The organism is Amycolatopsis coloradensis (assembly GCF_001953865.1).
Lineage (GTDB): Bacteria > Actinomycetota > Actinomycetes > Mycobacteriales > Pseudonocardiaceae > Amycolatopsis > Amycolatopsis coloradensis.
This window is the reverse complement of sequence record NZ_MQUQ01000002.1, coordinates 170,995-284,674: the sequence shown is the minus strand read 5'-3', so window position 1 is coordinate 284,674 and position 113,680 is coordinate 170,995. Positions and strand designations below refer to the sequence as shown.

Annotated in this window: 106 protein-coding genes and 1 pseudogene (2 of these 107 running past the window's edge); 65 read left to right on the top strand and 42 right to left on the bottom strand. The window is 69.1% G+C overall.

Annotation, left to right across the window (positions count from 1 at the left end; genetic code table 11):
* A protein-coding gene (locus BS329_RS03225; protein WP_076155514.1) for a transglycosylase domain-containing protein crosses the window boundary here: on the top strand, positions 1 to 816 show its end. The gene continues 1,071 nt to the left of window position 1, outside the view; the window shows 816 of its 1,887 coding nt (coding positions 1,072-1,887); its start codon lies beyond the left edge, outside the window; its stop codon occupies positions 814 to 816.
* 1 nt (position 817) lies between these two features.
* Here the strand turns inward: BS329_RS03225 and BS329_RS03220 are convergent, their stop codons facing one another.
* The 3 genes from BS329_RS03220 to BS329_RS03210 are packed head-to-tail and all read right to left on the bottom strand — an operon-like array spanning position 818 to position 3,492.
* Positions 818 to 1,990, bottom strand: coding sequence for a serine hydrolase domain-containing protein (locus tag BS329_RS03220; protein WP_076155513.1), 1,173 nt, complete (start codon positions 1,988 to 1,990; stop codon positions 818 to 820).
* Positions 1,990 to 2,646, bottom strand: a complete 657-nt coding sequence (locus tag BS329_RS03215) for an O-methyltransferase (protein ID WP_076155511.1) — start codon at positions 2,644 to 2,646, stop codon at positions 1,990 to 1,992. The genes BS329_RS03220 and BS329_RS03215 overlap by 1 nt, the downstream gene beginning before the upstream one ends.
* Before the next feature lie 27 nt (positions 2,647 to 2,673).
* Complete coding sequence (locus BS329_RS03210; RefSeq protein ID WP_076155510.1) at positions 2,674 to 3,492, bottom strand: ABC transporter ATP-binding protein; 819 nt, start codon at positions 3,490 to 3,492, stop codon at positions 2,674 to 2,676.
* Positions 3,493 to 3,579: 87 nt separating this feature from the next.
* Between BS329_RS03210 and BS329_RS03205 the strand changes: the two genes are divergently transcribed.
* Entirely contained in the window at positions 3,580 to 4,908 is a 1,329-nt protein-coding gene (locus tag BS329_RS03205) for an aminotransferase-like domain-containing protein (protein WP_076155508.1), read from the top strand.
* A gap of 74 nt (positions 4,909 to 4,982) precedes the next feature.
* Here the strand turns inward: BS329_RS03205 and BS329_RS03200 are convergent, their stop codons facing one another.
* From BS329_RS03200 to BS329_RS03190, 3 genes are all read right to left on the bottom strand, one after another.
* Entirely contained in the window at positions 4,983 to 6,800 is a 1,818-nt protein-coding gene (locus tag BS329_RS03200) for a hypothetical protein (RefSeq protein ID WP_076155506.1), read from the bottom strand.
* Between the two features lie 114 nt (positions 6,801 to 6,914).
* A complete protein-coding gene (locus BS329_RS03195) occupies positions 6,915 to 8,897 on the bottom strand; it encodes an SDR family oxidoreductase (RefSeq protein ID WP_076155505.1) in 1,983 nt (660 codons plus the stop codon).
* 58 nt (positions 8,898 to 8,955) lie between these two features.
* Positions 8,956 to 9,174 carry a hypothetical protein gene (locus BS329_RS03190; RefSeq protein ID WP_084749342.1) on the bottom strand — a complete coding sequence of 73 codons (219 nt, stop codon included), beginning with the start codon at positions 9,172 to 9,174 and terminating at the stop codon, positions 8,956 to 8,958.
* A gap of 270 nt (positions 9,175 to 9,444) precedes the next feature.
* On the opposite strand from BS329_RS03190, the pseudogene BS329_RS03185 reads away from it, so the two are divergent.
* Positions 9,445 to 9,816: pseudogene (locus BS329_RS03185) on the top strand (oxidoreductase C-terminal domain-containing protein); the annotation flags it as partial.
* Between the two features lie 29 nt (positions 9,817 to 9,845).
* Here BS329_RS03185 and BS329_RS03180 read toward each other — a convergent pair.
* A complete protein-coding gene (locus BS329_RS03180) occupies positions 9,846 to 11,090 on the bottom strand; it encodes a Bcr/CflA family multidrug efflux MFS transporter (protein ID WP_076155502.1) in 1,245 nt (414 codons plus the stop codon).
* Between the two features lie 210 nt (positions 11,091 to 11,300).
* Between BS329_RS03180 and BS329_RS03175 the strand changes: the two genes are divergently transcribed.
* From BS329_RS03175 to BS329_RS03150, 6 genes are read left to right on the top strand one after another with little or no spacing between them, the layout of a single operon-like run.
* Positions 11,301 to 12,161 (top strand): fumarylacetoacetate hydrolase family protein, encoded by an 861-nt coding sequence (locus BS329_RS03175; protein ID WP_076155500.1) that lies wholly within the window; start codon positions 11,301 to 11,303, stop codon positions 12,159 to 12,161.
* A complete protein-coding gene (locus BS329_RS03170) occupies positions 12,161 to 13,465 on the top strand; it encodes an enolase C-terminal domain-like protein (RefSeq protein ID WP_076155499.1) in 1,305 nt (434 codons plus the stop codon). The genes BS329_RS03175 and BS329_RS03170 overlap by 1 nt, the downstream gene beginning before the upstream one ends.
* The gene (locus BS329_RS03165; RefSeq protein ID WP_076155497.1) at positions 13,458 to 14,216 is read left to right on the top strand and encodes an SDR family NAD(P)-dependent oxidoreductase; all 759 of its coding nucleotides are present in this window, start codon (positions 13,458 to 13,460) and stop codon (positions 14,214 to 14,216) included. The genes BS329_RS03170 and BS329_RS03165 overlap by 8 nt, the downstream gene beginning before the upstream one ends.
* A 27-nt stretch (positions 14,217 to 14,243) precedes the next feature.
* Positions 14,244 to 15,287 carry a sugar ABC transporter substrate-binding protein gene (locus BS329_RS03160; protein WP_076155495.1) on the top strand — a complete coding sequence of 348 codons (1,044 nt, stop codon included), beginning with the start codon at positions 14,244 to 14,246 and terminating at the stop codon, positions 15,285 to 15,287.
* On the top strand, positions 15,284 to 16,804 hold the full coding sequence (locus BS329_RS03155; RefSeq protein ID WP_076155494.1) for a sugar ABC transporter ATP-binding protein: 1,521 nt from the start codon (positions 15,284 to 15,286) through the stop codon (positions 16,802 to 16,804). The genes BS329_RS03160 and BS329_RS03155 overlap by 4 nt, the downstream gene beginning before the upstream one ends.
* Positions 16,801 to 17,805 (top strand): ABC transporter permease, encoded by a 1,005-nt coding sequence (locus BS329_RS03150; RefSeq protein ID WP_076155492.1) that lies wholly within the window; start codon positions 16,801 to 16,803, stop codon positions 17,803 to 17,805. The genes BS329_RS03155 and BS329_RS03150 overlap by 4 nt, the downstream gene beginning before the upstream one ends.
* Positions 17,806 to 17,911: 106 nt before the next feature.
* On the opposite strand, the gene BS329_RS03145 is transcribed toward BS329_RS03150, so the two are convergent.
* On the bottom strand, positions 17,912 to 18,622 hold the full coding sequence (locus BS329_RS03145) for a FadR/GntR family transcriptional regulator (RefSeq protein WP_076155491.1): 711 nt from the start codon (positions 18,620 to 18,622) through the stop codon (positions 17,912 to 17,914).
* Positions 18,623 to 18,728: 106 nt separating this feature from the next.
* Here BS329_RS03145 and BS329_RS03140 point away from each other — a divergent pair, with 106 nt between their 5' ends.
* The 3 genes from BS329_RS03140 to BS329_RS03130 are packed head-to-tail and all read left to right on the top strand — an operon-like array spanning position 18,729 to position 20,832.
* Positions 18,729 to 19,031, top strand: coding sequence for an L-rhamnose mutarotase (locus BS329_RS03140; protein WP_076155489.1), 303 nt, complete (start codon positions 18,729 to 18,731; stop codon positions 19,029 to 19,031).
* A complete protein-coding gene (locus BS329_RS03135) occupies positions 19,028 to 19,999 on the top strand; it encodes an aldo/keto reductase (RefSeq protein ID WP_076155488.1) in 972 nt (323 codons plus the stop codon). Before BS329_RS03140 ends, BS329_RS03135 begins: the two co-directional genes overlap by 4 nt.
* Positions 19,996 to 20,832, top strand: a complete 837-nt coding sequence (locus BS329_RS03130; protein WP_076155486.1) for an amidohydrolase family protein — start codon at positions 19,996 to 19,998, stop codon at positions 20,830 to 20,832. Before BS329_RS03135 ends, BS329_RS03130 begins: the two co-directional genes overlap by 4 nt.
* 251 nt (positions 20,833 to 21,083) lie before the next feature.
* Here BS329_RS03130 and shbA read toward each other — a convergent pair whose 3' ends face one another.
* From shbA to BS329_RS03110, 4 genes are all read right to left on the bottom strand, one after another.
* Positions 21,084 to 21,740, bottom strand: coding sequence for an RNA polymerase sigma factor ShbA (gene shbA / locus BS329_RS03125; protein ID WP_076155485.1), 657 nt, complete (start codon positions 21,738 to 21,740; stop codon positions 21,084 to 21,086).
* A 250-nt stretch (positions 21,741 to 21,990) separates the two neighbouring features.
* Positions 21,991 to 22,293, bottom strand: a complete 303-nt coding sequence (locus BS329_RS03120; protein WP_076155483.1) for a DUF202 domain-containing protein — start codon at positions 22,291 to 22,293, stop codon at positions 21,991 to 21,993.
* Complete coding sequence (locus BS329_RS03115) at positions 22,290 to 22,640, bottom strand: YidH family protein (protein WP_076155481.1); 351 nt, start codon at positions 22,638 to 22,640, stop codon at positions 22,290 to 22,292. Before BS329_RS03115 ends, BS329_RS03120 begins: the two co-directional genes overlap by 4 nt.
* A gap of 10 nt (positions 22,641 to 22,650) precedes the next feature.
* A complete protein-coding gene (locus BS329_RS03110) occupies positions 22,651 to 23,106 on the bottom strand; it encodes a GtrA family protein (RefSeq protein WP_076155480.1) in 456 nt (151 codons plus the stop codon).
* 172 nt (positions 23,107 to 23,278) lie between these two features.
* Between BS329_RS03110 and BS329_RS03105 the strand changes: the two genes are divergently transcribed.
* Positions 23,279 to 23,494, top strand: coding sequence for a hypothetical protein (locus tag BS329_RS03105; protein WP_076155478.1), 216 nt, complete (start codon positions 23,279 to 23,281; stop codon positions 23,492 to 23,494).
* Between the two features lie 81 nt (positions 23,495 to 23,575).
* Complete coding sequence (locus tag BS329_RS03100) at positions 23,576 to 23,887, top strand: iron-sulfur cluster biosynthesis protein (protein ID WP_076155477.1); 312 nt, start codon at positions 23,576 to 23,578, stop codon at positions 23,885 to 23,887.
* Positions 23,888 to 23,904: 17 nt separating this feature from the next.
* Here BS329_RS03100 and BS329_RS03095 read toward each other — a convergent pair whose 3' ends face one another.
* Both BS329_RS03095 and BS329_RS03090 read right to left on the bottom strand, forming a co-directional pair.
* Positions 23,905 to 25,029 (bottom strand): glycerate kinase, encoded by a 1,125-nt coding sequence (locus BS329_RS03095; protein ID WP_076155475.1) that lies wholly within the window; start codon positions 25,027 to 25,029, stop codon positions 23,905 to 23,907.
* Positions 25,026 to 25,991, bottom strand: a complete 966-nt coding sequence (locus tag BS329_RS03090) for a 2-hydroxyacid dehydrogenase (protein ID WP_076155474.1) — start codon at positions 25,989 to 25,991, stop codon at positions 25,026 to 25,028. The genes BS329_RS03095 and BS329_RS03090 overlap by 4 nt, the downstream gene beginning before the upstream one ends.
* A gap of 157 nt (positions 25,992 to 26,148) precedes the next feature.
* Between BS329_RS03090 and BS329_RS03085 the strand changes: the two genes are divergently transcribed.
* Entirely contained in the window at positions 26,149 to 26,676 is a 528-nt protein-coding gene (locus BS329_RS03085; protein ID WP_076155472.1) for a hypothetical protein, read from the top strand.
* 13 nt (positions 26,677 to 26,689) lie between these two features.
* Here the strand turns inward: BS329_RS03085 and BS329_RS03080 are convergent, their stop codons facing one another.
* The 3 genes from BS329_RS03080 to BS329_RS03070 form a co-directional block, all read right to left on the bottom strand.
* A complete protein-coding gene (locus tag BS329_RS03080; protein ID WP_076155471.1) occupies positions 26,690 to 27,373 on the bottom strand; it encodes a type 1 glutamine amidotransferase domain-containing protein in 684 nt (227 codons plus the stop codon).
* Positions 27,370 to 28,287: an acetoacetate decarboxylase family protein gene (locus BS329_RS03075; protein WP_076155469.1), complete on the bottom strand. Its 918-nt coding sequence runs from the start codon at positions 28,285 to 28,287 to the stop codon at positions 27,370 to 27,372. The genes BS329_RS03080 and BS329_RS03075 overlap by 4 nt, the downstream gene beginning before the upstream one ends.
* Before the next feature lie 72 nt (positions 28,288 to 28,359).
* Complete coding sequence (locus BS329_RS03070; RefSeq protein ID WP_076155467.1) at positions 28,360 to 28,938, bottom strand: TetR/AcrR family transcriptional regulator; 579 nt, start codon at positions 28,936 to 28,938, stop codon at positions 28,360 to 28,362.
* Positions 28,939 to 28,999: 61 nt separating this feature from the next.
* On the opposite strand from BS329_RS03070, the gene BS329_RS03065 reads away from it, so the two are divergent.
* The 11 genes from BS329_RS03065 to BS329_RS03015 are packed head-to-tail and all read left to right on the top strand — an operon-like array spanning position 29,000 to position 37,838.
* Positions 29,000 to 30,259, top strand: a complete 1,260-nt coding sequence (locus tag BS329_RS03065) for an NADH:flavin oxidoreductase/NADH oxidase family protein (protein WP_076155466.1) — start codon at positions 29,000 to 29,002, stop codon at positions 30,257 to 30,259.
* A 54-nt stretch (positions 30,260 to 30,313) separates the two neighbouring features.
* Positions 30,314 to 31,123, top strand: coding sequence for a CoA transferase subunit A (locus BS329_RS03060; RefSeq protein ID WP_076155464.1), 810 nt, complete (start codon positions 30,314 to 30,316; stop codon positions 31,121 to 31,123).
* The gene (locus BS329_RS03055) at positions 31,120 to 31,875 is read left to right on the top strand and encodes a CoA-transferase subunit beta (protein ID WP_076155463.1); all 756 of its coding nucleotides are present in this window, start codon (positions 31,120 to 31,122) and stop codon (positions 31,873 to 31,875) included. The genes BS329_RS03060 and BS329_RS03055 overlap by 4 nt, the downstream gene beginning before the upstream one ends.
* Complete coding sequence (locus tag BS329_RS03050) at positions 31,872 to 33,050, top strand: thiolase family protein (RefSeq protein WP_076155461.1); 1,179 nt, start codon at positions 31,872 to 31,874, stop codon at positions 33,048 to 33,050. The genes BS329_RS03055 and BS329_RS03050 overlap by 4 nt, the downstream gene beginning before the upstream one ends.
* Before the next feature lie 20 nt (positions 33,051 to 33,070).
* Positions 33,071 to 33,805, top strand: coding sequence for a protocatechuate 3,4-dioxygenase subunit beta (gene pcaH / locus BS329_RS03045; RefSeq protein WP_076155460.1), 735 nt, complete (start codon positions 33,071 to 33,073; stop codon positions 33,803 to 33,805).
* Positions 33,805 to 34,353 carry a protocatechuate 3,4-dioxygenase subunit alpha gene (pcaG, locus tag BS329_RS03040; protein WP_076155458.1) on the top strand — a complete coding sequence of 183 codons (549 nt, stop codon included), beginning with the start codon at positions 33,805 to 33,807 and terminating at the stop codon, positions 34,351 to 34,353. Before pcaH ends, pcaG begins: the two co-directional genes overlap by 1 nt.
* Before the next feature lie 7 nt (positions 34,354 to 34,360).
* A complete protein-coding gene (gene pcaD / locus BS329_RS03035) occupies positions 34,361 to 35,140 on the top strand; it encodes a 3-oxoadipate enol-lactonase (protein WP_076155457.1) in 780 nt (259 codons plus the stop codon).
* Positions 35,137 to 35,541, top strand: coding sequence for a 4-carboxymuconolactone decarboxylase (pcaC, locus tag BS329_RS03030; RefSeq protein ID WP_076155455.1), 405 nt, complete (start codon positions 35,137 to 35,139; stop codon positions 35,539 to 35,541). Before pcaD ends, pcaC begins: the two co-directional genes overlap by 4 nt.
* Positions 35,542 to 35,550: 9 nt before the next feature.
* Positions 35,551 to 36,372 carry an IclR family transcriptional regulator domain-containing protein gene (locus tag BS329_RS03025; protein ID WP_076155453.1) on the top strand — a complete coding sequence of 274 codons (822 nt, stop codon included), beginning with the start codon at positions 35,551 to 35,553 and terminating at the stop codon, positions 36,370 to 36,372.
* Entirely contained in the window at positions 36,365 to 36,934 is a 570-nt protein-coding gene (locus BS329_RS03020) for a nucleotidyltransferase family protein (RefSeq protein WP_076155452.1), read from the top strand. Before BS329_RS03025 ends, BS329_RS03020 begins: the two co-directional genes overlap by 8 nt.
* 31 nt (positions 36,935 to 36,965) lie before the next feature.
* Positions 36,966 to 37,838, top strand: a complete 873-nt coding sequence (locus tag BS329_RS03015) for an AAA family ATPase (RefSeq protein ID WP_076155450.1) — start codon at positions 36,966 to 36,968, stop codon at positions 37,836 to 37,838.
* Between the two features lie 5 nt (positions 37,839 to 37,843).
* Here the strand turns inward: BS329_RS03015 and BS329_RS03010 are convergent, their stop codons facing one another.
* Entirely contained in the window at positions 37,844 to 38,863 is a 1,020-nt protein-coding gene (locus BS329_RS03010; RefSeq protein ID WP_076155654.1) for an aldo/keto reductase, read from the bottom strand.
* A gap of 88 nt (positions 38,864 to 38,951) precedes the next feature.
* Between BS329_RS03010 and BS329_RS03005 the strand changes: the two genes are divergently transcribed.
* Positions 38,952 to 39,533: a TetR/AcrR family transcriptional regulator gene (locus BS329_RS03005; protein WP_076155653.1), complete on the top strand. Its 582-nt coding sequence runs from the start codon at positions 38,952 to 38,954 to the stop codon at positions 39,531 to 39,533.
* A 787-nt stretch (positions 39,534 to 40,320) separates the two neighbouring features.
* Here the strand turns inward: BS329_RS03005 and BS329_RS02995 are convergent.
* Positions 40,321 to 41,355 carry a nucleoside hydrolase gene (locus BS329_RS02995; protein ID WP_076155449.1) on the bottom strand — a complete coding sequence of 345 codons (1,035 nt, stop codon included), beginning with the start codon at positions 41,353 to 41,355 and terminating at the stop codon, positions 40,321 to 40,323.
* A gap of 112 nt (positions 41,356 to 41,467) precedes the next feature.
* Between BS329_RS02995 and BS329_RS02990 the strand changes: the two genes are divergently transcribed.
* The 3 genes from BS329_RS02990 (at position 41,468) to BS329_RS02980 (ending at position 44,951) form a co-directional block, all read left to right on the top strand.
* The gene (locus BS329_RS02990; RefSeq protein ID WP_341866312.1) at positions 41,468 to 42,661 is read left to right on the top strand and encodes an FAD-dependent oxidoreductase; all 1,194 of its coding nucleotides are present in this window, start codon (positions 41,468 to 41,470) and stop codon (positions 42,659 to 42,661) included.
* A gap of 81 nt (positions 42,662 to 42,742) precedes the next feature.
* Entirely contained in the window at positions 42,743 to 43,846 is a 1,104-nt protein-coding gene (locus tag BS329_RS02985) for a vWA domain-containing protein (RefSeq protein WP_076155446.1), read from the top strand.
* Positions 43,839 to 44,951, top strand: coding sequence for an XdhC family protein (locus BS329_RS02980; RefSeq protein ID WP_076155444.1), 1,113 nt, complete (start codon positions 43,839 to 43,841; stop codon positions 44,949 to 44,951). Before BS329_RS02985 ends, BS329_RS02980 begins: the two co-directional genes overlap by 8 nt.
* Here BS329_RS02980 and BS329_RS02975 read toward each other — a convergent pair.
* Positions 44,929 to 45,408, bottom strand: a complete 480-nt coding sequence (locus BS329_RS02975; protein ID WP_076155443.1) for an Lrp/AsnC family transcriptional regulator — start codon at positions 45,406 to 45,408, stop codon at positions 44,929 to 44,931. The genes BS329_RS02980 and BS329_RS02975 overlap by 23 nt on opposite strands.
* A 70-nt stretch (positions 45,409 to 45,478) precedes the next feature.
* Between BS329_RS02975 and BS329_RS02970 the strand changes: the two genes are divergently transcribed.
* The 6 genes from BS329_RS02970 (at position 45,479) to BS329_RS02945 (ending at position 52,323) form a co-directional block, all read left to right on the top strand.
* Positions 45,479 to 46,405 (top strand): threonine ammonia-lyase, encoded by a 927-nt coding sequence (locus tag BS329_RS02970; protein WP_244197005.1) that lies wholly within the window; start codon positions 45,479 to 45,481, stop codon positions 46,403 to 46,405.
* Between the two features lie 331 nt (positions 46,406 to 46,736).
* Positions 46,737 to 47,267 carry a (2Fe-2S)-binding protein gene (locus BS329_RS02965; RefSeq protein WP_076155439.1) on the top strand — a complete coding sequence of 177 codons (531 nt, stop codon included), beginning with the start codon at positions 46,737 to 46,739 and terminating at the stop codon, positions 47,265 to 47,267.
* Entirely contained in the window at positions 47,267 to 49,705 is a 2,439-nt protein-coding gene (locus BS329_RS02960) for a xanthine dehydrogenase family protein molybdopterin-binding subunit (RefSeq protein WP_076155438.1), read from the top strand. The genes BS329_RS02965 and BS329_RS02960 overlap by 1 nt, the downstream gene beginning before the upstream one ends.
* Positions 49,702 to 50,556 (top strand): FAD binding domain-containing protein, encoded by an 855-nt coding sequence (locus BS329_RS02955; RefSeq protein WP_076155436.1) that lies wholly within the window; start codon positions 49,702 to 49,704, stop codon positions 50,554 to 50,556. Before BS329_RS02960 ends, BS329_RS02955 begins: the two co-directional genes overlap by 4 nt.
* Positions 50,557 to 50,581: 25 nt before the next feature.
* Complete coding sequence (locus tag BS329_RS02950; protein ID WP_076155434.1) at positions 50,582 to 51,214, top strand: SRPBCC family protein; 633 nt, start codon at positions 50,582 to 50,584, stop codon at positions 51,212 to 51,214.
* Positions 51,215 to 51,264: 50 nt separating this feature from the next.
* Complete coding sequence (locus tag BS329_RS02945; protein WP_076155432.1) at positions 51,265 to 52,323, top strand: NAD(P)-binding domain-containing protein; 1,059 nt, start codon at positions 51,265 to 51,267, stop codon at positions 52,321 to 52,323.
* Here BS329_RS02945 and BS329_RS02940 read toward each other — a convergent pair.
* On the bottom strand, positions 52,292 to 53,158 hold the full coding sequence (locus BS329_RS02940) for an alpha/beta fold hydrolase (RefSeq protein WP_076155430.1): 867 nt from the start codon (positions 53,156 to 53,158) through the stop codon (positions 52,292 to 52,294). The two genes, BS329_RS02945 and BS329_RS02940, sit on opposite strands and share 32 nt — an antisense overlap.
* Positions 53,159 to 53,334: 176 nt before the next feature.
* Here BS329_RS02940 and BS329_RS02935 point away from each other — a divergent pair, with 176 nt between their 5' ends.
* The 4 genes from BS329_RS02935 to BS329_RS02920 all read left to right on the top strand — a co-directional run bounded on the left by BS329_RS02935 (position 53,335) and on the right by BS329_RS02920 (position 59,471).
* Complete coding sequence (locus tag BS329_RS02935; protein WP_076155428.1) at positions 53,335 to 57,126, top strand: amino acid adenylation domain-containing protein; 3,792 nt, start codon at positions 53,335 to 53,337, stop codon at positions 57,124 to 57,126.
* A gap of 20 nt (positions 57,127 to 57,146) precedes the next feature.
* Positions 57,147 to 57,893: a maleate cis-trans isomerase family protein gene (locus BS329_RS02930; RefSeq protein ID WP_076155427.1), complete on the top strand. Its 747-nt coding sequence runs from the start codon at positions 57,147 to 57,149 to the stop codon at positions 57,891 to 57,893.
* A 44-nt stretch (positions 57,894 to 57,937) separates the two neighbouring features.
* On the top strand, positions 57,938 to 58,516 hold the full coding sequence (locus BS329_RS02925) for a TetR/AcrR family transcriptional regulator (RefSeq protein ID WP_076155651.1): 579 nt from the start codon (positions 57,938 to 57,940) through the stop codon (positions 58,514 to 58,516).
* Between the two features lie 79 nt (positions 58,517 to 58,595).
* Positions 58,596 to 59,471 (top strand): NAD(P)-dependent oxidoreductase, encoded by an 876-nt coding sequence (locus tag BS329_RS02920; RefSeq protein ID WP_279628124.1) that lies wholly within the window; start codon positions 58,596 to 58,598, stop codon positions 59,469 to 59,471.
* Between the two features lie 4 nt (positions 59,472 to 59,475).
* On the opposite strand, the gene iolD is transcribed toward BS329_RS02920, so the two are convergent.
* From iolD to BS329_RS02885, 7 genes are read right to left on the bottom strand one after another with little or no spacing between them, the layout of a single operon-like run.
* Positions 59,476 to 61,317 carry a 3D-(3,5/4)-trihydroxycyclohexane-1,2-dione acylhydrolase (decyclizing) gene (iolD, locus tag BS329_RS02915; protein WP_143252818.1) on the bottom strand — a complete coding sequence of 614 codons (1,842 nt, stop codon included), beginning with the start codon at positions 61,315 to 61,317 and terminating at the stop codon, positions 59,476 to 59,478.
* Complete coding sequence (iolB, locus tag BS329_RS02910) at positions 61,314 to 62,204, bottom strand: 5-deoxy-glucuronate isomerase (protein ID WP_076155423.1); 891 nt, start codon at positions 62,202 to 62,204, stop codon at positions 61,314 to 61,316. The genes iolD and iolB overlap by 4 nt, the downstream gene beginning before the upstream one ends.
* Positions 62,201 to 63,133 (bottom strand): 5-dehydro-2-deoxygluconokinase, encoded by a 933-nt coding sequence (gene iolC / locus BS329_RS02905; protein WP_076155422.1) that lies wholly within the window; start codon positions 63,131 to 63,133, stop codon positions 62,201 to 62,203. Before iolC ends, iolB begins: the two co-directional genes overlap by 4 nt.
* Positions 63,130 to 63,915, bottom strand: a complete 786-nt coding sequence (locus BS329_RS02900; RefSeq protein ID WP_076155420.1) for an ATP-binding cassette domain-containing protein — start codon at positions 63,913 to 63,915, stop codon at positions 63,130 to 63,132. The genes iolC and BS329_RS02900 overlap by 4 nt, the downstream gene beginning before the upstream one ends.
* Positions 63,912 to 64,943: an ABC transporter permease gene (locus BS329_RS02895; protein WP_076155418.1), complete on the bottom strand. Its 1,032-nt coding sequence runs from the start codon at positions 64,941 to 64,943 to the stop codon at positions 63,912 to 63,914. The genes BS329_RS02900 and BS329_RS02895 overlap by 4 nt, the downstream gene beginning before the upstream one ends.
* The gene (locus BS329_RS02890; protein ID WP_076155417.1) at positions 64,940 to 65,926 is read right to left on the bottom strand and encodes a substrate-binding domain-containing protein; all 987 of its coding nucleotides are present in this window, start codon (positions 65,924 to 65,926) and stop codon (positions 64,940 to 64,942) included. The genes BS329_RS02895 and BS329_RS02890 overlap by 4 nt, the downstream gene beginning before the upstream one ends.
* A 24-nt stretch (positions 65,927 to 65,950) precedes the next feature.
* Positions 65,951 to 66,850 carry a sugar phosphate isomerase/epimerase family protein gene (locus BS329_RS02885; protein ID WP_076155415.1) on the bottom strand — a complete coding sequence of 300 codons (900 nt, stop codon included), beginning with the start codon at positions 66,848 to 66,850 and terminating at the stop codon, positions 65,951 to 65,953.
* A gap of 106 nt (positions 66,851 to 66,956) precedes the next feature.
* Between BS329_RS02885 and BS329_RS02880 the strand changes: the two genes are divergently transcribed.
* The 3 genes from BS329_RS02880 to BS329_RS02870 all read left to right on the top strand — a co-directional run bounded on the left by BS329_RS02880 (position 66,957) and on the right by BS329_RS02870 (position 70,009).
* Complete coding sequence (locus tag BS329_RS02880; RefSeq protein WP_076155413.1) at positions 66,957 to 67,961, top strand: LacI family DNA-binding transcriptional regulator; 1,005 nt, start codon at positions 66,957 to 66,959, stop codon at positions 67,959 to 67,961.
* A gap of 4 nt (positions 67,962 to 67,965) precedes the next feature.
* Complete coding sequence (locus BS329_RS02875) at positions 67,966 to 68,967, top strand: Gfo/Idh/MocA family protein (RefSeq protein ID WP_076155412.1); 1,002 nt, start codon at positions 67,966 to 67,968, stop codon at positions 68,965 to 68,967.
* A 517-nt stretch (positions 68,968 to 69,484) separates the two neighbouring features.
* The gene (locus tag BS329_RS02870) at positions 69,485 to 70,009 is read left to right on the top strand and encodes a VirB8 family type IV secretion system protein (RefSeq protein WP_076155410.1); all 525 of its coding nucleotides are present in this window, start codon (positions 69,485 to 69,487) and stop codon (positions 70,007 to 70,009) included.
* Here BS329_RS02870 and BS329_RS02865 read toward each other — a convergent pair.
* Positions 70,006 to 72,987 (bottom strand): AfsR/SARP family transcriptional regulator, encoded by a 2,982-nt coding sequence (locus BS329_RS02865; RefSeq protein WP_076155408.1) that lies wholly within the window; start codon positions 72,985 to 72,987, stop codon positions 70,006 to 70,008. The genes BS329_RS02870 and BS329_RS02865 overlap by 4 nt on opposite strands.
* A 455-nt stretch (positions 72,988 to 73,442) precedes the next feature.
* Here BS329_RS02865 and BS329_RS02860 point away from each other — a divergent pair, with 455 nt between their 5' ends.
* From BS329_RS02860 to BS329_RS02845, 4 genes are read left to right on the top strand one after another with little or no spacing between them, the layout of a single operon-like run.
* The gene (locus tag BS329_RS02860; protein ID WP_076155407.1) at positions 73,443 to 73,838 is read left to right on the top strand and encodes a GntR family transcriptional regulator; all 396 of its coding nucleotides are present in this window, start codon (positions 73,443 to 73,445) and stop codon (positions 73,836 to 73,838) included.
* The gene (locus BS329_RS02855) at positions 73,835 to 74,698 is read left to right on the top strand and encodes an ABC transporter ATP-binding protein (protein ID WP_076155405.1); all 864 of its coding nucleotides are present in this window, start codon (positions 73,835 to 73,837) and stop codon (positions 74,696 to 74,698) included. Before BS329_RS02860 ends, BS329_RS02855 begins: the two co-directional genes overlap by 4 nt.
* A 9-nt stretch (positions 74,699 to 74,707) precedes the next feature.
* Positions 74,708 to 75,505, top strand: coding sequence for an ABC transporter permease (locus BS329_RS02850; protein ID WP_076155403.1), 798 nt, complete (start codon positions 74,708 to 74,710; stop codon positions 75,503 to 75,505).
* Between the two features lie 13 nt (positions 75,506 to 75,518).
* Positions 75,519 to 76,439, top strand: coding sequence for an ABC transporter permease (locus tag BS329_RS02845; RefSeq protein WP_076155402.1), 921 nt, complete (start codon positions 75,519 to 75,521; stop codon positions 76,437 to 76,439).
* Positions 76,440 to 76,461: 22 nt separating this feature from the next.
* On the opposite strand, the gene asnB is transcribed toward BS329_RS02845, so the two are convergent.
* Entirely contained in the window at positions 76,462 to 78,294 is a 1,833-nt protein-coding gene (asnB, locus tag BS329_RS02840; protein WP_076155400.1) for an asparagine synthase (glutamine-hydrolyzing), read from the bottom strand.
* 344 nt (positions 78,295 to 78,638) lie between these two features.
* Here asnB and kdpF point away from each other — a divergent pair, with 344 nt between their 5' ends.
* The 6 genes from kdpF to BS329_RS02810 are packed head-to-tail and all read left to right on the top strand — an operon-like array spanning position 78,639 to position 86,396.
* The gene (gene kdpF / locus BS329_RS02835; protein ID WP_076155398.1) at positions 78,639 to 78,740 is read left to right on the top strand and encodes a K(+)-transporting ATPase subunit F; all 102 of its coding nucleotides are present in this window, start codon (positions 78,639 to 78,641) and stop codon (positions 78,738 to 78,740) included.
* On the top strand, positions 78,740 to 80,401 hold the full coding sequence (gene kdpA / locus BS329_RS02830; protein ID WP_076155396.1) for a potassium-transporting ATPase subunit KdpA: 1,662 nt from the start codon (positions 78,740 to 78,742) through the stop codon (positions 80,399 to 80,401). Before kdpF ends, kdpA begins: the two co-directional genes overlap by 1 nt.
* Positions 80,398 to 82,491 carry a potassium-transporting ATPase subunit KdpB gene (gene kdpB / locus BS329_RS02825; protein WP_076155395.1) on the top strand — a complete coding sequence of 698 codons (2,094 nt, stop codon included), beginning with the start codon at positions 80,398 to 80,400 and terminating at the stop codon, positions 82,489 to 82,491. The genes kdpA and kdpB overlap by 4 nt, the downstream gene beginning before the upstream one ends.
* A gap of 4 nt (positions 82,492 to 82,495) precedes the next feature.
* A complete protein-coding gene (locus BS329_RS02820; RefSeq protein WP_076155393.1) occupies positions 82,496 to 83,107 on the top strand; it encodes a potassium-transporting ATPase subunit C in 612 nt (203 codons plus the stop codon).
* 5 nt (positions 83,108 to 83,112) lie between these two features.
* Positions 83,113 to 85,698 (top strand): sensor histidine kinase, encoded by a 2,586-nt coding sequence (locus BS329_RS02815; RefSeq protein ID WP_076155391.1) that lies wholly within the window; start codon positions 83,113 to 83,115, stop codon positions 85,696 to 85,698.
* Positions 85,695 to 86,396, top strand: coding sequence for a response regulator (locus tag BS329_RS02810; protein WP_076155389.1), 702 nt, complete (start codon positions 85,695 to 85,697; stop codon positions 86,394 to 86,396). Before BS329_RS02815 ends, BS329_RS02810 begins: the two co-directional genes overlap by 4 nt.
* A 23-nt stretch (positions 86,397 to 86,419) precedes the next feature.
* Here BS329_RS02810 and BS329_RS43260 read toward each other — a convergent pair whose 3' ends face one another.
* Positions 86,420 to 87,034, bottom strand: coding sequence for a hypothetical protein (locus tag BS329_RS43260; protein WP_158075746.1), 615 nt, complete (start codon positions 87,032 to 87,034; stop codon positions 86,420 to 86,422).
* A 236-nt stretch (positions 87,035 to 87,270) separates the two neighbouring features.
* Here BS329_RS43260 and BS329_RS02800 point away from each other — a divergent pair, with 236 nt between their 5' ends.
* Positions 87,271 to 87,558 (top strand): acylphosphatase, encoded by a 288-nt coding sequence (locus tag BS329_RS02800; protein WP_076155388.1) that lies wholly within the window; start codon positions 87,271 to 87,273, stop codon positions 87,556 to 87,558.
* 101 nt (positions 87,559 to 87,659) lie between these two features.
* Positions 87,660 to 91,259, top strand: coding sequence for a chromosome segregation protein SMC (gene smc, locus BS329_RS02795; RefSeq protein WP_076155386.1), 3,600 nt, complete (start codon positions 87,660 to 87,662; stop codon positions 91,257 to 91,259).
* Positions 91,260 to 91,332: 73 nt separating this feature from the next.
* Here the strand turns inward: smc and BS329_RS02790 are convergent, their stop codons facing one another.
* The gene (locus tag BS329_RS02790; RefSeq protein ID WP_076155384.1) at positions 91,333 to 92,916 is read right to left on the bottom strand and encodes a sodium:solute symporter; all 1,584 of its coding nucleotides are present in this window, start codon (positions 92,914 to 92,916) and stop codon (positions 91,333 to 91,335) included.
* 9 nt (positions 92,917 to 92,925) lie between these two features.
* Positions 92,926 to 94,134 carry an anhydro-N-acetylmuramic acid kinase gene (locus BS329_RS02785; RefSeq protein ID WP_076155382.1) on the bottom strand — a complete coding sequence of 403 codons (1,209 nt, stop codon included), beginning with the start codon at positions 94,132 to 94,134 and terminating at the stop codon, positions 92,926 to 92,928.
* 152 nt (positions 94,135 to 94,286) lie between these two features.
* Here BS329_RS02785 and ftsY point away from each other — a divergent pair, with 152 nt between their 5' ends.
* Positions 94,287 to 95,594, top strand: coding sequence for a signal recognition particle-docking protein FtsY (gene ftsY, locus BS329_RS02780; RefSeq protein WP_244197004.1), 1,308 nt, complete (start codon positions 94,287 to 94,289; stop codon positions 95,592 to 95,594).
* A gap of 64 nt (positions 95,595 to 95,658) precedes the next feature.
* Here the strand turns inward: ftsY and BS329_RS02775 are convergent, their stop codons facing one another.
* Positions 95,659 to 97,158 carry an MFS transporter gene (locus tag BS329_RS02775; protein WP_076155381.1) on the bottom strand — a complete coding sequence of 500 codons (1,500 nt, stop codon included), beginning with the start codon at positions 97,156 to 97,158 and terminating at the stop codon, positions 95,659 to 95,661.
* Between the two features lie 107 nt (positions 97,159 to 97,265).
* Between BS329_RS02775 and BS329_RS02770 the strand changes: the two genes are divergently transcribed.
* Positions 97,266 to 97,997, top strand: coding sequence for a TetR/AcrR family transcriptional regulator C-terminal domain-containing protein (locus BS329_RS02770; RefSeq protein WP_076155379.1), 732 nt, complete (start codon positions 97,266 to 97,268; stop codon positions 97,995 to 97,997).
* Here the strand turns inward: BS329_RS02770 and BS329_RS02765 are convergent.
* Entirely contained in the window at positions 97,987 to 98,763 is a 777-nt protein-coding gene (locus BS329_RS02765; RefSeq protein ID WP_076155377.1) for an IclR family transcriptional regulator, read from the bottom strand. The two genes, BS329_RS02770 and BS329_RS02765, sit on opposite strands and share 11 nt — an antisense overlap.
* 103 nt (positions 98,764 to 98,866) lie before the next feature.
* On the opposite strand from BS329_RS02765, the gene aceB reads away from it, so the two are divergent.
* On the top strand, positions 98,867 to 100,444 hold the full coding sequence (gene aceB, locus BS329_RS02760; RefSeq protein WP_076155644.1) for a malate synthase A: 1,578 nt from the start codon (positions 98,867 to 98,869) through the stop codon (positions 100,442 to 100,444).
* Between the two features lie 4 nt (positions 100,445 to 100,448).
* Positions 100,449 to 101,645, top strand: a complete 1,197-nt coding sequence (locus tag BS329_RS02755; RefSeq protein ID WP_076155376.1) for a DUF6986 family protein — start codon at positions 100,449 to 100,451, stop codon at positions 101,643 to 101,645.
* 65 nt (positions 101,646 to 101,710) lie between these two features.
* On the opposite strand, the gene BS329_RS02750 is transcribed toward BS329_RS02755, so the two are convergent.
* Entirely contained in the window at positions 101,711 to 102,049 is a 339-nt protein-coding gene (locus tag BS329_RS02750; protein ID WP_076155374.1) for a hypothetical protein, read from the bottom strand.
* Between the two features lie 371 nt (positions 102,050 to 102,420).
* On the opposite strand from BS329_RS02750, the gene BS329_RS02745 reads away from it, so the two are divergent.
* Positions 102,421 to 102,666: a hypothetical protein gene (locus BS329_RS02745; protein WP_076155372.1), complete on the top strand. Its 246-nt coding sequence runs from the start codon at positions 102,421 to 102,423 to the stop codon at positions 102,664 to 102,666.
* A gap of 1 nt (position 102,667) precedes the next feature.
* Here BS329_RS02745 and wzt read toward each other — a convergent pair whose 3' ends face one another.
* On the bottom strand, positions 102,668 to 103,402 hold the full coding sequence (wzt, locus tag BS329_RS02740; protein WP_076155370.1) for a galactan export ABC transporter ATP-binding subunit Wzt/RfbE: 735 nt from the start codon (positions 103,400 to 103,402) through the stop codon (positions 102,668 to 102,670).
* A gap of 73 nt (positions 103,403 to 103,475) precedes the next feature.
* Between wzt and BS329_RS02735 the strand changes: the two genes are divergently transcribed.
* The gene (locus BS329_RS02735) at positions 103,476 to 104,105 is read left to right on the top strand and encodes a TetR/AcrR family transcriptional regulator (protein WP_076155368.1); all 630 of its coding nucleotides are present in this window, start codon (positions 103,476 to 103,478) and stop codon (positions 104,103 to 104,105) included.
* A 317-nt stretch (positions 104,106 to 104,422) separates the two neighbouring features.
* On the opposite strand, the gene BS329_RS02730 is transcribed toward BS329_RS02735, so the two are convergent.
* The 5 genes from BS329_RS02730 to BS329_RS02710 form a co-directional block, all read right to left on the bottom strand.
* Positions 104,423 to 105,670: an HNH endonuclease signature motif containing protein gene (locus BS329_RS02730; RefSeq protein ID WP_076155367.1), complete on the bottom strand. Its 1,248-nt coding sequence runs from the start codon at positions 105,668 to 105,670 to the stop codon at positions 104,423 to 104,425.
* Positions 105,671 to 105,955: 285 nt separating this feature from the next.
* Positions 105,956 to 106,441, bottom strand: coding sequence for a GNAT family N-acetyltransferase (locus BS329_RS02725; protein WP_076155365.1), 486 nt, complete (start codon positions 106,439 to 106,441; stop codon positions 105,956 to 105,958).
* Positions 106,442 to 106,465: 24 nt separating this feature from the next.
* Positions 106,466 to 107,068 (bottom strand): DsbA family protein, encoded by a 603-nt coding sequence (locus BS329_RS02720; protein ID WP_076155364.1) that lies wholly within the window; start codon positions 107,066 to 107,068, stop codon positions 106,466 to 106,468.
* Between the two features lie 35 nt (positions 107,069 to 107,103).
* Complete coding sequence (locus BS329_RS02715; protein ID WP_076155362.1) at positions 107,104 to 107,586, bottom strand: MarR family winged helix-turn-helix transcriptional regulator; 483 nt, start codon at positions 107,584 to 107,586, stop codon at positions 107,104 to 107,106.
* Between the two features lies 1 nt (position 107,587).
* Positions 107,588 to 109,009 carry a PucR family transcriptional regulator gene (locus tag BS329_RS02710; protein WP_076155643.1) on the bottom strand — a complete coding sequence of 474 codons (1,422 nt, stop codon included), beginning with the start codon at positions 109,007 to 109,009 and terminating at the stop codon, positions 107,588 to 107,590.
* 135 nt (positions 109,010 to 109,144) lie between these two features.
* On the opposite strand from BS329_RS02710, the gene BS329_RS02705 reads away from it, so the two are divergent.
* The 4 genes in view from BS329_RS02705 to pucD are tightly spaced (each overlapping or abutting the next) and all read left to right on the top strand, a layout consistent with a single transcriptional unit that may run on beyond the window.
* Positions 109,145 to 110,014: an FAD binding domain-containing protein gene (locus tag BS329_RS02705; RefSeq protein ID WP_076155361.1), complete on the top strand. Its 870-nt coding sequence runs from the start codon at positions 109,145 to 109,147 to the stop codon at positions 110,012 to 110,014.
* Positions 110,005 to 110,475, top strand: coding sequence for a (2Fe-2S)-binding protein (locus tag BS329_RS02700; protein WP_076155359.1), 471 nt, complete (start codon positions 110,005 to 110,007; stop codon positions 110,473 to 110,475). The genes BS329_RS02705 and BS329_RS02700 overlap by 10 nt, the downstream gene beginning before the upstream one ends.
* Positions 110,472 to 111,821, top strand: a complete 1,350-nt coding sequence (locus BS329_RS02695) for an 8-oxoguanine deaminase (protein ID WP_076155357.1) — start codon at positions 110,472 to 110,474, stop codon at positions 111,819 to 111,821. Before BS329_RS02700 ends, BS329_RS02695 begins: the two co-directional genes overlap by 4 nt.
* Positions 111,818 to 113,680 carry the 5' portion of a xanthine dehydrogenase subunit D gene (gene pucD / locus BS329_RS02690; protein WP_076155356.1) on the top strand. The gene runs 426 nt beyond the window's last position, so only the first 1,863 of its 2,289 coding nucleotides appear in the window; its start codon is at positions 111,818 to 111,820; its stop codon lies beyond the right edge, outside the window. The genes BS329_RS02695 and pucD overlap by 4 nt, the downstream gene beginning before the upstream one ends.

The window sequence follows — 113,680 nt, the reverse complement described above, 5'->3', positions numbered from 1 at the left end:
GGCGGCGGCTGGAGCGTGCACGACTACGCCGGTACCCCGTACGGCACCGGCGCGGCCTTCCAGCCGTTCACCCTCGCCGCAGGCCTCGAACGGGGCATCGACGTGGACGAGCCGCTGAAGCCACCGGCGCAGGTCGATTTCCTCGGCGAGACCTTCAAGTTCCAGGAGCAGTGCGGCGAGGCCGGGAAGTGCACGCTGCGCGAAGCGATCGGGCGGGGCGCTCAGGGGCCGTTCGTCGACCTGGCGAAGAAACTCGGCGCGGAAGCGGTCCGGAGCGGCGCCCGTGCGGCCGGAATCCCCGAGACCATCGACGGCGAGGTGACCCTGCGCGAGAAGGACGGGTTCCTGATCGGCCCTGGGATCGCGGTCGGCCGGTATCCTCTGCGGCCCAGCGACATGGCGGGCGCCTACGCCACCTTCGCCGCCGACGGCATGCGCGCCACCCCGCATCTGGTGTCGAAGATCCGGGACGAACACGGCGAAATCGTGTGGGAACGCCCTTCGGACAAGGCGCCCGCCTTCGGTGACGACGAGACGCTGAGCCGCCGGATCGCCGGCACGGTCAGCAGCGTGCTGACCACCGGGATGAAGGACCGCCCGGCGGCGATGAAGACCGGCGACTTCCAGTACAACGAGACCGACGACAACGCCGGTGGCTGGGCGGTCGGCTACACGCCGCGGCTTTCGACGGCGGTGTGGGTCGGCTCCGACCAGCCGCGCCGGATGCGGGACGCCGCCGGGGAGAAGCTGACCGGCAAGACGATCCCGGCCGACATGTGGCAGCGCTTCATGAACGGCGTCCACTCGCCTCGGTGACTCAGGTGAGCGAGGTCTGCGCCGTCGTCCAGAAGTCTTCGCGCGCGTGCCACGGGGCGGGCCAGTCGGCGCGCTGGGTGAGGAGGATCCCGGTCAGCCCCGTGGCCGGATCCGCCGCCCAGGAAGTGCCGAGCCCGCCGTCCCAGCCGTAGCGGCCCTTCGTGGCGAGGCCGTCTTCCCGGTTGACGACGGCGAGTCCGAAACCCCAGCCGAGGCCGTGATCCAGGAGCGGCGCGCCGCCTGCCGCCTGCTCGGCGGTGAGATGGTCGGACGTGAGCAGCGCGACCGACCTCGGGGACAGCAGCCGCTCGCCGCCGTTCAGCAGCATCCGGCTGAACGCGAGGTAGTCGTCCGCCGTGGAGACGAGTCCCGCGCCGCCGGACGGGAACGGCACCGGCGCGCTCCACTGGCCGTCGGGGCCGTCGAACACGCGCAGTTCACCGGTGACCTCGTCCGCTTGATACGACGTCGTGAACCGGTGCGCCTGCTCGGAGGGGACCACGAAACCGGTGTCGGCCATGCCCAGCGGCTCGAAGATCCGTTCGGTGAGAAACCGTTCGAACGACATGTCCGCGGCGCGCGCGATCAGGATGGCCAGCACTTCCGAACCGACTTGGTACATCCACCGCTCGCCGGGCTGGTGCAGCAGCGGCAGCGAGCCAAGGCGGCGCAGCCACTCGTCCGGCTGGAGCGGTGTCGCCGGTTTCGGCGGGCCGATGGCCAGTTCGAGTTCGTCGATCGCGCGCTGGATCGGGGTCGAGCCCGGCGGTGCGAGGACGATGCCGAACCCCAGCCGGAAGGTGAGCAAGTCCCGCAGGGTGATCGGCCGGTCCGCCGGGACGGTGTCGTCCAGCGGACCGTCGATCCGGGTCAGCACCCGGCGGTCCGCGAGTTCGGGAAGCAGCCTGTCGACCGGTTCGTCGAGCCGGAGACGGCATTCCTCGACCAGCATCATCGCCGCGACCGCGGTGACGGGTTTGGTCATCGAACTGATCCGGAAGAGACTGCCGCGTTCCATCGGCGGGCCGCCGAACGCCTTGTCGCCCAAGACGTTCACGTGGACTTCGTCGCCGGCCGCGACGAGGGACACGAGCCCGGGAACCTCGCCGCGGGCGACGTAGCCGGACAGGACGCGATGCGCGCGCCGCAGCGCCGCCGGATCGAACCTGGCCATCAGGACTTCACGAGCGCGATGGTCAGGCCGTCGTAGCCCTTCGCGCCGACGGTCTGGACAGCCGTCGCGTCGACGCGTGGTTCGGCGGAGATCATCTCGTGCAGCCGCCGGATCCCCTGGATGTTCGGGTCCTCGCTGGCGGCGTTGGCCACCGCGCCGCCTCGGACGACGTTGTCGACCACGATCACGCCGCCGGGCCGGACGAGCTTCAGCGCCGCTTCGAAATAGCCGGGGTTGTTGACCTTGTCCGCGTCGATGAACGCCAAGTCGATCGGTCCCTCGACCGACGGCAGGAGGTCCAGTGCCTTGCCGACGCGGACCTCGACCAGCCCGCCGAGCCCGGCCGCGTCGAGGTTGCCGCGCGCGACCTCGGCGTGCTTCGGGTCGAATTCGAGCGTGACGAGCCTGCCCTGCGGCGGCAGGGCGCGCGCGAGCCAGATCGTGCTGTACCCGCCGAGCGTGCCGATCTCCAGGATCGAACGCGCGCCGATCATCCTGGCCAGCAGGTTGAGCAGCTTCCCCTGGTTCGGGGCGACGGCGATCGAGGGCAGCCCGGCCTTCTCCGACGCCAGCAGCGCGGCTTCGAGGGCGGGATCGGACGGGACGAGCACCCCGGACAGGTAGTCGTCCACTTCGGACCACAGTTGCTGTGACATGGCACCTCCGCCGCCAACCTACTCCGATCAGGCGGCGCGGCGACCGGCCTTCGGGATCACCAGCGGGGTCCCGGTTTCGGGGCACGGCATGACCCGGCACGGCAGCTCGAAGATCTTCTCGACGTTGTCGGCGGTGACGACCTCTTCGGGTGCGCCGGTCGCCAGTACCTCCCCGTCCCGCATCGCGATCATGTGCGTCGCGTAGCGGGCGGCGTGGTTGAGGTCGTGCAGCACCGCGACCAGCGTCCGGCCCTGCTCCTGGTGCAGCTCCGCGCACAGGTCGAGGATGTCCATCTGATGCGCGATGTCCAGATAGGTCGTCGGCTCGTCGAGGAGCAGGAGGTCGGTCTCCTGCGCGAGCGCCATCGCCATCCACACGCGCTGCCGCTGGCCGCCGGACAGTTCGTCGACCAGCCGCTCGGCGAGGTCGCCGACCCCCGTGGCGCGCATGGACTCCGCGACCACGGTGGCGTCCTCACGGGACCACTGGCGCAGCAGGCGCTGGTGCGGGTACCGGCCGCGCGCGACGAGGTCGGCGACGGTGATGCCGTCGGGCGCGATCGAACTCTGCGGCAGCAGGCCGAGCCGTCGCGCGACCTCCTTGGCCGGGAAGGAACTGATCACCTGGCCGTCGAGGAACACCGAACCCTGGCGGGGTTTCAGCATCCGCGCGAGCGCGCGCAGCAGGGTCGTCTTGCCGCAGGCGTTCGGTCCGACGATGACGGTGAACGACCGGTCGGGGATGACCACCCCGAGGTCTTCGGCCACGGTCCGGCCGTCGTAGGCGAGCGTCAGCGCGTCCGCGTGCAGGCGCGAGGTCGTGCTCTGCTCGGTGAGGATGTCCACGCAGGGGAGGCTAACCTAGGAGACCGCCGTTGCGGTGTTCCGCAGGTCGCAGTCGGCTCACCACGTCCTCCGATGACATCATGAGGCGTGGAGGACTACCGGATAGTCGCGGACGAGATCTCCGCCGATGTCGAGGCGGGCAGGCTTCGTCCTGGTGACCGGCTGCCCCCGCAGCGGCGATTCGCCCGCGAACGCGGGATCGCGAACTCCACCGCCGCCAGGGTCTACGGCGAACTCGTACGGCGAGGCGTCGTGGTCGGCGAGGTCGGCCGCGGCACGTTCGTCCGCGCCGCGAAGCCGCCGCTGGAGACCGCGCTCGCCGAGCCGGCTGGCGCGACGGTCGACCTCGAACTCAATTTCGCCGTCCTCCCGGAGCAATCCGCGCTGGTCGGGAAGGCACTGGAGCCGCTCCTGCGTGACGACGTCCTCACCGCGGCACTGCGGCCGGGGAGCGTCACCGGCTCGAAGCAGGCTCGTGACGCCGCGGCCGGGCTGTTCGTGAAAGACGGCTGGACGCCGGAAGTCCTCTTCGCCGGAAGTGGGCGCCAGGCCATCGCGGCCGCCATCGCCGCTTTCGTGCCGATGGGGGAACGGCTCGCCGTCGAGGCCATCACCTATCCCGTGGTCAAGGCGCTCGCCGGGCGGCTCGGCGTCCAGTTGGTGCCCATCGAGACCGACGACTGGGGTCTCATGCCCGAAGCGCTCGAAGCCGCGCACGCCGCCGCGCCGGTCCGCGCGCTGTACGTCCAGCCGACGTTGCACAACCCGCTCGGGTCCACAATGGACGAAGCGCGCCGGGTCGAGCTGGCGGAAACCGTGCGCCGGATGGACATCCCGGTGATCGAGGACGGGATCTACACCTTCCTCCGGCCCGAGATCCGGCCGTTCGCGACGTACGCGCCGGAACGCACGGTGTTCGCCGACAGCATGTCCAAACGGCTCGCCCCCGGGCTGACCACCGGATTCCTCGCCGTGCCGCCGGAATGGACGGAGCGACTGGCGGCCGCGGTGCGCTCGGGCGGTTGGGTCGCACCCCGGTTCGCCCTCGAAGCCGCCACCCGGTGGATCACCGGCGGCACCCTGGAAACCGTCGAACGGGCGAAACGCCTCGACGCGGCGGAACGCCAGCGGGTGACGGCGGAGCGGCTGACCGGGTTCACGGTGCGCGCCGATCCGCACGCGTATCACTGCTGGTGGGAACTGCCCGAGCACTGGCGCGCCGAAACCTTCGTCGCCGCGGCCGCGCGCCGCGGGATCGCGGTCACCCCGGCGGCCGCGTTCGCCGTCGTCCCCGGCCACGCCCCGAACGCGGTGCGCCTGGCGGTGTCCTCTCCGCCCATCGAGACGCTATCGGCCGCTCTTGACGTTCTCGCGGGACTCGCCGCCGGACGCCCCGAAGACGCGGGCGCCGACTAGTCTCCGCGTTTCGTCCTCTAGTTGCGGTAGTTCGCACTCCCAACTACCGCAACTAGAGGACGAAACGCGGGAGGTCAGGGGCGCGGTGCCCACTTCCCGATGAAGCTGCCGCAGGTGACGGTCTGCCCGGTGAGCCGCGACCGCAGCGCGTTCTCCATCCCGAGGTAGTCGAAGATCGGCGCGTTTCCCGCGACCTCGGCCGGCACGGGCCCGCCCTTGGTCAGGGTCGCCATGCTCACCGTCTGGAACAGCACCAGGTAGTCGCCGTCGCGGTTGAGGTCGTCGGCGGTCGACAGCGTCCGCTGGGGTGCGTCGGCGACGATCTCCAGCGGCAGCGGCCATTCCAGCGGGAACGGGTTGCGCAGGCCGAAGGCGGGGTAGGCGAACGGGTTGTCGGGCAGGACCGCGGTCCGCCCCGCGGGGAACCGCGTGACACAGTCCTGGATCTGGGAGATGTAGGTGAAGGTGCCAGGGTTCGTCCGGATCCCGCGCATCGACGGCGTCACCGCGCCCAGGTCACCGGTCAGCTTCTCGTGCGCCATGTCGAGGTACGCGGCCTCGTCGTGATGCGCGACCACGGCCCAGCCCGACGCCAGCACCGCGACCAGGCCCATCGCCGTGGCGCCGGCCATGGCGACCGCGCGAGGCGGCTCGGTCATCGGCGGCAGCGCGTCCGACAACAGCAGGATCGCCGTCAGCGCCAGCGTTCCGGTGAACAGCGTCGGGGTGTCGTTTCCCCAGGACAGGCTGGTCATGAAACCGGTCGCGAAGACCAGCGCGCCCATTCGCGGGAACCGCCGGGCCGCCACCCAGTTCACCAGCAGCGCGACACCGAGGATCCACCACAGAACGTCCGCCCAGCGCGACGCGCCGGTGAAGTGTCCATCCACGACGGTGCCGACCACCACCGCCACCCCGGCCAGCACCAGCAGCCGCGCGGCGATCGCGCCGGCGAATCCGGCGCGGTCGCGGAAGATCCCGAGCAGGGCCAGAAGCACGCCCGCGATCGCGAAAAAGGTCAAGCCCCGCACTGGTGGCCGCAACAGGGTTTCGGGATTTTCCAGCCACAGCCCGAGAAGTCGTTCGCCGTACGCGGGGAGACCGCCGGTGAGCTGCTCGGCCATCGCGCCGAGCCCGCCGTCGAGGGTGACGATTCCGAGGTAGAAAAGCAGAAAGGCGCCCAGTGCCAGCAGGTCCCATGCCAGGCGTGCCCACCAGCGGCCGGTGCGGAACGCTCCTTCCCGCAGCGACGGGTGCAGCAGCAACCAGCACAACGCGATCACCGGCACCGGCGCGAAACTCTGCTTGACGAACACCGCGGTGCCCAGCAGCACGAGACCGAGCCGCCGCGGCCACGCCAGCTCGCGGCGCAGCCCGGAATCCAGCGCCCAAGCGCCGCAGGCGGTCAGGAAGATCCCGTCGATGGTGTGCCACGCCATCAGCGGGAACCCGTTGAGGTTCAGCAGCGACGCGGCCGCCGTCAGCCCGGTGAGCCCCGGCCCCCAGTCGCGGACGCGGCGACGGGTGACCAGTACGGCGAACGCGATGGTCGCCAGGATGATCTCCAGCATGCTGAGCACGCTGGAGACGAAGAACAGCGGTCCTGGCAGGACGAAGTCGACGACGTGCAGATACGCCGAACCCAGCGGCCGCGCGGAGATGATGCCGGAGTGCGGGACCTCGCCGTGCAGCACGCGCCACGCCTGGGCGAGGATGAAACCCTGGTCCGACGGGTGGAAACCGAAGCGCCCCACCCGGAGTTCGGTGGCGACGGCGAGCGCGAGGACCCAGGTCACGTGCAGGGAAAGTCGCAGCACCGTCCTGGACGGACGTACCGCTGACATCCCGGTGGCGTCCGGTCCGGTCGTCAGCGGGGGACTGGCGACGTCCACACTGCCCCTTCCCTCCTCGTCCTGCCTCGGCCCGAGTCCGCCGACCCCCCGGCGTATCGGAAACCGATGGTAGCGGCCGGTGGCGTCGCCCGATCGAGCCCGGCGGCGAGGACGTCAGGGACGGCGGCGCCAGACCAGCCTGGTGACCGCGCCCGCCACCGAGGCGAGCGGGGCCTTCCGGGGCAGGCCACGGGTTTCCGGCGCGGACTCTGGCATCGCGCGGTAGACGAGGTGTGCGAAGAACCGCGTCGTCTTGGGTGCGACGAGCGTCACCAACTCGGCGGCCGTGCCTTCGGGCAGGTTCAGGATCTCCGGCCGTTTTTCCAAGGCCTTCACCACGAGCGCGGCGGCGCGTTCGGGAGAACTCGACGGCATCCCGCGGTAGGACCCGGTTGGCGTGATCATGTCGGTGCGCACCAGTGGCATCCGGACCGAGGTGAAGGTGACGCCGTCGGAAAGCGTTTCCCGTCCGGCGGTCAGCCCGAACTCCTCCAGCGCGGCCTTCGATGCCAGGTAAGCGGAAAACCGCGGTGTGTCGGTCTGCAGTCCTTGGGTGGTCACGTTGACGACGTGGCCGAATCCGCGCGCGGTCATGGACGGCAGCAGGCCGAGGGTCAGCCGTACCGGGCCGAAGTAGTTGATCGCCATCGTGCGCTCGAAGTCGTGGAACCGTTCGGTGGACAGCGAAAGCGACCGCCGGATCGAGCGGCCCGCGTTGTTGACCAGCATGTCGACCGCGCCGTGCGCGGCGAGCACGTCCTTGACCAGAGCGTCGACCGCGTCGCCGTCGGTGAGGTCGCACGGGTACGCGGACGCCTTCCCGCCCGCCGCGACGATCTGTTCGCGGACCTCTTCGAGTTCATCGGCCCGCCTCGCCACGAGGATCACCTCGGCGCCCTTCGCGGCGACGGCCAGCGCGGACGCGCGCCCGATGCCCGACGAGGCACCGGTGATCAGGACCTTGCGGCCGTCGAGCGGTTCCGGCCCGCGGCGGCGGCGTCCGCGATCGGGGTCCAGGTGTGCGAGCCAGTACCGGTAGAGCGGCCCGGCGTACTCCTTCAACGGGGGCAAGGTGATTCCGCTGCCGTCGAGTGCCGCGGTGGTCACGCTCGTGTCGAAGTCGACCTCCATGCTCAAATGCGGCAGGACTTCGAGCGGGATGCCGAGTTCCGCCAGTACCGAGGCGCGGGCCGAACGCCCGCCCGGGACGCGGTCGAATCCGGCCGCCGCGGACCTCGCCACGCGGGTTCCGGCCCGCTTCAGCGCTCCGGACGCACGTGCGGGAAGGACGGCGGAGATCCTCGGCCCACCCGCTGCCCGAGCGAAGGCGTTGTAGACCTCGTGCAGTGGTTGCGGCCGCGGTGACGCGAGGTGGTACGTGCTGCCGCTCGGCGCGTCGACGTGCATGAGGTGCTCGAGCGCTTCGACGACGTAGTCGACCGGCACGATGTTCGTGGCGCCGAGATCCGGGGCGGCCAGCGGAAGGCGGCGGGGCAGTGTGGCGAGCCGCGAGATCGCGGGGAGGAAGTAGTACGGGCCGTCGATCTTGTCCATCTCGCCGGTACGCGAATCGCCGGCCACGGCGGACGGCCGGTACACGCGAAACGGCGTTTTCCCGTGCCGTCGCACGAGTTTCTCGGCCTCGAACTTCGTCGCGTGATACGGCGACGCGAAGCTCTGGCCGAGGTCGAAGTCCGCCTCGGTGAAGCGCCCGGCGTACTGCCCGGCGACCGCGATCGAAGAGACGTGGTGGAAGAGCCCGGCGTTCGCGGCGGCGGCGAACTCCAGGACGTTGCGGGTGCCATCGACGTTGGCCGCGCGGTTGGCCGCTTCGTCCGCGGTGAGGTCGTAGATCGCGCCGAGGTGCACGACGTGGTCAACGTGGTCGAGTGAGCCCACTTTGGCCGGGTCGATGCCCAGCGTGGGTTCGGTCAGATCGCCGGTGACGGGGACGAGCTTCTCGTGGCTCGGGAGCTTCCCGCGTGAGGTCTCCCTCACGAGAACATGGACGGCTACGGTCTCAGGTCGCCGTAGTAGGCGCGCAACCAGGCGTTTACCCAGAAAACCCGTCGCGCCCGTCACGAAATAGGTGGTCATGGCCGGCTCCTTCCGAACGGGGCCGACTCTACCTACTCAGAAGTAGGAACGGTAGTTGTCATTCACTGTGATCCGGATGCTCGGCCACCGCGACCACGGCGTCGCGGAGCGCGGCGCGCAGGCGCCCCACGTCCAGCGGCCCGAGTACGGCGGCTTCGCCGGGCGGCGCCACGAGCACGATCTTGTCGCTGCTCACGAACACCGTCACGTCACTGCGCCTGCCCGCGAGATCCCGGCAGCCGACCGACCATTCGTCCCGCGGTGCCAACGTCCTCATCCTCCCGTATCCCATGGTCTCCCTTTCTCGTCCATGGCTGGGACGAGGCGGTTTCGGGGCCGTGACGCGGGTTGCCCCCATATTCCTACTGATGGGTTAACCGAGCCTTCACTCCGTGATCGAAACACCGGGTGATCGACAGCTGAATTGGCCAGGCCGGACGAGGGTGGACCGGAGTAGCGTCCGAGGGAAGCCTGCTTGGGAGGTCTTCGTGTCCGAACCCAGGGTCGTCATCGTCGGGGCCGGTCTCGCCGGAGCGACGGCCGCCGCGTACGTCTCCAGAGTGGTGACGAGCTTCCGGCGGACGTCGTGCTGGTGGCCGTCGGCGCCACGCCGCGGGTCGCGTATTTCCATCCCCGCTACGGAAAACGCGTCCGCGTCGAGCACTGGGGATGCGCGAAGTGGCAAGGCGAGCACGTCGCGGGGAACCTGCTGGAGGAGAACGAGCCGTACCTCAAGAGCCCGTATTTCTTCGACGAACTCGTCGTGCGGGGCGACCTCGCGGCGCGGGACTTCACGGCGTTCTGGATGCGGGACGGGCAGGTGACCGCCGCGATGAACGTCAACCAGTGGGACGACGGGGACGCGCTGAAGGCTCTCGTCGAGGGCCACGCAGCGGTGACGGCGCGAAATTTGCCATGAAAGCGTCCTTCATCGCGCCCTGGGGAGGCTTAGGCCGCCGGAACGACCAAGGCCCGCGAAGGGCGCGTCATGGTCCCGAAGGCCAACAGCGCGAGTACGCCGAACGCCGCCATGGTGATCCCCATCGGCACCGCGGTCCCCGCGCCGCCCAGCCCGACCAGCGGCGTCGCCAGCCCGCCGACGACGAACTGCAGCACCCCCAGCAACGCCGACGCCGAACCGGCCGACCGGGCCTGCTCGGCCAGCGCCAGCGAACTCGCGTTCGGCGCGACCATGCCGATGCTCGACACCAGGATGAACAGCGGGATCAGCAGTCCGATCAAACCCAGGTCCAGCACCGCCGCGGCCAGCACGCCGAATCCGGCGACCGCCGCGACGGTCAGGCCGACGGTCAGCAGCGTCCGCTCCGGGAAGCGTCCGACGATGCGCCCGTTCAACTGCCCGACGGCCACGATGCCGATGCCGTTGAGCCCGAACACCAGGCTGTACTCCTGCGGGCTGAGCCCGTAGACACCCTGGAGCGCGAAGGACGATCCGGAGATGTAGGCGAACAGGCTGCCGAACATGAACCCGGAAGCCAGCGCGTAGCCGAGGAAACCGCGGTCGCGGAACAGACCGGCGTAGGTCCGCATCACCGAGCCGAAGCGCGCGGGTGTGCGGCGTTCCTCGGGCAGCGGTTCCGGCAGCAGGAAGAAGACGACGGCGAGCAGGATCGCGCCGAACACGGTCAGGCAGACGAACACGCCGCGCCACGAGGTCCAGTTCAGGATCTGGCCGCCGATGATCGGCGCCAGGATCGGGGCGAGCCCGTTGACCAGCATGAGCAGCGAGAAGAACTTCGTCATCGCGGTGCCGGAATAGAGGTCGCGCACGGTCGCCCTGGCGATCACGATGCCCGCCGCGGCACCGAAGGCCTGGACGCCGCGGGCGGCGATGAGCAGTTCGGCGCTCGGCGCGATGGCGCACAGGATCGAGCCGACCATGTACAGGGCGAGTCCGGCCACGAGCGGTTTGCGGCGGCCGATCGCGTCGGACAGCGGGCCGAGGATGAGCTGGCCGATGGCGAGCCCGATGATGAACGCGCTCAGCGTGAGCTGGACGGTCGCGTCCGCCGCGCGCAGTTCCCCCGCCATCTGCGGCAGCGCGGGCAGGTACATGTCGATGGACAGGGGCCCGAAGGCGGACAGGCCGCCGAGGATCAGGACGAACCGGGCGCGTCCGGTCGTGATCGGGCGCGCGACGGGTTCAGCCACTCGCTCGGGCGCGATGGTCATGCTCTTCCTCTCCCCAGTGATGGTTCCGCAGAGAACAACTTGCTTAGAGTAGGTAACTATTCCCGCTGTGAGGTAGGGCACGCCGACTTTCGGCGACTGATCCGATCAATTTTCCAGACGGATCGAGACCACCCCTGGATCTTGCGGAACTCGTCGGGTATACATCGGATGTCTGTTCGTTGCCGATGGTTTGGTTGGAAGGGAAAATCCGTGCAACTGGTGCGTCTCGGGGAGCCGGGAAGTGAGCGTCCGTTCGTGCGTGCCGGAGATGGCACGGTGCGCGACCTCGCGGGGCTGACCGCCGACATCGATGGCAGCTTCTTCGCGAGCGACGGCGTCGCCAGGGTCGCGGCCGCGCTGGCCGCCGGTGAGCTGCCCGAAGCCGGTGCCGAAGCCGCGGGGGCCAGGGTCGGCGCGCCGATCGCCCGGCCGGGCAAGGTCGTTTGCATCGGCCTCAACTACCGGCGGCACGCCGAGGAGTCCGGCGCCGCCGTCCCGGCCGAGCCGGTCGTCTTCATGAAGGCCTCCGACGTCGTCGTCGGCCCGGAGGACGACGTGCTCGTGCCGCGGAACTCGACGAAGACCGACTGGGAGGTCGAGCTCGGCGTCGTCATCGGCAAGACCGCTCGCTATCTCGACAGCGTCGAAGAAGCCCTCGAGTACGTCGCCGGGTACACCGTTTCGAATGACGTATCCGAACGCGAGTTCCAGCTCGAACGCGGCGGCCAGTGGGACAAGGGCAAGTCGTGCGAGAACTTCAACCCGCTCGGCCCGTGGCTGGTCACCGCCGACGAGGTGCCCGACCCGCAGGACCTCGGCCTGCGACTGTGGGTCAACGGCGAGAAGAAACAGGACTCCTCCACCAAGGACATGATTTTCACGGTCGCCGAGATCGTGCATTATCTGAGCCAGTTCATGGTGCTGCGTCCGGGTGACCTCATCAACACCGGAACCCCGCAGGGCGTCGCGCTCGGTCAGCCCGATCCCAAGCCGTACCTGCGGGAAGGTGACGTCATCGAGCTCGAGATCGACGGCCTCGGCCGCCAGCGCCAGACCGTCAGGCAGGCGTGATGGCGAAGATCGTGGGCATGGACGTGCTCGACGTCCGCTTCCCCACCTCGCGGGAGCTGGACGGTTCGGACGCCATGAACCCGGACCCGGACTACTCGGCCGCGTACGTCGTGCTGCACACCGACGGCGGCCCGGACGGCTACGGGCTCGCCTTCACCATCGGCCGCGGCAACGACGTCCAGGCCGCCGCCATCCGCGCGCTCGAAACGCATGTCGTCGGCCGGGACGTCCCCACCGGGGCGGCCGCGCTCGGCGACCTGTCCAGGGCGCTGGTCGGCGACTCGCAACTGCGCTGGCTCGGCCCGGAAAAGGGTGTCGCGCACATGGCGATCGGCGCGGTGGTCAACGCCGCCTGGGATCTCGCCGCGCGCATCGCCGGGCTGCCGGTCTGGCGTTTCGCCGCCGAGATGTCGCCTGAGGACCTGGTGTCGCTCGTCGACTTCCGCTATCTCTCCGACGCGCTGACCGAACAGGAAGCGCTCGACATCCTTCGCGCCGCCGAGCCCGGCCGCGCCGAGCGGATCGCCCGGATCGAACGCGACGGATACCGCGCGTACAGCACGTCTCCCGGTTGGCTCGGTTACTCGGACGCGAAACTCGTCCGGCTCGCCGAACAGGCGGTCGCGGACGGCTTCGAGATGATCAAGCTGAAGGTCGGCGGCAACCTCGAGGACGACGTCCGCCGGATGAAGCTCGCCCGCGAGACCGTCGGCGCGGCCATCCATGTCGCCGTGGACGCGAACCAGCGCTGGGACGTCTCGGCCGCGATCACCTGGATGACCGAGCTGGCGCCGTACGACCCGTACTGGATCGAGGAGCCCACTTCGCCGGACGACGTGCTCGGGCACGCCGCGATCGCCAAGGCGCTCGCCCCGATCCGGGTGGCCACCGGCGAGCACGTCCAGAACCGCGTGATGTTCAAGCAACTGCTCCAGGCCGGCGCGATCTCGGTGCTGCAACTGGACGCCGCCAGGGTCGGCGGGTTCAACGAGAACCTGGCGATCCTGTTGCTGGCGGCCAAGTTCGACGTCCCGGTGTGCCCGCACGCCGGCGGGGTCGGGCTGTGCGAACTCGTGCGGCACCTGTCGATGTTCGACTTCGTGGCGGTGTCCGGTTCCGACGCCGACCGGTCCATCGAATGGGTCGAGGGCCTCCACGAGCACTTCACCGATCCGGCCGTCGTGGCCGGTGGTCGCTACCTCGCGCCGTCCTCGCCGGGCTTCTCCGCGCGGATGCACGACGCGACGCTGCGCCGGTTCACCTTCCCCGACGGTCCAGAATGGACGGAGACTGCCAGTGAGTGAGTTCGAAGGCCTCGTCGCCGCCGTCACCGGTGGCGCGTCCGGGATCGGCAGGGCCACCGCGGATCTGCTCGCCGCCCGCGGGGCGACGGTCGCGGTGCTCGATCTGAAGCCGGATGACCTCCCCGAAGGCCTCACCGGATTCCGGTGCGACGTCGGTTCGGACGACGAGGTGTGTTCGGCGATCGACGCGGTCGCGGAGCGGTTCGGCAGGCTCGATATCCTGGCCAACAACGCCGGGATCGGTGCTCAGGGCGACGTCACCGCCAACGACGACGACGAATGGCACCGGGTGCTCGACATCAACGTCGTCGGCATGGTGCGACTGGCGCGGGCGGCGTTGCCGCATCTGAAGAAGTCGCCGTCGGCCGCGATCGTCAACACCTGCTCGATCGCCGCGTGGGCGGGCCTGCCCCACCGCGCGCTGTACTCGGCCAGCAAGGGCGCGGTGCTCTCACTGACCCTGGCGATGGCGACCGATCACCTCGCCGACCGGATCCGGGTCAACTGCGTCTGCCCCGGCACCGCGGACACCCCGTGGGTCGGCAGGCTGCTCGACTCCGCCGGTGACCCGGAAGCCGAACGGGCGGCGCTGGCCGCCCGCCAGCCGATGGGCAGGCTGGTGACCGCGGACGAGGTCGCGCACTCGATCGCGTACCTCGCCAGTCCGCTGTCCGCGTCGACCACCGGAACGGCTCTCGCCGTCGACGGAGGTATGTACGGGCTGCGTCCGCGCGGCCCGGTCCAGCAGTAGGTTCCCGCTGTCGTCAAGGAGGATGCGGTGCGTACGAGGGTGATCAAGGTGGCCGCCGCGGCCACCGCGCTCGGCCTGGCCCTGTCGGCCTGTGGGTCCACGAAGGACAACGCGCCGGCACCGGGTGCCGGTGGGGCCCACGGTGGCAAGGTCGGTGCCACAATCCCGTTGCTGACCTCGCCGTTCTGGCAGGCCTACAACAACTACGTACCGCTGAAGGCGAAGGAACAGGGTGTCGAAGCGCTGCCGACGGTCAACGCGGACAGCGACTCGGCGAAGCAGATCACCGACATCAACACCCTGCTCAGGGAAGGGATCAAGGGTCTCGTCGTGACGCCGCTCGACTCCGCCGCCGTCGTGGCCGGCCTCAAGGCCGCGGAGAACAAGGGCGTTCCGGTGGTGGCCGTCGACGTCGCACCGGAGAGTGGCAAGGTCGCGATGGTGGTGCGCGCGGACAACAAGGCGTACGGCACCAAGGCCTGCGAGGCGATCGGCGCGAAGGTCACTTCGGGCAAGGTCGTGCAGGTGCTGGGCGACCTCGCCTCGATCAACGGCCGTGACCGCTCCGAAGCGTTCCGGCAATGCATGAAGGCGAAGTTCCCGGACGTCGGAGTGCTGGAGGTCGCCGCCGAGTGGAAGGCGGACAAGGCGTCGTCCGGTTTGGACAGTCTGCTGACCGCAAACCCGGACATCAAGGCCGTGTACATGCAGGCGGGCGGCGTCTACCTGGCACCGACGCAGCAGGCGCTCAAGCGCAAGAACCTCTACTTCCCGGTCGGCGACCCCAAGCACGTCGTGCTGGTCAGCAACGACGGCATCCCGCAGGAACTGGCCGCGATCCGCGCGGGTGAACTCGACGCGACCGTCTCCCAGCCCGCCGACGACTACGCCAAGTACGGCATGTACTGGATCAAGAAGGCGATGGCGGGGGAGACCTTCAAGGCAGGGCCGACCGACCACGGCAGCACGATCGTCGAGGTCCGGCCCGGAATTCTGGAGGACCAGCTTCCCGCCCCCGTGGTCACCAAGGACAACGTGGACGACAAGGCCCTGTGGGGGAACAACCTGTGAGCGCGCTGCCCGCCGGCTCCGCCGCCGTACCGGTGGTCAGCGCACAGGGCGTCGGTAAACGCTACGGCCCGACCGTGGCGCTGTCCGACGTCAGTCTCACCGTCCACCCCGGCGAGTCGCACGCGCTCGTCGGCCGCAACGGCGCGGGGAAGTCCACCCTCGTCTCCATCCTCACCGGACTGTCCAAAACGGACACCGGCCACGTCGAGTTCGGCGGCGTCCCCGCGCCGCCGTTGTCCAGACAGGACGACTGGAAGCGCGCGGTCGCCTGTGTGTACCAGCACGCGATGGTCGTCCCTCAGCTGACGGTCGCGGAGAACCTGTTCCTGAACCGGCAGTCCGGCAAGGGCTTCGCGATCGGCTGGCAGCGTCTGCGCCGCCAGGCCAAGGACCTGCTGGAGTCCTGGGACGTCCACGTGGACGTCGACACCCCGGCAGGTGAGCTTTCGGTCGAGGACCGGCAGTTCGTGGAGATCGCGCGGGCGCTTTCCCATGGCGCCCGGTTCATCGTCCTCGACGAGCCGACCGCGCAACTGGACAGCCAGGCGATCGAGCGGCTCTTCGACCGGATGCGCCAGCTGCGGGCGAACGGGGTGACGTTCCTGTTCATCTCGCACCACCTGCACGAGGTGTACGAGGTTTGCCAAGCGGTCACCGTGTTGCGCGACGCCAAGCACATCCTCACCGCGCCGGTATCGGAGGTCGGCCGGGCCGAGTTGATCGACGCGATGACCGGCGAACAGGGCGGCCTTTCCGTCCGCGACGCTTCGGCGCGTGAGGCGCTGGCTTCGGACGCGGACGAGGTCCTGACCGTCGACGGGCTTTCCGGTGACGGCTTCCACGACGTCAGCTTCCGGGTCCATCGCGGTGAGGTGATCGGTCTCGCGGGCAGCAACGCCAGCGGCAAGCACCAGGTCGCGGAAACCGTGTACGGACTGCGCTCGCCGTCCTCCGGTGCGGTCGAGGTCGAGGGCAAGGCACTGAAGCCGGGCGACATCCCGGCCGCGATCCGCGCCGGAATCGGCTGTGTGCCGAGAGATCGGCATCACGAAGGGCTGGTGCTCGACCACTCCATCATGGACAACACCACACTGTCTATTTTGGACCGGATGGGCAAGGGCGGTCTCGTGCCACCGCGTGTCCGGTACTCGAAGGCTTCGAAGGCGCTGAAGGATTACGACATCGTCGCGGCCGACGCCGATCAGCCGGTGTCCGACCTTTCCGGCGGCAACCAGCAGAAGGTCGTCCTTGCCCGCGCGCTGGCCGGGGATCCCCGGCTGGTCGTGCTGATCAACCCGACCGCGGGCGTTGACGTGAAATCGAAGGAGGCCCTGCTCGCGGTCGTCGACCGGGTGCGGGCCGAGGGCAAGGCGGTACTGATCGTCAGCGACGAACTGGACGATCTGCGCCTGAGCGACCGGGTACTGGTGCTGCGCGCCGGTGCCGTGGTCGCCGAACACCGGGCAGGCTGGTCCGACGGCGATCTGGTGGCCGACATCGAAGGAGTCGAGCCTTGACAACAGACCCGGCAGCGTCGTTCGCGGCTCCGCCGAAACGCCGGAAGTTCCGCTGGCTGCGCGAACTCGCGCTGGTGCCCGCCCTCGTCGTGGTGCTGATCATCGGAGGACTGATCAGCGACACGTTCCTGACCTTCGGCAGCATCGTCGGCATCCTGTCCGCCTCGGCGGCGCTGTCGATGGTGGTGCTGGGCGAATCGCTGGTCCTGCTCACCGGGAAGTTCGACCTGTCACTGGAATCCACCATGGGCATGGCGCCCGCGCTGGGCGCGATGCTGGTGATCCCGGTGGCGTCCTCGGGCTTCGGCACCGAATTCCCCGGTTTCGCGGGCATCCTCGCCGTGCTGGTGGCCGGTGCCGCCATCGGTTTCGTGAACGGGTTCCTGATCGTCAAGCTGAAGCTGAACGCCTTCATCGTCACGCTGGCGATGCTGACGGTGCTGCGTGGCACGCAGATCGGCTCCACCCAGGGGAAGACGCTGTTCGACCAGCTGGACGTGTTCACCGCGCTGGCGACGACCACGTTCATCGGGCTGCCGATGTCGGTATGGCTGGCCACGGCGCTGTTCACCGTCTTCGGGCTGGGCCTGCGGTATCACCGGATCGGCCGATCGCTGTACGCCATCGGCGGCAACCGGGAAGCCGCGCGGGCCGCCGGTATCCGCGTCGACCGGATCTCGTGGGGCGTGTTCGTCGTGGCGGGCGTGCTGGCCGCGCTCGGCGGGCTCGCGTACACCGGTTACGTCGGGGCGCTCGGTGCGGATCAGGGCGACGGATTGATCCTTCAGGTGTTCGCGGCTGCGGTGATCGGCGGTGTCTCCCTCGACGGTGGGAAGGGCACTCTGGTCGGGGCGCTCACCGGCGTCCTGCTCCTGCAGACGGTCACCAACCTGCTGCAAGTGGCGCAGGTGCCGCCTGAGTGGCTGAAGGCGATCTACGGCGTGATCATCCTGGTCGCGTTGATCATTTCCCGCTATGCCGGCGGGAAGGCTCAGACCTAGCCCGCGGGGTGTTATGAACGGTCCGTTCATTACAGGATTTTGTAATGAACGGACCGTTCATAACACGCCCAAGGGCGGTTCGAGGACCCAAATGGAGGTAGCTGTGTCAGGAAGCTTCGGCGGCCGCGGTCGGGTCGTCGGCGGTGCCGAGGGCGTTGCGGAGCCACTGCTCGACCCCGGCCACGTGCACGGTGGCCCACGAACGCGCCAGTTCGGGTTCACGGGCGGCGATGGCCTCGTAGATCGCCGAGTGCTGCTCGCGGGTCTTCGCGACCGCGCCCTCCTGGGTGAGCCCGCGCCAGATGCGGGCACGCGCGGTGGGGCCGGACAGGCTGTCCAGCAGCGAGCACAGCACCGGATTTCCGGAGCCGTCGGCGATTTTGCGGTGGAACTGCAGGTCGTTCGCGACCAGCGCCTCCACGGTCGGCGAGTCGGCCAGTTCGTCGAGCAGGCGGCCTAGGTCCGCGATGTCCTCGTCGCTCATGTGCATCGCGGCCATCGCCGTCGCGGCCGGTTCGAGGATCCGGCGGACGGCGAGGAAGTCCAGCACGGTGTCGTCGCGGTGGAAGTCCACCACGAACGTCATCGCGTCGAGGAGGAGATTCGGTTCGAGGCTGGTGACGTACGTTCCGTCGCCCTGCCGGACGTCGAGTACGCGGATCAGGCACAGGGCCTTCACCGCTTCGCGCAGCGAACTGCGGGACAGGCCGAGCCGCTGGGCCAGTTCGGCCTCCTTCGGCAGCCTGTCGCCAGGAGCAAGCTCGCCGGAGATGATCATGTCCTTGATCTTGTCGATCGCGACATCGGTGACCGGCATGTTCCACCGCCCTCCCCGAAGACCTCGGATGTTTGAGTGTTAGTTGACAGAGTGCCATGTTTCGAGCTGAGGAGGCGCGGTGACCCACGGTGTCGCACTACAAAGAGTGGCACTCCACACCCGGTTGAAGCCGGGTAAGGAGGCCGAATACGAGTCGGTCCACGCCGTCATCCCGGTCGATCTCGACGAAGCGCTGAGGTCCGCGGGGGTGCGCTCGTGGCGGATCTGGCGTGCCGGTCTCGACCTGTTCCACCTGGTGGAGGTCGAGGATTACGCGAAGATGCGCGCGACACTGCGCGATCATCCGGCCAACATTCCCTGGCAGGCCAGGATGTCGGAACTGCTCGACGTCGAAGACGACTACTCGGGTGACGATTCGGGCCTCGGCCTGGTTTGGGAGCTTCCGTGAAGATCCCCCTGTCCCCACTGGGGCTCGGCTGCGCGCAGCTGGGCAATCTGTACCACGCCATCACCGACGAGACGGCCGAAGCGACCGTGCGGCAGGCGTGGGACGAAGGCATCCGGTATTTCGACACCGCCCCGCACTACGGTCTCGGCCTGTCGGAACGACGGCTGGGGGCGGCGCTTTCGGCGTACTCCCGTGCGGACTTCGTGGTGTCGACCAAGGTCGGCCGCGTGCTGGAACCCGATCCCGGCGGCGCTTCGCGGACCGACTCGCAGGGTTTCGTCGTTCCCGCCGCGTACAAACGCCGCTGGGATTTCAGCCGCGACGGGATTCTCCGGTCGCTTGAGGACAGTCTGGAGCGGCTCGGGCTCGACCGGGTGGACGTCGTCTACGTGCACGATCCGGACGAACACTTCGAAGAGACCGTCAACGGCGCTTTCCCCGCGCTGCTCGAATTGCGGGAGCAGGGTGTCGTCGACGCCATCGGGGCCGGGATGAACCAGGCGCCGATGCTCACCGAGTTCGTCCGGCGGTTCGACCTCGACGTGATCCTGCTGGCGGGCCGGTACACCTTGCTCAACCAGCCCGCCCTCGACGATCTCCTGCCGCTGTGCGCGGAACGCGGGGTCGGCGTGGTGGCCGGTGGCGCGTTCAACGCCGGGATCCTCGCCACGGCGTCGCCCGGCACGATGTACGACTACGCCGAGGCCCCGGCCGAACTGGTCGAGCGGGCCCAGCGGATCGCCGAGGTCTGCGGGCGGCACGGTGTCGAACTCCCTCAGGCGGCCTTGGCCTTGCCCGCCGCGCATCCGGCGGTGGTGTCGGTCGTCGTCGGCGCGCACGATCCCGGCCAGGTCCGGCTCAACGCCGAGCGGTTCCGCCGCCCGGTGCCGCGCGAGTTGTGGACGGACCTGATCCGTGCGGGACTGGTGCGAGAGGACACCCCGCTGCGGCCGGAAGGACAGTCGTGATCGACGCGCACCACCATCTCTGGGATCCCTCACGGCGGCACTACCCGTGGATGACGGGGGCGGCACTGGACCCGATCCGCCGTCCGTACACAGTGGACGATCTCCGCGCGGTGACCGAGGCGGCCGGAGTGAAGGGGACCGTGCTGGTGCAGACGGTCTCGTCGGAAGAGGAGACGCACGAGTTCCTCTCCGTCGCCCGTGCCGAACCGCTGATCGCGGGCGTCGTCGGCTGGGTCGATCTCACCGCGTCCGATGTCGCCGAGCGTCTCGCCGCGTTTTCCGGTCCCCTGGTGGGAATCCGGCACCAGGTGGAGGACGAACCGGACCCGTCGTGGCTCAGCCGGCCCGAGGTTCTGCGGGGACTGGCCGCTCTCGGTGAGGCCGGGCTGGCGTACGACCTGTTGGTGAAGCCACCCCAGCTTCCGGCGGCGCTCGCGACGGCTTCCGCGCTGCCGGACCAGGTCTTCGTACTCGACCACGCCGCGAAGCCGCCGATCTCCTCGGGGGAATGGCAGCCGTGGGCGGACGGGGTCGCGGCGCTGGGAAAGCTGGACAACGTGTACTGCAAGCTTTCGGGGCTGGTGACCGAGGCGGACTGGGCACAGTGGAAGGTCGGACATCTGGCGCGCTGGGCCGAACACGTACTGGAGTCCTTCGGGGCTTCGCGGCTGATGTTCGGCTCCGACTGGCCGGTCTGCGAACTCGCGGCCGCGTACGAGGTCGTCGTCGACACGGCGTTCTCGCTGACCGGCTCGTTGAGCGACGCGGAGCGGCTGGAGTTCTTCGACGGGACGGCGCGGCGGGCCTATCGCCTCTTGCCGGTGCCCGGATGATGGTTTCGCGTGTCGTCCGCCGGATCACGTGTGTCGTCCAGTCAGTCTCGCGGCCGAAGCGTGACTCCGGTGTCGAGCGCGGCCACCGTCCAGGGTGTCGCGAAAGCCACTTTCGCGACGTCTGATGTCCCGAAAGTGGCTTTCGCGACACGGCCACCGGATTTTCACCGGGAAAAGGAGGAAAGTGGGCGGCGCGGGGTCCGGGCGCCTGCGAACCGCCGATCAACGACCAGCGGCAGGGGGAGGAAAAATCAGAATTCGTCCTGCTTGACCATCGTCCGCAGGCGGGCCAGTGCGCGGTGCTGCGTCACGCGCACGTTGCCGGCGGAGATCCCGAGCGCTTCGGCGGTTTCGGCGGCGGAGAGGCCGACGGCGATGCGGAGGGCGAGGATCTCCTGCTGCACTCGCGGAAGAGTGGAGAGCAGGCGGCTGAGCCGGGCACCGAGGTCGAGGTGCAGGGCGTGCGTTTCGGGCTCGTTGTCGCCGATGGGCCGTTCCGGCAGTTCGGGTACCGGTTCCGACCGGTCGCGGGAGACCGCGCGGTAGGCGTCGGCGACCTTGTTGGCCGCGATCGCGTGCACGAGATAAAGGAACGAACCGCCGCGATCCTGGTAGCCGGGCAGTGCTTTCAGCACGGCCATGCACACTTCCTGCGCGACGTCGTCCGCCGACAGGTAGGACAGGTCGCGGCCACCCATCCTGGCGCGGCAGTACCGGACCACGACGGGCCCGATCATCCGCAGCAGCGATTGGATGGCGGCGGGATTCCCGTCGCCCGCGTCCTTGACGAGGGGATCGAGATTCTCCTTCGTCAGCCGTCCGCCCGGTCGAGGCAGGTTCTCCGGAGTCGTGTATCCGGGGACCGCATCGGGGGCGACGGTTCCGGACGCGCTGGAAAGTGCTTGCATGGTCGTCCTCCCCGGCCGACCCTGCGACCGTCGCTGTCGAGGGGTCAACACTCCGTAACGATTGAGGGCGGCAGATGCTCCATAAGATCAGATCCATCTGCCGCCGTTGCGACGCAGCGTAATCGTAGGCGCCGATCGGACGGCAGTAAAGATTTCAACTAGAGATAGCCCATTCGCCGGAGTCGGCTTAACACAACCGAGACTCCGCGTCGGGAAAACCACCGTCGCGATCGCTGGATGTGTACGACCTTTAGCGCACCGCGACCAAAGCCGCCGCCGTCGCTACGACGAGTGCCGAGACGGTGACGGCAAAGGCGGGGTTAAGAGGTTTCGGGGTTTCCGCCCTGCGCAGTGCCCGTTCACGAAGCGAGCCGATGACGACCAAAGCGATCACCATGGCGCCCGCGAACGCGACCGGGACGACCGCCGTCCCCCAGCCTCGCCGGGCGGCCAGGTGCAGGAGCAGGAGTGTGCAGGCAGTAGCCGCGAGCGCGGTCCGGCGCCAGGCCAGCCCCGTCCGCTCCGCTTGCGCTCCGTGATCGCCCGAACTCACGAGAAGACCACCAGTGCCGCGGCGGTCAGGGTGATCGCGAGGATCCCGGCCGTCAGTAAGACCGGCATCCCGCTCTTCGGCAGCGGCCGCCCCGCCCGCATGGCGGACTGCACCTGCCGCCAGCGCGGATACGCGCTCGCCGCGAGCACGGCGGCCAGTATGACGCAGAGGCCGGCGAGGACGGTGCTCAGCGCGGTCGGGCCGGGGACAAGCTGGTGTACCGCGACGCCGCCGGCGAGCAGGCCCAGCGCCGTCCGGAGCCAGGCGAGGAAGGTCCGTTCGTTGGCGAGCGTGAATCGGTAGTCGGGTTCCGAACCGCCGTCGTGCGGTCCGTTGATCTCTGCCACCCGACGAACACTAAGCCTTTCGACGCGCGAAGACCCACCAGCGAAGGACCGCGAAGCGTGCGATGCCGCCCACGACGCTGGCCGCGAGCAGGGCGCCCGTCTGCTCCAGCGCGGTCGGCTCGGTGATCACCGCGTCGAGGGACGCGAGCACGATTGAGCCGTACGCGGCGTAGAAGGCGAACGTCGCCAAGTCCTGGAAGTGCCGCTTGCCCGCATGACTCTTCCGGGTGGCGAAGGTGACCCGGCGGTGGAACTCGGTGTTCCCGACGGTCGTGACCGCGAGCGCGACCAGGTTGGCCACCTGAGGGCCGAGGATCGGTTGCAGGACTAGGAAGAGCACTGCCTGCAAGCCGGTGGCGAAGACACCGGCGACGACGTACCAGGCGGCATGGTGGCCGAGCTCGTGGTGCCGTTCCGGCGCGCGCCGGATGATCCGGTGCCCTGGCGCCCACCTGGTGGTGGTCATACCGACGACGCTACTCCTTGTTTCACAAACTTGTGAAGCCAGTAAACCGGCTGGGACTTGTGATCCCGGCGACAGCGTCGTCGTTTGGCCGTCGACGTCGTCGGGTAGGCCACAGGGGACCGGGTCGAGTACAGCACGCCCCGGCTGAGGTCCGATGAGGAGGGAGCGGCCGATGAGTGACCGAGAGACCGCTGAGCCGGAAACTTTGCCCCCCAGCGAGGCGCTCGACGAGGACGAGCTCCGCGTCGATCCGCTTGAGGAAGGCATGGAGCCGCCCGAACACTGGAGTGGGGCCGACAGGTTCGGGACTACGCCCGCCGAGATCCGCGAAGGGGAGTCTCACGCCATGCGGCTGGCCGAAGAGGAGCCCGACGTCGGCGAAAGATGATCTTCGCTCAGACGGCAGGCCGTGCCGCGACCCCCTAGCGTGGTCCGTCAAGTGCACGACCGCGACGAAGGAAGGGCAGAGATGCTGACAGTCACCGAAGCCGCCGCCGAGGCGATCACCGCACTGACCGAGCAGGAAAACGGGCAAGACGGCGGCGGACTGCGGTTCGCGATGCATTCCCAGGAGGGGGACAGTCCCCAGCTGGCGGTCTCCGTCGCTCCTGAGCCGGAAAGCGGTGACAGGGTGCTCCGCGCCGACGGCGGCTCGAAGGTGTTCCTGGAACCCGAAGCAGCCGCATTGCTTGACGACAAGGTGCTCGACGTCCAGCAGGACGAGACCGGCGAAGTCGCCTTCGCCGTACTCCCGCAGGCTCAGCCGCAGCCTGGCAGCTGAGCCCGGCGGCTCAGGCGTTAAGACCGGGCCCAGGCACGAACCAGCTCGCCGGCCCGCTCGCGCAGGAGTTCCGCCGCGTGCGCACGCGCGTGGTCGAATGAAGGCGCGTGGTCGATCAGGGCGGCGCTGCCCACGACACCGAGGCCGGCGAGCTGGTTCTCGTCCAGCTGGATCCGCCCGGCCAGCACCATCAGCGGCACCGCGTGCTCCCGCGCGCGGGCCGCGATGCCCGCCGGGGCCTTGCCGTCGAGACTCTGCTCGTCCAGTGAGCCCTCACCGGTGATGACGAGGTCGGCGCGCTCGATGGCGTCCGCGACCCCGGTGAGCCCGGCGATGAGCTGGAAGCCGGATTCGACCGCCGCCCCGAGTCCCGCGATCGCACCGGCGGCGACCCCGCCGCCCGCTCCCGCCCCGGGGATGCCGGAGACGTCGGGAGTCCCGGCGTTCCGCAACGCCTGCGCCCAGCGGGCCAGGGATTCGTCCAGTCGCTCGACTTCACCCGGGCCGGCGCCCTTCTGCGGGCCAAAGACCGCGGCCGCGCCCCGTGCACCGAGCAAGGGGTTTGTCACGTCCGTGGCGACGGCGACCGTCACGTCTCCGAGCCGTTCGCGCACCGGGCCGAGTTCGGCCGAGGCGACGCGGCCCAGCGTGCCGCCACCGAGTCCGACGGGTGCGCCGAACGCGTCGAACACCCCGGCGCCCAGCGCCGCCAGCATCCCGGCGCCGCCGTCGGTGCTCGCAGTCCCGCCGACGGTCAGCACCAGACGGCGCGCGCCGTTGTCGAGCGCGTGCGCGAGGAGTTCGCCGACGCCCCAGGTGTGCGCGGTCAGCGCCACTTCCGGACTCGGCTCCACGAACTCGATCCCGCACGCGCGGGCCGACTCGATGTAGGCCGTTCCGTCGAGCATCACGTAGCGCGCGTCGACGGTGGCTTCGAGCGGTCCCCGGACCGGAAGTTCGACAAGACGACCACCCGCCGCGACGAGGACGTCGAGCGTTCCCTCGCCGCCGTCGGCGACCGGGCAAGAGGAGACCTCGGCCTCGGGCAGTGCGTCGCGGACGCCGTTGGCGATCGCCTGCGCGGCCTCGACCGCGGTCAGGCTTCCCTTGAACTTGTCGGGCGCGATGACCACACGAGTCATGGACGAACCTCCGTCAGCGGGTTTCCGCCGGTGAGCACCGACGCGACGTTTTCGGCCGCGAGCACGGCCATGGCGGTACGGGTCTCGACCGTCGCCGATCCGAGATGCGGCGTCAAGACGACGTTTTCGCGGTTGAGCAGGCGAGGCTCGACCTCGGGTTCGGCTTCGAACACGTCGAGGCCCGCTCCGGCGATCTCGCCTGCTTCGAGCGCGTCCGCCAGCGCGGCTTCGTGGACGACCGGACCACGCGTGGTGTTGATCAGGTACGCGCCCGGTTTCATCGACTTCAGCGCGTCCGCGTCGATGAGGTGCCGGGTCTCCGGTGTCAGGGGGCAGTGCAGGGAAACGACATCGGAGGTTTCGAGCAGTTCGGTGCGGGACAAGTACTTCGCGCCCAAGGTCCGCTCGACGTCTTCCGCCGCTCGCGACCGTCCCGTGTAGACGATCCGCATGCCGAAACCGAGCGCCCGCCGCGCGACCGCCTGCCCGATCTGGCCGAGTCCGACGATCCCGAGCGTCTTGTCCTGCAGTCCGGCACCGAGCAGGAAACCCAGGTGGAACGACCACGGCGTACGCGAGCGGATCAGCCGTTCGCCTTCACCGAGTCGCCGCGTGACCGCGAGGATCAGCCCGAACGCCAGATCCGCGGTGGCGTCGGTGAGCACGCCGGGGGTGTTGGTGACGGTGATCCCGCGTCCGGCCAGCGCCGGGACGTCGACGTTGTCGTGGCCGACGGCCACGTTCGCCACGACCTTCAGTTCGGGGCCCGCCGCGTCGGCGACCGCGCCGTCGATCCGGTCATGCAGCATGCCGACGATCGCGGAGGCGCCTCGGACGAACTCGAGGAGTTCGTCCGGCGTCAGCGGCCGGTCGGCGCGCGACAGTTTCACCTCCCCGGCTTCGGCGAGCACTTTCAGCGCTTCGTCGGGAATCCACCGGGTCACCGCGATCGTCGAGGTCACCCCGTCAGCCTAGTGTGCGGCATTTGGTATCCCAAACATGCGAATCCCCGTAATGAGGGAGTCGCTTCCCCTGCGCGGGGGAGTCGTCACCCTCCGAGGCCCGGGGATGGTGGTAAGCGCGGAAAAGTTCCGCGAGCAGGGGATTTCAGGGGTGGAAATGAAACGATCACGAGAACTGGCGGCCGTCGGTGCCGCGGTGGTCCTCACCGCGACACTCGTCGCCGCTGGCCCGGCGTCAGGAGCGGAAGAGGGCAAGGGCAAGCCGGCCGAACCGAGTCTGGTCGGTAGCGCCAAGATGCTGCGGAAGGGCGGCGACGACGTCCGGTTCACCTTCGACGCCCACGGCCTCTATCCGGACAGCCGCGGGACGTTCCGGGTGAGCCACGCGGGCGGCGGGATCTCCGCCTACTTCCAGGGGACGGTCGACTGCCTGGTGGTCGGCGGCCCGGTCGCCGTGGTCACCGGCATCGTCAAGGACACGAACGTCCCGGATCTCAAGGACCGCCGGGTCGGGATGTCGGTTTACGACCACGGCAGGCACGACAGGGTCGGTTACAGCTGGGGGCCCGATCCCGACCACGAGTTCGTCGTACCGCCCTGTATGAGCACCGCGACGTTCGAGAGGGTCGAGACCGGGGACTTCAAGGCCGTCGAGTGGTTCCCGCCGGGGAACGGGAACAGCTGAGAAGTCCTTCCTGTCACAGAAGGTCGGCGACCTTCTTCGCGGTCTCCTTCGCGGATCCCGGGTTCTGGCCGGTGACGAGGTTGCCGTCCACCACCGCGTAGGAGACGAAGGGCAGCTTCGCCTTTTCGTAGAGCGCGCCGCGCTTCTTCATCTCCTCTTCGGCGTTGTAGGGCACGAGTTCGGCCACTTTCGCGAGGACTTCCTCGCGCCAGGTGAAGCCGGTGACCTTGCGCCCGGCGACGAGAAGGGAACCGTCGGACAGCTTCGTGTTCAGCAGGCCGCAGTAGCCGTGGCAGACGGAGGCGACGATGCCACCGCGTTCGAAGATCTCGCGGGTGATCCGCTGAAGTCCTTCACTGTCGGGAAAGTCGTACATGACCGCGTGGCCGCCGGTGAAGAAGATCGCGTCGAAGTCCGCGGAGTCGATCTCGCCGGGAGCGGCGGTGTGCTCCAGAAGCGCCATTCGTTCCGGGTCGGCGTGCCAGGCCTTGGCCGACTTGTCGTAGCTGGGGAACTTCAGCGACCGGGGTTCGAGGGGTGACCGCCCGCCCTGGGGGCTGACGATCGTCTGCTCGAAACCGCGCTCCGCGAAGACGTGGAAGGCGTGGGTGAGTTCGGACAGCCACAAGCCGGTGGGGTATGCGGGATCGTCGTAGTGACCGACGTTGGTGACGACGTTCAGGACGCGCTTGGTCATCGGAAGCTCTCCCGGTCTCGGACGGACGTGGGGACCGGCATGTGGAGAGCCAGCTGCCCTTCGGTCATCACGTCGAACCTAAGGGTCTTGAGGGGGTTGAGCGAGCGGACGTCCTCGGAGAGGCGTCCCTCGCCCAGCCGGAGTTCGACGCCACGCGGGAGCCGCGTGCTCCCGGCCGAGAGGACGTTCGTCTGGCTCAGCGTCGCATGCCACGCGTCCCCGATGGTGGTGTACGAGGTGAGGCTCGAGACATTCTCGCCGGACTTGTATGCGGTCTGACCGGGTGTCGCCGCTGAAAGGGCGAGGTCAGTCTCGCCGCGGCCGTTGGTTACGCGCGCTTCGGTGCGCTCGGCGTCGATGTCGACGTCGAGGCTCGTCACCCACTTCGGGAACCCGTAGCCGTCGCGACCGCGGACCTGGGCGATGTCACTGCTGACCGGAAGAGACAACACGTACGAGTGAAGGTGTTCGTTCTTGAGGCCGGTCACGAGATCGAAGAACCCGAGCCGTCCATGCCGGGCGGGCCGGACCGCGATGCCCACGGCCGCCTCGGTGTAGAAGTCGATGTCGCAGACGTCGTACCGGAACACCATCACCGACACCAGGCCGAGACCGGGCGCGACCTCCAGCGGCGACAGCTCTTCGGGGAGACGCTGCCGGATCGCCCGGGAGGAGGCGAGCATCATCAGCCGGGCCGTCGCGATGCGGTAGTAGAAGTTGGGGGTCAGCGTGGGGCCGATCGGCGAGTCGACTCGTGCCTTGGGGAGCCGCCGGAAGAAGTCGACGCCGCTCACGCGCGGGTCGGCGGCGACGGTGTCGAGGTCGGTGTCCATGCGGTAGCGGTCGTAGAGGCCGCCTTTCGGGACGTCGACCGAGCGTCCGCCCAGGTCGACGGCGACCGTGTCCTGCGCCATCCTGCACTCCTGAATGTTTACGATGCTTACATCGATGAGCGTAAGACTCGATGTGAGCACTGTCAACACCGGCTATCGCGGTCGCGCGGCCAGGATCGCGGTGAACGCGGCGCGCACGTGGCCGTCGATCTCGTCCTTCGACTTCGCCGGGAGTTTGCCGTCCAAAAACAGGTAGGCCAGCCCGTGGGCGAGCGCCCAGCCCGCCGAGGCGAGTGCCTCCGAACCGGTCTCGGGGAACACCTGTGCCATCGCCAGCCGCAGGAGGTCGTGGATGTCCGCCGCGGCCTGGACGCGCTCCTCGCTTCCCGTGTCGCAGGCGTTTCCGAACATCAGCCGGAACAGTGCCGGGCGCCGCTGGGCGAAGTCGACGTAGGCGACCGCGAGTTCGGCCAGGTCCGCCGCTGACGCCGGGAGTTCGCGCCCCTGCGCGAGATCCGTCTTCAGATCGCGCAGGCCCTGTGCGGCCAATGCCGACTCCAGGGCGTCCCGGTCGGCGAAGTGCCGGTACGGCGCTGTCGCCGAGACGCCCGCCTCGCGGGCGACGGCACGCAGGGAGAACGGCTCGCCTGCTTCGAGCATGCGCATCGCCGTCGTCAGCAAAGACGCCCTCAGGTCGCCGTGATGGTAGCCACTCTTCGTTGATGTTGACACTGCTTACATTCCCTTCCTATGCTCATGTGAGCAATGTAAACATACGCGTTCGGGAGCTGCGATGTCATCCGTAGTCGGCAAAACCTCGTCACCGGTGTTCGAGCCGTTCACGTTTCCCAATGGCTCACAAGTGCCGAACAGACTGGTGAAGGCCGCGATGGAAGAGAACATGGCGAGCCGCGGGCAGGTGCCCGGCGAGCCCCTGTTCGAGCTGTACCGCCGGTGGAGCGAGGGTGGGGCCGGGCTGCTCGTCACCGGCAACGTCATGGTCCACGCGGAGGCGCTCACCGGTCCGGCCGGTGTGGTCCTCGACGCGAAGTCCCCACTGGAACCGTTCCGCCGGTGGGCGTCGGCCGCGAAGAGTGGTGGCGCGCGGGTGTGGATGCAGATCAACCATCCCGGGCGTCAGGTGCGGGCGGACATGCCCGGTGTCGCCTGGGGCCCGTCGGCCGTCCGCGTCGACGTCGGCAAGAACAGCAAGCGGTTCGCCGATCCGGTCGAGATGTCCGCGCGGCAGATCGGGGAGACCGTGGTGCGGTTCGCCGAGACCGCCCGCCGCGCCGAGGAGGCCGGATTCGACGGCGTCGAGATCCACGCGGCGCACGGCTACCTGCTCTCGCAGTTCCTTTCGCCGCTGGCCAATCGTCGCGACGACCAGTGGGGAGGAAGCCTGGAGAACCGGGCCAGGCTTCTGCTCGACATCGTCCGCGCGGTCCGCGGAGTCGTGGCGCCCGGGTTCGCCGTCGCCGTCAAGCTCAACTCCGCCGACTTCCAGCGTGGCGGTTTCGACGCCGACGACGCCGAGTCGGTCATCGCGATGCTCGCGCCGCTCGGCGTCGACCTGGTCGAATTGTCGGGTGGCAGCTACGAAAGCCCGGCGATGACCGGGCAGGCCGGCGACGACCGCACCCGTGCGCGTGAGGCCTACTTCCTGACCTTCGCCGAACGGCTCGTCCGGACCAGTGCGCTGCCGCTGATGCTGACCGGCGGCGTGGTCCGCAGGCCGGTCGCGGAAGAAGTGCTGGCAAGCGGCGTCGAACTCGTCGGCATGGGCAGTGCGCTGGCCGTGGACCCGAAGCTGCCGGCCAAGTGGCGCGACGACGCGGACGTCAAGGTGGAACTCGAACCGGTCCGGATCGGTGACAAGGCCGTCGCGTCCGCCGCGAGCATGGCCCGTGTCCGGCGGCAGTTGCGCCGTCTCGGCGCGGGACGGCGGACCAAGCCGGACATCGACCCGAAGCTGGCCCTCGTCGTGGAAACGGTGCTCCAGGCGCTCGCGCTTCGCCGTTACCGCGCGTGGTTGCGCGACCGCATCGGCTGAGCTATGTTCATATGAAGAACAGATGTGCGCGATACGAACAAGCCGGGAGTGGGGATGGCGGAGCTGCTGTCGTTGAAGGAGGCCGTGGCACGGCTGGTGCACGACGGGGACGTCGTCGCGCTCGAGGGCTTCACGCACCTCATCCCCGTGGCCGCGGGCCAGGAGATCATCCGTCAGGGCCGCACCGGCCTGACGCTGGTCCGCATGACCCCGGACATCGTCTACGACCAGCTCATCGGCGCGGGCTGCGCGAGCAAGCTGATCTTTTCCTGGGGCGGAAATCCCGGTGTCGGCTCGCTGCACCGCTTCCGTGACGCGGTCCAGCACTCCTGGCCGGTGCCACTGGAGATAGAGGAACACAGCCACGCGGGCATGGCGAATCGGTACGTCGCCGGTGCGTCGGGCCTGCCGTTCGCCGTCCTGCGCGGCTACACCGGCACCGATCTTCCCGCGCAGACCGACACGATCAAGCCCATCACCTGCCCGTTCACCGGCGAACAGCTCGCCGCCGTCCCGGCGCTCAACCCGGACGTGACGATCGTGCACGCCCAGCGCGCCGACCGGTCCGGCAACGTCCAGATCTGGGGCATCACGGGCGTGCAGAAGGAGGCGGTGCTGGCGGCGAAGCGATCGCTGGTCACCGTCGAGGAGGTCGTGGACGAACTGGAGCCCCGGCCGGGCGCGATCGTGCTGCCGTCATGGGCGGTCACCGCCGTCGCCGAGGTCCCCGGCGGCGCGAGCCCGTCGTACGCGGCGGGGTACTACGAACGGGACAACGACGCCTACCAGGCATGGGACGAGATCGGCCGGGACAGGGAGAGCTTCACCCGCTGGCTCGACGAGCTGACGGGAGTGAAGGCATGACCGAGTACACCTCCGACGAGATGATGAGCGTGGCGGCCGCTCGCGCGCTCGGCGACGGGATGTCCTGTTTCGTGGGCATCGGCCTGCCCAGTACGGCGGCCAACCTCGCCCGCCGCGGGCACGCGCCGAACCTCACGCTGATCTACGAATCCGGTTGCCTCGGCGCCAAACCGACCCGGCTCCCGTTGTCCATCGGCGACGGCGAACTCGCCGACACCGCGGACGCCGTGGTCAGCGTTCCCGAGGTCTTCAACTACTGGCTCCAGCCCGGCCGGATCGACGTCGGTTTCCTCGGCGCCGCCCAGCTCGACAAGTTCGGCAACATCAACACCACCGTCATCGGCCCCGACTACGCCAACCCCAAGGTGCGGCTGCCCGGGGCCGGCGGGGCGCCGGAGATCGCCGCGTCCTGCCGCGAGGTGTTCGTGGTGCTGCGGCAGAGTCCCCGCACGTTCGTCGAGAAGGTCGACTTCGTGACGTCGTTCGGTCACGGCACCGGCAAGGGCGACCGCGAGCGGCTCGGCCTCCCCGGCGCCGGGCCGACGCTGGTGGTCACCGACCTCGGCCTGATGCGGCCCGATCCGGAGACCGCCGAGCTCACCCTCACCGAACTGCATCCCGGGATCGAGGCCGATCAGGTCGTCGCGGCGACCGGGTGGAAACTGAAGGTGGCGGCCGACGTCGGAACCACCCCGGCGCCGACCGAGGCGGAACTCCGCATCCTCCGAGACCTCAAAAGGGCGAGCGCATGACCGACGTCTTCCTGTTCGACGCCATCCGTACCCCGTTCGGCAAGTACGGCGGCGCCCTGTCCGGGGTCCGGCCGGACGATCTCGCCGCCACCGTGCTGCGGGCGCTGGGCGAGCGCAACGATCTCGACCCGGCCACCGTGGACGAGGTCGTCCTCGGCGACGCCAACGGCGCCGGCGAGGACAACCGCAACGTCGCCCGGATGGCGGCCCTGCTGGCGGGCTGGCCGACGAGCGTCCCCGGCGCGACCGTGAACCGGCTGTGCGGTTCCGGTCTCGACGCGGTCATGCAGGCGAGCCGGTCGGTCCAGGTCGGTGACGCTTCGCTCGCCGTCGCGGGCGGGGTCGAGTCGATGAGCCGTTCGCCGCTGGTCATGCGGAAACCGGAGAAGGCCTTCCCCGCGGGCAACCAGACGTTGCACTCCACCGCGCTGGGCTGGCGCATGGTCAACCCGAAGATGCCCGAGCAGTGGACGGTCTCCCTCGGCGAGTCCACCGAACAGCTCGCCGAACGCTACGGCATCGGCCGCGACGAGCAGGACGCGTTCGCCGTCCGCAGCCACGTCAACGCCGCCCGCGCCTGGGACGAGGGGTTCTACGACGACCACGTCGTCCCGGTCGAGGGCGTCGAACTCACCCGTGACGAAGGTATCCGCCCCGATTCCACCCCGGAAAAGCTGGCGAAGCTCAAGCCTGTCTTCCGTCCACAAGGGACGGTCACGGCCGCGAACGCGTCGCCGCTCAACGACGGCGCGTCCGCGTTGCTGCTCGGCGACGAGGCCGCCGGGAAACGGCTCGGCAAGGCGCCGCTGGCCAGGATCGCGGGCCGGGGCGCGGCAGGCGTCGACCCCGATGTCTTCGGCATCGGCCCGGTCCGCGCCGCCGAGATCGCGCTGGAGCGCGCCGGGATCGGCTGGGACGACCTGGCGGCGGTGGAACTGAACGAGGCCTTCGCCGCGCAGTCCCTGGCTTGTCTGCGCGACTGGTCGAAGCTCGATCCGGAAATCGTGAACGTGAACGGCGGCGCGATCGCGATCGGCCATCCGCTGGGCGCCTCCGGCGGCCGGATCCTCGGCACCCTCGCCCACCACTTGCGCCGCACCGGCGGCCGCTGGGGGCTGGCGGCCATCTGCATCGGCGTCGGCCAGGGGCTGGCCGTCGTCCTGGAAGCCCACTGAGCCGCGCTGGAGGGAACAGCATGTCCGCACCCGCAGAACTGAGGCTCCCGCGCTACCGGCGCGATCCGGAGGGAACGCATCCGCCGCTCGACTACGCCGGGTACCGGTCGACGGCGCTGCGCCACCCCCAGGAGCCGCTGATCGTGCTCCCGCACCTGCTGACCGAGATCACCGGCCCGGCACTGGGGCAGGGGCGGGTCGGCGAGTTCGACAACGACCTCACCCAGGGCCACGCGGGTGAGCCGCAGGGACAGCGGATCATCGTCACGGGACGGCTGCTCGACGGCGACGGACGGCCGATCCGGGATTCGCTCGTGGAGATCTGGCAGGCGAACGCGGGTGGCCGGTACCGGCACACCCTGGACCGCTGGCCGTCGCCGGTGGACCCGAACTTCGACGGCGCGGGCCGGACACTGACCGACGGCGAAGGGCGCTACACCTTCACCACCATCAAACCGGGCGCGTACCCGTGGAAGAACCACGACAACGCCTGGCGGCCGGCGCACATCCACTTCTCCGTCTTCGGCAGCGCGTTCACCCAGCGGCTGGTCACGCAGATGTACTTCCCGGAAGACCCGCTGTTCTCGCAGGACCCGATCTTCAACTCCATCCCGGACGAGAAGGCGCGGCAGCGGATGATCGCGCGCTTCGACCTCGACCGCACCGAAGCCGAGTGGGCGCTGGCCTTCCAGTTCGACATCGTCGTGCGCGGCCGCGAGGCGTCGGTCTTCGAGGACGAGGAGGACGAGCACTGATGCCCGAGACGACGCCTTCCCAGACCGTCGGCCCGTACCTGTCCATCGGCCTGCCCTGGCCTGACGGGCCGGACGTCGTCCCGGCGGGCGAACCGGCCGCGATCCGCATCCACGGCAGGGTCCTCGACGGCGCGGGGAACCCCGTCCCGGACGCGATGATCGAGACCTGGCAGGCCGACGCCGACGGCCGGTTCGACCATCCCGACGACCCGCGCGGAGCGGTCGCGAACGGGTTCCGGGGTTTCGGGCGCTGCCCGACCGATCCGGATGGGAACTACCGGATCCGGACGATCATGCCCGGCGCGCTGCCCGGTCCGGCCGGCAGCACGCAGGCGCCGCATATCGACGTCTCGGTGCTCGCGCGTGGTCTCCTGCACCGCGTCGTCACCCGGATCTACTTCGAGGACAACGACAACTCCCGAGATCCGGTGCTCGCCTCGGTTCCGGAAGCCCGCCGGGGCACGCTGATCGCCACCAAGGCCGGCGACGGCTACCGGTTCGACGTCCGGTTGCAGGGCGAGGGAGAGACGGTTTTCTTCGATGTCTAGTTTTTCGATGTCCAAGCCGGTGAAGGTGCACAGCGTCGCGGAAGGGCCCGTGGACGGCCCCGTCGTGGTGTTCAGTGGATCGCTCGGCAGTGACCACCGCATGTGGGAGCCGCAGGTGAAACCCTTGGTGGACAAGGGTTTCCGGGTGATCCGTTACGACACTCGCGGGCATGGCGCGTCCCCGGTCCCGGCCGGGCCGTACGCGCTCGCGGATCTCGGCGGTGACGTGCTCGCGCTGCTCGACGAGCACGGCCTCGAACGCGCCCATTTCGTCGGGCTCTCCCTCGGTGGGATGACCGGGATGTGGCTCGGGGTGAACGCGCCGGACCGGATCGAGAGCCTCACGGTGTGCTGCACGTCCGCGAAACTCGGACCGCCGGAGATGTGGGCGGACCGGGCGAGGACCGTCCGGGAGAGCGGCACCGCGGCGGTCGCCGAGGCCGGGGCCGGCCGCTGGGTCACCGCCGGTTACGCCGCCGCCCATCCCGGCCGGGCCCGGTTCCTGCGGGAGATGATCGCGAGTGTCCCCGCCGAGGGATACGCGGCGTCCTGCCAGGCCATCGAACGGATGGACCTCGTCGGCGACCTCCCCAGGATCGTGGCGCGGACGCTGGTCGTCGCCGGGGCCGAGGATCCGGCCACCCCGGTCGAGCACGCCGAAGTGATCGCGGGTGGCATCCCGGACGCGCGGCTCGAGGTCGTCGAAGGCGCCGCGCATCTGGGCAACTTCGAACAGCCGGAGCGGTTCACCGCGCTGATCCTCGAACATCTGGAGGTGGCCCGATGAGCGAAGACCCCTATGAGACCGGGATGCGGGTGCGCCGCGAAGTCCTCGGTGACGCGCACGTCGATCGCGCAGTGGCCCGCACCACCGAGTTCAGCCGCCCGTTCCAGGACTACATCACCCGGGGCGCGTGGGGCTCGGTCTGGTCGCGCGACGGACTCGACCGCAAGACCCGCAGTTGTGTGACCCTGGCCGCGCTCACCGCACTGCACGCCCACGACGAACTCGCCATGCACGTCCGGGCCGCCGTCCACAATGGACTCAGTGCGCGGGAGATCTCCGAGGTCCTGCTGCACACCGCCGTCTACGCGGGTGCCCCGGCCGCCAACGCGGCGTTCGCCGTCGCCCAGCGGGTGCTGGCCGAACTCGGTGAGCCTGCCGCTCAGGAGGAGGGTGCCGGTTAGGGTTCTCATATGGACGAAGGCGAGGTGACCGAGCGCGGAGCGCATCATGTCCAGTCGCTGGAGCGCGGGCTGGCGGTGATCAAGGCGTTCAACGCGGACGCGGCCGAACTCACGCTGAGTGACGTCGCCCGCTCCACCGGTCTGACCAGGGCGGCAGCCCGCCGGTTCCTGCTCACCCTGGTCGACCTGGGATACGTGCGCACGGACGGCAAGTACTTCTCGCTCACCGCGCGGGTCCTCGAACTCGGTTACTCGTACCTGTCGAGCCTGTCGCTGCCCGAGGTCGCCCAGCCGCATCTGGAGCGGCTGTCCGCCGAGGTGCACGAGTCGAGTTCGGTCTCGGTGCTCGAAGGGCCGGACATCGTCTACGTCGCGCGGGTGGCCGTCTCGCGGATCATGACCGTCAGCATCGACGTCGGCACTCGCTTCCCGGCGCACGCGACGTCGATGGGGCACGTCCTGCTGGCCGACCTCGAAGGCGACGACCTGCACGGCTACTTGGACGCGGCCAAACTCGAGAAACTGACCGCGCGCACGCTGACCAGGCAAAAGGACCTCATCGCCGAGTTGGAGCGGGTCTACCGGCAGGGTTACGCGATGGTCGACCAGGAACTCGAAGAGGGACTGCGGTCGATCGCCGCGCCGATCCGGGACCGGCGCGGCAAGGTCGTGGCCGCGGTCAACCTCTCCACCCACGCCAGCCGGACGACGCCCGAGTCGGTCGAGCAGGAGCTGCTGCCGTCGCTGCTCGACACGGCGAGGGCCATCGAGACCGACTTGGCCTCCGCGCCGCCGATCAGGGCGGGGCACACGAAGGCAGGGCATGGCTGAGGTCGCCGGGTTGCTGCTCGCGGCCGGGGCCGGACGCCGCTTCGGCGGGCCGAAGGCACTGGCCGTCCTCGACGGCGAGCCGTTCGTCGTCCGGGCGCTGCGAGTGCTCACCGACGCCGGCTGCGCACCGGTCCGGGTGGTGCTGGGCGCCTCGGTCGAGGAGGTCCGCGCGCTCCTGCCCGGCTCCGAGGCCGTCGTGGTGGCCGAAGACTGGGAATCCGGCATGGGCGCGTCGCTGCGGGCGGGTTTGAGCGCACTGGAAACCAGCTGTGCCGTCGCCGCTGTCGTGCATCTCGTGGATTTGCCCGGTGTCGGTGCCGAAGTGGTGCGCCGGGTCGCGGCCGGGGCCGGCGAGAACACCGTCGCGCGGGCGGCCTACGACGGCGTCCCAGGTCATCCCGTCGTGCTCGGCCGCCGCTGGTGGCCGGAGATCGTGGCGGGCGCGTCCGGGGACAAAGGCGCGCGAGACTGGCTCAAGGGACGTCCGGACCTGAGGCTCGTCGAATGCGGCGACCTCGGCACCGGGCACGACGTGGACCGCCGCGAGGATCTTCCAGGCTGACCTCCCGCTCCCCGAAGCCTACGATCGGGAAGTGACCGTCGAATCGCCCGAGAAACTGGCCGAAGCCCTCGAATCGGTCGGCTACCTCGCCGACGACGGCATCGCCACGGCCGGATACCTCGCCCTGCGGCTCGGCCGCCCGCTGTTCTGCGAAGGCGAACCGGGCACCGGTAAGACCTCACTAGCCTTGGGGCTGGCCGAAGCACTCGACATGCCGCTCATCCGGCTTCAGTGCCACGAAGGGATCGACGCGGCGCAGGCCCTGTACGAATGGGACTTCCCCCGCCAGTTACTGCACCTGCGGGCGCTCGAAGCCGCCGGTGACGGCGGCCTCGACGTCGAGGCCGCCGAGCAGTCCCTTTACACCGAACGGTTCCTGCTCTCCCGGCCGCTGCTGAAGGCGTTGCAGACCGCGCCGTGCGTACTGCTGGTGGACGAGATCGACCGCGCCGACGACGAGTTCGAGGCCTTTCTGCTGCAGCTCCTCGACGAGAACGCCGTCACCATTCCCGAGTTCGGCGAGGTGCGCGCCGAGCATCCACCGCTCGTGGTGCTCACCTCGAACCGGACCCGGGAAGTCCACGACGCGCTCAAGCGCCGCTGTCTCTACCACTGGCTCGAACATCCGGACCTCGGCCGCGAAATCGAGATCCTGCGCCGCAAGATCCCGAACCTCGGCGAAGGCCTCGCGGCACAGGTCGCGGCGGCGGTGCACCGGCTCCGGGCGATGGAACTGCTGAAACCACCCGGGGTGGCGGAATCCCTGGACTGGGCTCAGGCGCTCCTCGCGCTGGAAATGTCCGAACTGGACGCCGCGGCGGCCGCGCGCACGCTCGGCGCGGTGCTCAAGTACAGCGAAGACCTCGACAGGGTCCGCGCCAAGCTCGACAAACTGCTCGCCTGATCGGGTCAGCGACGCCGCAAAGCCGGGTCGAGCAGCGACGGCGGGGTGTCCATCTTCTCGTCCGGTGCGAGGTCGACGCCGGGAGCGACGATCTCATCGATCGCGTCGAGGACGTCGGACGGCAGCACCGTGTCCGCGGCGGCGAGCTGGGATTCCAGATGCTCCGAAGTGCGTGGCCCGATGATCGCGCTGGTCACGGCCGGATGCGCGGTCACGAAGCCGAGCGCGAGCTGGATCAGCGTCAGGCCCGCCTCGTCGGCGACCTTGGCCAGCCGCTCGACGGCTTCGAGCCGGGTCCGGTTGGCCGGGACGGCCAGGTCGAAGCGCTGTGGCCGGACCTTCGAGCGGTTGGTGGTGATCTCCCGCCCCTCGCGGACCGCGCCCGAAAGCCAGCCCGAAGCGAGCGGGCTCCACGCCAGCACACCGAGCCCGTATTCCTCGGTCACCGGCAGCACGTGCGTTTCGATGCCACGCTGGAGGATCGAGTAGCTGGGCTGTTCGGTGACGTACCGGCTCAGGCGGTGTTCGCGGGCGGCCCACTGTGCCTGCACGACGCGATACGCGGGGAACGTCGACGAACCGAAGTAGCGGATCTTTCCCGCGCGCTGGAGATCGGTCAGCGCCGAAAGGGTCTCCTCGTCGCTGGTCTTCGGGTCCCAACGGTGGATCTGGTAGAGGTCGACGTGGTCGACGCCGAGGCGGCGCAGGCTGTTGTCCAGTTCGGTGACCAGCCAGCGTCGTGAAGCGCCCTGATGGTTGCGGTCGTCGCCCATCGGCATGGTCGCCTTCGTGGCCAGCACGATGTCCTCGCGGCGTCCGGCGATGGCCTTGCCGACCATCTTCTCCGACTCACCCGCGCTGTACATGTCAGCGGTGTCGACCAGGTTGATCCCGCCTTCGAGGGCGGCGTCGACGATGGCGGTGGCCTCGTCCTGGGTGGTGCGCCCGATCGCGCCGAAGTTCATCGCGCCGAGCGCGAGGGTGCTGACCTGCACACCGGTCCTGCCCAAGGTGCGGTACTGCATGACGGTGTCCTCCATGGCAAGATGAGCAAGCGGAACGTTGCTCCGCTAACAATACGGAACACTGTTCCGTTTGGCAACCATGGTGAGGATGCGCGTGGTGAGTGAAGAAGGCGCCAGGTCCAAACGCGCGGACGCCCGGCGCAACGAGAAGACCCTGCTCGACGCGGCGGCCGCCGTCTTCGTCACCTCGGGGGTCGAGGCGCCGGTCCGCGACATCGCGGCCAAGGCGGGTGTCGGGATGGGCACGATCTACCGGCACTTCCCGACCAGGGCCGACCTGATCATCGCCGTCTACCGGCACCAGGTCGACGCCTGCGCCGAGGCCGGACCGGAACTACTGGCGTCAAGCGATTCCCCATACGAGGCGTTGCGGCGCTGGATCGACCTCTTCGTCGATTTCCTGGTCACCAAACACGGTCTCGCCGCCGCTTTCCAGGCGGACAACACCGGTTTCGAGACGTTGCACGCCTACTTCCTCGACCGGCTCCTGCCCGTGTGCGCCACGCTGCTCGACGCCGCGGCCGAATCCGGCGAGATCCGCGCGGATCTCCAGGCGATCGAGGTCATGCGCGGCGTCGGGAACCTCTGCATCGGGGCCGACAGCGATCCCCGCTACGACGCCCGCCGGATGGTCGGCGTCCTCATCGCCGGACTCCGCTTCACGCCCTAGTTGTCAAGGGCTAAGGCAACGGTGGCGTCGAGTGAGGGGTGTGTGGATCCAGGTTGAGTGTCCCTTTTTCCACACACCCCCTCCGAAACCGGTCGTGACAGGGACGGCCTTCCACGTCAGTCAAGTCTGGGAAGGCTTCTTACCTGCCTTGACGGTCAATGCCGAGAACTTAGGCGACTCTGGGGTAGCTCCTCAGACTGTCCACAGAGGATGCTCTTCAAGGAGAAATGTTCGCTTGCGTCTATTTTGACCGTATCCTCAAGTACGTGATGGCCCCCTTCCTTGCGCTAGACGCAAGGAAGGGCGCCATCACGTACTTGACTGACCTCAGCCGACGTGTGGGCCGCGTCAGGCGGGCTTAGCTGTCGTCCGCAGTTCGGGGCTGATGCCCCCAATGCCTCATTCGGGGCGCTCACCGCCTCCAATGCCTCATTCGGGGCATCACCGAGGCGGGTAACTGCTGAATTCTGAATGCGTCTGGGTCTTCTCACGACTGGCGGGTGGCTGTGTCGCGAAAGCCACTTTCGAGACGTCTGATGTCCCGAAAGTGGCTTTCGCGACATGCTCGGCCGCGGTGCGGTCGCGCGCGGCCTGGTTGTAGTCGACGAAGATCCGGCCGCCGCGTTCTTCCTTTCACCACGCGATGGCCACCTTAAGTTCCAGGCATTGACCTTGAGGGTGGGGAAGGAGGCCTTCACGCGGTAGCGGGACCGCGACCGGTACTCGCTCGAACACGCCACGTTCGCACTCGGTGACACCGGAGCTCCAGGCGCCACAGCTTCACGCCCTAGCCGTTCAGCATCTTCAGAAAGCCGTTCTCGTACGTCGCGGGATCGGCGTCGTAGCCGACGTTCTGCGAAGTTCCCTTCGGTGTCACGTAAGTGCGGCCTGCCGCGGCGCCGTTCTGCCGGACGTCGACCTTCGTCTGCCGCAGCTTCACCGGGCTCACGGCGTCGAACACCTCGGACGAGGCGAGCGTGTCCCACCAGAACGCCGTCCCGTCATGGACGTACGGCGTGAGATCGGGCTGCGTGACGATGGAGTGCACCAGTTTCGCTTCCGCGGTCCGGCCTTCGCGGCCCAGGCGCTCCACATAGGACGGTGTGATGGGGACGTCGTTCGTGGCGTCCAGCGGGACGATGTCGACCCGGCGGAGTCCGGCGAAGACCTTGTCGGCCGAGGCGGGATCGAGCCACATGTTGACTTCTTGGGTGCCGTCGAACTTCTCCGCGTCCGGGCCGAACACGTTGCCAGGGACGTCGAAGGCGCCACCCATCACCGAAAGCCGCGAAATCCGTTGCGCCACACCGGGAACGTTCATCGCCTTCGCGACGTTCGTGAGCGGGCCGGTCGCGATCACGACGACCGGTTTCGCCGACTTGAGCACCGTCGCGGCGAGCAGTGTCGACGCCCGGATCCGTGACGGGCGGTCCGGAACCCCCGCGTCACCGAGTGCGCCGTTGAGGATGCTCTCGGTCCAGGCGCGGCTGTCGGCGGGCATCGGGTTCGCACCGGTGTCGGAGCCGTCGGCGACCGGAACACCGGAGAGCCCGCATTTCCCGAGCGCCGTCCGCACGTGGGTCAGCGCGCGCCCGGGGATTCCGGCGCCGTTGTTGGTGACGGTGACCGCGCGCAGGTCGATGCGGCGCTGTTTGTGGGCCTGGCACAGGTACGCGAGTGTCGCGATGTCCGCGAAATCGGAGTCGCCGTCGAACACGACCGGGACCGGTGAGGACGGCTGGGCAGCGGAGGCGGCCGGGACGGCGGCCGCGCCGAGGGCGCAGGCGAGGAGGGCGGCGAGCACGGCACGGGACGAGAACATGGCGTCACCGTAGCGAGAATTCCCGGCAGGACCTAAGTCCTCTTCGGCGTCGAATCCCTGGCGGCGGCCCGCCGGGCGCGCTACAACTCGGTCATGGAACGTACACGGTGTTGTGTGGTGGGGGGGCGGTCCGGCGGGGATGGTGCTCGGCCTGCTGCTGGCACGAGCCGGGGTGGAAGTCACCGTTCTCGAGAAGCACAAGGACTTCTTCCGCGACTTCCGCGGTGACACGGTGCATCCCCCGACGCTGATGCTGCTCGATGAACTCGGCCTCGGCGACCGGTTCGCGGAACTCCCGTCGAAACGGCTGGAGAAGATGCGGATGGAGATCGGCGGTACGACGATCGTCGCCGCCGATTTCAGCCGGATTCCCGGGCCGCACAAGTACATCGCGATGGTCCCGCAGTGGGACTTCCTGAACCTGCTCGCCGAAGCGGCGGCCGGGGAACCGGCGTTCACCCTGCGGATGGGCGCCGAGGTCACCGGCCTGCGCCGGGGCGGCGGGGTGCGCTACCGCGATTCCGACGGCGTGGAACGGGAACTGGCCGCGTCGCTCGTGGTCGGCTGCGACGGCCGGGATTCCCTGGTGCGCGCGGAAGCGGGGCTCGTGCCGCACGAGTACGACGTGCCGATGGACGTGTGGTGGGTCCGCGTGCCCAAACTCCAGGACACGGGCAAGGAAGCCGAGGTGTTCGGCTGTTTCGCGAACGGCCTCGCCGGTATGACGATGGACCGCGGCGACTATTACCAGACGTCGTACCTGATCAGGAAAGGCCAGGACGAGGCGCAGCGCGGCGAAGGCATCGAGAAGTTCCGCGAACGGATCGGCGGCCTGTTCGGCTGGGGAGAGGGCGAACTCGCCGCGATCCGCGATTGGGACGACGTCAAACTGCTGAAGGTCCGGATGTCCAAGCTCCCGCATTGGTACTCCGAGCGGGTGCTGTGCATCGGTGACGCCGCGCACGCGATGTCACCGGCCGGTGGGATGGGCGTCAACGTCGCGGTGCAGGACGCCGTGGCGGCCGCGCGGATCCTCGCCGCCCCGCTACGGCGCGGCACGCTGACCGCGCGGGACCTCGGCCGGGTGCAGCGCCGCCGGAACGTCGCCGTCAGCCTCATCCAGATGCAGCAATTGGGGGAGCACAAGATGCTCATCGAGCCCGCCCTCGACGGGACCCTCACCGCGCGGACCATCCCCCTGGCTCTCCGGCTTTCGGACCGGTTTCCGCTGCTCACCGGCCTAGCCGCGGTCATGGGCGGCATCGGCCCCCTCCGCGAGAAGACCCCGGCCTTCGCCCGCCGCTGACGCCGCGTTTCGTCCTCTAGTTGCGGTAGTTGCACGCGCAACTACCGCAACTAGAGGACGAAACGCGGGCACAATGGAGGGGTGAGCGATCCCTTGGCGGGTTTCGTCGGCTTCGCGGAGGCTTTGCGCGAAGCCGGTTTGCCGTGCGACGCGCACCGAGTCCAGGCGTACCTGTCGGCGGTCGGCGAGGTCGACCTGGCCGACCCCGAGCAGCTGTACTGGGCAGGACGGCTGACGCTGTGCGCCGACCCCGACGACCTCCCTCACTACGACACCGCGTTCGACAGCTGGTTCACCGAGGCCGAAACCGGCCCCCGGCGGCGAGGCAGGGAGGCGCCGCCGAAGCGCGCCAGGATCGCCGCGCTCGCACAGGCGGCCGGCCAGGGCGAGTCCGGCGCGGAACCCGACCGGCTCCGCGTGGCGGCGAGTGAGGACGAGGTCCTGCGGCACCGCGACCTCGCCGAACTGACCGTCGCGGAACGGGCCCACCTGCGGGAACTGCTCGCGAAGCTGCGCCCGGCCCTCCCGCTGCGGTCCTCGCCGCGCCGTCGCGCCGCGCGGCGGGGCACTCTCGATCCGTCTCGTACGCTCCGGGCGATGCTGGCCGGAGGCGGCGAGCCCGTCCGCCTGGCGTACCGGCGGAAGGGTGCGAAACCCCGCCGTCTCGTCCTCTTGATCGACGTCTCCGGCTCGATGGGCCCGTACGCCGATGCCCTGCTGCGGTTCGCGCACGTCGTCACCCGGCGCGCTCCCGGCCGCGTCGAGGTGTTCACCCTGGGCACCCGGCTCACCCGGGTGTCCCGCCAGCTGCGCCTGCGCGATCCCGAGCACGCGATGCTCGCCGCGGCCGCCGCCGTCCCCGATTTCGCGGGCGGGACCCGGCTCGGCGAGACCCTGCGGGCGTTCCTCGATCGCTGGGGACAACGCGGCGTGGCCAGGCGTTCGGTGGTCACCGTGTTCTCCGACGGCTGGGAACGAGGTGACCCCGGCCTGCTCGGCGAGCAGCTCGCCAGGCTTCGCCGGCTCGCGCACGCCGTATTCTGGGTGAATCCGCACGCGGGGAGGGCGGGTTACGCTCCCGTGCAGTCCGGCATCGTGGCCGCGCTCCCGTACCTCGATCGGCTGCTCGCCGGGCACAGCTTGGCCACGTTGGAACGACTGCTTCTGGAGATCGCCGATGCGTGACGTACTGGACGAACTGCACCGCCGCTGGGCGGCGGGCGAGACCGTGGCGGTCGGCACGGTGGTGGCGACGTTCTCGTCGGCGCCGCGCAGCCCCGGCGCGGCGATGCTCGTCGCGCCGGACGGCACGGTCACCGGCAGTGTCTCCGGCGGCTGCGTCGAGGGCGCCGTCTACGAACTCGCGCACCAGGTGGTCGCCGACCGTGCCCCCGTGTTGCAGCGCTACGGCGTCACCGACGACGACGCGTTCGCGGTCGGGCTGACCTGCGGCGGGATCATCGACATCTATGTCCAGCACGTCGACCGAGACTCGATGCCGGAACTCGGCGAGGTCGTCGAATCGGTCCACAGTGGACAGCCGGTCGCCGTGGTGACGGTGATCGAGCACGAACGGGAAGGGCTGGTCGGCGAGCATCTGATCGTCTGGCCGGACCGGGTCACCGGTTCGCTCGGTTCCTCGCGGATGGACGACGCCGTCGCCGACGACGCGCGTGGGATGCTCGTGGCCGGTCGCACCGGCACGCTGCGCTACGGGCCGGACGGGCAGCGCCGCGGCGAAGGGATGACGGTCTTCGTCAACTCCTTCGAGCCGCCCGCGCGGCTGCTGGTGTTCGGCGCGATCGATTTCGCCGCCGCGATGGCGAAAATGGGCGCGTACCTCGGCTACCAGGTCACGGTCTGCGACGCGCGGCCCGTGTTCGCGACGAAGAGCCGGTTCCCCGACGCGCACGAGGTCGTCGTCGACTGGCCGCATCGCTATCTGACCGCCGAAGCCGAGGCGGGCCGGATCGACGGCCGGACCGCGATCGCCGTGCTTACCCATGACCCGAAGTTCGACGTGCCGTTGCTGGAGGTCGCGTTGCGGCTCGACGTGGGCTACGTCGGCGCGATGGGCTCGCGAAAGACCCACGACGACCGGTTCGCGCGGTTGCGCGAAGCCGGGGTCACCGAGGCGGAACTCGAACGGCTGTCCTCGCCGATCGGCCTTGACCTCGGCGCGCGGACCCCGGAGGAGACGGCGGTGTCGATCGCGGCGGAGATCATCGCGTTGCGGTGGAGCGGTTCGGGGTCGCGGCTCGCCGAACTCACCGGCCGGATCCACGGCTGACGCCGGGCACCGGGATCGCTTGGCTCGACTTGACCACGTCGAAGGCCGGCAGGGTCTCGAACCGTTTGACGTGCTCGGTGAACAGGTTCCTGGCCAGGTGGCGGCTCGCCTTGAGATCCGGGGTGAGCAGGACGACGACGTAGTCCCACTGCCCGACGATGCTGTAGCAGTGCTGGACTCGCGGTTCGGCCAGCATGCGCTCGCGGAACGCGTTGTGGTGCTTCACGTCGTCGTCGGTCAGCGCGATCAGGATGACCGACGCCATCCCGGCGTCCAGTGTTTCGGGATCGAGCACGGCGACCTGCGCGCGGATCACGCCCGCGGCACGCAGCCTGGTCAGCCGCCGTTGGACCGCGCTCGGGGAAAGGCCGACGGCGTCCCCCAGTTCGTGCAGCGGGCGGGCCGCGTCGACCTGGACGAGGTCGAGCAGCAGATGATCGATCTCGTCGAGGGGCACGCAAGATTTTTGCACGCGGGCGGGAAAATTTACAATCGGCATGATCGACTTCCGGCCTAGCTTGGGCGTCATGACCGATATCGACCTCCAGCTGGACCACGTCGCCGAGGCGGCGAAGGTGATCGACCCCGTTTTCCTGAATTCCCCGCAGTACAGCGACGAACAGCTGAACGAACGGCTCGGCCGTCGGGTGCTGGTGAAAGTCGAGACCCTGAATCCGTTGCGCAGCTTCAAAGGCCGCGGCGCGGACTACTTCGCCGCCGGGCTGGAGCCGGGCACCACGATGGTGTGTGGCACGAGCGGCAACTTCGGGCAGGCCGTCGCCTTCGCGGCCAGGAAACGCGGCCTGCGGGCCGAGGTGTTCGTCCCCGCCGACATCTCCCCGGTCAAACTCCGGCGGATGGAGGCGCTGGGCGCCCGCGTGCGCCGGGTCGACGGCGAAGCGAAAGCCGCCGCTGCCGCCTTCGCCGCCGAAGCGCCGGATCGCGTCTTCGTGGTCGACGGCCGCGAGCCCGCGATCTCCGAAGGCGCGGGCACGATCGGCCTGGAACTGGCGCGGGAGACCGGGATCGACACGGTGGTGCTCCCGGTCGGCGACGGCGCGCTGATCGCCGGGGTCGCGCTCTGGCTCAAGGCGCACTCGCCGGACGTCCGGATCGTCGGCGTCGGGACCGAGTCGGCACCCGCGATGGCGCGGAGTTGGCAGGCGGGTGAACCGATCACCGTCGACCGGGCCAACTGGTTCGCCGGCGGGATCTCGATCCGGACCCCGGAGCCGGAATCCATCCGGCGGATGCGGTCGCTCGTCGACGACTTCGTGCTGGTCAGCGACGACGATCTGCGCGCGGCCATGCGACTGGGTGAGGAGATCCTCGGCGTCGTCCCGGAACCCGCGGGCGCCGCCGGCCTGGCCGCGCTGACCGTGCACGACCTGCCTGGCGAGTTCGCCACCACCGTGGTCACCGGGGCGAACGCCCCCTGGCCCCGTGAGGGATAAGGACGCTTCTCAGCGGCCCTTGCGTCGCGAAAGCCACTTTCGGGACATCAGACGTCCCGAAAGTGGCTTTCGCGACAGGGCCGCTAAGCAGTCGCGTGGAGACACTCACCCATGCTTCCGCATCTGCGACCTTTTTTCATGCCTCCAAACGCATCTGCGGGCGCAGCCGGGAGTGACCCCCTGGTGGGGGTTGTCCCGGCCAGGCAGAAGTAGCACGCTCGGCTGTGAGTCCGATCACGGTCCGCCGGGGTCGGTCCGTGACAACCGAATGACCGGCCGCTCCCGAACGACCCCGGACCAGCGCGGGGTTTCTCTTGCTTTTGGAGGCCTGATGCGCATCACCGTCACCGTCGACGGCACCAGTTACACAGACGACGTCGAACCCCGCACCCTGCTCGTGCACCATCTGCGCGAACGGGTCGGGAAGGTAGGCACCGTGGTCGGTTGCGACACCAGCAACTGCGGAGCCTGCACCGTCCACCTCGACGGGCACAGCGTGAAATCCTGTTCGGTTCTCGCGGTCCAGGCCGACGGCTGCGAAATCACCACGATCGAAGGACTCGCCCGGGACGGCGAACTGCACCCGGTGCAGAAGGCGTTCCACGAGAATCACGCGCTCCAATGCGGATTCTGCACGCCCGGCATGATCATGCAGTCGATCGACCTGCTCGCCGACAATCCCGATCCGGACGAAAAGGCCGTCCGAGAAGGACTCGAAGGCAACCTGTGCCGCTGCACGGGTTACCAGAACATCGTCCGCGCGGTGCGCGACGCCGCCCATCGGATGCGGCCCGGTGCCGGGCCCGAAGCGGAGCGGCTCGCCTCGGACACCGCTTCCCGTGTCGGCTCGGGTGGTGAATGATGACCTCCACGATCGAACCGGAGGTCGGCAAGTCCCGTCGCCGCAAGGAGGACGAGCGGCTCATCACCGGCCGCACGCGCTGGACCGACAATCTGACGCTGCCGGGCATGCTGCATCTCGCGGTGCTGCGCAGCCCGTTCGCGCACGCCAAGATCGTCTCGATCGACGTCACCGAGGCGAAGTCCGCGCCGGGTGTCGTCGCCGTCTACACGGGGAGGGATCTCGATCCCGAAAGCGCCATCGGGATGCCGTGCGCGTGGCCGATCACGCCGGACATGAAATCGCCGAGGCGGCCCATTCTCGCTTCGGACACGGTGAACTTCGCCGGTGAAGGCGTCGCGGTGGTCGTTGCCCGCACGTCGGCCGAAGCGCATGACGCGCTCGAAGCGATCGACGTCGAGTACGACGAACTGCCGGTCGTTCTCGGGCTCGAGAACGCCCTCGCCGAGGGCGCGCCGCTGGTGCACGAAGATCTCGGCACCAACCAGAACGCCGTATGGGTCTTCGATTCCGCAGGCGCGGGAACGGGTTCCGACGTCGAGGACGCGATCGCGAACTCGGAAGTCGTCCTCAAGCGGCGTTTCCGTCAGCAGCGGCTCGTGCCCGCCTTCATGGAGCCGCGGGCGTGCGTCGTCGACCCGACCGGCAGCCAGCTGGTCATGTGGTCGGCCACCCAGGTCCCGCACATCCTCAAGACGATGACGGCGGCCACACTCGGTCTCCCCGAGCACAAGGTGCGGGTGATCGCGCCGGACGTCGGCGGCGGGTTCGGCGGCAAGATCGCCGTGCTGCCCGAAGAGATGATGTCGACGCTGATCGCGCGGCGGCTCGGCAAACCGGTCAAGTGGACCGAGTCCCGGTCGGAGTCGATGGTCGCCGCGCACCACGGCCGCGACCAGATCCAGGATCTCACCATCACCGCGAACCGCGACGGCACGGTGACCGGCCTCAAGGTCGAACTGCTCGCCGACATGGGCGCGTACCTCGGCCTCGTCGGCCCCGGCGTGCCGATCCTCGGCGCGTTCATGTTCAACGCCATCTACAAGTTCCCGGCGTACCACTTCGCCTGCACCAACGTGTTCACCAACACCACGCTCACCGACGCCTACCGCGGCGCCGGGCGGCCGGAGGCCACCTTCGGCATCGAGCGGATCATGGACGAACTCGCCGTCGAACTGGGCATGGACCCGATGGAGCTGCGCGAGAAGAACTGGATCTCCCACGAGGAGTTCCCGTTCACCACGGTGGCCGGGCTGACCTACGACTCGGGCAATTACGAGGCCGCCACCGCCAAGGCCAAGGAACTGTTCGACTACGACGGTCTCCGCCGGGAACAGAAGGAGCGTCGGGAATCCGGCGACTCCGTCCAGCTCGGTATCGGCATCTCGACCTTCACCGAAATGTGCGGCCTCGCGCCGTCGAGGGTGCTCGGCTCGCTGGATTACGCCGCCGGCGGCTGGGAACACGCGGACATCCGGGTGCTGCCGACCGGCAAGATCGAGGTCATCACCGGCGCCTCCGCGCACGGCCAGGGCCACGAGACGGCGTGGAGCCAGATCGTCGCCGACAAACTCGGTGTCCCGTTCGAGGACATCGAGGTCATCCACGGCGACACCCAGTCCTCGCACAAGGGCATGGACACCTACGGTTCCCGGTCGCTGGTGGTCGGCGGGATCGCGGTGGTCAAGGCGGCGGACAAGGTGCTCGCCAAGGCCAAGCCGATCGCGGCGCATATGATGGAATGCGCCGAGGACGACCTCGAGTTCGAGGCGGGCAAGTTCTCCGTCAAGGGCACGGATTCCTCGACGTCCATTCAGGACATCGCGTGGGCCGTGTTCTCGGCGCACGACCTGCCCGACGGCGTCGAACCCTCGCTGGATTCGTCGGACACGTTCGATCCGGAGAACTTCTCCTTCCCGCACGGCACGCATCTGTGCGCGGCGGAGGTCGACACCGAGACAGGGCGTGTGAAGCTGCGCTCCTACGTCTGCGTCGACGACGTCGGCGTGGCGGTCAACCCGCTGATCGTGGAAGGCCAGGTGCACGGCGGACTGGCGCAGGGCATCGCGCAGGCGTTGTTCGAAGAGGCCGTCCACGACGAAGGCGGGACGCTGACCACCGGGACGTTCGCCGACTACCTCCTGCCGTCGGCGGCGGATCTGCCCCACTTCACCACCGACCGCACCGAGACACCGTCCACGACGAACCCGCTGGGCGCCAAGGGAGTCGGCGAGGCGGGCACGATCGCTTCGACCCCGGCGGTGGTCAACGCCGTGATCGACGCGGTCCGGCACTTCGGGGTGGACGACATCGAAATGCCGTTGACCCCGATGCGGGTCTGGCACGCCATCCAGCACGGGTCGGCCGCCGCGGGCGGGCTGGGTTCCGAAGCCGGTGACGGTCTCGGTTCGATCGACGCCACCGGAGGTGCCCAGTGATCCCGGCCCCGTTCGACTACGTAGCTCCGTCCACAGTGGACGAAGCGGTGTGCGCGCTGGCCGAAGCGGGCGAGGACGCCAAGGTGCTGGCAGGCGGGCAAAGCCTGTTGCCGGTGCTGCGGATGCGGCTCGCCACGCCGACCACGCTGATCGACCTCGGGAAGGTCTCCGAGTTGCGCGGTGTCCGCGAGGACGGCGACGCGCTGGTCATCGGCTCGATGACCACGCACTACGACGTCCAGCGGGACGGGCTGGTCGCCGCGCACGCCGCGCTGCTCAAGGCCGCCACCGACACGGTCGCCGATCCGCAGATCCGGCATCGCGGCACGTTCGGCGGCGCCATCGCGCACGCCGACCCGGCCGGCGACCTGCCGGCGCCGGTGCTCGCGCTCGGCTGCGAACTCGTCGTCGCCGGACCGGGCGGGCGGCGGACGGTCGCCGCGGCGGACTTCTTCCAGGACATGTTCACCACCGCGCTCGCCGCGGACGAGATCCTGGTCGAGGTCCGCGTGCCGAAACACACCGGCTGGCGTGCCCACTACGAGAAGTTCAACCGGGTCGCGCAGGCGTGGTCGATGGTCGCGGTCGCGGCCTGCGTCCGCACCGAGGCGGGCACCATCGAGGAGGCGCGGGTCGCGCTCACCAACATGGGTTCGACGCCGGTGCGGGCGGCCGGGGTCGAGGCGGCGCTGGTCGGCTGCGCGGCCACCGCCGAGGCGATCCGCGGCGCGGCCGAACACGCGGCCGAAGGCACGAACCCGACGGCGGACGGCAACTCCGACGTCGAGTACCGGCAGCAGCTCGCCAGGGTGCTGACCGGCCGGGCGGTCCTCGCCGCCGCGGGCTCCTGACAGCTATCGGAAGGGAGGTCGGCCCGTGCGGCTCGACCACGAATTCACCGTTCCCGCCCCGGTCGACGAGGTCTGGAAGGCCGTCGTCGATCCGGAACGGGTGGCGCCGTGCCTGCCCGGCGCCACCGTCACCCAGGTCGACGGGGACGCCTTCGAAGGCACGGTGAAGGTCAAGCTCGGGCCGATCTCCCTGCTCTACAAGGGAGCCGGTCATTTCGTCGAAAAGGACGAGGACGCCGGGAAAGTGGTGATCAAGGCGGCCGGCAAGGACGCGCGCGGCGCGGGCACGGCGTCGGCGACGGTGACGCTCACCCTGACCGAGAAGGACGGCGTCACCCACGGCGCCGTCGCCACGGAACTGGCGGTCACCGGCAAACCGGCGCAGTTCGGGCGCGGGATGATCTCCGAGGTCGGCGGCAAGCTCCTCGACGCGTTCGCGGACTGCCTGTCCGGCAAGCTCGCCACCAAGGCCGAACCCGCGAAGCCCGAACCGCCGGAGCGTCCGCCGTTGAAAGCGGTGAAGCCGGTGGCGGAAGGTGAAGCCATCGACCTGATGGAGTACGCGGGCGAATCGGTGGCCAATCGGGTGGCGCCGGTGCTGGTCGCCTTGGCCGGAGTGCTCGTGGTCGTCGCGATCGTGCGGGCCTTGAGGCGCTGAGTGTGACCCACCACGCGAAATAGCCCGCGTCCTCCGCCGTTGAACCCGGTATGAAGGCGGATCACGAAGTCGACGTGGCGGTGATCGGGGCGGGCCAGGCCGGTCTGTCGGCGGCGTATCACCTGCGCCGCGCGGGTTTCGCCAACGAGGTGGGTTTCGTCGTGCTCGACCACGGCAAACGGCCAGGAGGCGCGTGGCAGTACCGCTGGCCTTCGCTGGTGATGGAGAAGGTCCACGGCGTCTACGACCTCCCCGGGATGTCGTTCGGCACCCCGGATCCGCACCAGCCCGCGGCCGAGGCCGTTTCCGAGTACTTCGGCCGCTACGAGCGCACCTACGACCTCCCGGTCCATCGCCCTGTCGACGTCCTGTCGGTGAGCGGCGAGGAAGACCGGCTGGTCGTCACCAGCGCGACGGAAACCTGGGCCGCCCGCGCGGTGATCAGCGCGACCGGCACCTGGGACCGGCCGTTCTGGCCGTACTACCCGGGGCAGGAGACCTTCCGCGGCCGCCAGGTGCACACCGCCGACTACACCGGTGCCGGCGAGTTCCGCGGCAAGCGCGTCGTCGTGGTCGGCGGTGGCGCGTCGGCCGTCCAGCTGCTGCTGGAGATCGCGCCGTTCGCGCGCTCGACGCGGTGGGTGACCCGGCGCCCGCCGGTCTGGCGTGACGAGCCGTTCAGCGAGGACTGGGGCCGCGAAGCCGTCGCCAAGGTCGACCGGCGGGTCCGGGAGGGCCTGCCGCCGAAGAGCGTCGTCAGCGTGACCGATCTGGCGGTGACACCCGAGGTGCGGGCGGGGCTGGACGCGGGGATCCTCGACCGGCACCCGATGTTCGAGCGGATCACCCCGGACGGCGTCGTGTGGACCGGCGGCACCTTCGAACCCGCCGACATCATCCTGTGGGCCACCGGTTTCCGGGCCGCCATCGACCACCTCGCGCCGCTGCGCCTGCGCGGGCCGGGCGGCGGGATCCGGATGGACGGCACCCGCGTCCTCGCCGAACCGCGTCTGCACCTGGCCGGCTACGGTCCTTCCGCCAGCACCGTCGGCGCGAACCGGGCGGGGCGTACGGCCGTCACCGAGATCCGGCGCCTGCTCGGACGCTGAGGTCGTCGAGGATCCCGGCCAGCCCGACGGGCTTCCGGAAGAAGCCGGCGTGACTGCTCTCGAGTTCCCGGACGTCGAACGGGTTGTCCGGGGTGAGCGCGTCACCCTCGGCGAGGTAGAGGTCCTGGATCGCGAGTGGCATCGAGTGATCCTTGGTCAGTTTGACGAACGTGCGCGGGATCCGGCCCCAGGAATCCTTGTCGGCGCGGACGTCCCACTCGGGGCCGGCCGGCCAGAACACCTCGTCCGGCTGGCTCGTGACGATCACTTGGAGGAACTCGTCCTCGGTGAGTTCGGCCGCGACGGCGTCCCGAAGCGCGGCGCGTCGCCCGCGGTCGGCGCCACGCCAGTTGACCCGGATGAAACCCTGCTCCAACGGATTCCCGAGGAGTAGCGGTTCGATCGCGGGAAAGAACTCGGCCGACGTCCATTCGGGCAGCGCCGCGTATTCCCCGGGCGCGCGGTTCACCGGGCATTGAGCGGCGACGTAGACGATCCGGTCGATCAATTCGGGGATCGCGTTGGCGGCGGCGGTGACCGGGAGGCCGCCGAAGCTGTGCGCGACCAGGACGACCGGGCCGTGGTGGCGCACCCGCTCGACGGCGTCGACGACCGTCCCGATGAAGTCGTCCAAGGTCAGGTCGCTCATCACCGACGGCTCCGCCGCGAAGGCTTCGAGGTCCTGTTCGTAGTAGGCCTGGCTGAGACCAGCGCCCCGGCCGGGAAGATCGAGTGCGAGCGTCCGATGCCCGTGTGACGCCATCTCCCGCTGGACGGCCGACCAGCTGTGCGCCGCACTTCCCGAACCGTGCACGAAGACGAAAGTGGGAATCATGCTTCCGATTGTGGCGGATTCCGGCCGCCGGTGAGCAGCGCCGCCCGAAAGGGAGACGAAGAATGGTCGGCTGGGCGCTTTCCGGATTCTCGTCAATCGGCCGGTATCCCCGGCTGCCCGCGGCACTCCTTTGACCCGGGGAGCAGAAAACACGAAATTCGCACTGGGGGATCACCATGTCATCGATCGACGACATCACCTCGCTTGATCGCGTCCGTTCCGGTACCTGCCTTCCGGATCTGCTCGGACACTGGTCGAGGACACGGCCGGAGGCGGTCGCCGTCGTCGACGGTGACCGGGAACTGACGTTTCGCCTGCTCGAAGAAGCGAGCGGGGAACTCGCCGCGCATCTCGCCGGCCTGGGAATCGGCGCGGACGACCCCGTCGGCCTCTACGTCGAGCCTTCCGCGGACCTGATGGTCGGCGCGTGGGGCATCCTCGCCGCCGGGGCCGCCTATCTGCCGTTGTCCCCGGAGTACCCGGAAGAGCGGCTGCGGTACATGCTCGAAGACAGCCGCACCGGCGTCGTCGTCACCCAGCCGCATCTCGCCGGTCGGCTCGCGGGACTGGTGCCCGCCGGGACGCGGATCGTGTCCGTCGCCGACGCCCACGGCGTGCCCGGCGAGGTTCCGCCCGGGCCGCGACCGGACTCGCTGGCTTACGTCATCTACACCTCTGGCAGCACCGGCAAGCCGAAGGGCGTGATGATCGAGCATCGCGGTGTCGTGTCCCAGATGCGCTGGTTGCGGTCTTGCGGCCATCTGGACCCGGATGTCACGGTGCTGCAGAAGACGCCGATGAGCTTCGACGCCGCGCAGTGGGAGATCTTGGCGCCCGCCGCGGGTGCCCGGGTGGTGATGAGCACGCCGGGGAGTTTCCGGGATCCCGAAGCATTGATCGACGCGGTGGTGAAGCACGGCGTCACCACCGTGCAATGTGTCCCGACGCTGTTGCAGGCGCTGCTCGACACGGAACGCCTCGCGACCTGCACCACGCTGCGGAAGTTGTTCTCCGGCGGCGAGGCGCTTTCGCGTCAGCTGGCCAAGGAACTCGTCCGTGAACTGCCATGGGCGCGGCTGGTCAATCTCTACGGGCCGACCGAATGCACGATCAACGCGACCGCCCACGTCGTCGACCCGGACAGGATCGACGAGAGCGCCGCGATGATCTCGATCGGCGTGCCGGTCGACGACACCCAGTGCTTCGTGCTCGACGCCGACCTCGCCCCGGCCGACATCGGGGAAACGGGGGAGCTGTACATCGGCGGCGTCCAGCTGGCCCGTGGCTATCTGAACCGGCCGGAGCAGACCCGCGAGCGGTTCGTGCCGAATCCGATCGCCGCGACCGAGCGGCTGTACCGCACCGGCGATCTCGCCTACTGGAATCCCGACGGCACCATCCAGTTCGTCGGGCGCGCGGACAACCAGGTCAAACTGCGCGGCTACCGCGTCGAACTGGACGAGATCACGGTGGCGATCGAGGAGCACCCGTGGGTTCGCCGGGCCGCGGCGGTGGTGACCGACGACGCGCGGACCGGGTCGAAAGCGCTCGTCGCCTGCGTGGAGCTGAATCCGCGCGAAGCCGCGGTGATGGACCAGGGCAACCACGGCGGGCACCACCAGTCCAAGGCCGGCAAGGTGCAGGTCAAGGCGCAGCTGTCGAATCCCGGCATCCGTGCCGTCGCGGGTCGTCCGGCCGTCGCGTTGCCTGGCAAGGAGGAGACCGCCTACCAGCGGCGGGAAGTCTTCGCCCGCAAGACCTACCGCTACTACGAAGGCGGCGCGGTCACCCGCGAAGACCTCGCCGCGCTCCTGACACCGGGCCCGGTCAGTGCGTACTCCCGCGAACCCGGCGAGCTTTCGTTCGCCGAACTGGGTGAGCTGCTGCGCTGGTTCGGCTGCTTCTCCAGCGACGAGCGGTTGCTGCCGAAGTACTCCTACGCCTCACCGGGCGCGCTGTACGCGACGCAGTTGTACCTGGAGACCAGCGGTCTCGACGGCCTCGGTGCCGGAATCCATTACTACCACCCGATCGACCACGCGCTGGTCAAGGTCGCCGAGAGCATGGGCGACGGGCATTCGGTGCATTTCATCGGCCGCACCGGGGCCATCGAACCGGTGTACAAGAACAACATCCGCGAGGTCCTCGAATTCGAGGCCGGGCACATGATCGGGGTGTTCGAGGAGATCCTGCCCGAGTACGGCCTCACGATCAGCCCGTCGGCGTTCGATCCCCGGCCGGCCGACCGCTTCCGTGCCGCCGCCGGCGATCACCATCTCGGCACGTTTTCCCTGCACGCCAACGACGGCACGCCGAGGCGGGACGACACCGAACTGTTCGTGCAAACCCATCCTGGCCGGGTCGAGGGCCTGCCCGCCGGTACCTACCGATGGCGGAACGGGGAGTTCGAGCGGCTTTCCGACGCTCTGATCGAGTCCAAGCACGTCATCGCGATCAACCAGAAGGTGTACGAGCGCGCGGCCTTCGGCATCACCGCCGTCAGCCGGACGGCCGACGAGTGGCTCGAATACGTCGGTCTCGGCGTGAAGCTGCATCACCTGCAGCGCAACGGCTTGGGACTAGGGTTCATGTCGTCGGGCTATAGCTCCAGAAGTGGTAATCCGTTGCCTGCCGCCCGGCGGATCGGTGACATCCTCGCCGGGCAGGGGATCGCCCCCGGGCCGTCCTACTTCTTCGTCGGCGGCAAGGTGAGTCCGGAGCAGGTGCGCAGCGAGGGGATGCGCGAAGACGCCGTGCACATGAAGGGTCCCGCGGAGATCATCCGCGACGAACTCGCGAACACCCTGCCCGACTACATGATCCCCAACCGGGTGCTGGTGCTGGACGAACTGCCGTTGACCGCCAACGGAAAGGTCGACGCGCAGGCGCTGGCGGCGACCGACGCCGTCCGGACGGCCAACGGTGACACGCCCTACGTCGCACCGTCGACGAGGCACGAGCGGTGGCTTGCCGAGGTGTGGGGCAAGGCGCTGAAGTACGACGATGTCTCGGTGCGGGACGACTTCTTCGCCGCCGGAGGCAACTCGCTGACCGCGGTCGCCCTGGTGAACCGGATCAACCGCGAGTACGGCACCCGGTTGCCCTTGCAGGTCGTGTTCGAATGCCCGAAGCTGGCCGAGCTGGCCGCCCGTATCGGGGAGGACTCCGGCGGGCCGTCGTCGCGGCTGGTCCCCTTGGCGGCAGGCGATGGCCGCCCGGTGTTCTGCTGGCCGGGCCTCGGCGGCTATCCGATGAACCTGCGGCCGCTGGCCGCGAAAAACGGTCTCGGGCGGTCGTTCTACGGTGTGCAGGCCCATGGCGTCAACGCGGATGAGACGCCTTATGCCACCGTCGAGGAAATGGCGAAGGCCGACGTCGCCGAGATCCGGCGAATCAAGCCGGAGGGCCCGTACACGCTCTGGGGTTACTCGTTCGGCGCGCGGGTCGCCTTCGAATCGGCGTGGCAGCTGGAACAGCAAGGACAGCGGGTGGACGACCTCCTGTTGATCTGCCCGGGCAATCCCGAGGTCGGGGGCGGCGGAGAGCGGGTGGCGAGCTACACGAACCCGGCGTACCTGACGATCCTCCTGTCGGTCTTCCTCGGCTCGATCTCCGGGCCGGAACCGCTGGCCTGCCGGGAAACCGTCCGCGACGAAGACGGTTTCGTGGCCTTCGTGGCGGATCTGCTGCCCACTCTCGGCGAGCAGCTGATCCGGCGGATCGTCCGGATCGTGGAGGAGACCTACGAGTTCGACTACAGTTTCCGGGAACTCGCGCGACGGCGGATCGCGGCTCCGGTGACCCTCTTCAAGGCCGACGGCGACGACTACTCGTTCGTCGAAAACAGCTCCGGTTATTCGGCCACGCCACCGGTGGTGGTCACGCTCGAAGGCGATCATTACAGCGTCCTCAAGGAAAGCGGCGTCGCCGAACTGGTTTCGGCGATCCGCGCCAGGCTCGAGGGCTGACCAGCGAAGGAGAATCCCTGGTGACAGACTCTCTCGGTCCCCGCCTCAAGATCGGTGTCGTCGTCCCGTCCACCAACACCTCGGCCCAGCCGGAACTGGACGCGATGCGCCCCCACGGCGTCACCAACCACACCGGGCGGATGGTCATCGGCGACGACCCGATGGTCGACGAACCCGGTTTCGGCCACGTCATGCGCGGCATCCGGACGTCGACCCTCCCGGCGATCGAGAGTGTTGCCTGCTGTGACCCCGGTTGCGTGATCGTCGGGGTCTCGCCGGAAAGCCATTGGGAGGGAACGGAAGCGCACGGCCGCGTGCTCCATGCGATGCGGGCGGCCGCGGGCGGGCGGCCGGTGACGATGAGCCCGGACGCGATCGGTGCCGCGCTGTCGGCGTACGAAGTCCGCCGGATCGCGGTCATCACACCGTACCTGCCGGTCGGTGACGAATCGGTGAGCCGTTTCTTCGAAGACAGCGGGTACGACCTGCTGAGCATCTGTGGCCTCGGTGTGCCGAGCCCGGCCAAGATCTCCCATGTCTCCGAGACCGAACTCCGGGACGCGGTCAAGGAGATCGACAGCGCCGACGTCGAAGCCATCGTCCAGGTCGGCACCAACGTCGCGATGGCGCGCCTCGCCGCGGCCGCCGAGTTCTGGCTGGGCAAGCCGGTCCTCTCGAACAACGCCGTCCTGTACTGGCACGCCCTGCGCCAGAACCGCATCGCCGACCGTGTGGGCGGCTTCGGCTCCCTCCTGGCCGCGTACTGACCAGTATTTGACTGCTCGTTACAGAACGTGGCATGCTGGCCGTCATGCCCCGTCCCAAGGGATTCGATCCCACCGAGGTGCTCGACGCCGCCGTCAGCACGTTCTGGCGCAAGGGCTACGCGGCCACCTCCGCCCAGGACCTCGTCGACGGCACCGGTCTGGGCCGGGGGAGCCTGTACCACGCGTTTTCGAGCAAGCAGCACCTGTTCCAGGAGGCGCTGCGGCGCTACGAGGAAACCTCCGCCACGCGAGTGGAGGAGATGCTGGCCGCTCCGGGCACCATCCGGGGGCGGATCCGGCGGGTGCTGATGGACGTCGTCGAGGACGAGCTGGCGGAGGCGTCCGAGCATCGCGGCTGCCTCGCCGTCAACGCCGCCCTCGAACTCGGCGGGCTCGACGACGAGGTCACCGCCCGGGTCCGCCACAACTTCGAACGCGTGGAGAACGCGTTCCACGTCGAGTTCGCCGCCGCGCGGCAGGAAGGCGAGATCGGCGCCGACCGGGATCCGCGGGCGCTGGCGCAGTTCACCCTCGCCGCGATGTACGGCCTGCGCGTGCTGGGCAAGACCGCGGACCGGCAGGCGCTCGCCCAGGTTGTCGAAACCACCATCCAGGCGTTCTGATGTTCCAGGTTTCGTAACCGCTCCCCCGCCCCGCCACGGGTTTCTTTTGCCCGTGTTCTTTAACGAGCATTCCACAGGAGTGAAGCAAGTCATGACGGAAACCGTCGCGGTGCTCGGCACCGGAATCATCGGCGCCCCGGTGGCCCGCAACCTGAGCAAGGCCGGATTCGCCGTCCGTGCCTGGAATCGCACCGCCGCCAAGGCAGAAGCTCTGGCCGGGGACGGTGTCCAGGCGGTGGCGAGCGCCGCGGAAGCGGTCGAGGGCGTGCCGGTCGTGGTCACGGTCCTCACGGACGGTCCGGCGGTGCTGGAGGCGATCCGCGCGGCCGCCCCGGCCGCGGGCACGATCTGGGTGCAGCTCAGCACTGTCGGCGACGCTGTCGAGGACCTGGTCGCGTACGCCGACGAGCAAGGCCTGGTCTTCGTGGATGCCCCGGTGCAGGGCACCCGCCAGCCCGCCGAACAGGGCCGGCTGATCGTGCTGGCGGCGGGCGCGGCCGAGGCTCGCGAGACCGTCCAGCCGTTGTTCGACGCGATCGGCAAGCGCACGCTGTGGGTCGGCGAAGACGGCCGTTCCGGCGCGGCGAGCAGGCTCAAACTGGTGCTGAACACCTGGGTGATCGCGCTGACCCATGGCGTCGGCGAGGCACTGGCGCTGGCGGAAGGGCTCGGTGTCGATCCGCGGCACTTCGTCGACGTCGTCACCGGCGGCCCGATGGACAGCGGCTACTTCCAGGGCAAGTCCGCCGCGATCCTCAAGAACGACTACACCACCGCCTTCTCGGTCGACAACGCTGAGAAGGACGCCCGGCTGGTGCTCGAAGCCGCGGCTCGCGCGGGTGTCCGGATGGACGCCGTCGAGGCCGGGCGGGCCCGGTTCGCCCGCGCGTCCGAGGCCGGGCACGGCGACGAGGACATGGCGGCCGGCTACTTCGCCAGCTTCGACCGCAAATAGTCCTCTAGTTACGGTTGACATAGCGCACCTGCTTCGCTTTCCCGTCCTCGAAACCCTCACGCCCAGACAGATGCTCGGGGACGCCGACCTCCCACCACGCGCCGGCCTCGGTCCACGAGTTCGGCAGGGTCCGGACGACGACCACCGCCGGTCGTCGTCCGGCCACCGAGGCTTCCCGCGCCTTCGCGTAAGCCGCGCGTACGTCGTCCACAGTGGACGCCGTGAACACGGCGCATCCCAGCGATTCCGCGTGCCGGGCGAAGTCGACCCGAGGCGGTGACGCGTGCGCGCTCCGGCAGTCGGCGAGGAAGTTGTTGAACGGTTTGCCGCCCTGCCCCTCCTGTAGGCGGGCGATGACCGCGTAGCCGTCGTTGTCGCAGACCACCGCCACGAAGGAATGCCCGGCGAAGGCGGCCGAGAACAGCTCCGAGTTCAGCATCAGGTACGAGCCGTCACCGAGCATCGTGGTGACGAGGCCGTCGGTGTGGGCCATCGCCGCACCCCACGCGCCCGCGAGTTCGTACCCCATGCACGAGAATCCGTACTCGACGTCCATGCCGACCGGCCCCGATCCGCGCCAGCCGCCGATCAGCTCGCCGGGCATCCCGCCGGACGCGGTCATCACGTAGTCCCGCGGCTCGGAAAGGTCGTTGACCACGCCGACGACCTGGGCATACGTCGGCACCTCGCCGGAAACGGCGCGCAGTGAGTCGATATGCGCGTCCCACCGGCGACGTTCCGCCGTCGCGCGCTCCGTCCACAAAGGATCGACGCGCCAGCTTTCCAGCTGCGCCGCCAGATCGGTGAGACCGGCGTCGGCGTCGCCCACGACGGCCAGCGCGCCGTGCTTGACCGCGTCGAACCGGGCGGCGTTGAGGGTGATCAGCCGGACACCGGGGGAGAACACCGTCCAGGACGCCGTGGTGAAGTCCTGCAATCGGGTGCCCACGGCCAGCACGACGTCGGCCTCGGCGGCCAGGACGTTCGCGGAGGTCGAGCCGGTGACGCCCAGCGGGCCCGCGTGCAGTGGATGACCGTGCGGGACCAAGGTGCGCCCGGCCGTGGTTTCGGTAACCGGGACGCCGTGACGTTCGGCGAACGCCAGCGCGCGCTCACCGGCACCGGAGTACCGGACACCGCCGCCGAGGATCAGCAACGGTTTCTTCGCCGCTCGCAGTGCTCCCGCCGCCTCGGTGAGGGCCCGGCGATCGGGGCGCGGGCGCAGCAGCCGATGGGTCACCGGCGCGAACAGCGCGTCCGGGAAGTCGTAGGTCTCCACCTGGACGTCCTGCGGCAGCGCGAGCGTCACCGGGCCCGCGTCCGCCGGATCGGTCAGCACCCTGGCGACCTGCGGCAGGGTCGAAAGCAGCTGCTCGGGCCGGGTGATCCGGTCGAAATACCGGCTCACCGCGCGGAAGGCGTCGTTGACCGTGGCCGTCGGGTCGCCGAAGTGCTCCACCTGTTGCAGCACCGGATCCGGCGCGCGACTGGTGAAGGTGTCGCCGGGGAGCAGCAGCACCGGCAGCCGGTTGGCGTGCGCGACCCCGGCGGCGGTGACCATGTTCAGCGCGCCAGGCCCGATCGACGACGTCACCACCCCGGCCTGGCGCCGATGCGCCGCCTTCGCGTAGCCGACCGCCGCCAGCGCCATGCCCTGCTCGGTCTGCCCGCGCCACAAGGGAAGCTCGTCGCGATACTCCTCCAGCGCGGTGCCCAGACCCAGGACGTTGCCGTGCCCGAAGATCGCGAACACCCCCGGGAACAACGGGACTTCCCGCCCGTCCAGGGTTTCCGACCGCTGCGCCAGCAGCCAGCGCACCAGGGCCTGTGCCGTGGTCAGCTTCATGACACTCGCCCTTCGTGGCTGGTGACCGGGCAGCGCGGATCGAGTCCCTGGCCGTCCCACGTCTCGCGGACCCAGCCGTGCGCCGGGTCGTCGCAGAAGGCCATCGACCGCTCGTCGGCCGGCCCGGCCAGTACGTTCAGGTAGTACATCGGGTAGCCCGGCGCGGCGACACAAGGACCGTGATAGCCGCGCGGGATCAGGAAGACGTCGCCGTCCCGGACCGCGACGTCCTCGTCCAGCTCGCCGTCCGAAGTGTATGTCCTATGTAGACCGAATCCCTCGCGTGACGGTGTGACGCCGTCACGTCCGGCGACGCGGAAGTAGTAGATCTCCTCGTTGACGACCTCGCATTCGGACGCCTCGTCGTGCTTGTGCGGCGGGTACGACGACCAGTTGCCGCCGGGGGTGATCAGCTCGCAGGCGTTCAGCTTGTCCGCGTGGTCCCAGACGCCTGGCACCCCGAAGTTGGTGACCTGCCTCGTCGCCTGCCCCGCTCCGCGCACCTCCACCGGTACGTCCTCCGCCGGTCCGTAGCGCGGTTCGAGACGGCGGGCGCAGCGCGCCATCGGCAGCGCGACCTCGATTCCGTCCTTTGTCGACAAGTCGACTTCGGCGTCGCGCGGCACGTAGGCGAAGTCCGTGACGCGGGTGAACACGGAGTCCCGTCCCGCCAGCTCGAAGACCTGACCGTCGACCCGGACCGTGCACGCGCCGGACAAGGGGAGGACGAACGCCTCGTACTCCCCGGTGCGCACGATCCTGGTCTCACCGGCGGACAGGGAAAGCACCCGCAGGCCGCTGTAGGTCCAGCCCGCCGAGTCCGGGGTGAGCCGGATCGGATCGCGCTCGTCCGAAAGCGTCCCGAGTGGACGATGCAGCTTGCTCACAGCAACTCCTCGATCTCGTCGGCGGTGGGCATGGCGTCGGCGCAGGCCAGCCGGGACGCGACGAGCGCGCCCGCCGCGTTGGCGTAGGTGGCGATGCGCACCGGATCCCAGCCGGAGAGCAGGCCGTGGATCAGGGCGCCGCCGAAACCGTCCCCGGCGCCGAGCCCGCAGACGACCTCGACCCGCAGCGGCGGCACGGTCCAGCGTCCCTCGGCGGTGGCCACCAGGACGCCATCGGCGCCCTTCTTGATCACCGCGAGTTCGACGCCTCTGGCCAGCATCCTGGACGCGGCCTCGTCGGGATCCGCGGTGCCGACGGCGACCTCCGCCTCGGTGCGGTTGCCGACGGCGACCGTGACGTGGTCGAGCATCCAGCCGATCTCTTCGCGCGCGGTGTCGGTGCCGGGCCAGAACATCGGCCGGAAGTCGAGGTCCAGCACGGTATGCGACCGCCGTCCGCGCCGCTCCAGCATCTTGCGCTGGGTGCCGCGCGCCGGTTCGACGGACACGCCGGTTCCGGTGACCCACAGCAGCGGGACCGTTTCCACGACGTCCCAGGGCACGTCGGCTTCGCCGAGGGTCAGATCCGGGGCGATGGGGGACCGGTAGAACAGCAACGGCGGATCCGCGGGCGGGTCCAGCGCGCAGAACACCACAGGCGTCTGGAATTCCGCCGAGGTCCCGACGTGGTCGGGGGCGACGCCGAACTCCCGCAACGCCTGCCGCACGTAGTCACCGAAGCCGTCCGGGCCGACCTTTGTCAGCACGGAGGTCGAGCGGCCGAGCCGCGCGGCGGCGACCGCGACGTTGGTCGCGGTGCCGCCGAGCGACTTGGCGAAGGTGCTGACCCCGGCCAGCGGCACGCCGCTCTGTTCGGGGTAGAGGTCCACCCCGACCCGGCCGACGGTCAGTGCTTCGAGAGCGGTCATGAAGGGGACTCCACCTGTCGCAACTCGTGTTCGAGGGCTTCCAGTTCCGCACCGCCCGCCATTTGCCGGGCTAGTTCGGCCAGCTCGATCCCGGCCTTCTCGTAGGTGCCGAGCGGCGCGCCCCGCTTGAGCAGGAGGAACCTGTCGGCCACCGGATACGCGTGGTGCGGGTTGTGCGTGATCAGCACGACGCCGAGCCCGCGATCACGGGCCTGCGCGACGTACTTGAGTACGACACCGGCCTGTTTCACGCCCAACGCGGCTGTCGGCTCGTCGAGGATCAGCACCTTCGCACCGAAGTGCACCGCCCGTGCGATGGCGACGCACTGCCGTTCGCCACCGGACAGCGTGCCGACAGGCTGCTCGACGTCACGCAGGTCGATGCCCATGTCGGACAACGCCTTCTTGGTCGTCTCACGCCCTTTCTTGCGGTCCAGCGCCCGAAAGGGACCGAAGCCGACCGTCGGTTCGGAGCCAAGGAAGAAGTTCCGCCACACACTCATCAGCGGCACGACCGCCAGGTCCTGGTACACCGTCGCGATGCCGCGATCGAGCGCTTCCCGCGGCGAGGCGAACCTGACCGGCTCACCCTCGATCAGGAACTCGCCTCGGTCGTGCTGGTGGACTCCGGCCAGGATCTTGATCAAGGTGGACTTTCCGGCCCCGTTGTCGCCGAGCACGCAGGTCACCTCACCCGCGTTCACCACGGTGGACACGTCGCGCAACGCGATCACGCTGCCGTAGGTCTTGCCGACGTCCTTGACTTCCAGGAGATGGCTCATCGCCGCACCCTTTCCGCGCGCCGCCGGAAGGCGTTGTTGACCAGGACCGCGGACAGCAGCATCACGCCGAGGAACAGCATGAACCAGTCGCTGTCCCAGCGGGCGAACACGATGCCCTGCCGCGCCATGCCGAAGATCAGCGCCCCGATCGCGGCACCGATCGCCGAACCGAAGCCGCCGGTGAGCAGGCAGCCGCCGATCACCGCCGCGATGATGTACTGGAACTCCAGCCCGATGCCTTGGTTCGCCTGGACGCTCGCGAACCGCAGGATGTTGATCGAGCCGACCAGCCACGCGGCGAGCGCCGTGGTCATGAACAGCATGATCTTGGTGCGTGCCACCGGGACGCCGACCGCGCGCGAGCTGAGCGCGCTGCCTCCGACGGCGAAGATCCAGTTGCCGAGCCGGGTCCGCACCAGCAGCCAGGCCGCCAGCACGGCGAACCCGATCCACCAGACGATGGAGATCCGGAACGCCGTCCCGCCGATGTCCACTGTGGACGCGAACACGAAGCCGGCGGACTCGTAGCCGTCGGTCGAGCGCATCCCCGAGACCTGGACGGTGCCGGTGACCAGCCGCGTGACGCCGAGGTTGAGCCCTTGCAGTGCCAGAAACGTGCCGAGCGTGACGATGAAGCTGGGCAATCCGGTGCGTAGCACCAGCCAGCCGTTGAACGCGCCGACCGCGAGGGCGAACACCAGCGACGCGAGCAGCGCGAGCCAGACGTTCCAGCCCGCCCGCGTCGCCAGAGTCGCGGTGACGAGCGCGGTGGACGCCGTCATCACCCCGGCCGAGAGGTCGAACTCGCCGCCGATCATCAGCAGGGACACGGCGACCGCCATGATGCCGAGCGTCGAGGCGTCGTCCAGCCAGGTCGCCACGCCGCTGCCGCTGAAGAACTGGTCGGTGACGACGGTGAAGAAGAGGAAGACGGCGACGGCGCCCAGGAGCGAGCCGATCTCGGGCCGGGCGACCATCCGGTCGAGCAGCCGCGGTTTCGCGATCCGTTCGTCGAGGGTGGTTGTCATCGCGTGCCCCTTCGCACGTACGGGCCGATGGTGTCCACAGTGGATTTGTCGACCAGGTCGGGTCCGGTGAGCACCGGTTTCCCGCCGCCGACGACGTTCGCGTTGTCCCGGTAGAGCTTGAGGAACTGGACCGGGAGATAGCCCTGCTCGTACTGCTGCTGATCGACCGCGAAGACCACGTCACCCGACTTGATGGCGCCGACCACGTCGGTGTTGAGGTCGAACGTGCCGACCTGCGCCGCCGAGCCCACCGCCTTGATCGCGCTCACCGCTCGCGCGGCGACCTGCGAGTTCAGGGTCAGGACGGCGTCGAGGGAGGAGTCGGTCTGCACCGCGCCCCTGATCCGGGATTCGGCGTCGGTGGGGTTGCTGATGTCGACCTGCAGGGTCCGCACGTCGCCCGAGAACCCGGTTCCGGCGCCGTCGCAGCGCTGCGCCTGCCCGACGTTGCCCGCCTCGTGCACCACGCAGAGCAGCTTCTTCTTGCCGAGTTGCTTGAACTTCTTCCCGGCTTCCTCGCCCGCGATGGTCTCGTTCTGCCCGACGTGGGTGAGCGCGCCGTAGCCCGCGCTCTTGTCCTCGCCGGAGTTGATGGTGATGACCGGGATCCCCGCGCGGACCGCGTTCTCGATCGACGTCTTGAGCGCCTCCGGGTTCGCCATGGACACCACCAGGCCGCCGACCTGCTGGGCGACCGCGTTGTCGACCAGCTTGGCCTGGTTGCCGGGATCCCCGTCGGAGTTGTACTCGACCTGGACGCCGAGTTGCCTGCCCGCCTCCTCGGCGCCGTTCTTGACCACGTTCCAGAACGCGTCGCCCGCCGTGCCGTGCGAAATGACCGCGACCCGCAGCGGCCCGCTGGGCCGCGCCGTCTCCGGGCCCGCGCCCTCGGCCGGTTTCTCCTCGGCCTTCGGCCCGGTGCACGCGGACAGGAGCACCAGCCCCGCCGCGACCACCAACGCCGCCTTAAAGCGATGGGACATCGTCGTCTCTCCTCGCTTCTTCCGTTACCTGGCAGCCGGGAGCCGGCTGACGATTCCGTCGAGATGGGCCAGGCTCCTGGCCACGTCCCGCTTCGGCAGATCTTCCGGGCTCCGCTCGCCCAGCGCGGTGTCCTGTTCCAGCACGTACCACCCGTCGTAGCCCGCTTCGTGGACGAACCTGACCATCGCTTCGATGTCGACGTCCCCGTCGCCGAGCGGGACATACAAACCTTTGCCTACCGCTTCGGCGTAGGGAAGGCTTCCGGCACGGACTTCCTCGGCGAGTTCGCCGCGTACGTCTTTGAGGTGCAGGTGACCGATCCGCTCGGGGTGGCGTTCGGCCAGCGCGACCGGGTCGGTGCCGCCGATCAGCAGATGCCCGGTGTCCAGGCAGAGCGGGAGATCGGAATCGGCGAGGAAACGCTCGACCTCTTCCTCGGTTTCCACATGCGTCCCGACGTGCGGATGTAGCACGGTGCGAAGGCCGTGCCGCGCCGCGATTTCCCTGATCCTGCCGGAAGTTTCGATCAGAGTCGCCCATTCGGCTTCGCTCAGCTTCGGCCGGTCTTCGTAGCCGTCGAGCCCGGTCGCGGCGGCCAGAACGAGCAGGTCGCCGCCGCACGCGGCGAACAACGCGGCGGAGTCCTCCGCTTCGGCGAGCGCGGCCTCCAGGTTCTCGTGCAGCACGACCGCGAGGAAGCCGCCGACCAGGCCGAGCCCGTACCCGCCGAGCAGCGCGCGCAGCGCGGCCGGTTCGCGCGGCAGGTAACCGGGAGGGCCGAGTTCGGTCGCGCGCATCCCCAGCTCCGCCATTTCCCCCAGCACGGTTCCCGCGCCGAGCACGCGACCCCAGTCGGGGACTTCGCACACGCCCCAGGAGATCGGGGCGGCGGCGATGCGGATCCGGGATGTCGGCACTGTCATCGGCGGCCTCCGGGAGGGATCGGGGTTGGAGCGCTCTATTGATTAGAGCGCTCTAATCTTGTAACGTCCGTCACAGCAAAGTCAAGGGCAGGGGGAGGCTCGGAAAATGGCACGACCGACGATGGAGGACGTCGCCGCGAAAGCGGGGGTTTCCCGCGCGCTCGTGTCCTTGGTGATGCGGAACGCGCCGAACGTGTCCGACGAGCGCCGGACAAGGGTGCTGTGCGCGGCGCACGAACTGGGCTACGAGCCGCACGCGATGGCCAGGTCGCTGGCCAGCCGGACGTCGACCGTCCTCGGCGTGATGGTCTCCGATCTCCGCAACGCGTTCTTCGCCGATGTCGTGGAAGGTCTCGACGCGGCGGCCGAAGCGGCCGGATTCCACTCGATCCTCAACACCGGCGGCCGCAGCCCCGCGCGCGAACGGGCGGCCCTGCGGAGTCTGCTGTCCTTCCGGCCCGCCGGGGTGATCCTGCTGTCGCCGGTGGTGCCGGCATCGGCGATCGAGGAAGCGGCCGCGCGATGTCCCGTCGTCCTGGTGTCGCGCACCTCGCGTACGCCGGGCGTGGACACGGTGAACGACGACGGCGAGGCGGGTGCCGCGCTCGCCGTCGAGCACTTGGTTTCCTTGGGACACCGGAAGATCGCCCATCTGGACGGTGGACTCGCGGCCGGTGCGGCCGCCCGGCGCCGCGGCTACCAGCAGGCCATGCGGCGCCATCGGTTGCACCCGGTCATCGTGCACAGCGAACACACCGACACCGCGGGGGAGAAGGCCGTCCACGAGCTGCTCGGCGACCACCCGCGGACGGGCCTGCCGACGGCTTTGCTGGCGGGCAACGATTTCAACGCCGTCGGTGCGATTTCCGCGCTGGAGGAGGCGGGCCTGCGGGTTCCGGAGGACGTTTCCGTGGTCGGCTACGACAACACTTCGCTGGCCGCGCTGCGGCATCTCTCACTGACCACTGTGGACCAGCCGCGCACGGAAATGGGACGGCTGGCCGTCGAAGCGCTGCTCGAACGGGTCCGGGGTGAACGCGCCGAATCCGTCCGGCATCTGCTGCACCCGTCGCTGGTGGTCCGTTCGACCACCGCCGCTCCAGAAAGGTGACCACATGAGGTTGGGACTCGCTGGTACCGGCCGGATCGGTACTTCGCACGCCGAGACCTTGAAGAGCTTCGACGAGGTTTCGTCCGTGATCGTCGGCGACGTCGACGCCGGGCGGGCCCAGGCGGCCGCGGCGAAACTCGGCGTCGAAGCCGCGGTGGACATCCCCTCGCTCTTCGCGTCCTCTTTGGACGGTCTGGTGATCGCGGCGGCGACGGACGCGCATCCGGAACTGATCCTCCGGGCCGTCGACGCGGGCATCCCGGTGTTCTGCGAGAAACCGGTCGCCGCCGACATCCCCGGCACGCTCGCCGTGATCGACAAGATCACCGGTTCGGACGTGCCGGTGCAGATCGGTTTCCAGCGCAGGTTCGACGCGGGCTACGCGGCCGCTCAGGCCGCTGTCGCGTCGGGCGAACTGGGCTGGCTGCACACTTTGCGCGCGACCACCCTGGACCCGGCTCCGCCGCCCGCGGAGTACGTCGCGCACTCCGGCGGCCTGTTCCGCGACTGCGGTGTGCACGACTTCGACGTCGTCCGGTTCGTCAGCGGCCGCGAGGTCGTCGAGGTCTACGCCGTCGGAGCGAACAAGGGCGAACGGTTCTTCGTCGACGCCGGAGACGTCGACACCGCCGCCGCGACACTGACCCTGGACGACGGGACCCTGGCGGTGGTCTCCCTGACCCGGTACAACGGCGCGGGCTACGACGTCCGCCTGGAAGTGCTCGGCTCGGCCGGAAACGCCGTGGTGGGCCTGGACGATCGCGCGCCGCTGACCTCGGTGGAACCCGGCGTCCAGCCGTTGCCAGGACCCGCTTACCCCGGGTTCATGGAACGCTTCCGGCCCGCGTACGTCAGCGAGTTGAAGACGTTCCTGGAGGTCGCCGCCGGTCGGGCGCCGAGCCCCTGCGGAGCGGCGGATGCCCTGGAGGCGTTCTACATCGCCGAGGCGTGCGAAGTCTCCCGTCGCGAACGCCGCCCAGTCCGAGTGGACGACGTACGCGCCTGAAACACCCGCTCTCGTGTGAGGTCCCCCGCCCGAAGCGTGACTTGAGCGTTAAGCACGGCCGCCACCCTCCCCCGGGTGTCGCGAAAGCCACTTTCGGGACACCTGATGTCCCGAAAGTGGCTTTCGCGACACGGCCAACTGGCCACCCGGAATCCAGTAGGCACCTAAGACACCCTTGGCCCTAGCCCGAGTCGCCACCCCCGAGACCCCGATACCGGACGACACGTGTGACTGGATGGACGTCACGTGTGACTGGATGGACGACACGCCGCGGCCGGGCTACGCGGCGTGTCGTCCCTCTGGACACGCGTGTCGTCCATCCAGGCACGCGAGTTGTCCCGCTGATCACGCGAGATCGCCACCCGCGCACGCGGTAGGCACCTAAGACACCCCTACCGCTCACGAGGCACAGGGCGAAGGCAGCTTCCTGCCACAGCCGGCCACTTCGCTCGCCCTGTCACTACGGTGATCATGACGGGCGGCAGGGTCGTGCCGCCGGAACGCGCGAGGAGTGCGGATGCAGCCGAATTCACCGCAGCCCGGGTTTCCTCCGGGCGGACCCGCGCCGTGGGGTGGCGCGCCGGGGGTGCCGACGCCCAGGCCGAAGCCGAGGGCGAACGCCGCGGCGGCGATGATCGCCGGCGTCCTGGCGTTGCTCACCGCCGCCATGCTCGTCTGGTTCGTGCTCTACAACGTCGTTCACGCCGGCGGGGCTGGTCACTGGTCCGGCGTGGAGGTGCAGAATGTGGTCTTCGGCGTCATCAGCTCCGGGGCGCTGGTGGTCGCGGCGGGATTCACGTTCGCCCGGAGAATTTCCGGCGCGTGGACCTTGTGCGGGCTGTGCGCGCTGTCCGCGGTGGCGATGGTCGTCGCGGCACCGCTGGTGTGGGGCACACCTCTCGGCGCTCAGCTCAAGTGGATCTTCAGCTTCGACAAGAGTAACGGTGTCGCCATCGCGCTGGCGGTCATCTTCGCCGTCCTGACGGCGAGCGTGGCACTGATCGCCGGCAGCGTCTGGTCGTACGAGAAGGCGCGTGGCTAGAGCTTGTCCAGGATCAGCTTCGCGCGTTCCTCCACGAGCCGGTAACCAGAGCGCGCGGCGAGTTCCTGAGCCAGCTCACCGTGTGTCCTGGCCTCTTCGAGCTTTTCCAATTCCAGCAGGGTTTCCGCGAGTCCGGTCCGCGCGGCCGCCGCACACCAGAAGAAGCTGGTCGTCCGCGCGATCGACAACGCGAGCCGGTGGTGTTCGGCGGCTTCCTCGGGCAGGCCGAGCCGCAGGCAGACTTCGCCGAGCCCGACGACGGTCCAGGCCTCGGTCCCCCGGTCACCGATCTTGCGGGTGAGTTCGACGGCTTCGAGCGCGTCCGCGCGGTTCTGCTCGCTCGGGTCGCGCCTGCTTTCGAGCACGGCCCTGCCGGACAGGGCCGTCGCCTCGCCGTAGGTGTAGCCGAGTTCGCGGTTGGCCGCGAGCGCGCGGGTGTAGAAGTCGTAGGCCTCGTCGAGCAGCCCGAGATCACGGTGCACGTTGCCGAGGTCGACCAGCAGCACCGCGACGCTGAACCGGGCACCGTCCCGTTCGGCGACGGTGAGCGCGCGGGTGAAGTGGGCGAGGGCCTCGTCGAGCTGACCCGTCTGCCAGTACGGGAAACCGAGGTTCGCCAACGCCATCGAGATGGCGGGCATGTTCAGTTCTTCGCACAACCGCAGGGATTCCAGCCCGCAACGGATCGCCTCCTGCGGGTCGCCGAGGCGCTGGTGCACCGCGCTCAGGTTGTTGAGCACGGCCGCACGGCCGGCGTCCCAGCCGTCGAGGAGGTCTCCGCGCAAGGCGCTGGCGAGGTGTTCGCGCGCTTCGTCGTAGCGGCCGCTGTTGACGCAGGCGAGCGCGATGCTCAGGTGCATCGCCGCTTGTGCCTGTCCGGCGCCGCTGCGGCGGGCGGCCTTGAGCGCGGTCGACGCGGTGTCGATCCATTCCGCGTGATGGCCGCGCTGGTGGAAGAAGGCACGGAGCGCGTCTGCGAGGTGCCAGGAGAACTCGGGCGGGCCGTGTTCGGCACTCTGCTCGACCGCGGCGGCGAGGTTCGGCCACTCGGCGTCCAGCCAGGCCAGCGCCTCCTCGGTGTCGGCGAAGGGCTCGTCTTCCGGTTCTTCGCGCGGAAGGCGCAGGAAATGCGGGATGAGGACGCGGCCCGCGGCGTCGGAGGTGGTCAGGTAGTGCTCGAAGAGCCGCCTCTGCGCGGTGTCGCGTTCGGACTTCGTGTCCTCCGAAAGCGTGCGGCCCGCCGCGAAACTGCGGAGCAGGTCGTGGAACCGGTAGCGCCCCGGCGTGTAGCGCTCGATCAGATGGGCCGCGGCGAGCGCCTTGAGCAGCTGGTTGCCCCGCTTCGCACCGGTCAGTGCCTGGGCGGCGGAGGCGGTGAACGTCTGGCCGGGGACCAGCGCGAGCCGCCGGAACAGCAGGCGGTGTTCTTCGGGAAGCGCCCGGTAGGAGACGCCGAACGCCGTGGTCACCGCACTTTCCTCGGCACCGTCGACGGTCAGTTCCGCCAGTGGGTCGCCACCGGCCAGCTCGCGGGCGAGTTCGGCGATCTCGGGTTCGCCGCTCGCGCCGAGGTTGGCCGCCGCGATCCGGAGGGCGAGCGGGAGATGCCCGCACAGCCGGGCCAGCTCCGCCGCCGCGACGGCCTCGGCGGCGACGGTTTCGCTGCCGAGCACGGCTTCCAGCAGATGCCGCGCGTCTTCGGCCGGGAGGACGGACAGCGGGAGCGCGCGGGCGCCGGTGCGGGCGATGAGGTCGCCGAGCCGCTGACGGCTGGTGACCAGGGCGGTGCCCGACGGCGGCAGCAGCGGCAGCACCTGGCCGGTGTCGCGCACGTTGTCGAGGACCAGGAGGACCCGTTTGTCGGCGAGGAGGGAACGGAGCAGCGCCGCGCGGGTGTCGGTGTCCGGCGGGATGGCCTTGGGCGCGGTGCCGAGCGCCTGGAGAAGCTGCGTGAGCGCCACCGCCGGGGTGAGCGGTTCGTGATCCGGGTCGAAACCGCGCAGGTCGAGGTAGAGCTGGCCGTCGGGGAACGCGTCGCGGACGCGGTGCGCCCAGCGGACCGCGAGCGCCGTCTTGCCGACGCCGGCGGTCCCGCTGATCACCCAGATGTCGGTGCCCTCGCCCGCGTGACGGGTCGCCTCGTCGAGCCGTTCCAGCTCGGCCGCCCGCCCGGCGAAGCCGCGGACGTCGTGCGGCAGCTGCGCCGGGCGGACCGGCTCGGCTTTGGCCGAAGTCGTCGCGGGGTCCAGCGCGGGATCGGCGGCGAGGATGGCGATTTCGAGTTTCCGCAGCTCGGGGGAGGGGTCGAGGCCCAGTTCGGTACCGAGCCGGTCCCTCAAGGCGCGGAAAGCCTCGAGAGCGTCGTCGGTGCGGCCTTCGCGGTGCAGCGCGACCATGAGCTGCCCGACGAACCGCTGTCGCAGGGGATGCGCGGCGACCAGTTCGGTCAGCTCCGCGATGACCTGACGGCCGCGACCGAGTCGCAACCGGGCCTCGGCGCGATCCTCCAGCGCCGTCCAGCGTGCCTCGTTCATGCCGCCGCGGAGACGCTGGGCGACCTCGCCGGTCACGACATCGGACAGCGCCTCTCCGCGCCACAACCCGAGCGCCTCGTCCAGGAGTTCCACGGCGGTCTCGTCGTCGGCTTCGCGGGCTCGCGTCGTCAGCTCGGTGAAGCGGTGCAGGTCGACCTGGCGCGGCTCGACCTTGAGCAGGTAGCGGGTCCCCTCGGAGACGATCTCCGGCCCGCCCGCGCCGCGGAACACCGCCCGCAGCCGGGACACCAGCGCTTGAACGGTGTTCCGGGCACTCGCGGGCGGCGCTTCCGGCCAGAGCAGGTCGATGATCCGGTCACGCGGCACCGGCTTACCCGCTTCCAGCAGGAGAACCGCCAGTACGAGCCGTTGTTTGGGCGAGCCGAGATCGACCGGGCCGCCGTCGGCCCACGCCTCGACGGCGCCGAGGACGCGGAACTCCACCCGGCCACCTCCGCCCACGTCGTCAGAGCCTGCAAGCGTAGTGCAAGCGCCCTGCATCCGGACGCCGTGATCCTTGCGGAGTGTCCACCGAGGACCCGTCGCCGGAACCGTGCCCAACCAACAAGACGGGCAGGACCCCCCATTCGGTTCCGGTACGACGGTGGACACCTGCACCTCGCACAGACACCGCCTTCTGACGGCGGTGGGGGTTGGGGGTAGTGCCAGCTCGACGTCTTCCCCCCGTGTCGTCGAACTGGCACTTCTTCGTGACTGGGGCTGGGGTTCTTCTCGTCGCCGTCTCAAGGCGACGTCCTGGGGATGGCTGGGCGGGCCGGGATGGGCTCGCCCATGCCAGGACCCATCGCGTTCAGAGGACTAATTGCGTTCGTCGCCTTGACAGGCACGCCCGCCGCATTGCACCCTTTCACTACTTAATTAGTGAAAGGGTGTTGCAAGTGGTCACCTTCCACCTGGACAAGGGCTCGGGCGTCGCGACGTACGTCCAGCTCGTCCAGCAGGTCAAAACCGCGCTCCGGCTGGGACTGCTGGAGCCGGGGGACCGGCTGCCGACGGCGAAGGAGGTGGTCGCCGAGCTGGCGATCAACCCCAACACCGTCCTCAAGGCCTATCGCGAGCTGGAGCGCGAAGGGCTCGTCGAAGGAAAGCCGGGCCTCGGCACCTTCGTGCAGAAGACGCTCGGAGGCGCTTCGTTCGCGGAGCACACACGGTTGCGGAAGAGCTTGGGGGCCTGGGTCCGCGACGCGCGGGAATCGGGGCTGGATCAGGAAGACGTCGAGGCGTTGTTCACCTCAGTGGTGGTCGATGGCTTTCGAGGGGAGCGGACGGCATGATCGGTGAACCCGCCATCGAGGCGACCGGCCTCGGCAAGCGTTACCGTCGCAAGTGGGCGCTGCGTGACTGCTCCCTGTCCGTCCCGAAAGGACGCGTCGTCGCGCTGGTCGGGCCGAACGGCGCCGGCAAGACGACCTTCCTGCACTTGGCCGTCGGGCTGCTCGACGCGACCCTCGGCTCGGTCTCGGTTTCGGGCGCCACCGCGTTCCTGGCGCAGGACAAGCCGTTGTACCCCGGCTTCAGCATCGCCGAGATGCTGAAGTTCGGCAGGCGCCTCAACCCCGGCTGGGACGACGAGTTCGCGCTCAAGCGCATCGATTCGCTCGGACTTCCGGTGAAGCACAAGGTCGGCAAGCTGTCCGGTGGCCAGCGCGCGCAGGTCGCGCTCACCCTCGCGCTCGCGAAACGCCCGGAACTCCTGGTACTCGACGAGCCGCTCGCCAACCTCGACCCACTGGCCCGCCACGAGGTCATGCGCGGGCTGATGGAAGCGGTCGCCGAAACCGGCATGACCGTCCTGCTCTCCTCGCACGTCGTCTCCGATCTGGAGAACACCTGCGACTGGCTGATCGTCCTCAACGGTGGCCGCGTCCAGGTCAGCGGCGACATCGACGAACTCGTCGCCGGGCACCGGATCCTTTCCGGGCCCGTGGAGGAGGCCGACGCGCTGGCCAAACGCGTCGCCGTCGTCGACGAGGCTCGCGCGGGCAGGCAGGCGACCGTCTTCGCCCGCACCCCACCGGTCCCACTAAGTCCACAGTGGACTGATCGGCCGGTGAACCTGGAGGAACTGGTGCTGGCCTACCTGCGGCGGCCCGAGTCCGCGAGCCTGCCGCGTCCGACACTGGCTTCGGCATAAGGGGGAACGATGCTCTGGCTCACCTACCGTCAGCATCGCATGCAGCTGCTGGTCACGGCGGCGCTGCTCGTCGCCGTCGGAATCCTGTTGCTGGTCAACGGGAACGCGGCGGCGGACAGTCCGGACCCGGCGAGTCTGTTCGCGGATCTGTACACCTATCTCTCCTGGTTGCAGGTCGTCCCGGTGGCGATCGGGGTCTTCTGGGGTGCCCCGCTGGTCGCCGCGGAATACGAACGTGGCACCACGAAACTCGCCTGGACCCAGTCGATCTCACGATTCCGCTGGCTCGGCGTGAAACTGGGGTTCCTCGCCGTTCTCGCCACACTGGGCGGTCTCGCGTTCGGCACGATGATGCAGCGCTGGGTGGAGGTCTTCCCCACCGATCGCGGTGACACCGCCTTCACCAGCCGCTTCGACAATCCCGTCCTGTTCGCGATGACCGGTGTCGCGCCCGGCGCGTGGTGGCTCTTCGGCTTCGTCCTCGGCACCGCCGCGGGCGCGCTCATCCGCAAAACCCTCCCGGCCATCGCCGTCACCATCGCGGTGACCGTGGGCTTGATGATCGGCATCGCCAATGTCCGTGACCTCTACGCGGAGCCGAAACTCGTTGCCATGGGCTTCGGCGACCAGGGTCCCGGTGGCCGGGTCCTCGAAATGGTCACGGACGCCGCGGGCGAGGTCACCGCGCTCAAGATCCTGCCGCCGGACTGGTACTGGCGTTTCCAATGGACCGAAGCCGCGATCCTGGCGGGTGTCTCGATCCTGCTCGCCGCGGCCGCGGCCTTCGCCATCCGACGCCGCTCCTAGGAAGGACTCGTTCTTGCTCTGGCTCACCTGGCGGCAGCACCGCACCCAGTTGCTCGTCACCCTGGGGTTCCTGGCCGTGCTCGGCGGCGTCCTGTTCTTGTCCGGGCAGGTCGCCATCGACGCCTCGAACGGCAAGACCTCCTCGTACTGCTACGGAGGCGGCGTCCCGTGCCGCGAGTACGACGCGGGACTGGAGGACCTCTACCAGAAGATCTACCCGCTGATCGCGATGGTGCCGTTCGTTCCCTTGCCGGCGGGCGTCTTCTGGGGCGCGCCGCTGCTCGCCAGGGAGTACGAGCGCAACACCCATCAGCTCGCGTGGACGCAGTCGGTCGGCCGCGGGCACTGGCTGGCCGTCAAATTCGGTGTCCTCGCCGGATGTGCGATGCTGGCCGGGCTCGTATGGGGGCAGGTGTTCGGCAGCTGGCTGGAAATGTTCCCCGGCAAGGCGGAGACCTTCACCGAGACGTCCTACTTCGGCGCGGTCGGGGTCGCGCCCGCCGCCTGGTGGCTGTTCGCCTTCACCCTCGGTGCGGCGGCCGGGGTGCTGACGCGCAAGACCTTGCCCGCCATCGCGATCACGGTCGCGGTGTTCGTCGCGGCTTCGATCGTCTTGCTGTTCCTGCGGCCGCATTACGCCGAGCCGGTGCGCACGACCGGCCCGGATCCGGCCGCGAAGGGTGCTCTGATCGTCGAGACGGGCAGGGTCGCGCCGGACGGGCGCGAAATGAGCACGCTGGACGACGTCCCCGGTTGCCCGCTCGGGCTGGGGAAGAGCGCGTGCGCGCGGGCGGCGGGCTATCAGGACTTCACCGTCTATCAGCCTCTCAGCCGGTTCTGGCGGTTCCAGTGGACCGAGGCGGGCATCCTGCTCGCCGCGACCGCGGTACTCGGGGGTGTCGCGGCCGGGGGAACGGTCCGCCGCCGTCGCTGAGACGACGGCGGACCGGGAAAACTCAGTCGAGCTGAAGTTCGGGCTGGTACAGGTCGAACCAGTGGTGAAGATCCAGCGCGCGGTCGATCCCGGTGCGCTGGACCGAGGGCATCGTCGCCGGGTCCACTTCGGACGCCCGGTGCAGCCAGTCGCGGTCCACCAGTGAGAACACCGGGTTGTCCCGTTCGCTCAGGGCCTCCTTGGCCTGCTGCTGCAACGCCGCCGCGTAGCCGGGGTCCTGAGTGGACGGATACGGGCTCTTGACCCGGTCACGCACCGACGCGGGCAGGACATGCTTCGTGGCGTGCCGCAGCAGGCTCTTTTCCCTGCCGTCGAACGTCTTCAGCGACCACGGCGTGTTGTAGACGTACTCGACCAGTCGGTGATCACAGAACGGCACTCGCACCTCGAGCCCGACGGCCATCGACGCCCGGTCCTTGCGGTCCAGCAGCATCCGCACGAAGCGGCTCAGGTGGAGGTTGCAGACGGTCCGCATCTTCCGTTCCTGCTCGCTCTCGCCGTCGAGGTACTCGACTCCGGCGACGGCGGTGCTGTACTGGTCGGCGATGTAGCCGGGCAGGTCCAGCCTGTTCCGGACGTCCTCGCGCAGCAGGGCGCCCCGTTCACTCGTCATCCCCATGCGGAACGCGAGCCAGGGGAACGTTCCCGAGTTCACCGCGGCCTCGTCGTGGAACCAGCGGTATCCACCGAACACCTCGTCGGCCGACTCGCCGGACAACGCGACCGTGGATTCCGCGCGGATCGCCTTGAACAGCAGGTACAGCGAGGTGTCCATGTCGCCGAGCCCGGCCGGGATGTCCCGCGCGGTCAGCACCTTGCGGCGCACCTCCGGATCGCTGAGTTCGGCCGGGTTGAGCATGACGTCCTTGTGCTCGGAACCGACCAGGTCCGCGACGTCGCGGATGAACGGCGAGTCGGGGGTGTCCCGCACCTCGTCCGGTTTGAAGTTCTCTTCCTGGCCGAGGAAATCGACCGAGAAAGTGCGCAGCCGCTCACCCTGTTCGGCCAGCCGCGCCGCGGCGAGACCGGTGACGGCGCTGGAATCGAGCCCGCCCGACAGCAGGACGCAGCGGGGCACGTCGGCGATCAGCTGACGGTGCACGATGTCGGTCATCAGTTCGCGGACCCGTTCGACCGTGGTCTCCTGGTCGTCCGTGTGCTGCTTCGCGTCCAGCTTCCAGTACGTCCGGGTGCCGATCCCGGAACGGTCGACGGTGACGATCGTGCCCGGCCCGACCTCGTGCATGCCCTTCCACAGCGACCAGCCCGGCGTCTTGGTCATCGACATCAGCTCGCGCAGGCCGTCGGTGTCGACAACCTTGCGCGCCAAGGGGTTGGCGAGGATCGCCTTCGGTTCGGAGCCGAAGAGGACGCCGTCCGGGGTCGGGTAGTAGTAGAACGGCTTGATGCCCATGCGGTCGCGGATCATCACGAGCTTCTCGTCGCGCTCGTCCCAGATCGCGAAGGCGTACATCCCGTTGAGGTGATCGACGACCTCGTCGCCCCACTCCAGGTAGCCGTGGAGCACGACCTCCGTGTCGCTGTCGGTCTCGAATCCGTGGCCCCGCCGGGAAAGTTCGGCGCGCAGTTCGGTGAAGTTGTACGCCTCGCCGCTGTAGACCATGGCGGCCAGGCCCGCCTCGGCCATCGGCTGCCTGCCGCCGGGCAGGTCGATGATCGCGAGACGGCGGTGGCCCAGCGCCACCTTGGGCCGGACCCAGGTACCCGAGTCGTCAGGACCGCGGCACGCCATGGTCTCGGTCATCGCGTCGACGATCTCCCGGCGTTGCGTGAGATCCGTGTCGAAGGAGACCCACCCTGCGATTCCGCACATCGCTACCTCCCGGTGATTAGTTAGCACATACAACTACTTGTAACACTGGTGTAACACGCTTCGCTCGGCTTGTCTGCCCGAATTGCACGCTCCGTCCGCAGTGCGTCACCGTCTGTGGGACACGTCACCGGGCATCAAGAAGTCGTAAAGGCACCCGATCGGGGCATCAAGAGGCCGTCAGGCCGAGGTCGTGGACGACTCCACGCGGCGCACTGTTGCGGAGTCCTGGTCACCGATGGGGTGACCTGTCCTGAGAGGTGCCTCGTGGCCGACTTGCTCTACGCCGTGCTCCTGATCGGCGTATTCGTGGTTCTCGCCCTGACCCTTCGCGGTCTGGAAAAGCTGTGACCGGCACGGGAACTCCTGCCAACGTCGTCGGCGGACTGCTGGCGCTGGGGCTGCTCGTCTATTTGTTCATCGCACTGGTCAGGCCGGAGAAATTCTGATGTCAGACACCGCGGCCGGTCTCCTGCAGGCCGGCCTCCTGCTCGTCGCGCTCGCCGCGGTCTACCGGCCACTCGGCGACTACATGGCGCGCGTCTTCTCGACGGAGAAGCACACCAAGGCCGAACGCGGCCTGTACCGCCTCTTCCGGGTGAACCCCGGATCGGAACAGCACTGGAAGACCTACGCGTCCGCCGTGATCGGCTTCTCGTTCGTCTCCGTCGTCCTCCTGTACCTGCTTCAGCGGCTCCAGGCGATCCTGCCGTGGAGCCTCGGCAAGGAACCGGTCTCACCGGCGGTCGCCTTCAACACCGCCGTCAGCTTCGTGACCAACACGAACTGGCAGTCCTACAGCCCCGAAGCGACCATGGGTCACTTCGTGCAGATGGCCGGCTTGACCGTGCAGAACTTCCTGTCCGCGGCCGTCGGGCTTTCGGTCGCCGTCGCGGTCGTCCGCGGCTTCGTCCGCTCGAAGACCGACCGCCTCGGTAACTTCTGGGTGGACCTGACGCGCGGCACGATCCGGATCCTGCTGCCGATCGCCTTCGTGGCCGCGATCGTGCTGATCGCGCTCGGCGTCGTGCAGAGCCTCAAGAGCGGTGTCGACGTCCTCAACCCGGACGGCAGCACGAGCAAGATCGCGCTCGCGCCCGCCGCGAGCCAAGAGGCCATCAAGGAACTCGGCACCAACGGTGGTGGCATCTTCAACGCCAACTCCTCGCATCCGTTCGAGAACCCGAACGCCTGGACCAACCTGATCGAGATCTTCCTGATCCTGGTCATCCCGGTCTCGCTCACCCGCACGTTCGGCAAGCTCGTCGGCAACACGCGGCAGGGTCACGTCCTGCTTTCGGTGATGGCCGGGCTCTTCACCGCGATGCTCACGGTGACCTGGCTGTCCGAAGCCCACGCGAGCGGACCGGCGTCGCTGGCCGCCGGGGCGAACCTGGAGGGCAAGGAACAGCGCTTCGGTATCGGCCTGAGTTCACTGTTCGCCAACGCGACCACCGGCACCTCGACCGGCGCGGTCAACAGCATGCACGACAGCTACAGCGGACTCGGTGGCGGCGGAGCCCTGCTCAACATGCTGCTGGGCGAGATCTCGCCGGGAGGCGTCGGAACCGGTCTCTACGGCATCCTCGTGATGGCCGTGATCGCGATGTTCCTCGCCGGGCTGATGGTCGGCCGGACACCCGAATACCTGGGGAAGAAGCTCGGCAAACGCGAGGTCACCTGCGCGGCGGTCTCCATGCTCGCGATGCCGACGGTGGTACTGCTCGGCTCCGGCATCGCGCTCATGCTGGCCGGCACCCCGGCCGCCATGACGAACTCGGGCGCGCACGGCCTTTCCGAGGTCCTCTACGCCTACGCGTCGGCGGGCAACAACAACGGCAGCGCGTTCGGCGGGCTCACCGCGACGAACGACTGGTTCCAGTCCTCGCTGTCGGTGGCGATGCTGCTCGGCCGGTTCATCCCGATCATCGCCGTGCTCTGCCTGGCCGGATCCCTTGCCTCGCAACGGAAGGTCCCGGAGACCGCGGGCACGCTGCCCACCACCGGACCGCTCTTCGCCACGTTGCTGGCGGGCACGATCGTGCTCGTCGCGGCCCTCACCTTCATCCCGGCGCTCGCGCTCGGGCCCATCGCAGAGGCACTCGCATGACCGTCACTCAGGAACGCACTCCGGAAGAAGCAACCCAGCACCATGTGGAGAACACCGGCCGGGTCGGCGCGGGAATCTTCAGCCCCAGGCAGCTCCTGACCTCCCTCCCGGAGGCGCTGCGCAAGCTGAACCCCAAGCATCAGCTGGCCAACCCGGTCATGTTCGTGGTGTGGGTGGGCTCGGCGCTGACGACGGTCTTCGCCGTCACCGACCCGAGCGTGTTCACCATTCTCATCGCGATCTGGCTGTGGTTCACCGTCCTGTTCGCGAACCTCGCCGAGGCCGTCGCGGAAGGCCGGGGCAAGGCGCAGGCGGAAACCCTGCGCCGCAGCAAGAAGGAAACCGTCGCGCGCCGCCTCACCGAGGACGGCGACGAGGAGAACGTGCCGGGTGTCGACCTGCGCGTCGGCGACCTCGTGGTCGTCGAGGCCGGACAGGTCATCCCCGGCGACGGCGACGTCGTCGAAGGCATCGCGACCGTCGACGAATCGGCCATCACCGGCGAGTCGGCCCCGGTCATCCGCGAATCGGGCGGCGACCGGTGCGCGGTGACCGGCGGGACGACGGTGCTTTCGGACCGGGTCGTCGTGAAGATCGCCACCAAACCCGGAGAGTCCTTCGTGGATCGCATGATCGCGTTGGTGGAAGGCGCTTCCCGGCAGAAGACGCCGAACGAGATCGCGCTGACCATCCTGCTCTCGACGCTGACGATCATCTTCATGCTCGCCGTCGTGGCACTGCAGCCGATGGCCGGTTACTCCGGCAGCCAGCAGTCCGTGATCGTGCTGACCGCGTTGCTGGTCTGCCTGATCCCGACGACGATCGGCGCGCTGTTGTCCGCGATCGGTATCGCGGGCATGGACCGGCTGGTGCAGCGCAACGTACTCGCGACGAGCGGTCGCGCGGTGGAAGCCGCGGGCGACGTCTCGACCCTCTTGCTGGACAAGACGGGCACGATCACCTTCGGCAACCGCAAGGCCACCGGGCTGATCCCGGTCGGAACGTCCACTGTGGACGACATCGCCAGGGCGGCCCGGCTGTCCAGCCTCGCCGACGGCACGCCGGAAGGCCGCAGCATCGTCGAACTCGTCGCCCGTGAGCACGGTCTCGCGGAGACGGCGTCCGACGCCGAGAAGCTCGCGGACTTCGTGGAGTTCACCGCGCAGACACGGATGAGCGGCATCGACGTCGGCGAGCGCCAGGTCCGTAAAGGCGCGGCCGGGTCGGTGCGGACCTGGGTCCGCGAACGCGGCGGCGACATGCCGGACGAGACCGAGCGCGTCGTGGACGAGATCAGCCAGCAGGGCGGGACCCCGCTGGTGGTCGCGGAGTACGACGGCGCGAAAGCCTTCGTGCGCGGTGTGATCCGGCTGTCCGATGTGGTCAAACCCGGGATGAAGGAGCGGTTCGTCCAGCTCCGCGCGATGGGGATCAAGACCGTCATGATCACCGGGGACAACCCGCTGACGGCCAAGGCGATCGCGCGGGACGCGGGTGTCGACGACTACCTGGCCGAGGCCAAGCCCGAAGACAAGATGGCGCTGATCAAGAAGGAGCAGGAGGGCGGGCGGCTGGTCGCGATGACCGGCGACGGCACCAACGACGCCCCCGCGCTGGCGCAGTCCGACGTCGGCGTCGCGATGAACACCGGGACCTCCGCCGCCAAGGAGGCGGGGAACATGGTGGACCTCGACTCCGACCCGACGAAACTGATCGAGATCGTGGAGATCGGCAAGCAGTTGCTGATCACCCGCGGCGCGCTGACCACGTTCAGCGTCGCCAACGACCTCGCGAAGTACTTCGCCATCCTGCCCGCGATGTTCACCGGCATCTTCGCCCAGCTCGGCGCGCTCAACATCATGCAGCTGGCGACGCCGAAGTCCGCGATCCTGTCGGCGGTCATCTTCAACGCCCTGATCATCGTCGGGCTGATCCCGCTCGCCCTGCGCGGCGTCCGGTACAAGCCGTCCTCGGCTTCGGCGCTGCTTCGCCGGAACCTGCTGGTCTACGGCCTCGGCGGCATCGTCAGCCCGTTCCTCGGGATCTGGCTGATCGACCTGCTCGTCCGTCTCATCCCTGGAATCGGGTAAAGCCATGAACACACTGCTGAAGCAGACCCTCGCCGGGCTGCGTGTCCTGCTCGTCTTCACGGTCCTGCTGGGTGTCGTCTACCCGCTCGGCGTGTGGGCGGTCTCGCGGATCCCCGGGCTGGAAGGCAACGCCGAAGGGTCGATCGTCACCCAGGACGGGCAGGCCGTCGGCTCGTCGCTGCTCGGGGTCGACCCGGTCGCGGCCGATCCGGCCAAGGACCCCTGGTTCCACAACCGCCCGTCCGCGGGGTCGAAGGACGCGCTCGGCCCCGGCGACCCGTCGTCGTCCGGCGCGTCGAACAAGGGCCCGTACAACGAGGACCTGGTCGCGGCCATCGGCGAGCGCAAGAAGCTGATCGCCGCCCGTGAAGGTGTCCAGGAGTCGCAGGTGCCCGCCGACGCGGTGACGACGTCGGGATCGGGGATGGATCCGGCGATCAGCGTCGCCTACGCCGACCTCCAGACCGCTCGTGTGGCCAGGAACACCGGCCTGCCGGCGGAGAAGGTCCGGCAGCTCGTGGCGGAGAACACGAGCGGCGCCGGGATCGGTGTGCCGGGCGTCGATGTGCTGAAGGTCAACTTGGCCGTGCGCGACGCGGCCGGAGGAGCACACTGACAAGCGTGGACGAGAACACGACCAAGCCGCGCCGAGGTGAGCTGAGGATCTACCTCGGCGCGGCCCCCGGGGTGGGGAAGACCTTCGCGATGCTCGGCGAGGCGCGCCGCCGCCTCGACCGGGGCACCGACGTGGTCGTCGGGCTGGTCGAGACGCACGGCCGCAAGAAGACCGCGGAACTCCTCGAAGGCCTCGAGATCGTCCCGCGCCGCCGGTCCGGCCACCGGGACCGCGAATTCGAGGAGATGGACCTCGACGCGCTGCTGGCCCGCGCCCCCGAGGTCGCCGTCGTGGACGAACTCGCGCACACCAACGTGCCGGGCTCGCGCAACGAGAAGCGCTGGCAGGACATCGACGAACTGCTCGCCGCCGGGATCGACGTCCTCTCCACGGTCAACGTCCAGCATCTCCAGAGCCTCAACGACGTCGTCGAGCGCATCACCGGGGTCACCCAGCAGGAGACGGTGCCCGACGAGGTCGTGCGCCGGGCCGAGCAGCTGGAGCTGGTCGACATCACGCCAGAGGCACTGCGGCGGCGACTGGCGCACGGCAACGTCTACCCGGCCGAGCGGATCGACGCGGCGCTGGGGAACTACTTCCGGCCAGGCAACCTGACGGCGCTGCGAGAGCTGGCGCTGCTGTGGGTCGCCGACCAGGTGGACGTCGCACTCCAGCGGTACCGGGCCGAGCAGAAGATCACCGACACGTGGGAAGCCCGCGAACGGGTGGTCGTGTCCATCACCGGCGGCCCGGAGAGCGAGACGCTGATCCGCCGCGCGAGCCGGATCGCGAACCGCGCGGGCGCCGAACTGCAGGTGCTGCACATCCTGCGCGGGGACGGACTGGCCGGGATGGGGCCGACGGCGGTCGGCAAGTACCGGAAGCTGACCGAAGAGGTCGGCGCGACCTTCCACACCGTCGTCGGCGACGACGTGCCGACGGCGCTGCTCGACTTCGCGCGCGGGGTGAACGCGACCCAGCTGGTCGTGGGGACTTCGCGGCGTTCGCGGGTCGCGCGGCTGTTCGACGAGGGCATCGGCGCGGCCGTGGTCCAGCGGTCCGGCCCGATCGACGTTCACATGGTCACGCACGCCCAAGCGGGCGGACGGCTGCGTGCCCGGTTCAGCCGGAGCCCTTTGACGCCATCACGCCGCCTGAGCGGCTGGGCGCTCTCGCTGGTGCTGCCCGCGCTGGCGACGCTGCTCGGTGTCCTGCTGCGGGATCAACTGGACTTCTCCACCGACGTCGTCGACTACGTCCTCGCGACGGTGCTGGTCGCGCTCGTGGGCGGGCTCGGGCCCGCGCTGCTCGCGGCGGTGTTCTCCGCCGGGTTGCTGAACTTCTTCTTCACCCCGCCGCTGTACAACCTGACCGTCCACGAACCGCGGAACGTCATCACGCTGGTCGCGATGGTGCTCGTGGCGATCCTCGTCGCGGCGGTCGTCGACACCGCCGCCCGGCGCGCGACCCAGGCCGCGCGGGCACGCACCGAGGCGGCACTGCTTGCCTCCTACGCGCGGACCGTGCTCACGCACACCAACCCGATCGAGCGGCTGCTGGAGAAGGTCCGCGAGAACTTCGGGATGACTTCGGCGACCCTGCTGGAAAAGCGGGACGGGAAGTGGAAGCGCGTGGCGAGCGCGGGCTCGGATCCCTGTGCCGATCCGGATCAGGCCGACTCCGACATCGCGGTCACCGCCGACGTCCATCTGACGCTGCGCGGCCGCGCGCTGCCCGCGTCCGACCGGGGAGTGCTGGAAGCCGTGGCCGGGCAGGCGCTGCTCGCGCTGCGGCAGCAGCGGACGGCGAAGGCGGCCGTCCGCGCCGAACGCAAGGCCGAGGCGACCGAACTGCGCACCGCGTTGCTGTCGGCCGTCGGACACGACCTCCGCACGCCGCTGACGTCCATCAAAGCGGCCATCGGCAGCCTGCGCGCGACCGACATCTCACTGTCCGAAGAGGACACGGACGAGCTGCTGGAGGCGATCGAGGAGTCGGCCGACCGGCTCGCGGGGCTGATCGACAACCTGCTCGACTCCTCCCGCCTGGCGACCGGCGCGGTCCGCCCGCACCTGCGTCCGGTCGGCTACGACGAGGTCGTCTCGCACGCCCTGTCCAATGTGGACAACTCGGATTCGGTCGTGGTCGCGATCGACTCGCGGCTGCCGTCGGTGTGCGCCGATCCAGGCCTGCTGGAACGGGTCGTGGCGAACGTGATCGACAACGCGCTGCGGCACGGGGTGTCCGGCGAGCCGGTCTCCGCCCGCGCCAGCACGCATTCGGAGCACGTCGAACTACGCATCATCGACCACGGGCGAGGCCTGAAGAAGGGCACCGCGGACTCGGCTTTCGCGCCCTTCCAGCGGCTCGGGGGAGACCGGGACAGCGTGCCCGGCGTGGGACTGGGGCTTTCGGTCGCCAAGGGGTTCACCGAGGCGATGGGCGGGCGGATCCGGGCGGAGGACACGCCCGGCGGCGGACTCACCGTCGTCATCTCGCTGCCCGCTCATGGTGGTCAGGATCCGGAAAAGAACCTCCTCGCTTTTGACGACGAGGGCCTTGAAAACGAAGAGGAGGAGCGAGTGCGATGAGCGCCGAAACCGCGTCGGCGACCGTCTTGGTCGTGGACGACGAACCGCAGATCGTGCGAGCCCTGCGGATCAACCTTTCCGCGCGCGGCTACAAGGTGATCACCGCGCACGACGGGACGGCCGCGCTGAAGGCCGTCGCCGAAACCAAACCCGACGTCGTCGTGCTCGACCTCGGCCTGCCCGATCTCGACGGCACCGAGGTGATCGCCGGGCTCCGCGGCTGGACGACGGTGCCGATCATCGTGCTGTCCGCGCGCGGCGACTCCGCCGACAAGGTGCAGGCGCTCGACGCCGGCGCCGACGACTACGTCACCAAACCCTTCGGCATGGACGAACTGCTGGCGCGGCTCCGTGCCGCCGTGCGGCGTTCGGCGGCGTCCAGTGTGGACGGTGTGGAAGCGGTGGTGGACACGGGATCGTTCCGCATCGACCTGGCGGCCAAGAAGGTACGCCGCGACGGCAAGGAAGTGCACCTCACCAAGACCGAATGGGGCGTGCTGGAACTGCTGGTGCGCAACCGCGGCCGTCTGGTGGCGCAGAAACAGCTGCTGCACGAGGTGTGGGGTCCGTCCTACGAGACCGAGTCGCACTACCTGCGGGTGTACCTGGCGCAGCTGCGGCGGAAGCTGGAACCGGAACCCTCGCGGCCGCGGCACCTGCTGACGGAACCGGGGATGGGGTACCGCTTCGAGATGTGAGCGCGGTGTTCGTGCGGTGAGGCCTACCGAGCCGCGCTCGTGGACGTGTCGGTACCGGAGACACCGAACCGGCCCGGCGACGAGTCCGGGGCGCCGCTGGAGCTGGAGCCGCCACCGCCGGTGGTGGTTGTCGTCGGCGGGTTCTCGGTCGAGGGCTTCGGTGTCGTGGTGGGCGGAGGCGTGGTCGGCGGCGTCGTCTTCGTAGAGGAGGGCGGCAGCTTCGTCGGCGAAGGATCCGGGTTCGGCCCTGGGCCGGGACCCGGGCCGGGGTTCGGGTTCGGCGCCGGGGGCGGGGGCGGCGGCGTGATGACGCTCGTCGTCTCCTTGCCGTCCGGCCCGACCGACGTCACCGTGGTCGGCGGCGGGGTGGAGCCGGAGGGCGCGCCGGGGATCGGCGAGCCGCTGACGGTCATCGGGCCGCCGGGAACGGCGTTGCCCGGGACCAGCTGGACACCGGCGGGGGAGGTGCCCTGTCCGCCGGGGAAGCCGGTGCCGCCCGCGGTGGTGGAGACGCCGGGGCCCGCCAGTTCGGCGATCGCGGCGAAGGCCGTCGCCACCACGAGGCCGCCGACGCCGAGTACGGCGTAGCCAGCGCGGTTGAGCTTGCCGGTGGCACCGCGCGGGGGTGCCACAGACACGCGTGCGCTCGATTCAGACCCGTCGGGACGGGGCATGTGCTGGCTCCTCGGATGGGGGACTTCGGGGAGTTGAGGCGACAGCGGCCGAACAACACCGTGCCGTCTCCGGCTACCCGGGCGAGTAGCCCAAGTGGGGACCCGGCGCGGAGATTATCACCGCCGCCTCACCGTCCGCGAACGACAGCGAACGTTGTGTTCACCCTCCGCGTTCATACACATGGTGCACGATAGGGGTCGTGAGTGAGGGAGAAACGCACATCAGGCTGACCGCGTGGGTGCACGGCCGGGTCCAGGGCGTCGGTTTCCGCTGGTGGACCCGCGGTCGGGCGCTCGAGCTGGGGTTGGTCGGCAGCGCGGGCAATCTGGCCGACGGACGTGTCGAGGTGGTGGCGGAGGGTGTTCGCGAACACTGTGAGCGGCTTTTGACGGCTCTACGGTCGGGAGAATCACCCGGTAGTGTGGATCGCGTCGTCGAGCGCTGGTCGCCCGCGAAAGGTGGGATCCGCGGGTTCGTGGAACGCTGAGCCCGCTCCACAGCCCCCGCCTCCCACGCCCGCACCCGCCGCACGGGTAGCCTGGGCCGATTGAACGACCGGTTCCCGCAGCCTAGAGGGGTCAGCACGACGTGCACCTGAAGAGCCTGACGCTCAAGGGCTTCAAGTCCTTCGCCTCGGCGACGACGTTGCGTTTCGAGCCGGGCATCACCTGCGTGGTCGGGCCGAACGGCTCCGGCAAGTCGAACGTCCTCGACGCGCTCCGCTGGGTCATGGGCACCCAGGGCGCCAAGGACCTGCGCGGCGGCAAGATGGAGGACGTCATCTTCGCCGGGACCGCCGGCCGCGCCCCGCTCGGACGCGCCGAGGTCACCCTCACCATCGACAACGCCGACGGCGCGCTGCCCATCGAGTACTCCGAGGTCTCGATCACCCGCCGCATGTTCCGCGACGGCGCGAGCGAGTACGAGATCAACGGCGACCGCTGCCGCCTGATGGACGTGCAGGAACTGTTGTCGGACTCCGGCATCGGCCGCGAGATGCACGTCATCGTCGGGCAGGGCCAGCTTTCGGCGATCCTCGAATCCAAGCCAGAGGAGCGCCGCGCCTTCATCGAAGAGGCCGCCGGTGTCCTCAAGCACCGCAAGCGCAAGGAACAGACCCTGCGCAAGCTCGCGAACATGCAGGGCAACCTCGACCGTCTCGGCGACCTCACCACCGAGCTCCGCCGCCAGCTCAAACCGCTGGGCAAGCAGGCCGAGATCGCCCGTAAGGCGCAGTGGGTGCAGTCCGAACTGCGCGACGCCCGGCTGCGGCTGTTCGCCCACGACCTGGTCACCCAGCGCTCGGGCCTCGCCAAGGAAGAGGCTGACGAGCGGGTCGCCCGTCAGCGCCGTGCCGAGGTCGAGCAGGCGCTGGAGATCGTCTCCGCCGAGGAGACCGAACTCGAGGCTTCGCTCGCCGAGGACGCGCCGCGGCTGGCCGCCGCCCAGGACACCTGGTACAAGCTTTCCGCGCTGACGGAGCGGTTGCGCGGCACCGTGCGCCTCGCGCTGGAGCGTCAGCGGCATCTGTCGTCCGACGTGCAGCACACGGGCAACGGCCGCGATCCCGACGAGCTGGAGGCCGAGGCCGAGCAGGTCGCCGAGCGGGAGCAGGAACTCAACGAAGCCGTCGCCGAGGCGCGGATGGTGCTTTCGGAGACCGTCCAGCGGCGCGAGCAGCTCGAACACCTCGTGCGGGCCGCCGAACGCGCGCATATGGCCGCGGTCCGCGCGATCGCCGACCGGCGGGAAGGCCTGGCGAAGCTCGCCGGGCAGGTCGAGGCGCTGCGCAGCAAGAACGGCGCCACCTCCGACGAGATCGACAGGCTCACCGTGTCGCTCGAAGAGGCCGCCGAGCGCGCGGAGATCGCCGTCGAGGAACTCGAAGAAGCCAAAGCCGAGGGCGGCGTCGAGGAATCCGACGACTTCGACCTGCAAGCCCACCACGACCGCGCGGTGGAGGCCAACAACGCCGCCAAGGCGCGGGTCGAGGAACTGGTCAAAATCGAGCGGACCGTCGAACGCGAGATCGCGTCGGAAAAGGCACGCGTCGAGGCGCTGTCGATGGGCCTGCGCCGCAAGGACGGCGCCGGTGCGCTGCTCGGCGCGCAGCACGAGCTGCCGGGTCTGCTCGGCTCGGTGGCAGCGCTGCTCACCGTCGAGGCGGGCCACGAGGTCGCGCTGGCCGCGGCGCTCGGCCCGGTCGCCGACGCGGTCGCGGTCAACGGCGGCGCCGACGCGCTCGCCGCGCTGAAGTTCTTGAAGGACAACGACTCCGGTCGCGCGGGCATCCTGCCCGGCGGACTGGAGTCCACTGTGGACACCAGTGCCTGGCCGTCGCTGCCCCAGGGCGCGCGCTGGGCACGCGAAGTGGTTTCGGCGCCGTCCGCGCTCCGGTCCGCCGTCGAGCACGCGCTCGACCGAGTGGCCATTGTGGACGGTCTGGAGTCCGCGCGCCGTCTGGTCGAGGTGTATCCCGAAGTCAGCACGGTCACGCCCGAGGGAGACGTCTTCGGTGCCCGCTGGGCGGTCGGTGGTTCGGCCCGCAGCGAGAGCGTCATCGAGGTGCAGGCCGCCGTGGACGAGGCGGGCGACCGGCTGAACGCCGCCGAGCGCGCGCTGGAACGCGCCGCCGCGGAACTCGAAGGCGCCCGCGCCGGACAGCAGGCCCGGCGCGAAGAGGTCAGCAGGGCCAAGGATGCGCTCGGAGACGCGAAGGTCCGCAAGGCCCGCTCGTCCGAGCGGCTGAACCGCATGCAGCAGGCCGCGCGCGCCGCGCAGGCCGAGATGGAGCGGCTGAGCAACCAGCGCGCCAAGGTCGAGCAGAGCCGAGAACAGGCACTACAGCAGCTCGCCGACCTCGAAGAGCGGCTGTCCGCGGTCGCCGACCAGGAGATCGACGAGGACCCGGACACCGCCGAACGTGACCAGGCCGCCGAAGACCTCGGCACCGTCCGCCAGGAGGAGATGGAGTCCCGGCTCGCGCTGCGCACCGCCGAGGAGCGGGCGCGGAGCATCCAGGGCAAGGCCGAATCGCTTCGCCGTGCCGCGTACGCCGAGCGGCAGGCCCGCGAACGTGCCGAAAAGGCGAGGACCGCGCGGAAACGCGGCGCCGAGATCACCACCGCGGTGGTCAACGGCGGCGAGATCGCGCTGGAGCGCATCGAGGTCTCCGTGCAGCGCGCCGCCCACGAGCGGGACGAGGCACAGGCGCGGCGGCAGTCGAGGGAGACCGCGCTGACCCAGGTCCGCAGCAAGGTTCGCGAGCTGACCGGCGAGCTGGAGAAGCTCACCGACGCCGTCCACCGTGACGAGGTCCTGCGCGCCGAGCAGCGGCTGCGGCTGGAACAGCTCGAAACCAAGATCGCCGAGGACTTCGGCATCGGCCTCGAGGACCTCGTCTCCGAGTACGGCCCGGACGTCCCCGTGCCGCCGAGCGCGGGGGAGATGGCCGAGTACGAGGCGGCCAAGGACCGCGGCGAGGACGTCACCCCGCCGCCGCCCATGCCGTTCGACCGCGACACGCAGGCCCGCCGGGCGAAGCGCGCGGAGAAGGATCTGAGCCTGCTGGGCAAGGTCAACCCGCTGGCGCTGGAGGAGTTCGCGGCGCTGGAGGAGCGCTACAAGTTCCTCTCGACCCAGCTCGAAGACCTCAAGGACACCCGCAAGGACCTCGAAGCCGTCATCAAACAGGTCGACGAAAAGATCCTCGAGGTCTTCGCGTCGGCGTACGAGGACGTCGCGCGCGAGTTCGAGACCGTGTTCAGCGTCCTGTTCCCGGGCGGTGAGGGCCGGATGGTGCTCACTCAGCCCAACGACCTGCTCTCGACCGGTGTCGACGTCGAAGCGCGCCCGCCGGGCAAGAAGGTCAAGCGGCTCTCGCTGCTCTCCGGTGGCGAGAAGTCGCTCGTCGCCGTCGGCATGCTCGTGGCGATCTTCCGTGCCCGGCCTTCGCCCTTCTACGTGATGGACGAGGTCGAGGCCGCGCTCGACGACACCAACATGCGACGGCTGATCGGACTGCTGGAGCAGCTGCGCGATTCTTCGCAGCTGATCATCATCACCCACCAGAAGCCGACCATGGAGATCGCCGACGCCCTGTACGGCGTTTCCATGCAGGGCGACGGCATCACCAAGGTCATCTCGCAGCGGCTTCGGACCGCCGAAGAGGCCCCGGTTCCGGCTTAGCGCGTGTTATGAACGGACCGTTTATAACAAAATTTGTTATAAACGGTCCGTTCATAACACCGGCGACCGAGCGCTAAACCGACGAAGGTTCCTTCACGTCCGGCTTCGCCAGCGGGTCCACGCTCCCGTGCCGCAGCGACAAAAGACCACCCACCACGAGCGTGATCACCACGCCGCACAGCGTGTACCAGGGCCAGGCCAGCGCCACCGTGTTCCCCGACGCCTTGCTGAAGTCGATCCCGATCAGGCTGCCGTCCGGTTTGTCGAACTTGACGCCGAGGATGATGAACGCCATCACGACCACCGTCGAGACGAACGCCACGATCGCGTCCGCCTGCCTGGCGCGCTTGACCACCAGGCCGAGCAGGAACGCGCCGAGCAGCGCGCCGTAGGTGTAGCCGGTGATGCCGAGCGCCTGCACCACGATCGGGTCGGCCGAGGTCTTGTTGGAGGAGGCGAAGAAGCCCGCGCACAGGATCAGCGCGCCCGCCCAGACGATCGTCCAGATCCGGCCGTGCTTCAGCCGGTCGGCTTCCGGCAACTGCCTGCCGATCACCCGTTCGTAGACATCGGTCACCGTGGACGACGCCAGCGCGCCGAGCGACGAACTCAGTGCGGCGGCCAGGATTCCGGCGATCACGAACCCGGAAAGACCACTGGGCAGCTCGTTCACGATGAAGTTCGCGAACAGTTCGTCCTTGTTGGCCAGCCCGAGGCCTTCCGGCTTCGGCTTGGTCGGGTTCAAGCCGTTGTACAGCGCCCACAGCAGCACGCCGATGAACAGGAACAGCGCGAACTGGACGAACACCACGAAACCACTCGCGACCAGGGCCTTCCGCGCGGCACGCAGGTCGTTGGTGGCCTGGAGGCGCTGCACGATCAGCTGGTCCGAACCGTGCGACGCCATCGAGAGCACCGCGCCGCCGATCACCGCGGTGAAGAACGCGTACTGCCCGGTGAGCATGTTCGAGGAGAAGTCGAAGATCTGGAACTTGTCGGCGTCGGCGGCCTTGCCGAACCAGCCGTCCGGCAGCCTCCCGGCGATCGCCCAGATCACCACGACCGCGCCGAGGATGTACCAGAGCATCTGGATCGCGTCGACCCAGACGACCGCGCGCACCCCGCCGAAGAAGCTGTAGAGCACCATCGCGATGCCGAGCCCGGCCACGATGGTCCAGTACGAGACGCTCAGGCCGTAAGCCGCCATCACCACCTTGATCGGGATCGCGGTGGCGAACAGCCGGATGCCGTCGGCCAGCGTGCGAGTGAGCAGGAAGGTCACCGACGCGGTGCCTTGCAGTCCGCTGCCGAACCGTTTGCCCAGGAAGGCGTACGCGGTGACCAGGTTGCCCGCCACATAGCGCGGCAACAGCACCATCGACACCACGATCCGGCCGGCGATGTACCCGATCGCCAAGGCCAGGTACGTCATCCCGCCGTCGCCGGGGGCGGCGATGTAGGCCACCGTCGGCACGGAAAGCACGGTGAGGGTGGACGTCTCCGCGGAGACGACCGAGAGACAGGCCACCCACCAGGAGATCTTGCCTTCGCCGACGAAGTAGTCGGAACCGGATTTCTGCTTGCCGCCGATCCAGACGCCCAGCAGGGGCATGCCGACCAGAAAAAGCCCGATGATCGCGAGGTCCAGTGCGCGCATCCGTATCTCCTATCGCTCGCCGGTCGTCGCCGCTACCCGTAGCCGGGTCACGGTTGAGGTAAGAGGGGCGGGCAGCCGCAGGGGCCCCGCGCCCGGGGTGATGCTGCCGAGCAGCCGGTCGCCGCGGGCACCGGTCGCCGACGGGAGGTTCCCCGGGACGCCGGACCAGGTCAGCCAGCCGAGGAGAATGGTCAGGTATGCCTCTTTGCCCGCGCGCGGCAGCCCGTGGTCGTCGCTGGTCTTCAGTGCCGTACCCGGCAGGTTCTTGGCGAGCGTGGCCATCAGCGCCGGGTTGTCGGCGCCGCCGCCCGAGACGATCAGCGTCGTGACGGCGTGGCGACGGCATTCCGCGGCGATCGTCACCGCGGTCAGTTCGGTCAGCGTCGTCAAGAGGTCTTCGGCGCCGACAGGCGGGAGTCCGTCGAGCGCGCCGTCGAGGTAAGGGCCGTGGAACAGTTCCTTGCCGGTCGACTTCGGCGGGGCGGCCGCGTAGTACGGGTCGAGCAGGAGTTTCGCCAGCAGATCGGGCCGGATCTGGCCGCGGAGGGCGAGCGCGCCGTCGATGTCGGCACGCCGGCCGGTGGCGCGGTGCGCGGCGATGTCCATCAGGGCGTTGCCGGGCCCGGTGTCGTAGGCGAGCACGTCCCCGTCCGCCGGGACCACGGTGATGTTCGCGATGCCACCGATGTTCAGCGCCGCGACCGGGCCGGCCGCCGTCATGTCCCGCAACCACAACGCGTCCAGGGTGCTGGCGAGCGGCGCGCCGTGGCCACCGGCGGCGACGTCGCGCACCCGCAGGTCGGCCACCACCGGCAACCCGGTGCGCTCGGCGATCCACGCCGGATTCCCCAGTTGCAGTGTGCCGCGCGCGGCGCCGTCTTCGACCCAGTGGAACACCGTCTGGCCGAGTGAGGCGACGACGTCGGCCTCGCCACCGGCCAGTTCCTCGATGCCGCGCGCGGCGGCCTCACCGAAGGCCTGGCCCGCGAGGGTGTCGAGTTTCGTGAGTTGCTCGGCGCTACAGGGATTCGGCGGGAGGGCGTCGAGCAAGGCTTCACGGAGCGCTTCGGGATAAGGGACTTCGAGCTGGCCGAGCGGGGAGAACACCACGGTGTCCCCGTCGGCGCGCAATTCGGCGGCCGCCACGTCGATCCCGTCGATCGACGTGCCGGAGATGAGTCCGATCACCCGGACCCCAGTGCCGGAGGAAACCGTCATTCGCAGTGGTCTAGCCCTCGATCCGGAGACCGCGCAAGCGACACTGTTTCTTCTTGTCCGAAATGAGTCCTATCGAGTGGGTGCCTGACAAGATCGGCTCGCTTCCCATGGGGCGTCTGAGCGGGATGACGTGCGGATGCGAGGATGGCGCCGTGTCGAACACCCCCTGGTTCTGGATCGCTGTCGTTGCCGTCGTGGTACTGGTCGCCGTTCTGGTGGCCGGGCTGTTCATCGCGCGCCGCCGCCGGATCAGCCTGGACGAGTCCAAGGCTGCCGAGGCCGTCGAGCGGGAGAAGCCGAAGGGTGGCGGCTACGCCGCGACCGGCGGGATCGCGCTCGCTCCGGGCGGTGAGAAGACCGAAGAGGCCGAGCATCCGGTCGAGGACCGCCCCGAGACCGACGGCCAGCCCGCGGTCGGGGACGACGCGTCGGTGCCGAGGGATTCCGCGCAGCGCACGGTGCGCGACGTCGACCTGCCCGAACCCGAACCGATCGAAGAAGCTCCTGCCCCCGCCGAGGAGATCGCCCCGGCGACGGGACGCCTCGAACGGCTGCGCGGCAGGCTCGGCAGGTCCCGCTCAGTGTTCGGGCAGAGCCTGCTGGGCCTGTTGGGTGCCGGTGACCTGGACGAGGACTCCTGGCAGGACGTCGAAGACACGCTGCTCATGGCGGACCTGGGTGCCGCGACGACCACCGAGATCGTCGAGCGCCTTCGTGACGAGCTGAAGCGCCGCGCCGTGCGGACGTCCGAAGAGGCGCGCGCGGTGTTGCAGGAAGTGCTCACGGCCGCCCTCTCGACCGACGCCGTCCGTGCCGTCCGCGCGCTGCCGCACCTCGTCGACGGCGTGAAGCAGCCCGCCGTCGTCCTGGTCGCCGGGGTCAACGGCACCGGCAAGACCACCACCACCGGCAAACTCGCCCGGGTCCTCGTCGCGCAGGGGAGCACCGTCGTGCTCGGCGCGGCCGACACCTTCCGTGCCGCCGCGGCCGACCAGCTTCAGACCTGGGCCGAGCGAGTGGGCGCGGAGGTCGTCCGCGGCAAGGAAGGCGCGGACCCGGCGGCGGTCGCCTTCGACGCCGTCAAACGCGGCACCGAGGCGGGCGTGGACGCGGTCCTGATCGACACCGCCGGCCGTCTGCACACCAAGACCGGCCTGATGGACGAGCTGGGCAAGGTCAAGCGAGTCGTGGAGAAGCAGGCGAAGGTCGACGAGGTGCTGCTGGTCCTCGACGCCACCACCGGGCAGAACGGGCTGATGCAGGCCCGTGTGTTCTCGGAGGTCATCGACGTCACCGGCATCGTCCTCACGAAGCTCGATGGCACCGCGAAGGGCGGCATCGTCTTCCAGGTGCAGCGCGAACTCGGGGTGCCGGTGAAGCTGGTCGGTCTCGGTGAGGGACCGGACGACCTGGCGCCGTTCGAGCCGGGCGCCTTCGTGGAAGCGCTGCTCGGCAACTAGCGAATGTTATGAACGGACCGTTCATAACAAAATCTGTTATGAACGGTCCGTTCATTGCACGCGCTCAGGTCGTGACAGGGACGTTCTCGCCCGTTTCGACCGCAGCGGTCTTCTTGTCCCGCATCACCAGGAACGCGACCACCGCCGCGGCCAGCACACCCACCGCGCTCACCAGGAACGTCGTCGACATCGCCGAGGTGAACGACTCGCGGGCCGCGGTGATCAGGCCGCCGTCACCGGTGGCGAAGGCGTCGCCGATCGAGAGCCGCGCCCGCGCCGGGGCGGATTCGGGCATCCGCGCGGTGAACAGGCTCGACACGACGCTGCCCAGGATCGCGATACCGAGCGCCGCGCCGAGCTGCTGGATGGTGTCGTTGAGCGCGGAGCCGACACCGGCCTGCTCCTCGGGGACCTCGTTCATCAGCGCCGCGATCGCCGCCGGCATCGCCAGCCCGCCGCCGGAGCCGAGCAGGAACAGCGCGATCGCCGGCAGCAGGAAACCCGAAGTCGCCGACAGCGTCGCGAGCATCCCGAACCCGGCCGCCATCACGGTCATCCCGGCGGTGGCCAGTGCCCGGTTGCCGATCTTCTGGCCCAGCGTGGCACCGAGGGTGTTGCAGAGCAGCGAAGCGATGGCCATCGGGATGAACGCGAGGCCCGCCTGGGTCGGGGTGTAGCCGAGGACGAACTGCAGGTACTGGGTCAGGAGCAGCAGCAGACCGCCGTTGCCGACCTGCACCAGCGTGAGCGACAGGCTGCCGCCGCTGAAGTTGCGCTTGCGGAACAGCTTCAGCGGGACCATCGGCGACGGCGTGTGCCGCTCCCAGAAGACGAAGCCGGCCAGGCTCACCACCGCGATCGCCAGCGGGACGTAGGTGCCTGCCTCGGTGATGCCGTGCTTTGGCAGCTCGATGATCGTCCAGACCAGCGCGACCATGCCGGTCGCGGACAGGATCGCGCCGAGCGGGTCGGGCCTCTGCCATGGCCCCTTCGACTCCGGCATCAGGGTGAGCGCGGCGACCACGGCGATGACGACGATCGGCACGTTGATCAGGAACACCGCGCCCCACCAGAACCACGCGATCAGCACGCCACCCAGCACCGGGCCGCCGATCAGGCCGAGCATCGCGACGGCGCTCCAAGCCGCCATCGCCTTGCGGCGCTCCTCGTCGTCGAACACGGTGATCAGGATCGACAGGGTGCTGGGCATGATCAGCGCGCCGCCGACACCCATCACCGCGCGGGACACGATCAGTTCGAGCGGGTTCGCGGCGAACGCGGCGACGAGTGAGGCCACCCCGAACAGGAGGAGGCCGATGATCATTACCTTCCGGCGGCCGAACCGGTCGCCGAGGCTGCCTGAGGTGAGCAGCAGGCCCGCGAACACCAGGATGTAGGAGTCCAGGATCCATTGCGTGTCCTGGGCGCTCGCCCCGAGGTCTTCGGCCAGCGGCGGCACGGCCACCGTCAGGACCATGTTGTCCACGACCAGCACGAGTGTGCTCAGGCACAGCACGATCAGGATCCACCAGCGCCGCGGATCGCGGCCTGCCGACTTGTTCATCGGGATACCCCCAGAAGTAGTTGCGTACGTTGTTCTGTTGTTGCGCACACTGTACGCAAAAGCTTTCACTGTGCGCAAGGGGGCACGACGTGCGCTAAAGTGAGGGCATGTCAGTCGAAGAGCAGCCGATCCCGTCGGTGTGGACCCGTCCTCGCCGGAAGCGTGACCAGCCCGCGTTGAGTCAGGCGCAGATCGTCACCGAAGCCGTCCGGCTCCTGGACGTCGAAGGCGTCGACGCGCTGAGCATGCGCAGGCTCGGGACCGCGCTGAACGCGGGCGCGACGTCGCTCTACCGGCACGTGGCCAACCGGGACGAGCTGATCGAACTGGTCGTCGACGAGGTCTACGGCGAAATCACCGTGGCGGACGGCGACGACCCGGCGCGGTGGCGCGAAGGTGCCGTCGTGGGCGCGCAGAGCGTGCGCGCGATGATCCTGCGGCACCCCTGGGTCGCCTCATTGCTCGGCTCGGTCGGCCTGTCGTACCTCGGGCCGAACGTCATGCGGCTCAACGAGCGGCTGCTGGCCGTCTTCGTGAACGCGGGATTCCCCGCCGACGAGGCGGATCAGGCGATCAGTGCGGTGATGTCGTACGTCATCGGCATGGGGACGACCGAGGCGGCATGGCTCACGACGGTCGCGAAGAGCGGCCGGAGCGAGCGTGAATGGGCGGAGCGACTGCGCCCCGCCGTCGAGGAGGCGGCGCGGGAACATCCGCTCCAGCGGGAACGCCTCGCCCATGACGACGCCGGGGCCGACCCGGAGCGGCTTCGCGACGAGAAGTTCCGCTACGGGCTGGACCGGATGCTCGACGGTTTGGAGACCAGGCTCAAACGGTGACTCCGTCACGCGAGAGGGTCGAACCGAGCGCGTTCGCGATCCGCTGGACGGCGGGCGCGATCCGCTCGACGGCCTCCATCGTGAGCCGCCCCGAAGGCCCGGACACCGACACCGCGGCCGGCACCGGCGCGCCCGGGACCGCGACGGCCACGCAGCGGACACCCAATTCCTGCTCGGCCTCGTCGAGTGAGTAACCCTGCTGGGCGATCTTCGCCAGCTCCCGCAGGAGCGCGTCCTGGTCGGTGAAGGTGTGCTCGGTGTACGAAGGCATGCCGGTCCGCGAGAGCAGGGCCGTGACGTCTTCGGACGGCAGATGCGCGAGCATCGCCTTCCCGACGCCGGTGCCGTGCGGCAGAAGACGCCGTCCGACCTCGGTGAACATCCGCATCGAGTGCTTCGACGGCACCTGGGCGACGTAGACGACCTCGTCCCGCTCCAGCACGGCGAGGTTCGCGGTCTCGCCGACCTCGTCGACCAGTTCCGCGAGCAGCGGCCGTGCCCACGAGCCGAACTGCATGCTGGCGTTCTCACCCAGCCGGATGAGCTGGGCACCCAGCGCGTACCGGCGGTTGGTGTTCTGCCGGACGTAACCCAGGTCCACCAGCGTCCTGATCAGCCGGTGGATGGTCGGCATCGGCAGCCCGGACAGGGTCGCCAGCTCCGAAAGGCTGGCTTCGCCTCCGGTGTCCGCGAGGTGCTCGAGGAGCTCGAAGGCCCGCTGAAGTGACTGGACGCCGCCATCGCGTCCGTTCTTCTCCGCTGCCACCGTGGCACTCCTTACGTCGGCGTTGATGTTCCGCTATGCAGAAACTATAGTCCGTCAGGTAAAACCGTAGGGACGTTATTTATCTGGACTCGGGGTGTTTCTCATGTCTGAAGCTCAGGTGCTCGGCGATCCGGTCGAGCGCGGGGACGAAATCCTCACGCCGGAGGCGCTCGCCTTCCTCGCCGGCCTGCACGAGGCCTTCGCCGCCCGCCGCGACGAGCTGCTGCAGGCCAGGAGCAAGCGCCGCGAGGAGGCCAGGACCACCGGTAAACTCGACTTCTTGCCGGAGACCAGGGAGATCCGCGAGGGCGACTGGAAGGTCGCCGAGGCCCCGCCCGCGCTGCGCGACCGCCGCGTCGAGATCACCGGCCCGACCGACCGCAAGATGACCATCAACGCGCTGAACTCCGGCGCCAAGGTCTGGCTCGCCGACCTCGAGGACGCCAACACGCCGCACTGGGCGAACGTCGTTTCCGGCCAGGTCAACCTGTACGACGCCGTCCGCGAGACCATCACGCTGGAAAGCGGCGGCAAGAGCTACGCGCTGAAGGACGAGGTCGAGCACGCGACCATCGTCGTCCGCCCGCGTGGCTGGCACCTCGACGAGCGCGGCCTGTCCTTCGGCGGGCGCCAGGCCGTCGGCGCGCTGGTCGACTTCGGCCTGTACTTCTTCCACAACGCGCAGGAACTGCTCAACCGCGGCAAGGGCCCGTACTTCTACCTGCCGAAGATGGAGAGCCACCTCGAAGCCCGGCTCTGGAACGACGTCTTCACCCACGCGGAGAAGACGCTCGGCATCTCCCACGGCACCGTCCGCGCCACCGTGCTGATCGAGACCATCCCGGCCGCGTTCGAGATGGAGGAGATCCTCTACGAACTGCGCGAGCACGCCTCCGGCCTGAACGCCGGCCGCTGGGACTACCTGTTCAGCGTCATCAAGTACTTCCGCGACGCGGGTGAGAAGTTCGTCCTGCCGGACCGCAACTCGGTCACCATGACCGCGCCGTTCATGCGCGCCTACACCGAACTGCTGGTGCGGACCTGTCACAAGCGCGGCGCGTTCGCGATCGGCGGCATGGCCGCGTTCATCCCGAACCGCAAGGATCCGGAGGTCACCGCCGCGGCGCTCGACAAGGTCCGCGCGGACAAGAGCCGTGAGGCGGGCGACGGCTTCGACGGCTCCTGGGTCGCGCACCCGGGCATGGTCGAGATTTGCCGCGAAGAGTTCGACAAGGTCCTCGGCGACAAGCCGAACCAGCTCGACAGGACCCGCGATGAGGTGTCCGTCACCGCCGACCAGCTGCTCGACGCGGCTTCCACGCCCGGTGGCGCCACCGCCGCCGGTCTGCGCGCCGCCGTCGACGTCGGCATCCGCTACATCGCCTCCTGGCTGAGCGGAAACGGCGCGGCCGCGATCCACAACCTGATGGAGGACGCGGCCACCGCGGAGATCTCGCGTTCGCAGGTGTGGCAGTGGGTGCGCAACGGCACGCGGCTCGACACCGGTGACAAGGTGACCGAAGAACTGGTACGTGGCGTGCTGGCCGAGGTCCGTGGCGAACTGGCCGCCGAGATCAAGCCGGAGCTGCTGGAGCCCGCCGTCGAACTGTTCGAGCAGGTCGCGCTCGCGGAGGAGTTCCCGGACTTCCTGACGCTGCCGGCCTACGAAAGGATCAAGTAGCCAGATGGGGAACGGGCGGCTCACCGAGGACGTCTACATCGCCGCTGACGCGCGCCTCGCCGAGGCGGACGCGCGCGTCGCGGCGAAGTATCCCGGCGAGCCGCCCGGCCGCCAGCCCGTGCACACCGTGTACGTGCCCGCGTCGCGGTACAAGACACGGCTCGTGGCGGATTGGGGCAAACAGGCCCTGCGGGTCTTCGGTGAGCACGCCGATCAGCTGGGCCTGGACGCGGACGTCGCCGACCGTGTCCGGACCAAACTCCTGACCGAGCCGATCGAGGATCTGCGGATCGACTTCGAGGACGGTCTCGGCAGGCCGGGCGACGACGACGAAGACGCCATCGCGCTCGCCGCCGGGCGGACCCTCGCCATCACGGGTGGCACGCCGTTCGTCGGTATCCGGTTCAAGAGCTTCGAACAGGCGACCCGGCGCCGCGGCATCCGCACCCTCGATCTTTTTCTGACCGGACTGCTGGAAAGCGGTCCGCTGCCGGAAGGTTTCGTCGTCACCCTGCCGAAGGTGACCGCCGTCGAGCAGGTCGAAGTGGCGGCGGATGTGCTGGAGCGCCTTGAATCCGCGTACGGCCTGCCCGAGGGCGCGCTCCGGTTCGAGGTCCAGATCGAGACGGCTCAGTCCATTGTGGACGTCGACGGGACGGTGGCGGTGCCGCGGATCATCGAAGCCGCGCGCGGCCGGTGTTCGGGGCTGCACTACGGGACCTACGACTACAGCGCCGGACTCGGGATCAGCGCCGAGTATCAGAGCATGGAACACCCGGCCGCCGATTTCGCCAAGCAGCTCATGCAGGTTTCGGCCGCGGGAACCGGTGTCCGGCTTTCGGACGGCTCGACGAACAAGCTGCCCGTCGGCGACGCGATCCTCCCGGCCTGGCACGAACATCTGCGGTTGGTGCGGCGCTCCCTGGAGCGCGGCTTCTACCAGGGCTGGGATCTGCACCCGCACCAGCTGCCGACCCGGTTCGCCGCGACCTACGCGTTCTTCCGCGAGGGCTTTCCGGCGGCGCTGGGACGGTTGCGGGACTATGCGGACAAGACCGGGCGCGGTGTGCTGGACGAACCGGCGACCGCGCAGGCACTCGCGAGCTTCCTGCTGCGAGGACTGGACTGCGGGGCCGTGGACGTGGGGGAGCTTTCGTTCTCCCGGGCGGAGCTGGACGGATACGCGCGGCGGACCGGATGAGCAGCTGCTGAGCGAGCGCCTCTCGTGGCAGGCGTTCCCTCAGCAGCTGCTCCGCCCTTCCCGGCTCAGCTTGCCGGCAGCGGGCCGCGTTCTTCCCGGCGGCGAACGGACCTCGCGACGAGCGCCAGCATGGCGAGCTGGCCTGCGATCGTCCCGGCCGTCACCCCCGCCGGGAAGGCGGCCGGAACCACCTGCAGCGTCAGCGCCGGGCCGAGAACGGCTCCGAGTACCACCAGCGTGTCGAGGATCGTGGTGAGCAGCCGGTGTGTCTGGCTCGCGGGCACCGCCGCTTCCGCCTTCAACTCCGACGTCTCGATCCTGACGCGCGCGAGCCGGGTCGGGGTTCCTTCCCAGCTCGTTTCTTCGGACGTCGTGTTGTCCACGCCGTCGATTTCGGCACCCATGCTCGTGCCCTTTCTTGCCCAGTCAGGCGAGCCCGGGTTGGCGCGTCACGCTGGGGACCACTGGGGGACAGCCGACCTCGGCTGGCTGGACCGGACCGCCCCCAGTTCGCGGTTGTCCGGTCCTCTTCCCCTGTTCAGGCTCCTCACACGTGAAGGCCGTGGTCGTACCTTCGGTGGTGATACCCGCCGCATGGAGACGGGCCTGCGTGAGGTTTGTACTTCTGCCGCGAACCTGGCAGGAGAACTGTAGCGCCGATCACGCTCAGGCCGCAACCACTTCACACATGTTCGCTGCTGAAAGTGTGGCGAATACACGCTGTCTATGTCACGATGAGATGCGCGGCCGTGGGCCGCAGGGGAAGGGAGCGGGTATGCCATCGGTCGAGGAGACCGCGACCGGCCGCCCTGCGGTGGTCGATCGCGTCAACGTCGCGCTGATCGCCGAGGCGGTCGACGCGCTGGGCAAACTCCAGGAGCGCACCGGGCTCAAAAAGGTCGATCTGGTCAACCGCGCGTTGCTGGTCTACGAGTTCGTGGACGCGGAACTCCGCGCGGGCAAGCAGGTCTTGCTGCGCGATCCGGACGGACAGGATCAGCTGGTCAAGATCTTCCTCTGAGTCAAGCGTGATACGCCGCGAGAACCTCGTCCAGCGCGCCGTGCGCGCGGATCCGGCCTTCGTCCATCCACAGGGCGGTGGTGCACAGCTCCCGCAGGAGTTCGTCGGCGTGCGAGGCGAACACCAGCACGCCGGCGCGACGGGCGAGTTCGACCAGCCGTTCGCGTGCCTTGGCGAGGAACGCGGCGTCGATCGCGCCGAGCCCCTCGTCGAGGATGAGGATCTCGGGGTCGATCGTGGTCACCACGCCGAGCGCGAGCCGCACCCGCATGCCGGCGGAGTAGGTGCGCAAGGGCATGCTCAGGTAGTCGCCGAGTTCGGTGAACTCCGCGATGTCGTTGACTCGTTTCTCCATCTGCCTGCGTGACATGCCGAGGAAAAGGCCGCGGATCAGGATGTTCTCGTGGCCGGAGACCTCGGGGTCCAGCCCCACGCCGAGGTCGAACACCGGCGCGATCCTGCCGACGACCCGCGTGCTGCCCCGGGTCGGCTCGTAGATGCCGGACAGCAACCGCAGGAGAGTGGACTTCCCGGCGCCGTTGTGGCCGACCAGGCCGACGCGATCACCTTCGTCCAGCGACAAGGTGATGTCCCGCAGCGCCTCGATGATCGGGACTTTCGCGTCGGTGCCGATCTTGCCGCCGACCTTGCCGAGCACCTGTTTCTTGAGCGACCGGGTCTTGGCGTCGAAGATCGGGAAATCGACGTAGGCGCCCCGCACCTCGATGCTCACCATGTCGCCGCCTCCTCGTGTCGTCAGATGCGAATAGAAGTTATCATTCGCATTCTGGTGAGGTAACGTGCGGTCGGTGAGTCAGCAATCCGTCGATCGGGGCTTTCGCCCGCCGCAGCAAGCTCGCAGCCGGGAGTCCCTGCAAAAGGTGCTGGCCGCCGCTGAGCACGTACTGGCAGGCCAAGGCCTCGAAGAGTTCACTGTCGGGGCGGTCGCCGAGCAGGCGGGAATGTCGGTGGGTGCGATTTATCGCCGGTTCGCGGGCAAGAACCAGCTGCTGTACGCGGTGAAGGATCAGCTGCTCGGACAGCTCGAAACCGGCGTCAGCGAAGCGCTTCGCTCGGCGGAGCCGGGACTGAGCGGGGTCGTCGGCGCGTTCGTCCAAGCCCTGGCGGACACCTTCGCCCGCCACGACCGGATCTTCCCCGAGCTGCTGGACGGCCAGCGCGCCGAGGGACGCGATCGTGGCCTCCAAGCGCTGGCTGCGATCCAGCGGGCTTTCGTCGAGGCCTGTTCTTCGGCTCATGGACCGGACCGGGAGCTGGCCCTTCGGGCGGTGGCGCGGACCGTCATCGGATCTTGCGTGCACCGGGCCGCGACCGTCCGCTACTGGCCGGACGACCTGAGCTGGAGTGAGTGGGCTGCCGAAACGACTGAGATGGCGCTTGCCTATTTGGCTTTGCCGGGGAAGTGTGGAGCGACCTAGTGAGGATAAAGGAGTTGTCCCGGTTCCTTTACCGTCGCGAGGTCGCTCCGGTCCGCGGGACTTATTGAGGAGTTAGGCAAAGGTGGGGTGCGGCTTTCGCGACATGAGCACGGGCCCAGGCTGTGCGGGAACGGGCACCACGGAGGAGCTCAGTCACACCACATTTGATATACCCTCAATAGTGCTGCCCGTCGGTGGGCATCCGGTCACTGAGTTCCCTGGGTAGGGGCTGCGCGGACGAGAGTCTCTATTTCCACACAGCCCACCTTTGGGCATGCCGAGGGGCCCGTCGCCGTTCGGCTGGCGGGCTCCTCGGGTCAGATCAGGGTGTTGCGTCGGGTTCTTTGTAACGGGTCCAGATACTGGGGTGGAATGAATTCCGGTAGTCCGTCTGCCGCCATGCGGACTTGCCAATCCCCATGATGGATCAGCCGGTGGTGAAAAGAACAAAGCAGTGTGAGATTCCGCAGATCAGTCGGGCCGCCATCTGCCCAGTGATGAATGTGGTGGGCGTGACAGTTCTTGGGTCGCCGATGGCAGCCCGGGAACGTGCACCCCCGGTCCCGGATGTTCAACGCTCGGCGTTGGCCCGGAGTGACGAAGCGCCTGAGGCGCCCCACATCCAACGGCTCACCAGCGGCATTGAGCACGACCGGGAGCATCAGGCAGTCGCAGGCGGCCAGGCGTGCTTCGCGGGCGGTCATCGTCCCGACGAAGTCGAGGCAGGCGGTCCCGAGCCCGGTCTTGAGTTCCTCCAGGCCGATGGTGACATGCACCAGAGTCCGGTACCCGTTGGTTCCCGGTTGATCAGGACAGGCAATCGCAAGGTCGACCAGGTCGACCCAGGCGTCACCCTGACGCTCGGCTTTCGTGCGCAGATCCGCCTGGCCGAACTCATCCACCGGACGCGGTTTCGCGTAGGCCTCCAGTGCGGCGGCGGTCCGGGCCCCGGCTTCGTCGTCGAGCAGGCCTTTCAGGTTCCAGTACCCGTCTTTGCGGCGTTGCAGGGTCAGTTCGCGGCGGGGTTGGGCGGGTTCGGGATCCTTGGGTTCTTTGCCGTCCGGGTCCAGCCATCCCAGCACCTGCTCTCCGAGATCCGACACCTGCCGAGGCCCTGCGTCCCGGGCCAAGCCGGCGAGCTTCGCCTCCGCATGCTCCCGATCCTCCACCGACACCTCGGCCGGGATCTGCCGCAAGATCTCCAGGATCTGCTTGATCCGCTCCGCACCGATCGCACCCTCCGCCGCCGCAGCACCGGTCGCGGGCGCGAATGGCGGAATCTCCGTGCCGTCGAGAGCGCGCGTCGGGTTCAGGTCAATGGCGCGATTCACATATGGTCGCGCTTCACCCATCGACAGCCCCGCGATATCGGCGAACCATGAAATCGTCGTGCCATATCCGTACAGGTCTTTCACGCCACGGGATTCGATCTCCGCCAAGTACTGTCCCAATCCGGCGGACGCGACCCGCATCACCTGCAGGAACTGCTGCACGCCGTGGGCAAGCTCCAGCTTGCCAGCGCGCCACAGCTCCTGCGGCAACTCGGGAAGGATCGTCTCAGACACATCCCCATAATACCGCATTCCTGTCGAACACGTGTTCGTAATTTTAAGTAGCGACAATACGGCGCATTTACCACTGAAGGGTGATTTGCTCGACCTCATCGACTGTCGTCGCGTAATCACCGCCTCGGTGACTTACCCGTACTGCTCATAGAACCGCCATCCCCGCGCGTTCCCTGTCGCCGACAAGTCGTTCAGCCTCCGCGAGCCACACCACTCCCCGCGATGCGCCGAACACGCGTACACCTGCTCAACCGCGCCGATCATCACCACAGAGACAACGCGCACTCAGACAAGCGTCCTCACATAACGCCGACAAGGCACCAAAACCAGCCCATCCGGCCCCTCCACCCGATTCTCGAACTCACCCTCGTCAACCCATCCGCACCGCTCGTAAAACCGCCGCGCCCGAGCGTTCCCCGGCGCGACGGCCAGCCAAGCCCGCGAATGTCCGCCGTCACCGACGAGCCGTTCGGCTTCCGCGAGCAACACTCCCGCCACACCGCTTCCGCGATGCGTCGAAGACACGTACACCTGCTCGACCTCGTCGCCGACGACCATCACGAATCCCGCCACCTCGCCGGCCACCAGGGCGACCGACGTGTCGCCGACTCGAGCGGAGGCGCGCTCCCGGAACGATTCCCGGGTACGGATCCGCAGAAGCGCGTCGGGAACGTTGCCGAGATGGCCGTCTTGCCAGCCGTGGTACCAGATCTCCGCCACCGCCGAAGCGTCTTGGGCGACAGCGGGCCGCAAAGTCACATCGTTCGCCATGTCGGGAGTCAAGCACCGAAACGATCAGGAAACCAAGGCCCCGATCCGCCGCTCCACCTCGTCCGCGCTCGCGTTCCCGGCGGCCAGCGTCACGACCCGTTCACCGTCGTCGGCGAGCAGGGTCGGATACCCGGTGACGCCCAATTCCCGTGCCCGCTGGAAATCGGCCGCGGCCGACACCCGGTCCAGTGCGGCTTCGACGGCGTCCCCGTCCAGGCCCGCCCGCCGGGCGACCACTCGGTACGTCGACGGTTCGGACAGGCTCAGCCCGTCGAGATAGAAAGCCTCTTGCAGCAAGGCCGCGAGCCGGACCGCCCGCTGCGGCGCGACTTCGCGCAACGCCGCCATTCCGCACGCGGCGGCCTCGGAGTCCATGACGAACTCGCCGTCCGCGATGAGGCGTTCGTAGCTTTCGCCGAACGGTGCCCCGGTTCGGCGGGTGATCTCGGCGTTGGCTCCTTGGACGTGGCCGAATTGCCGGATCGGCACCCGGCGCCCGCCGATGAACAGGCCGCCGGACACCACCTCGACCGGCAGGTCCGGATGCCGGTGCGCGACGTCGGCCATGGTCCTGGCGAAGCCGTAGGACCAGCCGCAGTACGCGTCGAAGACATAGATGAGCCTCATGCCGGGACCAACGATGCCTGACGAGTCAGATATTCCTAGCGGAGCCTGGGGAGTGCGTCACGTGCGGAATGACTCAGCGTCCGCAGGTCCAGCGTGAACTGTTCGCGATGATCCGTGGGCAGCGGATCGAGGAAGAGCCGCTGGATGTTCTCGACGTGTATCCGCGCCGCCCGCACGGCCGTCTCCTCGCCCTCGCCGGTCAGCCGCACGAGTTGCACGCGGCGGTCTTCCGGAGCGGAAGCGCGCACGACCAGGCCGAGCGTCGTCATCCGGTCGACCAGCCGGGTCGCGCCGCCGGTGGTCAGCACCTGCTCCTGCGCGATCGCGCGCATGCTCATCCCGGCTTCGCCCGCTCTGCCGAGGATCAGCAGCACCTCGAACATCAGGTGCGAGATCCCGCATTCGGTCTCCAGCGCGCGGCCGAGCAGATATTCGAGCCGGTTCGCCGCGCCCATCATCCGGCCGAACGCGACCACGCGCGGGTCGTAGGCGGCTTCTTTCGCCGTGGTGATGCCCATTTCAGCTCCCTGCCGACAAGGCCAAATAGACGTCGAGCTGTTCGGTGAACTCGGTCAGATCGGCGCCGAGCAGTTCGCTCGCCCGCCCGATCCGGTACCGCAACGTGTTGACGTGGACGTGCAGCGCCCGCGCCGCCCGTGTCGGCGAGCCGGAGCATTCGAGGAAGACCCGCAGGGTGTGCACCAGATCGGTGCCCTGTTCGGCGTCGTAGCTCAGCAGCGGACCCAGCACCCGCCGCCGCAACGCCGCCCGCAGCTCGTCGGGCGTACCCGCCAGCAGCAGCCGGTGCATGCCGATCTCGCCGCCGGGAACGATCTCGATCGTGCCCGGTCGCCGCGCCGCCACGGCCAGCGCGTACCGCGCGACCTCTTTCGCGCCCCGCAGCATCGAAACCGGGGAACAGTCGCTGATCCCGATCAGCACGCGGCGGCACGGCAGCAGTGACTCCACTGTGGACAGTGCGGCCGACGTCGCGGCGGGCCAGTCGTCCGGCCACTCGCCGTCGTCCTCGGCCAGTGCCCAGGTCTTCTCCCCGGCGGGTCCGACGAGGGCACCTGGCGGCAGCAGTTCGGTCAGGACGCCGCGCGCCGCTTCGGCACCCTCGGTGCGGGCGACGACGACGCGCAGATCGCCGCGCAGGCCGGTCGCGGTCAGCGCCGCGTGCGGGTCGCTTCCCTCGTCGAGCGCGGTCAGCAACGGTTCGAGCACCCGATCGGTGACCGCGCGGACCTCGTCCGCCCTGGTGCGCGCGAGCCCGATCAGCCCGGCGAGTTCCTCGGCGATCTCCGCCTGGGCCGCGGTCAGCGCGCCGCCGATCGCGAGCAGCCACGGCACCGCGTGCCTGCCGCCGACCGGCCGCACGGTGACGTCGCCGGACTCCAGCACGCGTCCGCCCGCGGCGACGAATCGCCCCACCAGATCCGACGGCGTGCCGGCGGGCACCACCCAGCAGGGGAGGCCGATCTCCGCGCGGGCCCGGTCCAGCAGCGTTTCCACCGACGCGTCTTCGGTCGCGGCGGAAAGCAAACGTTTGCGAGCACCTTCCCCGGCCGCGGCCAACGCCAGCACGACGCGTTCGGTGACGACCGAGAACGACAGATCCGTCGGCACTTCCAGCAACGGAATCCGGTGCCGTGTGCAGGCTTCGACGAGGTCTTCGGGGATTCCGTCGGAATCCGCTCCGGATGCCGCCAGCGCCGCGGCCCCGGCCTTCGCCAGTGCTGCGACGAAGGCCTCGGAATCACCCGGCCCGCGCCACCACAGCAACCCGCTCAGGACGAGTTCGCCCGCCGACACGTACCGCCCGGGATCGGGCAGCTCGGTGACATAGATCCGGGAGACCGGACGGTCGAGCAGAGCCGTCCCGGCACGCACGCGCAAGCGCAACCCGGGCAGCGCGAGCAGAGTTCTCACGGTCGTCATCAGGTTGTAGGAAAGCACAAAACGACAGGTGTGCGCAGGGGAGATTTCATGCTTCGGCACCGTTGCCGCCATACGGGCGCAGGGCGTCTACTGAGTCAGCCGTCACAGACCGCCGCCGAACCGAGGAGCCCGAGAGTGGATTTCCTGCGCCCCAGCTCGCTGACCGAGGCGCTCGCCGTCAAGGCCGAGCGGCCCGACGCGGTGCCCATCGCCGGCGGCACGGACGTCATGGTGGAGCTGAACTTCGACCACCGCCGTCCCGGCGCGCTGCTCGATCTCAACCGTGTCACCGAACTCGCCGAGTGGACCGAGACCGACGGCGAGATCCGGCTCGGCGCGTCCGTGCCCTACGTCCGGGTGATCGCTGAGCTGGGTGAAGTTCTGCCCGCGCTGGCGATGGCGTCGCGCACCGTCGGCTCGCCGCAGATCCGCAACCGCGGCACCGTCGGCGGGAACCTGGGCGCCGCGTCGCCCGCCGGTGACACGCATCCCGTGCTGCTCGTGCTCGGCGCCGAGGTCGAGGCCGCGTCGGTGCGCGGAACGCGGCGGATCCCGGCCGAGGAGTTCTATCTCGGCGTCAAACGCCACGCCCTCGAACCCGACGAGCTGATCACCGCCGTGTACCTGCCCGCCGAAGCCGGCCCGCAGCAGTTCGCCAAGGTCGGGACGCGCAACGCGATGGTCATCGCGGTCTGCTCGTTCGCGGTGGCCCTGGACCTCGGCACCCGTGAAGTCCGCGCCGCCGTCGGTTCGGCCGCGCCGACCCCGCGCCGGGCGACCGCCGCCGAAGAGTTTCTCTCCGCCGAACTCCCCTGGTCCACCAAGGCTTCGATCACGGACTCGGTCAAACGCCGGTTCGGTGAGCTGGTGTCGGAGGCGGCGTCGCCGATCGATGACGTCCGGGGCAGTGCCGACTACCGCAAGCACGCGTTGTCCGTCCTGGCGCGGCGGACGCTGACCTGGGCGTGGAACGATTTCCAGAAGGGTGAACGCGAATGCGCGTGAACGTGACGATCAACGGCGAATCCCGCCAGGCCGACGACGTCTGGGAAGGCGAGAGCCTGCTCTACGTGCTCCGCGAGCGCCTCGGTCTCCCGGGCTCCAAGAACGCCTGTGAACAGGGCGAATGCGGTTCCTGCACGGTGTACCTGGACGAGGTCCCGGTGTGTTCGTGCCTGGTCGCGGCCGGTCAGGTCGAGGGCCGCGAGGTCCGCACGGTCGAAGGGCTCGCCGACGGCGACAAGCTCGACAGGGTCCAGCAGTCCTTTGTGGACGCGGGCGCCGTCCAATGTGGTTTCTGCACCCCCGGCCTCGTGGTGGCCGCGCACGATCTGCTCAACCGGGTCGAAAACCCCGCCGACGAGGAGATTCGCGAAGCGCTGGCGGGGAACCTGTGCAGGTGTACCGGGTACGAGAAGATTCTCGACGCCGTCCGGTTGGCCGCGACCAGGGGAGAGACCACGTGAAGACCGTCATCGAGAACGCCGCGATCGCCACCGTCGACGGCGCGGGCACCGAGCACGCCTCGGGTCACGTCGTCATCGAGAACGACCGCATCGCGGCGGTCGGTGCCGGGAAGGCGCCCGACGGCGAGTACGACGAACGCGTCGACGGGTCCGGACACCTGGTCACCCCCGGCCTGATCAACACCCACCACCACCTCTACCAGTGGGCCACGCGCGGTCTCGCCGCCGACCACACGCTGTTCGAATGGCTCGTCGCGCTGTACCCGATCTGGGGCAGGCTCGACGCCGACATCACGCACGCGGCGGCCACCGCCGGGCTCACCCGCCTGGCGACCACCGGCTGCACCACCGTCGCCGACCACCACTACGTCTTCCCGCGTGACGGCGGCGACCAGATCGAAGCCCTCGCCGCCGCCCGCATCCGCGTCGGCGTGCGGCTGCATGTCGTCCGCGGCTCGATGGACCGCGGTGAGTCCCAAGGTGGGCTGCCGCCGGACAACCTCGTCGAGGAGACCGAGGCCGCGCTGCTCGGCACCGAGGCCGCGATCGACCGGTTCCACGACGACTCCGCGGGCGCGCACCTCCAGATCGCGGCCGGGCCGTGCTCGCCGTTTTCGGTGAGCGAGCGGCTGATGACCGGCGCGGCGGAGTTGGCGCGGCGCAAGGGAGTCCGGCTCCACACACACCTCGCCGAGACGATTGACGAGGAAAGGCAGTGCCTCGCGGAAGCAGGCTGCACGCCCGCCGAGTACGCCGACAAACTCGGCTGGCTCGGTGACGACGTCTGGTTCGCGCACTCGATCCATCTCGCCCCGGAAGCGATCCGCCGCATGGGTGCCACGGGGACCGGCGCGGCGCACTGCCCGACGTCCAACGGGCGGCTCGGCGCCGGGATCGCCCCGGTCCGGCAGCTGCTCGACGCCGGGGTGCCGGTCGGGCTCGGCGTCGACGGTGCCGCGTCCAACGAATCCGGTGGCCTCGGCGAGGAACTGCACCAGTCGCTGTTGCAAGCCCGCCAGCGCGGTGGGCCCCGGGCGCTGACCACGCGTGAGGCGCTGTGGATGGGCACGATGGGCGGCGCGCGCTGTCTCGGCCGGGAGAACGACCTTGGCTCGATCGAGGTCGGCAAGCTCGCCGATCTCGCGGTCTGGGAGCTGAACGGCCTGAACTACGCGGGGATCACCGATCCGGTCGCCGCGCTGGTGCTCGGCGCGACCCCGCCGATCGCGCGGCTGTTCGTCGGCGGCGCGACCGTGGTGACCGGCGGCTCGCCGCGCGAGCAATCCGAAGACGAGATCGCCCGCGAGCTGGCCGTGGCCAGTGCCCGGCTGAGGGAGACGCTATGACGTCCACGCAGACGACCGCGAACGCGGCCGCCACCGACAACGGCGTGGGCACGAGCCCGCGCCGCCCGGACGGCACGGTCAAGGTACGCGGCGAATTCGCCTACTCCTCGGATTTGTGGCACGAGGACATGGTGTGGGGCGCGACGCTTCGCAGCCCGCATCCGTACGCGCGGATCACCGGCATCGACATCACCGACGCCCTTGCCGTACAGGGGGTCTACGCGGTGTTGACCCATGAAGACGTACCCGGCGTGAACAAGTACGGCCTGGAGCACTCCGACCAGCCGGTGCTCGCCGTCGACGTCGTGCGCTACCAGGGCGAGCCCGTCGCGCTCGTCGCCGCGGACCACCCCGAGACCGCGCGGCGCGCGATGAAGCGGATCAAGGTCGCCTACGACGTCCTGGAACCGGTGACGGACTCCGAGAAGGCCGCGGCCGGCGAGGGCGCCGAGCTGCACCCCGGCGGGAATGTGGTGCGGCACGCCAAGATCCGCCATGGCGACCAGTCGGCGCAGGCCGACGTCGTGGTGTCCGGTGTCTACGAGGTCGGCATGCAGGACCAGGCCTTTCTCGGCCCCGAGTCCGGGATGGCGATCCCCGACACCGAAGGTGGTGTCGACCTTTACGTCGCCACGCAATGGCTTCACGTCGACCAGCAGCAGATCGTCGCCGCGCTGGGCCTGCCGAAGGACAAGGTGCGGCTGACGCTCGGCGGGGTCGGTGGCGCGTTCGGCGGCCGCGAGGACCTCTCGATCCAGGTCCACGCGTGTTTGCTGGCGCTGCACACCGGCAAGCCGGTCAAGATGGTCTACAACCGCGAGGAATCTTTCTACGGCCACGTGCACCGTCATCCGGCGAAGATGTACTACGAGCACGGCGCCGGCAAGGACGGCCGACTCGTCTATGTGAAGGCGAAGCTGTACCTGGACGGCGGCGCGTACGCTTCGTCCACCGGCGCCGTGGTCGCGAACGCCGCCACGCTCGGCGTCGGTCCGTACAAGGTGGACAGTGCTTCGGTCGACTGCTGGGGCGTCTACACCAACAACCCGCCGTGTGGCGCGATGCGCGGCTTCGGCGCGGTGCAGGCGGGCTTCGCGTACGAGTCCCAGATGGACAAACTCGCGGAGGCCTGCGGAATCGACCCGGTCGACTTCCGGATCCTGAACGCGATGGAGGAAGGCAGTCTCATGCCGACCGGCCAGGTGGTCGACTCCGCCGCCCCGGTCGCCGAACTGCTGGAACGCCTGCGCGCCAAGCCGTTGCCGGTCGAGCACGAGGAACTCGACCTGCGCCGGATGCCCGGCGGTGTCTCCAACACCACTCACGGCGAGGGCGTCGTCCGGGGAGTCGGGTACGCGGTCGGCATCAAGAATATCTGCTTCTCCGAGGGCTTCGACGACTATTCGACGGCTCGCGTGCGGCTGCAACTGGTCGGCGGTGAGCCCGCGGCGACCGTGCACACCGCGGCCTGTGAGGTCGGCCAGGGGCTGGTGACGATCATGCAGCAGATCGTCCGGACCGAACTCGGCATCGAGCAGGTGACGATCCTGCCGATGGACACCACCATCGGCAACGGCGGTTCGACGTCGGCGTCCCGGCAGAGTTACGTCACCGGTGGCGCGGTCCAGGCCGCGTGTGTCGCGGTTCGATCAGGGCTGCACAAGCATCTAAGGAGCAAACTCGCCGCGGACGGCAAGATGGACGTCGTCGGGAACAAGGTCGTCTCGGCCGACGGCAGTGTGCTCGCGGACCTCGCCGACGTCCTCGGTGACGAGGTCTTCGACGAGACCGTGGAATGGCGTCACCGTCCGACAGTGCCGATCGATCCCGAGACAGGACAAGGGAACGCGCACGTCCAG

Coding starts and splice junctions, on each gene's coding strand:
- BS329_RS03220 (WP_076155513.1), bottom strand. CDS start 1,990: ATGGCCAGGTTCGATCCGGCGGCGCTGCGGCGCGCGCATCGCGTCCTG.
- BS329_RS03215 (WP_076155511.1), bottom strand. CDS start 2,646: ATGTCACAGCAACTGTGGTCCGAAGTGGACGACTACCTGTCCGGGGTG.
- BS329_RS03195 (WP_076155505.1), bottom strand. CDS start 8,897: ATGACCACCTATTTCGTGACGGGCGCGACGGGTTTTCTGGGTAAACGC.
- BS329_RS03190 (WP_084749342.1), bottom strand. CDS start 9,174: ATGAGGACGTTGGCACCGCGGGACGAATGGTCGGTCGGCTGCCGGGAT.
- BS329_RS03180 (WP_076155502.1), bottom strand. CDS start 11,090: ATGACCATCGCGCCCGAGCGAGTGGCTGAACCCGTCGCGCGCCCGATC.
- BS329_RS03170 (WP_076155499.1), top strand. CDS start 12,161: ATGGCGAAGATCGTGGGCATGGACGTGCTCGACGTCCGCTTCCCCACC.
- BS329_RS03145 (WP_076155491.1), bottom strand. CDS start 18,622: ATGCCGGTCACCGATGTCGCGATCGACAAGATCAAGGACATGATCATC.
- shbA (WP_076155485.1), bottom strand. CDS start 21,740: ATGCAAGCACTTTCCAGCGCGTCCGGAACCGTCGCCCCCGATGCGGTC.
- BS329_RS03110 (WP_076155480.1), bottom strand. CDS start 23,106: ATGACCACCACCAGGTGGGCGCCAGGGCACCGGATCATCCGGCGCGCG.
- BS329_RS03105 (WP_076155478.1), top strand. CDS start 23,279: ATGAGTGACCGAGAGACCGCTGAGCCGGAAACTTTGCCCCCCAGCGAG.
- BS329_RS03100 (WP_076155477.1), top strand. CDS start 23,576: ATGCTGACAGTCACCGAAGCCGCCGCCGAGGCGATCACCGCACTGACC.
- BS329_RS03095 (WP_076155475.1), bottom strand. CDS start 25,029: ATGACTCGTGTGGTCATCGCGCCCGACAAGTTCAAGGGAAGCCTGACC.
- BS329_RS03085 (WP_076155472.1), top strand. CDS start 26,149: ATGAAACGATCACGAGAACTGGCGGCCGTCGGTGCCGCGGTGGTCCTC.
- BS329_RS03080 (WP_076155471.1), bottom strand. CDS start 27,373: ATGACCAAGCGCGTCCTGAACGTCGTCACCAACGTCGGTCACTACGAC.
- BS329_RS03075 (WP_076155469.1), bottom strand. CDS start 28,287: ATGGCGCAGGACACGGTCGCCGTCGACCTGGGCGGACGCTCGGTCGAC.
- BS329_RS03065 (WP_076155466.1), top strand. CDS start 29,000: ATGTCATCCGTAGTCGGCAAAACCTCGTCACCGGTGTTCGAGCCGTTC.
- BS329_RS03060 (WP_076155464.1), top strand. CDS start 30,314: ATGGCGGAGCTGCTGTCGTTGAAGGAGGCCGTGGCACGGCTGGTGCAC.
- BS329_RS03055 (WP_076155463.1), top strand. CDS start 31,120: ATGACCGAGTACACCTCCGACGAGATGATGAGCGTGGCGGCCGCTCGC.
- BS329_RS03050 (WP_076155461.1), top strand. CDS start 31,872: ATGACCGACGTCTTCCTGTTCGACGCCATCCGTACCCCGTTCGGCAAG.
- pcaH (WP_076155460.1), top strand. CDS start 33,071: ATGTCCGCACCCGCAGAACTGAGGCTCCCGCGCTACCGGCGCGATCCG.
- pcaG (WP_076155458.1), top strand. CDS start 33,805: ATGCCCGAGACGACGCCTTCCCAGACCGTCGGCCCGTACCTGTCCATC.
- pcaD (WP_076155457.1), top strand. CDS start 34,361: ATGTCCAAGCCGGTGAAGGTGCACAGCGTCGCGGAAGGGCCCGTGGAC.
- pcaC (WP_076155455.1), top strand. CDS start 35,137: ATGAGCGAAGACCCCTATGAGACCGGGATGCGGGTGCGCCGCGAAGTC.
- BS329_RS03025 (WP_076155453.1), top strand. CDS start 35,551: ATGGACGAAGGCGAGGTGACCGAGCGCGGAGCGCATCATGTCCAGTCG.
- BS329_RS03020 (WP_076155452.1), top strand. CDS start 36,365: ATGGCTGAGGTCGCCGGGTTGCTGCTCGCGGCCGGGGCCGGACGCCGC.
- BS329_RS03010 (WP_076155654.1), bottom strand. CDS start 38,863: ATGCAGTACCGCACCTTGGGCAGGACCGGTGTGCAGGTCAGCACCCTC.
- BS329_RS03005 (WP_076155653.1), top strand. CDS start 38,952: ATGCGCGTGGTGAGTGAAGAAGGCGCCAGGTCCAAACGCGCGGACGCC.
- BS329_RS02995 (WP_076155449.1), bottom strand. CDS start 41,355: ATGTTCTCGTCCCGTGCCGTGCTCGCCGCCCTCCTCGCCTGCGCCCTC.
- BS329_RS02980 (WP_076155444.1), top strand. CDS start 43,839: ATGCGTGACGTACTGGACGAACTGCACCGCCGCTGGGCGGCGGGCGAG.
- BS329_RS02970 (WP_244197005.1), top strand. CDS start 45,479: ATGACCGATATCGACCTCCAGCTGGACCACGTCGCCGAGGCGGCGAAG.
- BS329_RS02965 (WP_076155439.1), top strand. CDS start 46,737: ATGCGCATCACCGTCACCGTCGACGGCACCAGTTACACAGACGACGTC.
- BS329_RS02960 (WP_076155438.1), top strand. CDS start 47,267: ATGACCTCCACGATCGAACCGGAGGTCGGCAAGTCCCGTCGCCGCAAG.
- BS329_RS02945 (WP_076155432.1), top strand. CDS start 51,265: ATGAAGGCGGATCACGAAGTCGACGTGGCGGTGATCGGGGCGGGCCAG.
- BS329_RS02940 (WP_076155430.1), bottom strand. CDS start 53,158: ATGATTCCCACTTTCGTCTTCGTGCACGGTTCGGGAAGTGCGGCGCAC.
- BS329_RS02935 (WP_076155428.1), top strand. CDS start 53,335: ATGTCATCGATCGACGACATCACCTCGCTTGATCGCGTCCGTTCCGGT.
- BS329_RS02925 (WP_076155651.1), top strand. CDS start 57,938: ATGCCCCGTCCCAAGGGATTCGATCCCACCGAGGTGCTCGACGCCGCC.
- iolD (WP_143252818.1), bottom strand. CDS start 61,317: ATGAAGCTGACCACGGCACAGGCCCTGGTGCGCTGGCTGCTGGCGCAG.
- iolC (WP_076155422.1), bottom strand. CDS start 63,133: ATGACCGCTCTCGAAGCACTGACCGTCGGCCGGGTCGGGGTGGACCTC.
- BS329_RS02900 (WP_076155420.1), bottom strand. CDS start 63,915: ATGAGCCATCTCCTGGAAGTCAAGGACGTCGGCAAGACCTACGGCAGC.
- BS329_RS02895 (WP_076155418.1), bottom strand. CDS start 64,943: ATGACAACCACCCTCGACGAACGGATCGCGAAACCGCGGCTGCTCGAC.
- BS329_RS02890 (WP_076155417.1), bottom strand. CDS start 65,926: ATGTCCCATCGCTTTAAGGCGGCGTTGGTGGTCGCGGCGGGGCTGGTG.
- BS329_RS02885 (WP_076155415.1), bottom strand. CDS start 66,850: ATGACAGTGCCGACATCCCGGATCCGCATCGCCGCCGCCCCGATCTCC.
- BS329_RS02880 (WP_076155413.1), top strand. CDS start 66,957: ATGGCACGACCGACGATGGAGGACGTCGCCGCGAAAGCGGGGGTTTCC.
- BS329_RS02875 (WP_076155412.1), top strand. CDS start 67,966: ATGAGGTTGGGACTCGCTGGTACCGGCCGGATCGGTACTTCGCACGCC.
- BS329_RS02870 (WP_076155410.1), top strand. CDS start 69,485: ATGCAGCCGAATTCACCGCAGCCCGGGTTTCCTCCGGGCGGACCCGCG.
- BS329_RS02855 (WP_076155405.1), top strand. CDS start 73,835: ATGATCGGTGAACCCGCCATCGAGGCGACCGGCCTCGGCAAGCGTTAC.
- BS329_RS02850 (WP_076155403.1), top strand. CDS start 74,708: ATGCTCTGGCTCACCTACCGTCAGCATCGCATGCAGCTGCTGGTCACG.
- asnB (WP_076155400.1), bottom strand. CDS start 78,294: ATGTGCGGAATCGCAGGGTGGGTCTCCTTCGACACGGATCTCACGCAA.
- kdpA (WP_076155396.1), top strand. CDS start 78,740: ATGTCAGACACCGCGGCCGGTCTCCTGCAGGCCGGCCTCCTGCTCGTC.
- kdpB (WP_076155395.1), top strand. CDS start 80,398: ATGACCGTCACTCAGGAACGCACTCCGGAAGAAGCAACCCAGCACCAT.
- BS329_RS02820 (WP_076155393.1), top strand. CDS start 82,496: ATGAACACACTGCTGAAGCAGACCCTCGCCGGGCTGCGTGTCCTGCTC.
- BS329_RS02810 (WP_076155389.1), top strand. CDS start 85,695: ATGAGCGCCGAAACCGCGTCGGCGACCGTCTTGGTCGTGGACGACGAA.
- BS329_RS02790 (WP_076155384.1), bottom strand. CDS start 92,916: ATGCGCGCACTGGACCTCGCGATCATCGGGCTTTTTCTGGTCGGCATG.
- BS329_RS02785 (WP_076155382.1), bottom strand. CDS start 94,134: ATGACGGTTTCCTCCGGCACTGGGGTCCGGGTGATCGGACTCATCTCC.
- BS329_RS02775 (WP_076155381.1), bottom strand. CDS start 97,158: ATGAACAAGTCGGCAGGCCGCGATCCGCGGCGCTGGTGGATCCTGATC.
- BS329_RS02770 (WP_076155379.1), top strand. CDS start 97,266: ATGTCAGTCGAAGAGCAGCCGATCCCGTCGGTGTGGACCCGTCCTCGC.
- aceB (WP_076155644.1), top strand. CDS start 98,867: ATGTCTGAAGCTCAGGTGCTCGGCGATCCGGTCGAGCGCGGGGACGAA.
- BS329_RS02755 (WP_076155376.1), top strand. CDS start 100,449: ATGGGGAACGGGCGGCTCACCGAGGACGTCTACATCGCCGCTGACGCG.
- BS329_RS02750 (WP_076155374.1), bottom strand. CDS start 102,049: ATGGGTGCCGAAATCGACGGCGTGGACAACACGACGTCCGAAGAAACG.
- BS329_RS02745 (WP_076155372.1), top strand. CDS start 102,421: ATGCCATCGGTCGAGGAGACCGCGACCGGCCGCCCTGCGGTGGTCGAT.
- wzt (WP_076155370.1), bottom strand. CDS start 103,402: ATGGTGAGCATCGAGGTGCGGGGCGCCTACGTCGATTTCCCGATCTTC.
- BS329_RS02725 (WP_076155365.1), bottom strand. CDS start 106,441: ATGGCGAACGATGTGACTTTGCGGCCCGCTGTCGCCCAAGACGCTTCG.
- BS329_RS02720 (WP_076155364.1), bottom strand. CDS start 107,068: ATGAGGCTCATCTATGTCTTCGACGCGTACTGCGGCTGGTCCTACGGC.
- BS329_RS02715 (WP_076155362.1), bottom strand. CDS start 107,586: ATGGGCATCACCACGGCGAAAGAAGCCGCCTACGACCCGCGCGTGGTC.
- BS329_RS02710 (WP_076155643.1), bottom strand. CDS start 109,009: ATGACGACCGTGAGAACTCTGCTCGCGCTGCCCGGGTTGCGCTTGCGC.
- BS329_RS02700 (WP_076155359.1), top strand. CDS start 110,005: ATGCGCGTGAACGTGACGATCAACGGCGAATCCCGCCAGGCCGACGAC.